We start from the raw sequence: 109381 nt of genomic DNA on the forward strand, positions 1-109381 counted from the left end.
AAACCGGGGACCGCTTCGCAGTTACGGGCGAATTCCGCCGGAAAGCTTGCGGAATTCCTGGGGCTGGCCAGCACTACCTGGGCGGAATTCCGCCGCCACAGCCGAGGAATTCCAGAACCCAACCCTCGCGCAAAGCCTTCGCCGAAGCCTTTCTCCTACCCAGACCAGAAGCACTATGACCACCACTGAATCGACACAGCCCACCATCAGCGAGCGCTTGGACAGCGCTGCGAACTGTTCCGACCTTTCGGTGCTGCCTGCCGCCGCCGCGATGTTGCTGCGCCAAGCTGCCGAGACGGTCATTGCCGCCGACCCATTGGCCCGGGTGAAGGCAATTGAACGCGCGATCGCCCGTGTGAAGCGTGAGTGGCCTGCCTATTTCCGGGAGTGAACCACATGCAAAAAACAGTCGCCGTGAACGACAAGGGCTTGCGCATCGGGGAGGACCACCCCAACGCCCGTGCCACGGATGCCGAGATCGAACTCATCCGCCAGCTGCATGACGAGGGGATGAGCTACGAAGTGCTGGCTGAGAAGTTCGAGTACAGCAAATGGGCCATCGGTCGCATCTGCCGGTTTGAGCGCCGGGGCCAGGTGCCTGCCGCGTTTGTGCGTGTGCACATCACTGAGCCTGCGTAGGGTGGAATGTGCGCATGGTCAAAAAAGCCACCGCCAGCGAAAATGAATCCAGCCAGCCGCCCGCCACGGCTGTGGACTGGGAGCGCATCGAACTCGACTACCGGTCCGCCATCAAGACTCTGCGCCAGATCGCCGACGAGCACGGCATCACCCATGGGGCGATCAACAAGCGCGCCAAGCGCGATGGGTGGACCCGGGACCTATCGGCCAAGATCCACGCCAAGGCAGAAGCGCTGGTATCCAAGGCGGCGGTATCCAGCGAGGTATCCAAGGAATCCAAAATTGCCGAGCGGCAGGTGGTGGATGCGAATGCACAGGCTGTGGCGGATATCCGTCTGGGGCATCGCCGCGACATCCGGCGTGCCAGGACGCTGACCAATGCGCTGCTGGATGAGCTTGAGAAGCAGACCGACCCGGACACGCTCGCCATGCTGTCCGAGCTGGGTGAGTTGCTGCACAACCCCGATGAAAAGACCGGGCGTGACCGCATCAATGAGCTGTACCACGCCGTCATCAGCCTGCCTGAGCGTTCCAAGACCATGAAGACGCTGGCCGAGAGCCTGCAGAAGCTGGTGGACATGGAGCGCACTGCGTTTGGCATGGATGGAAAACCGACCGCAGAGGAGGGGGCGACCAAGACGATCACCGACACGGAGCGCGCGGCCAAGGTGAGCGCCTTGCTTGCCGCTGCGCAGGCCCGCAAGAAGGCCGCCGATGGTGGAGCCGTTTGACCCCGCGCTGCTGGCCTACCTGACCCCAGCAGAGCTGGCCCAGCTAGATGACCTGATCGTCAGCGACACAACGATCTGGCGCCCATTGCCTGGGCCGCAAGCCATGGCTTACGAGTCGCTGGCCGATATCGTGGGCTACGGCGGGGCGGCAGGCGGGGGCAAGACCGATCTGGCGTGCGGCAAGGCCCTGACGCGCCACCGCAAGGCGATGATGCTGCGCCGGATTGGCACCGAGCTGACGGGCATCGTGGACCGCCTGGAGGAGCTGCTGGGCAGCCGGGATGGGTTCAACAGCAAGGACAACATCTGGCGGCTGCCCGAGTTGCATGCCGACCGCCGCGTGCAGATTGAACTGGGTGCTGTGCCCAACCTGGGAGACGAGCGCAAGTTCCAGGGCAGGCCGCACGACCTGTTGGTGTTCGATGAGGCCACCAACTTCCTGGCCCAGCAGATCCGGTTTTTGCTGGGCTGGCTGCGCACCACCACACCGGGCCAGCACTGCCAGGCATTGCTGACGTTCAACCCTCCGACGAATGCTGAGGGTCGGTGGGTGATCGAGTTCTTTGCGCCCTGGCTGGACAAGAAGCACCCCAAGCCCGCGCAGCCCGGTGAGCTGCGGTGGGCGGCCTCCATGCCAGCGGATGAGAAATACCCAAAGGGCCGCGATCTCTGGGTGGAGGATGGTCGCCCTTTCGTACTGGTGGACGGGCACCCGTGTTATGAATTTGATAGCAAAGATCACTCTCCGGATGAAGTGATTCAGCCGCTTTCGCGCACATTCATCCCATCGCGCATCACCGACAACCCTTACCTGATGGGGACTGGCTACATGGCAACCCTTCAATCCATGCCCGAGCCGCTGCGCAGCCAGATGCTCAAAGGCGATTTCAGCGCGGGCATCGAGGATGACCCGTGGCAGGTGATCCCCACCGCCTGGGTGGAGGCTGCCATGGCCAGGTGGAAGCGCCCCGACAGGCTGGAGCCCATGGACTCGCTGGGGGCGGACGTGGCGCGCGGCGGGCGCGACAGCACCGTGCTGGCCCGCCGACATGCCATGTGGTTCGATGAGGCCCTGACCTACCCCGGCAAGGCCACGCCCGACGGCCCTTCTGTGGCTGGCCTGTGCATCGCGGCCAAGCGTGATGACGCTGTGATCCACATCGATGTGATCGGCGTGGGTTCGTCGCCCTACGACTTCCTGCGCGACTCGCGCCAGCAGGTGATCGGCGTGAACGTTGCAGAGGCGGCGGTGGGCACGGACCAGTCTGGCCGCCTGCGGTTCAAGAACAGGCGCAGTGAACTGTGGTGGCGTTTTCGGGAGGCGCTAGACCCGGCAAACAACACCGGGATCACGCTGCCGCCTGACCCGCGCCTGCTGGCCGATCTGTGCGCGCCCACCTGGTCGCTTTCTGGTGCTGTGATCTACGTGGCCAGCCGCGAGGAGATCATTGCCCGGATCGGTCGCTCCCCCGACTACGGCAGCGCCTATGTGCTGGCGCTGATTGACACGCCCAAGCGCTCACTGCTGGAAGCGGCAGGGCAGCGCCAGCGCGGCGAGTACGACCCCTACGCCTGACGGGTGCACGTAGCGGGGCGGGCGGGAACCATCATCCCGCGCATGCCTCGCCTGCGTATCGTCAACCCCGCCGAGTACCTGCCACAGGTTGGGCGGCTGCTCGCGGCCAACTGGGCCGAGACGGGCTTCGACTTCGACTTTTGCCCGGATGTGGCCGCCTACCAGCGCCTGTACGACGCAGGCATGTGCTTTGCCGTCGGCGCGTTCGAGGGTGGCGATGTGGTGGGCTACTGCACCGTGACGGTCATCCCGCATCCGCACAACCCCGCCGTGGTGGTGGCCAGCAACGATGCCCTGTATGTCCGCCCGGACCACCGTCGGGGCCTGCTGGCCGGGCGCCTGATCGTCACGGCGGAGCGCGAGGCACGGGCGAGGGGTGCACATCGATTCACCTGGCACACGCGGGCGGGCACTGATCTGGCCCAGGTGATGCAACGACACGGCTACGCCCCGGTGGACGTGGTTGTCATGAAGGAGCTTTGACATGGGACTGGAAGCAATCGGCCTCGCATTGGGGGCCAGTGGCGCGAGCGCTGCAACGGTGGGGGCGATGGCTGTCGGCACGGCCGCCACCACCGGGGCGAGCCTGGTGATGGGTAGCCAGCAGAACAAGGCGCAGAAGTCCGCCAACGCACAGGCCAAGACCCAGGCAGACGCGCAGGCCAAAGCTGCTGACGAGGCGACAAACCGCGCCAACCAGCGCCGCCCCAGCACCTCGGCCGCCGTTGATGCCGCATCCCTGCTGGGCAAGGGTGGTGCCTCGGGCACCATGCTCACCGGTCCGCAGGGCGTGGACGCCAGCGCGCTCAACCTCGGCCGCAACACTCTGCTGGGCCAGTGATGCAGGGCAAGACCGAACGCCAACTCCTTGCAGCACGATGGGGGGCGCTGCGCGATGAGCGCAGCAGCTGGATGACGCACTGGCGGGAGATCAGCGATTGCCTGCTGCCTCGCTCTGGCCGCTTCTTCGTTGAGGACCGCAACAAGGGCGACAAGCGGCACAACAAGATCTACGACAACACCGGCACCCGTGCGCTGCGCGTGCTGGCGGCTGGGATGATGGCGGGCATGACCAGCCCGGCGCGGCCCTGGTTCCGGCTGACCACCTCCGATCCTGACCTGGACGAGTCCGCCGCCGTGAAATCTTGGCTGGCCGAGGTCACGCGCATCATGCAGATGGTCTTTGCGAAGTCGAACACCTACCGCGCGCTGCACTCGATGTATGAGGAACTGGGCGCCTTCGGCACGGCCAGCACCATCGTCCTGAGCAACTACGACACGGTGATCCACCACTACCCGCTCACGGCGGGCGAGTTCGCCATTGCCACGGATGCCGAGGGCAAGGTGAACACGCTGTTTCGCGAGTTCCAGATGACGGTAGCCCAGGCCGTTGGCCAGTTTGGGTATTCCAACTGCAGCGGCACGGTGCGCAACCTGTACGACATGGGGCGCCTCGACCAATGGCTGACGGTGATGCACGCCATCGAGCCGCGCACGCAGCGCGACACCACCAAGCGCGACGCGCGCAACATGCGCTGGAAGTCGGTGTATTTCGAGAAGGCAGGCAGCGAAGACCAGCTCCTGAGTGAGTCGGGCTTCCGTGACTTCACGGCGCTGTGCCCCCGGTGGGCCGCAGCCGGTGGGGATGTGTACGGCAACAGCCCAGCCATGGAGGCGCTGGGCGACATCAAGCAGCTGCAGCACCAGCAGCTGCGCAAGGCCCAGGGCATCGACTACAAGGTTCGGCCGCCGCTGCAGGCCCCGACATCGATGTCGAAGAGCCAGGTGGACACGCTTCCGGGCGGAATCTCCTACGTTGATGCTGCCACCCCGAGCGGTGGCATTCGCTCTGCGTTCGAGGCCAACATCGACCTGTCCCACCTGCTGGCCGACATCCAGGACGTTCGGGAACGGATCAAGGCCAGCTTCTATGCCGACCTGTTCCTCATGCTGGCCAACGGCACCAACCCGCAGATGACAGCGACCGAGGTGGCAGAACGCCACGAGGAAAAGCTGCTGATGCTGGGCCCGGTGCTGGAGCGCATGCACAACGAGATTCTCGACCCCAAGATTGAGATGACCTTCGCGCGCATGCTAGAGGCGGGGATCGTGCCCGAGCCGCCTGAGGAGCTGCAGGGCGCCGAACTGAACGTGGAGTTCGTCTCCATGCTGGCCCAGGCTCAGCGTGCCATCGCTACCAATTCCATTGACCGCTACGTGATGAGCCTCGGCACCATCGCTTCCATCAAGCCCGAAGTGATGGACAAGTTCGATGCGGACCGCTGGGCGGACACCTACGCCGACATGCTGGGAATCGACCCCGAGCTGATCGTGCCCAGCGACAAGGTGGCGTTGATCCGCCAGCAGCGCGCCCAGGCGGCGCAGGCCCAGCAGCAGGCCGAGATGCTCAGTCAGGGCGCCGACGCAGCCGCGAAGCTGGGGGGCGTAGATACCAGCCAGCAAAGCGCACTCACCGATGTGACACGCGCGTTCAGCGGCTACACCTGAAAAGGTGCACGTATCTCCGCCGCCCACAAACACACTGCGGGCTCATGAGTGCTTACGACCCCACCGACATCGAAGGCCAGGAGAGCGCAGCGGCTGACACCGAGCTGCGCGGCAAGCTGGCACGCGATACGGAGGAGTCTGACTTGAAGTGGCTCATGGGCAGCAAGCGGGGGCGCCGCATCGTGTGGCGTCAGCTGGATCGGGCTGGGGTGTTCCGTCTTTCGTTCAACACCAATGCCATGCAGATGGCGTTCAACGAAGGCGGGCGCAACGAAGGGTTGCGCACCCTGGCCACCATCCACGCCGTGTGCCCGGAGCTTTACACCGCCATGGCGAAGGAACAGAGCAATGCCATCACCTGAAAACCTGATGACGGACCCCGCAGCACCCAACCAGGGCGCTCCGTCGTCTTCCCCGGCCGCCAATCCACCCGCTACTGGTGCAGGTGAAGGCGGTCAACCTGAGCCGTCCGGCCAGAAGCCTGCAGCCGAAGGGCAGGGCGACCCAGCACAGAAGCCAGCCGATGGCGAAGCCGCGAAGGGTGAAAAGGACGACAAGCCGCAGGGTGCACCCGAGAGCTACGAGTTCAAGGCGCCCGAGGGTGTGACGCTCGATGACACCGTTATCGGCGCGTTCTCCGAGGTCGCCAAGACCCTGGACCTGCCGCAGGACAAAGCCCAGCAGGTGCTGGACAAGATGGCTCCGGCCATTGCCAGTCGCCAGGCTGAGCAGTTCGCAGCAGCGCGCACCGAGTGGACCAACACCTCCAAGGCCGACAAGGAATTCGGGGGCGACAAGCTCAGCGAAAACCTTGCCGTCGCCAAGAAGGCGCTTGACGCGTTTTCCACGCCCGAGCTGCGCACGCTGCTGGAGGACTCTGGGCTGGGCAATCACCCCGAGGTGATCCGCATGTTCTACCGCACCGGCAAGGCCATGAGCGAAGACCGCTTTGTGGCCGGCCAGGGCGGAAAGAGCAACCAGGCTGACCCTCGGCGCCTGTATGGCGCATCCAACATGAATCCCTGATTTTCAAAAGGAGCCACCGTGAAGCACATCCTCAAATCTCATCCCGTCCAAATGCTGCTCTTTGCAGCGGCTGCGCTGCTGTTCTTCCACACCGGCATTGCCAGCGCGCAGGATCTTGCGCTGCTGGGCTTCGCTGGCGTAACGCTCGCCAGCACCAACCCCACCCTGGCCGATGTCGCGGCCCGCATGACCGCCGACGGCAAGATCGACCCGAGCATTGTGGAAATGCTCAGCGAGACCAATGAAGTCCTCGACGACATGACCATGATCGAGGCCAACGGCTTCACCGAGCACAAGACCACGGTCCGGTCCGGCCTGCCATCTGGCACCTGGCGCAAGCTCAACTACGGTGTGCAGCCCGAGAAGTCGCGCACCGTGTCCGTGAAGGACAGCATGGGCATGCTGGAAACCTATGCCGAGGTGGACAAGGCCCTCGCCGATCTGAACGGCAACTCTGCCGCGTGGCGTCTGTCGGAAGACCGCGCATTCGTGGAAGGCATCAACCAGAACATGGCCACCACCCTGTTCTATGGAGATTCCAGCGCCGACCCCGAGAAGTACATGGGCCTGGCGCCGCGCTACAACACCCTGTCGGCCGAGAACGGCATGAACATCGTGGACGCTGGCGGCACCGGTAGCGACAACGCCTCGATCTGGCTGACGGTGTGGGGCCCCAACACTCTGCACGGCATCTACCCGAAGGGCTCTCCGGCCGGCCTGCAGTCCCGCGACCTCGGCGAACAAACCCTGTTCGACGCGGCCGGTGGCCGCTACCAGGGTTACCGCACCCACTACAAGTGGGACATCGGCCTCACGCTGCGCGACTGGCGCTATGTGGTGCGTATCGCCAACATCGATGTGTCGGACCTGACCAAGAACGCCAGCGCGGGCGCTGACCTGATCGACCTGATGACCCAGGCCGCGGAGCTGATCCCCAACGTGGGCATGGGCCGCCCGGTGTTCTATCTGCCGCGCAAGATCCGCAGCTTCCTGCGCCGCCAGATCACCAACAAGGTCGCGGCTTCGACGCTGACCATGGAGGAAATCGCTGGCAAGAAGGTGGTGGCGTTCGACGGCATCCCCTGCCGCCGTACCGATGCGCTGCTGCTCACCGAAGCCCGCGTGGTGTAACTCAGGAAAGGAAACCGCCATGATCATCGACAAACTTCTGCAGGTGTCCACCGCCCAGGTGGTCACGGCTTCGGCCGCCTCTACCGACACCATCGACTTCGGCCAGGCCAACCCCGATGTGGGTTTGGACGACCGCAGCATGATGGTCTTCACCGTGGGCGAGGCAGCCGCTGCCGCTGGCGCCGCCACGGTGACGTTCTCCATCCAGGACTCGGCCGACAACTCCACCTTTGCGGATGTGGCCGTCACCGCCGCTATCGGCAAGGCCGCGTTGGGCCTGGGCCAGCAGGTGGTGATCCCCATGCCGGTCAAGCTGCGCCGCTACTGCCGTGCGTACTACACCGTCGGCACCGGGCCCCTGACTGCTGGCAAGTTCTCGGCGCAGGTCGTGACCGGTATCCAGCAAAACACGGCAAAGCCTGACAGCCCCCGCGTCGCATAAGGAGCTGCTGCTATGAAAGTTATTGCAATCAAGCAGGGCTACTTCGGCAAGCTGCGCGCACCCGACGAGGTGTTCGACGTTCCCGAGGGTGCGAAAGCCTCCTGGTTCACGCCAGTGGACAAGAAGGGGGCAGCCGAAGGGCAGGGCGATGCCAAGCCGTCTGACGGCCTCAAGGTCGATGAGATCAAGGCAGCCCTGGTCGCCAAGGGCATTAGCGTTCCCGAGGGTGCGAAAAAGGACGAGCTGGCCGCTCTGCTGGACGCAGCTCCTCAGACCCAGCCCTGACCCTCACCGGCCGGGCATCAAGCAAACGGAGGCCCAGCGCCTCCGTTTTTCATGGGAGATCACATGGCATCCGAAGTCGATATCTGCAACCTCGCCCTGGCCCACCTTGGTGACGAGGCCACCGTGGCGAGCATTGAGCCGCCCGAGGGGTCGGCGCAGGCCGAGCATTGCGCACGGTTCTACCCCATCGCCCGGGATGCACTCCTGGAGATGCACCCCTGGAAGTTCGCCACGCGCCGCGCCATGTTGGCCCCACAGGCGACGGCCGCATGGAACTGGGCGTATGCCTACGCTGAACCTGCTGGAGCGGTGCGGCTGCTTGCCGTGCTGGCTGCAGATGCCCCGGCCCAAGCCGAAACACAGCCGTTCGAGGCCCAGGCCACCGACACGGGGGCGCCTGTCATCCTGACGAACCTGCCCAGCGCCAGCTTGCTCTACGTCTCGCGCATCACCGACACGACCAAGTTCTCACCACTGTTTGTTGATGCTCTGGGGTGGCTGCTGGCCTCGCACCTCGCCGGGCCCATCCTCAAGGGAGAGGCTGGCAGCGCCATGGCAAAAGACTGCCTGCGGCAATTCATGCTTTCGCTGTCCAACGCCAAGACCTCCAATGCGAACCAGCAGATGGTGCGCCAGGAGCACACGGCGCCCTGGATCGTCGCGAGGGGTTGAGTATGGCCAGTGCACGCCCTCTGCAGCGTTCCTTCTCCGGTGGTGAGGTGGCGCCGGAGTTGTTTGGCCGCATCGATGACGCCAAGTACCAGTCCGGCCTGGCACGGTGTCGCAACTTCATCACCAAGCCCCAGGGGCCCGCAGAAAATCGGGCGGGCTTCGCCTTCGTGCGTGCCGTCAAGGACTCCAGCAAGCGCACGCGTCTGATCCCCTTCACCTACTCAACTACCCAGACGATGGTGATTGAGCTGGGTGCTGGCTATTTCCGCTTCCACACAATGGGCGCCACGCTGCTGGATGGCGGCGTGCCCTATGAGGTGGCGAACCCCTACAGCGAAGCAGACCTGTTCGACATCCACTATGTGCAGTCGGCCGACGTTCTGACCCTGGTGCACCCTGGCTACGCCCCGCGCGAGCTGCGCCGCCTGGGGGCAGTCAACTGGTCGCTGGTAACCATCCCATTCGGTAGCCCTGTCGCCGCGCCCACCGGCCTGGTGATCACGACCGACGGTGTCACGACCCCACGGTACACCTACCGCTATGTCGTCACTGCCATCGGTGCCGACGGCGTTTCGGAGTCGCCGCCTTCCGCCTTTGGCAGCGTGAACAGCAACCTGTACGAAACCGGCTGCACCAACGGGATCGCGTGGAGCGCAGTGGCGGGGGCCACGCTTTACAACGTCTACAAGATGACGGCTGGCGTGTTCGGCTACATCGGCCAGACCGGCGCGCTGACCATGATCGATGACAACGTGGCGCCGGACCTGAGCAAGACGCCACCCGTCTATGACCCAGTGTTTCAGGCGGCGGGGGAATACCCGGGCGCGGTGTCGTACTTCGAGCAGCGGCGCTGCTTTGCGGGCACGCTGAACAAGCCGCAGGGCATCCTGATGACCAAGTCGGGCACCGAGTCGAACATGAGCTACTCACTGCCCATCCGCGACGATGACCGGATTTCTTTCCGCGTGGCAGCGCGCGAGGCGAACACCATCCGCCACATCGTGCCCCTAACCCAGCTCCTGCTCATGACCTCGTCTGCGGAGTGGCGCGTGACTTCGGTCAACAGTGACGCCATTGCGCCCAGCACCATCAGCGTGCGGCCGCAGTCCTATGTGGGCTCGTCCAATGTTCAGCCGGTGGTCATCAACAACACCCTGATCTATGGGGCTGCCCGGGGCGGTCACATCCGCGAGCTGGCCTACAACCGCCAAGCCGAGGGCTTCGTGAGCGGGGATTTGTCCCTGCGCGCGGCGCACCTCTTCGACGGCCAGGAGGTGGTCGATATGGCCTATGCCCAGGCGCCGCAGCCCATCGTCTGGTTCGTGTCCACCTCGGGCAAACTGCTGGGCCTGACCTATGTGCCAGAGCAGCAGGTGGGGGCGTGGCACCGTCACGACACTGACGGCACCTTTGAGTCTTGCGCGGTGGTGGCCGAAGGGCGAGAAGACGTGCTCTATGTCGTGGTTCGGCGAGTCATCGGGGGCGTGTCGGTACGGTACGTTGAGCGCATGGCATCCCGACAGTTTGATACCCCGAGCGATGCGTTTTTCGTTGACAGCGGCGCCACCTACTCGGGAGCGCCTGCATCCACCGTCGCAGGCCTTGGGCACCTGGAGGGTAAGACGGTCAGCATCCTGGCCGATGGTGCGGTGCATCCCTCCCGCGTGGTCAGTGGGGGGAGCGTTTCCTTGGAGGCCCCAGCCAGCGTGATCCATGTGGGCTTGCCCATCGAGGCGGATCTGGAGACGCTTCCCCTCGCGCTGCAGCTGCAGGACGGCAGCTTCGGCCAGGGGTGGATCAAGGCAATCAACAAGGTATCCCTGCGGGTGTTCCGTTCGTCCGGGATCTTCGTGGGCCCTTCCGAGGACAAGCTGACGGAGGCCAAGCAGCGCACCACTGAGGTGTTCGGTGCGCCGCCTGGGCTCAGAACGGATGTGATCGATGTCACTCTGACGCCCAGCTGGGGGCAGAGCGGGCAAGTGTTTGTCCGCCAGCCGTACCCATTGCCACTCACCGTGGTTTCGCTGGTCGCCGAGGTGGCGCTGGGCGGCTCGTAGGGGTTGCACGTAGCAGCGGGTTTGCCGCGCACCATGCCGCATCCTCCCGGAGAACAGCATGGGATTTTCCTCAAGCCAGATGGCATCCGCCGCGCTGATTGGCCAGATCGGCGGCGCAGCCATGTCCACCGTTGGCAGCTACTACGGCGCGGCGTCGCAACGAACCGCCTTGCGCGGACAGGCCGCGATTGCCGACACCAATGCCCGCATCGCCGAGCTGGGCGCCCAGTCGGCCCTGCAGCAGGGTGAGCAGCAAGTCGCATCGCTCACCCTCAAGGCCGGGCAGCTCAAGAGCGGCCAGCGCGTGGCCTTGGCTGCGAATGGCGTGGACCTGGGCGCGGGCAACGCCGCCGAGATTCAGGCCAGCACGGACATCATGAAGGAGATCGACTCCAACACCATCCAGGCCAACGCCGTACGCAGTGCCTGGGGCTACCGCACCCAGGCCGTGAACTACCAGAACGAGGCCCTTGGCAAGCGGGCCACGGCCAGCGCAATCAGCCCCCTGACCTCGGCCGCCACCTCCTTGCTGGGTAGTGCCGGGAGCGTGGCAGGTGGCTGGTACGCGCTGGGCAAGGCTGGCGCCCTCGCGCCACAGGACAACTGGGGCGACACCTACAAGTGGGGGAGGAACTGAGCATGCCCCGCGTTCCAACCTATGACAGCTTCCAGGCCGCACCATCCGCCTTGCCGCAGGCGCGCATCAGCGCCCCGGAATTGCCCGATGTCGCAGGCCAGCAGGCCCAGCAGATGGGGCGTGCCCTGGCCACTGGCGGCCAGGCGTTTGGGCAGATCGCCAACGACATGGAGCAGCAGGCCAACCAGCTGAGGGTCGATGACGCCCTGAATCGCGCAAAGGAGGCGGCGCTCCGCCTGACCTATGACAAGGATGCTGGCTTCTCCGCGCTCAAGGGTGTGAACGCCCTGCAGCGCCCTGACGGCAAGCCGCTGGCCGACGAGTACAGCGAAAACCTCAAGCGCCAGGTGGACGAGATCGCTGGCACGCTGGGCAACCCCGCGCAGCGCCAGGCCTTCGCGATGCACTCCAACGACATCCTGACCTCGTTTCGCGGCCAGGCCATCCAGCATGAGGCGCAGGAATACAAGACCTATGCGCTCTCTACCTCGGAGGGCATCCAGAGCACAGCCCTGCGCGACATCGGTCTCAACTGGCAGAACACCGACGCGGTGAACTCGGCTGTGGAGCGGATCCGCGCAGAAACCTATCGCCAGGCGCAGCTGCTGGGCAAGTCCGCCGAGTGGCAGGAATCGCAAGCCCGCAAGCTCACCAGCAACGCGCACAAGGTGGCGATGCTCACCGCGCTGGAGCAGAACTCACCGGCTTTCGCCGATGCCTATCTGAAACGGTACGCGGGTCAGATGGACGCCGACGACATCCTCACGGTGCGCGGCCACGTCACCAAGGCCATGGACGCCCAGGTCGGCGTGGCAGCGGCGGCGGATGTTGTGACCCGCATGCAGCCACGCATCCAGACCAGCGAAGCTGAGCGCGCTTTCAACGTGGCGCTGGGCACGGAGTCGAACTACCGGCAGTTTGGCGCCGACGGCAAACCACTGACCTCGCCCAAGGGGGCGGTGGGCATCGCGCAGGTGATGCCCGGCACGGGGCCGGAGGCCGCAAAACTCGCGGGGCTGGAGTGGGATGAGGCCAAGTACAAAAACGATCCGGCCTACAACAAGGCCATCGGCATGGCCTACTTCCAGAAACAGCTGCAGGACAACGGCGGCGACCTGGCCAAGGCCTACGCCGCCTACAACGCGGGCCCCGGCCGCCTGCAGGACGCCATGAAGAAGGCCGCCCAGTCCACGGACTTCGCGAAAGTGGACGGCAGCCTGAAGGCCGTGCCCTGGCTGCAGTACATGCCCAAGGAAACCCAGGCCTACGTCGAGAAGAACATGCGCGAGTTCGAGGCCGGGCAGGGCCAGGCGCAGCGCCCCACGTTTCAGGAAATTGACGACCAGTTGCGCAGCGACCCCCGCCTGGCTGGCAACCCCAATCGCTACAAGGTGGCCCGGGATGAGGCTGCGCGCCGCTTTGAGGAACAGACCAAGGCCATCAAGCAGCGGGACGAAGAGGCGGTGGCCACTGCGATGCGCGGGATCATCCAGAACGGCGGGCGCTTCACGGATCTTCCAGCGAGCGTGCGCGCGGCCGTGCCCCCGAAGGAGGTGGACAACCTGATGAGCTTTGCTCAGAAGGTATCCAAGGGCGATGACTCCACCAGCCTCTGGCTCTACAACGACCTGACCTCGCACCCGGAGAAGCTGGCCGCGCTCTCCGATGCGCAGTTTTTTGCCCTGCGCCGGGAGCTGTCCGATGCTGATTACAAGCACTTCAGCGCCGAGCGCGCCAAACGCACTGGAGCCGCCTCCGGCAGCAATGGCCCGGGCGATCTCAACAGCCAGGGCATCAAGCAGGTAATGGACGAGCGCCTGCGCGTGCTGGGCATCGACCCCACGCCCAAGGACGACGGCGGCAAGGACGCGGCGCGCATCGGCGGAATCCGCAAGTTCGTCAACGACTACTTCTTGACGGCCCAGCGCGAGGCCGGCAAGAAGTTCACCGACGCCGAGGTGGCGCAGCACGTCGATGGCCTGTTTGCCCGCAATGCCACGTTCCGAGGGTTCTTCTCCAACTCCTCGGGACCGATGCTGACGATGAAGGTCGGGGACATCCCCAGCCAGGAGCGAACCGCCATCGAGGCGGCCTACAAGCGCCAGGGGGTGGAGAAGCCCACAGACGCCCAGGTCATGGACATCTACTGGAAACGCCAGATCGCACGCAAATGAACGACTACGACGACCTCATCACCCAGTCTCTGCAGCCCGAGCCCGCCCAGGCCGCCCGCATTGGGTTTGCAGCAGCGGTTGACACCAACCCCGAGGCCTACGCCGAAGCGCGGCGCGTGGCCAAGCGCACAGGTGTCCCCGTGGATACGGCCTTCAATCTCCCCCAGGAGATGAAACGCCAGGACCGCATGGGCTCCATGGATTTCGATCGACTGGCCGCAATGTCCCCGGCCACGGCGGCCATCCTCGCCGACGTGGACCAGGCGAAGATTGCGCACGACAACGTGGACAGCTTCAGCGGGATTGAGGGCGTGCTCTCCGCTTTGGGCGGGGCTGCGAAATACGCTGTCAGCGCCCCCGGTGCAGCGCGTGGCGGGTTCGTCAGCGACGTGGGCCGCGCGGGTAGCGCTGGCCTGTCCGGGCTGCAACGCGCCAGCGCTGGGGTGGTTGGCCTGGCACAGGCACCTTTTGACATGGCCGCGCCGCTGGCCGATCCACTGGTGGGCCGCATTCTCCCGGGCAACCCGCTGCGCGCTACGGCGGAAGGGCTGGCGCGCTACCGCCAGAGCATTGAGGCCCAGGCCAAGGCGACCATGCCCCGGGCGGATGGGCTGGTGGAGTCGGGCGTTTTCTCCGGCTTCGCCTCCCTGGCCAGCAACATGGCGGCGCTGCCACTGGCCTTCCTGCCCGGCGGCCAGTCTGCTGCGATGACTGCCATGACTGCGCCCGTGGGTGGCCAGGCCTACGGCGAGGCACGCGACAAGGGGGTGGGGGTGGCGCCCGCGCTCGCGTTCGGCACCTCGCAGGCCGCCATCGAATACGCCACCGAGAAGCTGCCGGTATCGCGGCTGCTGGGCGACGTGCGTGCGGGCTCTTCCCTGCTCAAGACACTGGGCCACCAGGCCGCCCTGGAGATTCCCGGCGAGCAGATCGCCACCGTGCTGCAGGATCTGAACGAGTGGGCGGTGCTCAATCCTGAGAAGCCCTTCAGCTCCTACGTCGAGGAGCGCCCAGGTGCCGCCGTGCAAACGCTGATCGCCACCTTGGTCGGGGTCGGAGGCAACGTGGCGGTGATGCGCGGCATCGACAGCGTCATCACCGGTGACGAAGAGAAGGCCCGCCGCGCCCAGGCGGCCGAGCAGCAGAGCCAGCTGCTCCAGCAACTCAACGACCTGGCGCAGGCCGACAAGGTGCTGGCGCGCGATCCCGAGGTGTTCGAGCAATTCATTGCCAGCGCGGCTGAGGGTGGCCCCGCCACACAGGTTTTCATCGACGCTCAGACGCTCATGCAATCTGGCATGGCCGAGCAGCTTGCCCAGGTGTCGCCCGCTGTCGCCGCGCAGCTGGGCCAAGCCCTGCAAACTGGTGGGCAGATCGCCATCCCGGTGCAGGAATATGCCAGCCGCATTGCGGGCAGCGAGTACGCCCAGAGCCTGGTCGATCACATCAAGACCGATCCCGAGGGGTTCAGCCGGGCTGAGGCCCAGCACTTCATGGACACCCGGGCCGACGAATTGAAAGCCCAGGTAGAGCAGGCATTGCAGCAGCAGGAGGGCGACAGCGCTTTCAAGCAGTCAGCCGACGCCGTGCGCGCCAACGTGAAAACCCAGCTGGACACGGCGGGCCGCTTCACGCCCCAGGCGAACGACGCCTATGCGGCGATGGTGGGCAGCTTCTACGCAGTGCAGTCCGCCAAGCTGGGCATGACGCCCGAGGCGCTTTTCGAGCGCTACCCGTTGCGGGTAGTGGCTGAATCCGTGGTGGATGGTCAGCAATTTGACCAGGCTCTGGCAGCCCATCCGCCCAAGGGGTGGGCACACTCCACCACTGGGCAGGACGCGGCGAAACTGTGGGGCGCACCGAAGGGTGACACCAACGCTGTGTTCTGGACGGACCTGGGGGGCAAGCTGGCGCAGGACGCGCCGGAGCTGGCAGGGTATTCGCATTCGGTGGACCGAAGCCGGGTCGATCACATTCGCAAAAACCACGGCAACGAAGCCGCCGAAGCGTCACGCGGGCAGGTTGCCGTGACGGGCGCAGACGTGGCGCGCATCCCCGAGATCGTCACGGGCTATGACGCCATCGACGCCAACGTTTCAGTTCCGGCGGAAGTAGGGCCGGAGAAGGTGCGGGGCGTTGTGTTCGCCAAGCAGTATGAGGATGGGACGGTGGTTTACACCGGGTTGGTTTCCAGCAAGCGCCAGAATGTGCGTGGAGCCACGCTGTGGAAGTATCCCCCATCGGTTGATGCCCAGACCGCCGTGAAGCGGGCTGTCGCCAAGCTAACGTCCGAAACGTATGGGGGCATGGATGGGATTGTAGGGCCAGCGGGCGAAACGCTCAACCAGGCAGCGCGCGGCAGCTTCAACCCCGGAACCAACACCATTGCGCTGCTCAAGGCTGCGGACCTGTCCACGTTCCTGCATGAGACGGGGCACTTCTTTCTTGAGGTGCAGATGGACATGGCTTCGCGCCTGCAGCATGAGGCTGATGCCTTTGGGGACGACACCAACCAGCCCGACGAAGCCCAGATCCTTGCCGACGCACGCGCCGTTCTGGACTGGTTTGGCATCCAGAGCCTGGCCGAGTGGCACAACCTCGATTTCGAGGAGCGCCGCGCGCACCATGAAAAATTCGCACGAGGCTTCGAGGCGTACCTGTTCGAGGGGAAGGCGCCCAGCATTGAGCTGCAGGGCCTGTTCCAGCGCTTTCGCGCGTGGCTGGTGGCCGTGTACAAGAATTTCAAAGCGCTCAACGTGGAGTTGACGCCCGAGGTGCGCAGCGTGTTCGACCGCATGCTGGCCACCAGCGAAGAGATCGCGCTGGCCGAGCAGGGGCGCAGCATGATGCCGTTGTTCGCCACTCCCGATCAGGCCGGCATGACGCCCGAGGCGTTCGCTGCCTACCAGGCACTGGGGTTGGATGCCACCAACACCGCCACCGAGGAGCTGCAGGCACGCGGGCTGCGCGATATGCAGTGGCTGCACAACGCGCGGGGGCGGATGCTCAAGCGCCTGCAGCGGGAGGCCAAGGACTTGCGCGCCGAGGCGCAAATTGACGCCCGCCGCGAGGTCATGAGGCAGCCGGTGTATCAGGCGTGGCAGCTGCTGTCGGGTCGAATCTCGCGTGATGACATGCTACCCGCTGACGCTGCCCGCGCAGCCTATCGCGAGGCCCTGGCTGAATGGAATGCCCAGCGGAAGACTGCCGAAACCGACGCCATCGAGCAGGCCCAGGCCATGGTCTGGCAGCAGTCGGATGAAGGCCAGATCAAGTACCGGAAGGCGGATAGCGCCGCCAAGGCGCAGGCCAAGGTTCTCAAGCGCGAGACTGTAGCTATCGATGCGGCGACCCGTGCAGCGCTGCAAAAATGGGAGGGACAGAACCCCGCGCCACTTGACCCTGATTACCGCCCAAAGTCGGACCCCAACCGGATCGACCCCTCCATGGACTCGCTGCTGGTGGCCATTGCCAAGCTGGGTGGTTTGTCGCGAGAGTCTGCAGCCAATCACTTGGGCGTGCACCCGGATGACTTCAAGGCGCAGTCGGGCGTGTTCGGTAAGCCGGTTTTCCGCAAGACCGGCGGGATGACCGCCGACAGCATGGCCGAGGCGCTAACGGAGTATGGCTACCTGCCTCGCGACGAGCATGGAAAGCACGACCTGCACGACCTGGAAGACAAGATCGCCTCAGAGATCGGTGGTAGCCCGCAGTATTCCGCCGCCTTCGACTACAGCGCGCAGTTTGAGCCCGAGGCACCCGGCTTCGCAAACCCCGCCGCCCTATCGGCTGCGCGGCTGGACCTGGCCGCCCTGAGCGGCCTGGGTGTGCCCGCCGAGGTCGTCGCCCTGCTGAAGGAGCGAAAGATGACCGCACCGGATGGCCTGCACCCTGATGTGGCCGCCGAGCTGATCCTGACCGCTGAAGGTCAGGCTGCGTTCACCTCGGGCGATGAAATGGTGCGCGCACTGGCCGAGGCCGTCCCGCCCAGCGAAGCCATCGAGAACCTGACCGACTTGCTGATGCTGGAGCGCCACGGCGACCTTGCCACGCCCGAGGCCATCGAGCGGGCGGCCGACCAGGCCATCCACAACGACGTGCGCGCACGGTTGCTGGCGACCGAGGCGAACGCGCTGGCCAAGGCCACGGGCGAGAGCCGCGTGCTTTCGGATGCGGCCAAGACCTTCGCCGCCGACATGATCGCCCGCCTGCAAGTCCGCGCTGTGCGCACTGGGCAATACGCTGGCGCCGAGGTGCGCGCCGCCAAGGCGGCAGAGCGGGCGGCCAAGGCGGGCGACCTGGCCCAGGCGGCGGCCGAGAAACGAAACCAGCTGATCCAGCACCATGCCACGCGGGCCGCGCACAACGCGCTGGACGAGATCGACCGGGGCCTTCGCTACCTGAAGAAGTTCGACGGCGACATCAAGTCGCTCGATGCCGACTATGCCGAGCAGATCGCCAACCTGCTGGAGCGCTTCGACCTGCGCAAGGGCCAAAGCCTGAAGGCCGTGGACAAGCGCACGGCGCTGGCCCAATGGCTCGCCACCCAGCGCGAGGCTGGCCTTGAGCCAGACATTCCAGCCGACCTGGAGAACGAGGCCTACCGCACCTCCTACAAGAACCTGACGGTGGAAGAGTTCCGTGGGCTGGTGGACACCGTGCGGCAGATCGAGCACCTGGGCCGCCTCAAGAACAAACTGCTTACGGCGGCCGACCAGCGCAGCTACCAGGCGGCGCGCGACGAGATTGCGGCAGGCATTGCCGAGCATGCCCAGGGGCGGCAGGCTGACACGCGCACGCCCACCACCAACGCGGGGCGGGCGGTGCAAGGGCTCAAGCGCTTCTGGGCTGCCCACATCAAGGTGGCGACCTGGGCGCGGGTGATGGACGGGGGCAAGGACGGCGGCCCGGTATGGGAATACTTCCTGCGCAGCGCGAACGAGCGGGGCGACATGGAGACCACCATGCGTGCAGAGGCCACGGCCCGCCTGGCGGAAATCATGGCCCCGGTGTTTGCCCTAGGGAAAATGGGCGGCAAGGGGCAGTATTTCCCATCCATCCGGCGCAGCCTGAACCGCGAGTCTCGGATCGCAATCGCCCTGAACATGGGCAACGAGGGGAACATCCAGCGCCTGCTGGGGGGCGAGGGCTGGACCCGCGCGCAGATCGGCCCGGTGCTGCAGTCGCTCACGGCGCAGGAATGGCAAACCGTGCAGGCGGTCTGGGACCATTTCGAGAGCTACCGCCCGCAGATCGCCGCCAAGGAGTTGCGCGTGTATGGCAAGGAGCCCGCATGGGTGGAGCCCTCGCCGCTGGCCATCACCACGCAGGACGGGCAGACGCTGACGCTGCGCGGCGGGTACTACCCCATCAAGTACGACCCGGCCGCCAGCCAGCGCGCGGAGCAGCATGCTGATGCCGAGGGCGCCAAGCGCCAGATGCAGGGCGCCTACACCACGGCTACCACGCGGCGCAGCTTCACCAAGTCCCGGGTGGAGGAGGTGTCTGGGCGCCCACTGCTCTACACGCTGTCGGGCATGTACGGCGGGGTCAACGACGTGATCCACGATTTGGCTTGGCATGAGTGGCTGATCGATGCGAACCGGCTGCTGCGTTCAAACACCATCGACACCGTGATCCGTGAGCACTATGGCCCCGAGGTCAAGCAGCAGTTCAAGAGCTGGGTGCAGGACGTGGCCGAGGGTGAGAAGGGCAGCGACGCGGCAGCGGACCAGGCGCTGTCCCGGCTGCGCCAGGGCGTCAGCGCGGCCGGCCTGGGCTTCAACGTGGTCAGCGCGCTGATCCAGCCCCTGGGCCTGACCCAATCCATCACCCGGGTGGGCGTGGGCTGGATCGGCCGTGGCGTGGCGCGTTACATCGCCCACCCCAGGGACTTGGCGCGCGACATCAACGGGCGATCCGCCTTCATGGAGAACCGGGCCCGCACCCGCTTCCGCGAGCTGAACGAGCTGCGCAACCAAGTGCAGGACCAGAGCGCTTTCAACGAGTACGTGGGGCGCTATGCCTACTTCCTGATGATGCGCTGCCAGCAGGTGGTGGACCTGCCGACCTGGTGGGGCGCCTACGAGAAGGCCACGGCCGAGGGCAACGATGAAAACCGCGCGGTGGCGCTGGCCGATCAGGCGGTGATCGATGCCCAGGGTGGCGGGCAGACCAAGGATCTGTCGGCCATGGAGCGCGGCGGTCCCGCGCAGCGCCTGTTCACGGTGTACTACTCCTTCATGAACACGGCCCTGAACCTCGGGGTGGCGCAAACCATGACGGCCGACACCGCCGCCAAGAAGGGCAAGCTGGCGGTGGACTACGCCATGCTGTACGTGGTGCCCGCCGTGCTGGGGTACTTCCTGAAGAACGCGCTCACCCCTGGGGATTCAGGGGATGACGACTGGGAGAAGATCGCCAAAAAGCTGCTGGCCAACCAGATCGACTACCTGATGGGCCTCATGGTGGTGGTGCGCGAATTCGGCGAAGCGGCCAAGACGGTGAGCGGCGCCAACGACATGGGCCGGGACTACACCGGCCCCGCAGGTCTGCGGCTGGTTTCCGACACCGGCACGCTGGCCAAGCAGGTGCACCAGGGCGAATTCGACACCGCGTTTCGCAAGGCCGCGATCAACGTCGTGGGCGATCTCTTCGGGCTGCCCAGCGCGCAGGCCAATCGCACGATCACTGGCGTCAACGCGCTGGCGGAAGGGAAGACCGACAACCCTGCGGCTGTGGTCTTCGGGTTCCAGGAGAAGCGGTAGGCCTACTTTTCGAAGTAGTAGCCGGAGCGGCGGTAGCAAACGCCGTTTTTGGTGGGGCCGAGATTGGTGATGGACACGGATACCTGGGCGCTGCCCTCCTTGGGGTATCCGGTGGCGCATACCCCAAACTTGTAGCTCGTCTTGCTCTGGGTGTAGAAGGTCGCAATGAACAGCATGCCGTAGAAGCGATCATCTGAAGTCATCAGCGCGGCAGCGTCAGTTTCCCGGTAGGGCAGGCGCAGCTTTTCCTTGAGCAGGTCGATTTCGCTGGGGTTGATCGTGTCGCGGAAGTTGTCGAACGTGCGGCGGGGGAACAAGTTCTGGTTGTAGCTATCACCCTGGATGTTCGGGAAGCTGGACCGCTCATAGGGGTAGAAGATTTCGAGCACGGCGTCGCCCTTGTCCGACTCGGCCATGAACAACGTCGATGAGTCCAGGGACTCCTGCGAATTGATCACCGAGCAAACCGTGACCGGGTTGCCGCGCGTGGCCGTGCCCGTGGAACTGACGTTCGAAAGAATGCCCGGGCGGTTGTTCACCGGATAGCACTCGACCTGCGCAAACGCAGAACCGGCCGCTGCGGCCAGCAAGGCAACAAAAAAACGCTTCATGATTTCCCCTTTGCTTTATTAGCGGCCCTCCGCCGCATAGGTGCACGTATCGGCAGCCCCCACGAATAGCCTTGCGGCAATTTCTGGGTGCCTCCGCATGACAATTTCCTCTGAGGACCGCAAGGCTGGGCCCTATGACGGGAACGGCGTCGCGACACTCTTCCCCTTCGCGTTCAAAGTCATCTCCGCCACTTACGTGGAGGTGTACTTCACATCGCCCGAAGGAGTGGAACAAATTCTCACATTCGGGGATGACTATAGCGTCACCTTGAATCCTGACCAAGAAGTGTCTCCCGGGGGCGAGGTGCAAACCTTCGTCCCCTTGGCGCTGAATGCCAAGCTGACGATCACCAGCAATGTCCCAAACCTGCAGCCGCTGGCGCTGACCAACCAGGGCGGATTCTTCCCCGGGGTCATCAACGCTGCTTTTGACCGGGTCGTCATCCTCATCCAGCAGCTGGCCTCACGCATCGGCCGCACGCTTCGTGCACCGATCACCGATCCTGAAGGCCTGTCCATGGTGTTGCCTGGCGCTGCTGACCGCGCCAATGCCATCCTGGCCTTTGACGCCACGGGCAAGCCCGTGGCCTACCCGCTCAGCGGTGTGCCTGGCGGCGGTGGGGGTGGTGGCACAGCCACGATCATCGTGGAGCTGAAAACAGCCACTGCCGGGCAGACGGTTTTCAACCTGACCAACGCATACACCCCGGGCAACAACAGCCTGTCGGTGTTCGTGAACGGCCTGCGCGCCACCCGTGGGGTGGACTTCACGGAAACGAACGCCACGCGAGTGACGTTCCTGGAAGCCCTGGAAGCTGACGACCGGGTGACGTTCGTCATCGGCGTTGCCGCCCCGGGCGGTGGCGGATCTAGCTCCGGCGACATGCTCAAGTCGGTGTACGACACGAACAACAGCGGGGTGGTGGATGCGGCCGAGTCCGTGCCGTGGAGTGGCGTGGGGAGCAAGCCCTCCACCTTCCCGCCGTCCAGTCATAGCCACGTCATGTCCGACATCGACAGCCTGGTCGCGACGCTGGATGTGATGGTGATGGCGATCAACGGGAAGCAGGCTGTACTCGTCAGCGGCACCAACATCAAAACGATCAACGGCGCCAGCCTGCTGGGTTCGGGGAACATCTCGATTGCGGGTTCTGGTGTCACGGACCACGGTGCTTTGAGCGGCCTTGAGGACGACGACCACACCCAGTATTTCAACCAGTCGCGGGGCGATACGCGCTACTCGCAAACTGGCCACACCCACGCCATTGCGAATGTGACCGGGCTGCAGGGGGCGCTGGATGCAAAAGCGGCAAACACAACCCCCACCATCACCGGCCTGCGCGAGGTCAAAGTGGCAGTTGCTGCAGCGGCCATTGACCTAGCCACCGGCAATCTGTTCTCCAAGACGATTTCCGGCGCCATCACTTTCACCGTGAGCAATGTGCCCGCCACCGGCACGCTGGCGTCCTTCATGCTCGACCTCACGAACGGAGGCAGCGCCACGATCACTTGGTGGTCGGGCATGAAGTGGGCGGGCGGCAGTGCCCCCGCCTTGACGGCTGCGGGGCGTGACGTGCTGGGGTTCTACACCCACGATGGCGGCACGACGTGGACCGGCATGCTGCTGGCGAAGGACGTGAAGTGAGCGTGCGCGATTTGCTCATGGCAGCCGCTGGCGCCGTCGCACCCGGGGGTGCGGCCTATAGGTACTGGCGGCTCTACGTCACAGCACTGAATTCAGGCGGTACGCAGCTCTATATTTTTGAAGTGGAGCTGCGAGCATCGGCGGGCGGTTCTGACATCACCAATTACGGCACCACCCCGGTGGCAGAAAGTTCGTTCTTCGACAACGGCGAAGGCACGGTTTACCTGGGTGCATACACGATAGACAACTACCTATCCGATGGCTGGATCACCCCAGCGGGAGCAATTCCGGCGTGGGTGCGGTACGACCTTGGAACTCCAAAAAGCGTCGCGGAATTTGCAATCCTTCCTTACCCATCTTCAGGGTACTGCCCCCGCGATTTCAAGATTCAAGGCTCTGCCGACGGCTCGTCTTGGACGGATGTGAAGTCCTTCACCGCTGTCGCAGCCTGGACGGGCTGGCAAGCATTCAACCTCACCTGACAGCGCCATGCCATACCGAAACACCAAGACTGGCACCTTCGGCCACACCGTCGAAGAAGTGCGCGCCGCGAACCCCCGCACATCCGTGCCGGATGGAAAGCCCTGCGGGGACTTCGCCTGGTACGAACCCACGGATCCACCAGTAGGCCACCCGCTGCAGCAGCCCGTCGAACAGAAGCCTGTCAACGACTCGCAGCGCTGGGCCTTGTCTGAGCTGCAGCCCAGCACGCTGGCGCCCTGGCTGCGCACCCAACTGGTTTGGGAATACGAACAGCGCATGCGGGTGATCGCCTCGGGCTATCCGCCGAGCGAGCGCGAGAGCTGGCCCGTGCAGACGGCAGAGGCGCGAGCGCTGCTCGCGGACGCGAAGGCCGCAACACCTTGGATTGACGCTGCGGCAACTGCCCGCGCGCTGGACCGTGCAGAGCTTGCCGCGCGCATCGTCTCCAAGGACGCGGCCTACCGCTCCATCCATGGCGCGCTTACCGGGATTCGGCAGCGCATCGAAGACGACATTGGTGCAGCAGGCGACGACGTTGCTGCACTCCTTGCCATTGATGTGGCGAAAGGTTGGCCAGCATGAACATCGTCCAGCACCTCACAACCGCAGGCGTTCCCGCGCATCTGCACACCGAAGCCATTGCCAGCCTGGAGCTGGCCCGCGATCGCGCCAGCGGGCTGACCTGGGCCAAGTGGAAGGTGCGCCTGTTCAAGGCCGGACAGATCTCGCGACTGCTGGCCTGGGGCGATGAGCGCCTGATCGACGTGCGGCCCGACCTGGCCGACTGGGACATAGCGCCCATGGTCAACATCACCGCCCACGGCGACAACGTGCCCTGGCCCGATGGCCGCCCGTTGCCGGGCGCATGGTTGGATGACACGCGCGAGGCACGGGCCGCCAACTACTGGTGCAAGGGCGAACACCCGCGCAGCCAGAAGTCCCGCAAGGCCTGGTATCGCCGCAACGCGGGCGAGTACCTGGCATGGCGCTTGGGCGCCCCCGTGGACCCGGCCCTGCCGGTGCAGGTGTGGCGCGGCGATGGCGTGACCGTGCGGCGCCACAACGGCGCCTGGATGGTTCTGGCTGCCGACCGGTGGCTGGGCCTGGTGCCTGTGCGTGTGCGCATCGGCTACGAGATTGACAACGTGCTGCGCGATGACGGCATTCGGCTCTGGTTCCCGATCCAAGGTCACGACCTGCGCGCGCCTGTCACCTGGTCGGTGCTGCCTGGGGGGCGCGCATGAGCGACTACCAAGGTCCAGAGCGGCGCGCTCGTTCTCCCGCCGAAGTTCGCCTCACCGACGAGACCGGCGTATGGCTCGAAGAAAAGATGGCCGCCGCCGTGCGCGAGGGCATCAAGGGCGCAATGACCGAGGAGACCGCCGCAGCCTTTTGGGCCGCAGGCCTCACCGTGTTGCAGAGGCAGGCCACACAGCACGCCGGCCGCTTCGTTCTGGGCGGGCTGTGGGGGCTGCTGCGCCGCGCCAGCCTGTTCGTGACTTTGGGCGGAATCGTCTATGCCATCGGCGGCTGGGCCGCACTGGCAACCCTGTTCAAAACCCTGTTCTCTAGCGGAGGTACGCCGTGAAGACATCCCCCCAGGGCATCGCTCTGATCCGTGAATTCGAAGGCTTCCGCGCTGAGGCCTACCGCGACCCCGTGGGCATCTGGACCATCGGCTACGGTTTTACGAAAGGCGTGCGCCAGGGCGACACGATGACCCGCGAGCAGGCGGATCAGCGCTTGCGCGTCGAGTTGGCCGACTACGAGGCGGGAGTGCTGCGCGTCACGGGTGGCAATCTCACCCAGGCGCAGTTCGACGCGCTGGTTTCATTCGCGTGGAATGTGGGCGTGAAGGGCATGGCGGGATCCAGCGTCATCAAGGCCCATGTGCGCGGCGACTATCAGGCAGCGGCGCGTGCGTTCGCGCTGTGGAACAAGGCCGGTGGCAAGGTGTGGCCGGGCCTAACGCGCCGCCGCGCCGCCGAGGCTGCGCTGTACTTGCGCGAGGAAGAGGCCCCGCAGCCCATGCCCCAGGCTGTGGAACCCGAGCGCCCTATGGCCGCCAGCTCTATCAACCGCGCTGGTGTGGTGGCCGGTGGCACTGCCGCCGTTGCCACCGTAGCCGAGACCGCGCGCACCGTGGCCGACGTGAAGTACAGCGCGCAGAGCCTGGGCGACTGGCTGGTGCCCATGCTGCTGCTGGCCGTGGTGGCCCTGTGTGGCTACATCGTGTGGGAGCGCGTGAAGCAGCGCCGGGAGGGATGGTCGTGATGTTCGACAAGCTCAAGACCTACGGAGCTATCGCCGCTGCACTGGTGTTGGGCGGCCTGCTGGTTGTGCAGACCGTGCGCCTGCACACCGCCCAGCTCGATGCCGCGAACACCCGCATCAAGAACGCCCAGACACTGGCGCGCATCGCTGACCTGACAGCCAAGGCTCTGCGCGCCGTACGTGCGCAAGAAGCGCGTTGGGCCGCCGACCAAGAAAGGAATGCCCGTGAAACCGCTACAAAAATCGAAGCTGCTAACGCTGATGCTGCCAGCGCTCGCCGTGCTTCTGGCCGCCTGCAGCAACGCATCGATGCCCTTGTCGCCGCAGCCCGTCGATCAGGCGCGAATCCCGGCACTGAGCCCGCAGTCGCGTCAACCGGTGATCCCATCGGAGTGCTTGCCGACGTGCTCGGCCGCGCTGACCAAAGAGCGGGAGTCCTGGCTGAGTACGCCGACAAAGCCCGAATCGCCGGGCAGTCCTGCGAGCGCGACTACGACGCGCTGACCAAACCGCCCCGGCCCACCCCCTGAACACCGAGGAAAAAGATGGCCACCCTCCTGACATCCAAACAAGTCAGCCACAAGCCCGCAGCGGCTGGCGCAGCAGTGCGCACGCTGCGCGACAGGCTCAGTGATGTGCTGTGTGTCACTGACTTTGGCGCCAAGGGCGATGGCGTGACCAACGACTCCAGTGCCATTCAGGCTTGCATCACAGCCGCAAAGGCTGTGGGCAAGGGCGTCTACTTCCCGGACGGCGTGTACATCATTTCGTCGCTCGCCGCCCAGTCCGGCCGGGTGTTCCTCAATGGGTCGGGCGGCGCGATCTTGCGCGGCACCTTCACATACCAGGACAACTTCCCGCTGGCGGCGGACACCAGCACGCCATTGACGCCCACGGCCCCCTATTTCTCGGCGGTGGGGGTCAGCTTCCAGAGCACGTCCAGCGACTTCGGGCTCAAGCTGCTGACCGCAGAGCAGGGCGGTTTCATTAGCACGTTCTCGCTCACGCGCTGCAACTTCTACGGCAGCAAGGGCCTGCTGGCCCGGCACATGATCGGGTTCCAGATTGCCAACTGCGAGTTCAACAACGTCGTGGCGGGGGCCCGGTTCGAGAGCTGCACGAACGGGATTGTGACCAGCTGCCGCTGGCAGAACCAGGCGGAATCCGGGGTGTGGATCACGCGCGCCAGCGACCAGACGCTGCGCTGGCCGGGCGGCGAGAATATCAAGTTCATCGGCTGCGAGTTCGCCGTGTGCACCTATGGCATCGTGGCCGACCAGTGCGCCTTCTTGGTGGTGGACAGTTGCTTGCTCGACTACTGCGCCGTGCCGCTGTTCCTCAGCGGGGCCGCGTACTCGAAGACTTCCGGCACTTTCTACGGGGCGTCCAATGTGCCGGTGTCCCGGTTCAGCGCCGTGTCGGGCTACCTGGCCCCGGTCACCAGCGGTGTCGCTATCTACGGTCGGCCCGGCGGCTCGCCGCTGGGTAGCCGCACCGTTGGGCTGACCGCCCACAACTGCGAGTTCGTGAACTACGTCACCGGGTCCAGCAACCCCATCGTGGTGCTGGACGGCTACGTGAATGGCACCTACCCGATGTCGGCCGAGCGCATCGGCTTCACGGGCTGTCAAATCTTTGCCAGCGAGAATCACTCGGCGGGCACACTGCTTTACATCAAGGCAGCCGCCGTGTTGACGGTGGTGGGCAACCGCTTCCTGTCCTACAACATGAGTTCCACGCTGGTGGACGCCTGGCGCGCTGAGAGCTGCGATAGCTTCATCGGGCACTCGAACGACTTCCACCAGTGCCGCCAGTCCGGGGTTCTGGTGGGCAGCTCCTACGAGAAGCCGGTGGGCGGTGTCTACGTGCAGACGGCTGAGCCGACGGTCGGCGTCAAGCCGGGTGACATCTGGGTGCAGCCGTAATGGCAACCATGTTCGTCCGCAATGCGGCTGGCACTGGCTGGATCAACGCTGCCAGCGCCGCAGGTTTCAAAATTCGGAACGCGGCCGGCACGGGGTGGATTGATCGCACGGGCAGCCTCACCGGGGTGCTGGCTCGCAATGCGGCGGCCACCGGCTGGCTGTCCTTCGGCGGCGGCTCGCCAACCTACAGCATCTCGCCCAGCGCCGGGTCGGTGGCCGAGGGCGGGAGCGTCACCTTCACCGTGTCCGCCCCATCGATGGGGAGTGGCACGCTGTACTGGACCAATGCCGGGTCTACGGTTGGGGCGGATTTCTCCGATGGGCAGAACAGCGGCAGCGTGGCGATCTCGGGCGGTGCTGGCTCGATCTCTCGGACCCTGGTGTCCGACGGGCTGACAGAGGGGACGGAGACCATCGTCCTGCAGCTGCGCACCGGCGGCACCAGCGGGACCGTGGTGGCCACGGCCTCGGCCGTGAGCGTGACCGACACCGGCACTCCGGTGCCCACGCAGCTGAGCCTGGCCCAGAACGGCTTGGACTTCCTTTACTTGCCGACCGGCAGCAGCAGCGACCCAGCAATCTACAACGACCTGATCGCCACCGTAGACACCTCGAATTTCTACAGTTCGGTCCCCGACCCGTATGCGCACGTTGTGTTTGCTCTGGACTGCAGCGGCGGCCAGGGCTCCAACAATCCGCACTCGGCCCCCATCATTCGCAACGGCGCGAACCTCTGGGCATTGGGCCGAGGCTTCATCATCCTTGCGGACGGATCGATCAAGGCCGAGCAGTGGAATGGCACGTTCAGCCCGGCTTTCTTGGACATCACCAACACCTCTGGGACGACCTTCAACCCGGCGTCTAACCCCGTTTTCACGGTGCGCATCAAGGCGGGCTACCGGACGGGCCTGTGGGCCAATACCATGACCATCGAGGTGCGTGCGGGGGCTGGCATTTATGGGCCCTTGCTGTTCTCCGGGGTGGCGCCCGGGTGGGGCTGGGATTGGTCCGGTTCGCATAAGGTGTCCATGGCCATCATCGGCGGTTTCGTCGCGCCTACTGGACCAAGCGAAGACCTCTCTCCAAGGCCCGGCTTCAGTGCGACGCTGCCGTTTTCTGGATTGGATTTGCGGCTGTTCTGATTTGTCTGTTTTTTTGTCCAGTGGTGCAAAATCTCGGGATGCTCTTTGATCAGATCGTGCAATCCGCCCTGGCCATCCTTGGCCCCGCTGCCATCTGGCTCTCGCAGAGCCGCAGCGTGCGTTTCCAGCGCTGGGCATGCATCGTCGGCCTGGTCAGCCAGCCATTCTGGTTCTGGTCGGTTTGGAGCAGCGGCCAATGGGGCGTTGGCGTGGTAGCCGTGGTTTGTGCGCTGGCCTGGCTGAAGGGGCTGTGGGTGCACTGGCTGGCGCCGCGTCCACCGGCAGGCGTGGTCACTTTGGCGCTGCCTCCGGAAAGCCGCCTGAAATAATTGACGGCTGACATTTAAGCCTCAATTACCCCCGTTGTATTGGGTAGATTGAATGATCGCCGTTGAGAATTGACTGCGCTTACTCGTCCCACCAAGGCAAATACAGGGTCTCGGCACCCATTGATCGCATAAGCAAAAGATGGTGATCGCGAAGAGCCGTAGATACTTGCTCTCCAGTGAAAAGTGTTGTGGACCAGTGGCCGGCCCCGCGCCGTAGGTCCAACGCCTCTGGTGTGGCATCTTCGACGTGCGCGCCACCCAGCTTGTGGCACACGCACAGCATAAGCTCTCTGCGGTCCAGAATTTGGTCACCGCAATGGACCACCTCAGCGAACCATTCTTGGAGAGGGAGAATCGGGGATGTCTCATTCCACGATGGACCAGTAATTGGTCTGGGCTGCGCTTCGCCAGGAACAAACTCCATATTGAAGGAAACCGTCCATGTGCCGCTCTTCCGCAGTGCCTGCTGCTCTGCAATGGTCATCCCCAGTCCTTGAAAGGAAGGCAGAGAGATCTGATCCTTGATGCCCAGTTGTTTGCACAACGACGTTGATTTGTTGGTGTCGTAGAACAGCACGCGAAGTGCAACAGCGAGATCTAGCGACGCTTCCCGATCGCCCGCGTCGTAGCTATCGCAGGCTCTGCGAATGCGCCGAATCTGCTGGTCAAGTTGAAGGCGAAGTTCTTCATTCATACAAACGATTTTGCCTCGGTCCATCGTTCGTAGGTCGGCTGGTTGACAGGTCGCCCGTTTTGCAAGGTGGGGCATTGCACGGAGCCGAGTTTGCTGGAAGCGTCGGCTTGCGCAAAATCGCAAACTGGCGATGGATGTGATGAAAGTTTTCCCACCTAAGATGTAGATCCAGAAAATTAACATCCGCCTGTAGAGCATGCTCCTGACACTGCACATCAGCAAGATTGAACCCGGAAACTATCGCGTAGTCGTTCTCGACGGGCGGGAAGAGCTGGACCAGTGGGGCGCCCCGAACATTGGCGCGGCGATCCGGCAATGCAGCCAGGCCGAGATGCCCGACCTGTCAGGTTTCCACATCTGGTACGAGCATGTCTGCGTGGGCACCTCCACGATGAGCAATATGCGGATCGACCCCGAGGGCATCGCCCAGCGGTTGATGACGCTGCATGGTTCTGTGCGAGGATGAGTTCCCTATCTCCAGAAGGAGCGGTATGACGTTGACAGCTGAAGACGTCTTTGAAAAGGTAACGGATACCCTACCTGAATGCGAGCGAACCAAAAGTAGTGATCCTGCTTCAAATTTGTTGGAATCGCTGGGGGGCGTTTCCGTCGAGCGCAAGAGTGCGAGTTCGAGGGTGTTGGTGAATTGTGTTTTCACTGACTTTCTGGGGAACTCGGTCACTGTGAACGAAAAATGGCACGACCCGTCAGGGCCGTATCAGAACTTCCCAGATATTCACCGCGTCCGAGTCACGCTTCAGGTATTCGGGAAACCGCCTGTTGAGCGGATGGCTGAGTACGAGCCGAAACCTTTTGGTTGAACCTAAAAGCGGACCTAAACGGGCCGTTTATAGCGTGCTACAGCGTAGTCGTTCATAGTAGCGAATACGCTGTAGCACGCCAGAAATACCCCTATCGCGGGTTCGAATCCCTCCGTTTCCGCCAACCATCAGGAAAAGCTGCAAGCATGGCCTTAAAGCCATCTGCAGCTTTTTTTTCGTCTTCGCGTTCTGACTGTTCCAAGTCCTCGGCCATCGCGGCCATGAACGCATGCGCAGGGTCCTCGCCTAGGATTGCGCGCAATTTGCCCCGAACGCGCCAGTTCGCAGGCCTTTCTCCCTTCTTGATCTTCGCCAAGTTCGCTTGCTCCATGTCGAGCAAAGCGGCTAGCTTTCGCTGGCTTCCAGCTATCGAAGCCGCATCATCGATTAATTTATTCAATTCAATATCGATATACATCTGACTACACTCCGGCTCGTTGATATACAAATGACTACGATGTCATTTGGACAATTCTCACACAGGAGCCGCCGTGATCAAACTCGAAATGAGATGCCCAGGCCAGGGCATGACGTTACGCACACCCCCAGCCACCCAAGGCGCTGCACGCGCTGTGGCGGCTCCTGCAGCGCCTGCGCTGGGGGTGTGCACCCTCAAGGGCCAATCCGGCGCCGGGATGCTCAACACGTGGCACTCCATTGCCTCTCTCCTTGATGACATGCAGCAGCGCCCCGCAGCCGCGCCCAGCAAGCGCAGCGCGGGCGCGGCAGCGGAGCGCGGTGCTATCAATTTTGGGGGGTGCGTAGCACCTCAGACAGCTTCGGTCCCCGATGGTAATCACGGGGACAACTTTCCAGAGTCAGCCGCATGACCCATCCCACATCGCTCGTTCTAGAGGGCAATGAGGTCAAGCTCCGTTTGCAAGCGGAGCGCGTGCAAACCGGCTCGCCTGTGCATGTCGATTGGCTCCGCTTCACAGTCAATCTGCGGTTCGCTCCCATCCCCACGGTAGAGCATCTATTCCCGCCCGCCCAGGCATCGGAATTCGACCTCCGGTCAGAGCATCAACTGAGCGAAGACGACCGCCGTCGCGCAAAGCTCTGCCACCTCCTGCGCGACATTCCAGACCCTGACTTTGCCGCCAGCACACAAGCGCTTGAGCTGGCTAACAACGTCTGCGAAATCCTCGGCGAAGGCTTCACCGTGGACCCTGAAATGAAGAAGGGGCACGACTTCTACCGCCACCGCTGGAGCATTCTTCGCGCTGGCAATGAATGCGGCTGGGTCGGCTTCCTCGCCTCCGGCGAAAGCCCACGCCAGCGCGCCCAGTCCAAGACCATTCATTGCAACCTGTACGGCGTCGCCTGCACGTTTGCTGCCCCAGGTTGGGCACCACGCATGGCCGACTACATGGACGACCACCGCGCCCTGGTCACGCGCTGCGATCTGGCCTTGGACTTCTTCGATGGCATCAGCGGTGGCATGGACCGTGTTGCCAGTGACTACGACGCCGGAGCCATGGACCACTACGGCCACCGGCCCGAACACAACTGCGTGGGCGCATGGCGTGCTGGTGGTGTGGGTCGTTCCTTCTACTTCGGCAGCAAGGCCGCAGGCAAGCAAACCAACGTCTATGACAAGGGCGTCCAGCTCTACGGCAAACAGGACGCCACCGGCTGGCAGCGCATCGAGTTGCGCTATGGAAACCAAAAGCGCCTGCTGCCCACGGACATTCTCCGCAGGCCCGCCGACTTCTTCTCAGGTGCCAGTGATTGGCATGCCCTGATGCTCTCTGAACACGGCGCCATTGCATCGCCTGAGCCTGTCAAAACAGAGCCACGCCTTCCGCTCGAAACCCTCATGGCCGAGTGCACGCGCAACGCCCGTTGGTTCTTCTCCACCGCTGGCAAATCAGCCGCCCTCGCGTTCCTCTACATGGACCGCGAAACCCTCATGCAATTCATCGAGAACTGCGCAGAAATGCCGGGGCGCCTCGCCAAGTTCAAGCGCTCCGAAGTCGAGCGCATCTATCAGCAGATGTTCAAAAAAATCTCGGGCTCCGGTGCTGGCCACGCCGCGTTTGCCCACTAACTCAGGCCACACAAGGAACCCAAAAAATGCGTATGCAAAGCCAAGCCGTACTGCACGGTATCAAGTCCAGCAAGGGCGACTACGAGGGCCGCGCCTTCGACTCCACGACGTTTCACCTCTCGGTGGACATGGGCCAAAGCTCCAGCGGTGAAAGCATCGGCGTGGTCACTCGTCCATTCAAGTTGGGCGACTCGTCGGAGTTCCAGAAGTGGGCGCATCTCAAGAGCAAATGGCCCATCACTGGCGTCATGTGCGATTGCGAGTTTGATGTTGTCGCCGGTGCCGACAACACCACGAAATTGACGCTGCTTGCGATCAAGCCTGCAGCCACGGCCAAGGCCGCGTAAGCCCACAAGGCACCCCATGCGCAACGTGATTCAGTCCCGCACAACAGGCGCTTTCCTTGCGCCGTCTTTCGAGGACGGACAGCCGGAGTGGGTCATGTTGCTCTGCGAAGCCGCAGTGGTGGAAGACCTCGAAACCTGCGTTCAGCTGATCGAGGACCACACCGAGCCATTCCACCGACCACAGGTCATCGACCTGGACGACCTCTACAAAAAGCAGGAGCCACACCATGGAAATTGACCTCGCATTCTTCGCCCAGCGCGTGGCAATGCTCGCCCTCTTGGCGGGCTTCGTCGGCGGTCTGCTGTTCGTGCTGGTGCATGGCGCAGTAGTTGCCCTCTCTGAGCGCCTGCGCTCTCGCGCAAGCACTGTAGAGCGCATCGCCCAGGCACGCATTCGGCAGCAGTCAATCCTGCGGGCCATGCCACGTGGCTGACCCCACCGTTATCGAATGCCCCAGCACCTGCACGGTGACTGTGGTGCACGAATTAAGCCTCCCTCCGCTGCAACTGGATGCGGCGGATGGAGCATCAATCGCAAGCGCCATCCTTGCGATCTGGGCCGTGGGTTGGGGATTTCGCGTCCTGATCCGCACGCTCAGAAATACCGATGGAAACCAAACCGAAGAGGAAAACTGACATGCAAAAAACCTTCAATCGCTCCCTCGTCGCCGTTGCCGCTCTGGCCGGTGCTGCCGCTGCAAACGCTGCCGCTGTCGACGTTACCGCCGTGGTGACTGACATCGGCGCCCAAGCCGCTCCCATCGGCCTGATCGGCGCCGCTGTGCTGCTCATCTACGTGGGCGTCAAGGCCTTCCAGTGGGTGCGCAAGGCTCTCTCCTAAGCCACGCCCCAAGCGCTCCCTGACCGGCCGGCAGGGGCCTTGCAAAAGCTCACGCGGTGGGCTTCTTCAAGGTGCAAAACAAATGGGCCTCTTCACCATCATCGCCATCCTGGGGGCCGCATGGCTAATCTTTACCGCCTAGCCCTGCTGTTCATCTTCTGCTTCGGCAACGTCGCCCATGCACTGTCTCCGCAGGGCTCTTGGTACTCCAGCAATGCGCCGTATATGCCAGCCGCTAGTGCGCAGGCTTACGGGTCCAAAGACGCTCTGTGTGCAGCTATTGCCGCTGCCATGGCAGGCCCCAATCCATCGCGCACCTACACCCCACGATCCGGTGGTACCACTTGCTTGATTGACAGCTATTCAGCCACCTCGGGCGCGTATGTCACCTCAAATGAATACAACGCTACCAATCGCGGCAACTCCTGCCCCGAAGGTTCTACCGCCACTGGTGCTACCTGCACTTGTACCACTCCACTCATTGAAAAGGACGGCCAGTGCAAGCCGCCAGCTTGCCCGGAGGGCACCCACGAAGAGGGCGGTGCATGCGTTCCAAACGACTGCAAGCCCGATGAAACCCGCGTCAATGGCGTGTGCGTCAAAGACCCCCCGTGCCCTGCCGGTCAAACCCGCGTGAATGGTGTGTGCAAGCCAAATGGTTGTGAGGCTGGTAAATCAGTCGGCGAGCGCATCACCGATGGCGACAACACGACCTTTACCTGTGAGGGTGGCTGTACCGTTCGCACAAATCCATCTGTGTGCGTCAAATTCGGCGATGTGCAGGAATGCGTGGGCACGGGGCGTTTTACTGGTGCTAAGTGCACGCCCGGCGATGGTGGCGGCTCAAACCCTGGCTCTGGCGGCACAGGCGGCGGGGACAACAACGGCGGCAACAACGGTGGCACTGGCAATGGCGGTACGGGAAACGGCGGCACCGGCACGGGTGGTGGTGGAACTGGCACGGGCACAGGTGGTGGCGGCACCGGGACTGGCGGTGGTGGCACTGGCACGGGTGGTGGCGGAACAAACCCCGGCACAGGCGGCGGCGGCACGGGTACTGGTGATGGCGGCACAGGCACCGGCACAGGCGGCGGTACAGGCACGGGCAACGGTGGCTCCGGCTCCGGCACCAATGGCCCCACCTACCCACCGCCAATCGTCATCCCTCCGGCGCCCGATGGTGGATGCCCGCCCGGAACCCACAAAAGCGGGAGTTGGTGCATCAAAGACCCGGCACCGCCTGACGGTAATGGAAAGTGCCCCGATGGCTCCGTGAAGATCAATGGCAAGTGCGTGTACACGGAGCCTCCATCGGGCGGCGGTGGTGGTACTGGTGGCGGTGGCACTGGCGGCGGTGGCAGCGGTAACGGCGATGGCGAGGACGGCAGCGGCTTTGGTGGCTCCTGCATGTCTGGCTTTGCTTGTGAAGGCGATGCGATCCAGTGCGCCATAGCGAAGGAGCAGTACCGCCGCAACTGCCAGATGTTTGACGACAAGTCCCCCGAATCTGAGCTTTACGAGGCTGAGAAAAAGAAGGACCGCAACCGCGACGTCACCAAGGACTTGCCGGGTAACGAGGAGATTGATGTCTCCAGCAAGTTGAGCCGTCTGAACGTCCTCGGCGCTGCCGCCTGCATCGGTGATTTGTCCGTGACTGTGTGGCACACACAGGTGACTTTGCCCTTCTCTCGCCTGTGCGCAGCCCTTGAACAACTCGGCTGGATTCTGGTGGTCGTCTCGTCCATCGCAGCCGCCCGCATCGTCACCAAAACCTAGGAGAAAAACCCATGCCTGCATTCATCGCTGCCGCTGGCGGCATGCTGCTAAATCTGGCGGGAAGCCTTGTCTTTCAGGCGCTTCTCTCGCTCGGCATTGCCGTCATCACCTACAAGGGCGTAGACACCGCTTTTGAGGCCCTCAAGGCTCAGGCCATCCAAGCATTCAGCGGCTTGCCTGCCGATATGGTCATGCTGTTGTCGTTCATGAAGGTTGGGGAGTGCATCTCCATCATCACCAGCGCTATCGCGGTGCGCATGGGCATGCAAGCGGCCAACGGCGCCGTAAAGCGCTTCGTGAAGAAGTAGCCCATGCTCTATCTCGTCACAGGCGCCAATGGCGCGGGAAAGACCCTCAACACCTTGAAGTGGGTCCGCGAGCGATCAGTGAAAGAGGGCCGCCCGGTCTGTCATAACGGGCGCTTTGAGCCAGTCGAAGGCGGTGAGCTTTCGAGCTGGAAAAAGATTGATATGAAGAACTGGCAGGACGAGCCAGACGGAACAATCTTTCTGGTGGACGAGTGCCATAACGACTTCCCGCTGCGTCCACCCAGCGGCACGCCACCGGATTACGTGCGCATGCTGGCAGAGCATCGGCGCCGCGGCTTTGACTTCTATCTGGTCACCCAGCACCCGCAAAACATCGATGCATTCGTGCGTCGGCTGGTGGGCTCTCCCGGCTGGCACCGCCATCTAAAACGCACCTTCGGCGCTGATCTCGTCAGCGTGCTGGAGTGGCCTGCAGTGAACCCCAATTGCGAGAAAGACGGCTCAGGGAAAACGGGCTCTGTGACCATGCAAGCCTTCCCGAAAGAGGTCTATACGTGGTACCGGTCGGCCAGCCTGCACACCGGGAAAAGGCGCATCCCGAAAGCCGTCTGGATGCTTCTCGCTTGTCTCGTGCTGGTTCCTTCGTTTGGCTACTTCGCCATCACCAAGGTCTATAGCAACGTCACCAAGCAAGCAAAGCCAGGCACAACGGGTGAAGCCGTAGCGCCTGGCCAAGCCGAACCAAAACAGGCACCGCCCCCACCGCCTAATCGAAAGCTCACCGCTGACGAATACATTGCGGAACGTGTGGCCCGGCTCTCGGACTTCCCGCACACCGCCCCGGCTTACGATGAGGTGACTAAGCCCACCGAAGCGCCATACCCTGCGGCATGTGTGCACATGGGCAAGGTCTGCAAGTGCTACACCCAGCAAGCCACGCTATTGCAGGTGAGTGGCGCCGTGTGTCTCCAGATCGTGGCGCAAGGCTTCTTCATGGACTGGAAACCGGCCACCAAGGGCGACTACAGCCACCGCGACAGGGGCGACTATTGGCAGGGGCGCTCTATGCCCTTCCCGGGCCAGCCAATGGGCCAGCAAGTAGCCCAAGCGGCCCCGGTCCACTCCGCGCCTCCCCCCCTGCCTGCGGTGAAGCCAAATCAGGTGCAACCGGTGTCGCAATGGGCTCAGGGTCTTGCTGCGCGCAATGCGCAGGTGCGCTCATCTGTGACCGAGTGAATCCGCTTCTTCACTGAGAGACAACGGGGACCCGGGCCGGAGACCTTGTGTCGCAGGTTTGGGGCGGGGGTATGGGGCCGCAGGGCACCATGTAGGACCTTCGAGCATCTCGTTCCCTTCGAACAAGATCACTGCATAAAGCTCTGACACCTGACTTAAAACTTACAGATTCAAGGGGCGGCATTTCGGCCTTTTACCACTTGGTCAAACGGCCTAGATTGCCCCTTAAAAGGAGGGCAATCAATGGCATTTGTAGGTTACGCCAGAGTTTCCACACAAGACCAGGACACAGCTTTGCAGCTCGATGCGCTTGTTAAAGCGGGCTGCGAGATCATTTTTCAGGAGAAGGCTAGCGGTGCGTCGCGTCGCGGTCGTCACGAGCTGGCGAAGTGCCTTGCATCGCTGCAAAAGGGTGATGTTCTGGTTGTTTACAAGATCGACCGTATTGCAAGGAGCTTGTTTGATCTGCTCGCAATGCTTCGGCAGCTTGAAGCGGTCGGCGCGACCATCAAGAGTGTTACGGAACCTTTGGACACGACGAACAGCATGGGTGTTTTCGTTGTGCAGATTCTTGGGGCAGTTGCGCAGCTTGAGCGCTCAATGATTCGGGAAAGATCGATAGCGGGCCAGATCGCCGCTCGTGCGCGTGGGAGGTTGCCGGGGAGACTTCGCGCTTTGTCTCCTGCTGATGAAGCTGCTGTGGTTGCTGAGTATCTGGCGGGAGGAATTACGCAACGCGGCCTAGCAACCAAATACAGTGTTTCGCCATCTGTTGTCAAGCGTGCTTTGTATCGCGTCAAGGGTGCCCAATAACGCCGAAAACATCCGTTTCCGCCAAGATAAGCCCCAAGTGCTCAATGCGTTTGGGGCTTTTTCTTTGTCAACTCTTTCTATTTGAAGCGATTCTGTTGGGGGATGAACTCACGCATAGGTGATTCCCGAATACCCAACTGATCAGGTTTGGCGCCCAATGAAGTGGTCCTAAGAGCCTTGCCCGTTTTCCGGGGACATCGATCAGATTCTGCCCGCCGTTTGGATTGTGGAGGGGCTGTGTCCTGGTGAACTCTGGCAAGGTTTCAGCCCGCTTTGTGCGGGCTTTTTTTTGTATTGTGTCCTGCAAGTCGAGGGCGCTGCGCCATGATGGCGGCCCAAGGCAGACATCGAGCGCGCAAGCGTTGGCCAGTGGCCCTGTATTCTGATGCTGACGCCTCCAGGGAAGAAGGGTCCTCATGACGCACCATCGTGCCGTGCAATTCCGCGAGCTCTGCTTGGTGTTCAACGACCTGGACTTTTGCTATCTGCCTCGGGCTGAGGGCTCCGCGCCTTCGCATTGCGCCGACTTGTCATGCACCGTCGATGCTTCCAGGTTTTTTGCTAACGGTGGTCACCACATCGTTTTTGCGCTCGATTGCGAGGGCGGGCAGGGCAGCTACAACCCCCACTGCGGGCCTATCTACCGATACGGCAAGAACCTGTGGTCGGCTGCGCGTGGTTTCATCATATTTGGCGATGGTGCGGTGATGGCCGAGGGGTGGAACGGTACGGCCATGCCGGCATTGGCCGTCATTGCCAATACCTCGGGTGCGGGTTTCGATCCAGTTCAGCACCCGGTGTTTACGCTGCGTATCACTGCAGGTTATCGGCGCGGGACTTTCGCCAACAGCATGTGGATTGAGATCCGCACGGGTGGGGTAGCCAACGGTGCTTTGCTGTTTGCTGGTGGCATTGAGGGGACTGAGTGGGGGTGGAATTGGATGGGAGGCTCCAGGGCAGCAATGGGAGGCATCGCTGCTGGCTTTGTGCCTCCATCAGCCACCGGCTGCGTGGAAGAGTTGCTGCCACGCAGTGCGCCTCAGGCTGCGCTGCTGATGTCCCGTTTCAAACTCAGGATGCACCCGCCGGATGTGTCCCCTGGTCAGTGAGGCGCAGGCTTGAGGTAGCCAGCGTCGCCACGCGCAAGCGTCTAGATCGGTGTATTGGAGTGGTCGGCGATTCGTTCTTCACTCGTCGATCGACGCACTCCAGCGGCTGCCCCAATCGCTTCCTTTGTTGCTGACCTTGTCGATCTCGCGGCGGTCGCGCTTGGTGGGGCGGCCTTCCTGCAGGGTCGCTGCAGGCTCGGGGGCCAGGCGGCGCATTTCGGCCGCTTTTTCGCGTGCGGCGATGCTATCGGGGGTTTCTTCGTACAGCTGCTGAGCCACAGGTGCCGGGCCACGGGCGCCGCTCAGGCCCAGGACGCGAACTGTGCGTGCTACGGGGCCCTGGCGCAGCGCCACGGTGTCGCCGCAGCGCAGGTCGCGTGCAGGTTTGGCCAACTGGCCATTGACGGTGACCCGACCCTTGCCGATCTCTTCCGTGGCGAGGCTGCGGGTCTTGTAAAAGCGGGCGCACCAGAGCCACTTGTCCAGCCGCATCGTCTCCAAGGTATTCATGGGCGAGATTGTGCCGTCTATGCCGCCGGTGTGCCGTCAGTCAGGGGCGCCGGCAGCGGCAGGCGAACGATGGCGTCCAGCCCGGTCACCTTGTGGCCCTGCACCCGGTTGGTCAGGGCGATGCTGCCTTCCAGCGCCTGCACGATCTCGTGGCAGATGGCCAGACCCAGGCCGCTGCCGGTGCGCACGTCGCCCGCCGAGAAGGGCTGGAACAGGCGGGCCGCCAGCTCGTCATCAATGCCTGGGCCGTGGTCGCTGATCGTCAGCGCCACATGCCGTCCGTCGCTGCGCAGGTCCACAGTCAACTCGCTGCCGGGCGGCGCATGGCGCACGGCGTTGTGTAACAGGTTGCGGCTCAATTCGCGCAGCATCCATTCGTGCGATTGCACCAGCGCGGGCTCGGTGTGGATGCCAAAGTCCAGATCGCGCTGGGCAATCAGCGGTGAAATCTCCAGCGCCACTGCACGCAGGATGTCGTCAAAACGGGTGGCAGGTGGTGTGCTTTGCTGGCGTAGCTGCTCCACCTTGGCCAGGGCCAGCATCTGGTTGGCGAGTTGGGTGGCGCGGTCCACAGTGTCGCTGATTTCGTGCAGGGCTTGCTGTGGCTCCACGTCGCCGCGCAGGGCCGATTGCACCTGGGTCTTGAGCACGGCCAGCGGTGTGCGCAGCTGGTGCGATGCATCGCGCACAAAGCGCTTCTGATGCCGCAGAAGGTGTCGCAAGCGCTGCATGACCTCGTTGGTGGCGTCCACCAGTGGCTGCAGCTCGCGCGGGGCCATGGGGGCTGCGATGGGACTCAGGTCGCCTTCGCGCCGGGCCTGCAGCTGCTGGCTGAGCTGACGTACGGGCTGGGTCGCGCGTTGCACCACCAGCACCACGGTGAAGGCCACCACGGCGATCAACAGTGCCTGGCGCAAAAGGGTGTTCCACAGGATTTGCAGAGCGAGGGTTTCGCGCACCTCCAGCGTCTCGGCCACCTGGATCACGGCCATGGCTCGGCCTTGCGAACTGGCTACTGGTTGCAGCAGCACCGCAACGCGTACATCGCGATCACGAAACCGGTCATCGTAAAAGTCCACCAGTGCCGCGTAGGGTGGGCGGGCAGGGATGCTGCCGTGCCACACTGGCAGGTCTTCAAAGCCAGACACCATCTCGCCCTTCAAGGTCGATACGCGGTAGAACATCTGGCTCTGGTTGTCGGCCTCAAAGGCCTCCAGGGCCGAATAGGGAACGATTGCGCGCAGCTGTGCCGCGTCGTCAAAGCCTTTCACGTCGAGCTGTTCGCTGATGCTTTTGGCGGATGCCAGCAGGGTGCGGTCGTACGCTGTATTGAGCGACGACAGCGTCTGGCGGTACAGGCTCCAGGTATTGAAGCCGATGAACAGCGCTACGGGCAGCAAGATGCCCAGCAACAGGCGCCGCCGCAGCGAATGGTGGCGCACGCCGTCCTGGCTCATGTGTCCGCCCGCAGCAGGTAGCCCAGTCCGCGCAGCGTCATCAGGGTCAGGCCAGTGCCCGCCAGCTTTTTGCGCAGCCGGTACACCACGACCTCAATGGCTTCGTACTGCACGTCGAGTTGTCCGGGAAACACCAGCTCATACAGTCGTTCCTTGGTCACTGCGTGGCCGGGCTGCGCGAGCAGTGCATGCATCAGTGCCAGCTCGCGCGGGGTCAGCTCCATCACTTCGCCGTTCAGGTAGAGCGCGCCGCTGTCCTTGTCGTAGCGGATGGCTCCGATCTGCACGGTGCTGGGCGCCAGCGGCGCCACGGCGGGATCTGCGCTGCGGCGCACCAGTGCGCGCAGGCGTGCTTCCAGCTCGTCCAGATCAAACGGTTTGGGCAGGTAGTCGTCGGCGCCGGCGTTCAGCCCCACCACACGGTCGCCCACCGTGCCGCGTGCGGTGAGGATCAGCACAGGGGTGCGCAGCCCACGTGATCGCGCCTGCTGCAGCACCTGCAGCCCGTCCAGGCCGGGCAGGGTGAGGTCCAGGATGACCGCGTCGGGCTGCAGGGCGGTCCATTGGCTCAGCGCGGCGCGTCCGTCGCCCACAGCGGTCACCTCCATGCCACGCCGGGTCAGTGCGCGGTGCAGTGTGGCCTGCATGGTGGGGTCGTCTTCTACAAGGAGCAATTGCATGCGCGGCACCATAGCATCGTCTCATTGGGCCCGGCGCATGGGTGTTTTCCCTGAGTCTGAGGACAGCCGTTTGACAGGCAGCGCGCGCATCATCGGGCGGTTCGCAAACCTTATCAGGAGACAGACACCATGCGTCGCGATACTTTTCTGAAATCACTGGCCGCCATGGCCGCTGCGGGTGTGCTGCCCGTATCGGCCCAGACGGCAGCAGCCCTCAAGATGATGATCCCCGCCAATCCCGGGGGCGGTTGGGATTCCACCGGTCGCGCGCTGGGCAAGGCGATGCAGGATGCGGGCGCCGCATCGTCGGTTTCCTATGACAACAAGGGTGGCGCAGCCGGCGCGATTGGCCTGGCCCAGTTCGTCAACGCCAGCAAGGGCGACCCGAACGCCCTGATGGTGATGGGCGCCGTGATGTTGGGCGGCATCATCACCGGCAAGCCCCCAGTGGGTCTGGACAAGGTCACGCCTCTGGCGCGCCTGACCAGCGAATACAACGTGTTCGTGCTGCCTTCCAACTCTCCCTTCAAGACGATGAAGGACGTAGTGGACCAGCTCAAGAAGGACCCCGGCAGCGTGAAGTGGGGCGGTGGCTCGCGCGGCTCTACCGAGCACATTGCCGCCGCCATGATCGCTCGCGAAGTGGGCGTGGACCCTGCCAAGATCAACTACGTGGCGTTCCGTGGGGGCGGTGAGGCCACTGCAGCCATCCTGGGGGGCAATGTGACGGTGGGCGGCAGCGGCTACAGCGAGTTCTCCGAGTACATCTCGGCCGGCAAGATGCGCGCAGTGGGCGTGACCTCGGGCACCCGCCTCAAGGGCGTGAACGTGCCCACGCTCAAGGAGCAGGGCATCAACGTGGAAATCGGGAACTGGCGCGGCGTGTACGGCGCGCCTGGCATCACGCCCGAACAGCGCAAGGCCTTGATCGATGCGTTGGCCAAGACCTTCAAGCACAAGGCCTGGCAGGACGCGATGGAAAAGAACGGCTGGACCCCCGCATGGATGGCGGGCGACGAGTTCGCCAACTTTGTGGACGCCGAGTTCGCCAGCATGCGCGCCACGATGGCCAAGTCCGGAATGATCTGATCCCGAAGCAAGGTGCGGCAGTCGCCTTCTGCCTCCGCGTTGCGGAGGGGGGGCAGGCGTTGCCGTGCATTGGTTGGTGCGAAGGAAAAAACATGACACAACAACATTCATCGCGCTCCAAGCCCTTGCAGACCCTGATCGGGGCCGGGCTGGTGGTGCTCGCGCTGGGCCTGGCCTGGGGGGCCAGCTCGGTCAGTTCAGAGGCGGGCTACGGTGGCGTAGGCCCCAACTTCTTTCCCTGGGTGGTCAGCATTGCGATCCTGATCTGCGGCGTGCTGTGTGTGGTGCATGCGCTGAGCGGCGGGTTTCGGGAGCTGGAAGAAGGGTCCGGCGACGAGCGGGCCCACTGGAAGGGCTTCATCTGGGTGTCGGCAGGGCTGCTGCTCAATGCCCTGCTCATCACCACGCTGGGCTTCATCCTGAGCTGTGCGTTGTGCTTCGTGCTGTCGGTGCGGGGTTTCAAAAGCTCGGAAGGTGAACTCGACCTGCGCCTGCAGGCCTGGATCAAGGATTCCTTCATCGGTATCGCGGTAGCGGCCCCGGTGTACTGGATGTTTACGCAACTGCTGGCCATCAACCTGCCCGGCCTGACCAACACGGGGTGGCTGTAAAGCCTGCACGCCATGGAAACCTTAAACCTTTTGATGCAGGGCTTTGCCACCGCGGCAACACCCATCAACCTGATGTGGGCCTTTGTGGGCTGCATCATCGGCACCGCCGTGGGCGTGTTGCCGGGCATCGGCCCTGCAGTGGCGGTGGCCATGCTGCTGCCCATCACCGTCAAGGTCGAGGCCACGGCCTCGATGATCTTCTTTGCAGGCATCTACTACGGCGCCATGTATGGCGGTTCCACCACGTCCATTCTGCTCAACACCCCGGGTGAGGCTGGGTCCATGGTCACGGCCATGGAGGGCAACAAGATGGCCAAGCATGGCCGTGCCGGTGCGGCCCTGGCCACGGCCGCCATTGGGTCGTTTGTGGCGGGCACCATCGCCACCATTCTGGTGACCTTTTGCGCACCGCTGGTGGCCGAATACGCCATCCGCCTGGGCCCGCCGGAGTATTTCATGCTGATGGTGCTGGCCTTCACCACCGTGAGTGCCGTGCTGGGCAAGAGCACGCTGCGCGGCATGGTGGCACTGTTTGTCGGCCTTGCCATGGGCTTGATCGGCATCGACCAGATCACGGGCCAGGCACGCTACACCGGTGGCGTGCCTGAGCTGATGGACGGCATCGAAGTGGTGCTGATCGCCGTGGGCCTGTTTGCGGTGGGCGAAGCCTTGTACAACGTGATGTATGAAGGCAAGTCCGACGAAACCCAGAACCGCCTGACCAGCACCCACATGACCAAGGAGGAGTGGAAGCGCTCCTGGCCCGCATGGCTGCGCGCTACCGCAATCGGCTTCCCGTTTGGCACCGTGCCAGCCGGTGGCAGCGAGATTCCAACCTTTCTGAGCTATGCCGCCGAGAAGAAACTGAGCAAGCACAAGGAAGAGTTCGGCACCACCGGCGCCATCGAAGGTGTGGCTGGCCCCGAGGCTGCCAACAACGCGGCCATCACAGCCACGCTGATCCCGCTGCTGACGCTGGGCATCCCCACGTCGAACACCACGGCCATTTTGCTGGGTGCGTTCCAGAACTACGGCATCCAGCCTGGCCCGCAGCTGTTTGACACCAACGGCGCACTGGTGTGGGCGCTGATCGCGTCGATGTACATCGGCAACGTGATGCTGCTGATCCTGAACCTGCCGCTGGTGGGCCTGTGGGTGAAACTGCTGAACATCCCGAAGTCGTACCTGTACGCGGGCATTCTGGTCTTCTCCACCCTGGGTGTGTATGGCATGCGCCAGAGCGCGTTCGACCTGGTGCTGCTGTATGCGATTGGCCTGCTGGGTGTGGTGATGCGCCGCTTTGACTTCCCTGCAGCGCCGGTCGTGGTGGGCATGATCCTGGGCCCGTTGGCCGAGGCACAGATGCGCAATGCGGTGTCGATTGGCGAAGGCAAGTGGACGATTTTCCTGGAGCGCCCCGGTTCGGTGACCCTGATCGTCATCGTGCTGGCCGTGCTGATCGTGCCGCGCCTGCTGCGCCGCTGGGCTGCCCGCAAGATGGCGCTGGCAGAGGCCTGAGCGCGCGGCGAGGCCCCAGGCTCGCACCCATAAAAAAACCGCGCCATCGGGCGCGGTTTTTTTTCGTCCAGACGGCGCGGGCAGATCCGTGCCGACGATTTTCTTGGCAAGCCAGACCCCGAGGCGTTGTGCTCCCGGTGCCCTCCCCACCAGGTGGCTTGCTGTGAACTCGGGTTGGATCGTATCATAAAATGAGAATAGTTCTTATTTGCAAGGTGGTGCATGTCCTCATTTCCGCAGGAGTTTCTGGTGCTCTGTCGCCAATTGGGCGAAGCCCAGCGGCGTTGCAGCGCAGCCCTGACTGCGCAGGCCGCCGAGATCCAGGCGCTGCAGGCCGAGTTGGTACAGCTGCGTGGCGCGCTGGTGGTGCGCGATACGCGGCTGGCCATGGCGCACGATGAGCTGGCGCAAATACGAGCTGCCGTGCCGGGGCTGTCGCGCCGCCAGGCCATGGCACGCCACATTGCCGCGCTGGCCGAGCGCATGGCCGCCTTGTCGCGGGAATGCCTGCGCTGGCGACTGGCGGCACAGTCAGACACCAGGGCGGTGGGCGACACGGGGCAGGGTGGGGCAACCACCACCGCGCCCATGGATGTTCCAGCCCAACCCCGCAAGGTGCGGGTGCCGGTGGTCGTCGAGGCCCACCCAGACGTACACGCAGATGCAGCCTTTGACGCCAGTCTGGCTGCTGCGGACCTGGTGATTTGCCAGACGGGCTGCATCAGCCACGACGCCTACTGGCGGGTGCAGGACCAGTGCCGCCGCACTGGCAAGCCCTGCATCCTGGTGGATCAGCCTTTGGCAGCATGTGGTCCATCCCTGTACGCCTCTTTGGCCCCCGTTTCAGATAAAAACGGCTGATGGCGCTAGTGCTATTTGCCTGGGTAGCTATCTAATTTGTAGCGTCCTGCCTCCGCGGCGGGCGCCTTATGCTTGTTGGGGGCAGCCCCTGCGACCCGCCAGCGCGCTACCATCCGCAGATGCCCTTGCTCGCTGACGACGCCCCCGCACTGCCGCTGGATGCCCAGGGCATTCTGGAACTGGCGGCACGCTCCATGTTCCAGCTGTTCTCCAGCGTCAGCCAGGGCATGTTCCTGGTGGATCGCAGTGGGCGCATCGTGTGGGTGAACGAGGGCTACCAGCGCTTTCTGCCGGACCTGGGTTTTTCGTCGGTGGACCAGTTCGTGGGCCGCACGGTGGAAGAGGTCATCCCCAATACGCAGATGCGGCGCGTGCTCGAAACGGGCCAGCCCGTGCTGATCGACCTGCTCACCAACAAGGCGGGCACCTTTGTGGTCAGCCGCATTCCGCTGCGCGACGACGCGGACCGCGTGATCGGCGCCATTGGCATCGTGCTGTTCGACCATCCCGAAACCACGCTGCAGCCCCTCATCAGCAAGTTTGCGCTGTTGCAGCGCGACCTGGACGACGCCCGGCGCGAGCTGGCCAGCCAGCGCCGCCGCAGCCTGGCGGTGGCGGGCGACGGCGAGCGGCGGTCCAAGTACACCTTTGCCAGCTTCATCGGTTCCAGCCCCGCGGCAGCCGAGGTCAAGCGCCAGGCGCGCCGTGCAGCGCAGTCGAGCAGCCCCGTGCTGCTGCTGGGTGAGACGGGGACCGGCAAGGAGCTCCTGGCCCACGCGATCCACGCAGCGTCCAGCCGCGCCAGTGGTCCGTTCGTCAGCGTCAACATCGCCGCCGTGCCCGACACGCTGCTCGAGGCCGAGTTCTTCGGCGTGGCGCCTGGCGCCTATACCGGCGCCGACCGCAAGGGCCGCGACGGCAAGTTCAAGCTGGCCGACGGCGGCACGCTGTTCCTCGACGAAATCGGCGACATGCCCCAAAGCCTGCAGGCCAAGCTGCTGCGGGCGCTGCAAGAGGGCGAGATCGAGCCGCTGGGCAGCAACAAGCTCGTGCCTTTCAATGTGCGCATCCTGGCCGCGACGTCGCGCGATTTGGCGTCCCTGGTGCGCGAGGGCAAATTCCGCGAGGATTTGTTCTACCGCCTGCATGTGCTGCCGGTGCGTGTGCCGCCGCTGCGCGTGCGGCGCAGCGACATTCCTGCCTTGGTCGAAGCGTTGGGCGAAGACCTGGCCCTGCGCAACGGCACCGCGCCGCCCGAGTTGCTGCCCGATGCAATGGCCCTGCTGGCGGGCCAGCCCTGGCGCGGCAACATCCGCGAGCTGCGCAATGTGCTGGAGCAGGCGGTGATGCGCAGCGACTCGCAGTCCATCGACGCCGCGCAGCTCGAACGCATCCTGCGCGAAGCGGGCGTGGAGCCCGCCGCCCCCGCCCCGGTGCAGGACCCAGGCCACGGCCCCGATGCCGAGGACGAAAGCCGATACCTGCGCCCGCTGGCCGAGCAGGTGGCGGAGCTGGAACGCAAGGCGATCGCGGCTGCGCTCAAAGCCCATGGCGGCAACAAGCTGGCCACTGCTCGCCAGCTGGGCATCTCGCGCGCCACGCTCTATGGACGTCTGGAAAACCCTGAATAAAAATCAGGCAAATGTCTAAAAATTAGACATTCAATGTGTATTTAAATCAGGCAGTGTCGCCAGCGTGTCAGCAAAAGTATCTTTGAAATCAAGCACTTGGCTGCTGGCACAGACTGTGCAATAAAGAAGCATCACAACAGGAGACATCGCCATGCACCGTCGCACTCTGGTCGCCCTCGCTTCCGCAGCCGTTACCGCCGCCGCACTTTCTGCCCCCGCGTTCGCGCAGACCGGTGAAATCCGCATTGCCCACGTGTACAGCAAGACGGGTCCGCTGGAGGCCTATGGCAAGCAGACCCAGACCGGCCTGATGATGGGCCTGAACTACGCCACCGGCGGCAGCATGACCGTCAATGGCAAGAAGCTCGTCGTGATCGAGAAGGACGACCAGGGCAAGCCTGACCTGGGCAAGAGCCTGCTGGCCTCGGCCTACTCGGATGACAAGGCCGATATTGCCGTCGGCCCCACCTCCAGCGGCGTGGCCCTGGCCCTGCTGCCCGTGGCCGAGGAATACAAGAAGATCCTGCTGGTGGAGCCCGCCGTGGCCGACGCCATCACCGGCGACAAGTGGAACAAGTACATCTTTCGCACCGGCCGCAACAGCAGCCAGGACGCCATCTCCAACGCCGTGGCCATCGACAAGGCGGGCGTGACGGTGGCGACGCTGGCGCAGGACTATGCCTTCGGCCGCGATGGCGTGAAGGCCTTCAAGGACGCGCTCAAGAACGCCAAGCTGGTGCACGAGGAATACCTGCCCACCACCACCACCGACTTCACCGCCGGTGCCCAGCGCCTGATCGACAAGCTCAAGGACGTGCCGGGCCGCAAGGTCATCTTCATCATCTGGGCCGGTGCAGGCAACCCGTTCAAGATCGCTGACATGGACCTCAAGCGCTATGGCATCGAGATCGCTACCGGCGGCAATATCCTGCCCGCCATGGCGGCCTACAAGAACTTCCCTGGCATGGAAGGCGCCACGTACTACTACTTCGGCATTCCCAAGAACCCCGTGAACGAAGCCATGGTGGCCGCGCACTACAAGGAGTTCAAGACCCCGCCAGACTTCTTCACGGCCGGCGGCTTCAGCTCTGCCATGGCGCTGGTCACCGCCCTCAAGGCCACGAACGGCGACACCAACACCAACAAGCTCATCAAGACCATGGAGGGCATGAGCTTCGAGACGCCCAAGGGCAAGATGACCTTCCGCAAGGAAGACCACCAGGCCATGCAGAGCATGTACCACTTCAAGATCAAGGTGGACCCGGCCTTTGCCTGGGGCGTGCCCGAGCTGGTGCGCGAGATCAAGCCTGAAGAAATGAACGTGCCGATTCGCAACAAGCGATAAGCCGGTCTTTCGATTCGTTTAGCGAGCTAGCGAGTTAGCGAGGCCCGTAGGACAGGACCACCGTCCTGCTCCTTCGGGGTCCATCCCGCAGGGGCGGCCGCCCCTCTTTTTCCAGTGAATTGATGCATGAACTCCCGGGTTGACACGGGGGCTGGGTCGGTTTTTCTCAAAAATTATTTGGAGACAAGACAACATGGCTTTCAATTTCATCCGGGCGGCGGCAGCAGGGGCTGCGATGGCACTCTGTGGCGTGGGCAGTGTTCACGCTGCCGTCAACCTGCCAGCACTCAAGATCGACAAGACACAGACCACGGTATCGGGCCTGTCCTCGGGCGGCTTCATGGCCGTGCAGCTGCACGTGGCGTATTCGGCCACGTTTGCCAAGGGCGCGGGCGTGGTCGCGGGCGGCCCGTTCTATTGCGCCGAGGGCTCGGTCGTCAACGCCACCGGGCGCTGCATGGCCAGCCCGGCAGGCATCCCCACCAGCACGCTGGTCAGCACCACCAACACCTGGGCCAGCCAGGGCGTGATCGACCCCGTGGCCAACCTTCAGAACTCCAAGGTCTACCTGTTCTCGGGCTCGCTCGACAGTGTGGTCAAGACCGGGGTGATGGATGCGCTGCGCACCTACTACAGCAGCTTCGTGCCCGCCGCCAATGTGGTCTACAAAAAAGACATTGCAGCCGAACACGCCATGGTGACGGACGACTACGGCAACGCCTGCTCCACCAAGGGCGCGCCCTACATCAGCGACTGCAACTTCGACTTGGCTGGTGCCATGCTGCAGCACCTGTACGGCACGTTGAACGCCCGCAACAACGCCACCCTGCCCACCGGCAACTACATTGAGTTCAACCAGAGCGAATTCATCACCAACCATGGCATGGCCACCACGGGCTGGGCCTACGTCCCGCAGGCCTGCCAGGCGGGCGGCACGGCCACCTGCAAGCTGCATGTGGTGCTGCATGGCTGCAAGCAGAACATCAGCGATGTGCAGCAGCAGTACGTGCGCAACACCGGCTACAACCGCTGGGCCGACAACAACAACATCGTGATGCTGTACCCGCAGACCAGCACCGCAGCCACCAACAGCTGCTGGGACTGGTGGGGCTATGACAGCGCCAACTATTCCAAGAAGTCCGGCCCGCAAATGGCGGCCATCAAGGCCATGGTGGACCGCGTCTCCAGCGGCACGGGTGGCACCACGCCCCCCGACCCTGTGGCCCTGCCCGCCCCTACGGGCGTGAGCACGTCGGGCGCCACGGCCAGCAGCATGGCCATCGGCTGGGCCGCCGTCACGGGCGCGGCCAGCTACAACGTGTACCGCAACGCCAACAAGGTCAACGCGCTGCCTGTGACTGCCACGAGCTACACCGACACCGGCCTGGCCGCGTCCACCACCTACAGCTGGACGGTGCGCGCGGCCGATGCCAATGGGGCCGAGGGCGCCACATCGGCCGCAGCTTCGGGCACCACGCTGGCCGCATCGGGCGGCGGCACGGCCACCTGCACCACCGCCAGCAACTATGCACACACCCTGGCCGGGCGCGCGTACGCTGCCGGGGGCTACACCTATGCGCTGGGCTCCAACCAGAGCATGGGCCTGTGGAACGTGTTCGTCACCAACACCTTGAAGCAGACCAGCACCAACTACTACGTGATCGGCACCTGCCCCTAAAGTGCCGGGGCGCGCTGCCGCAGGGCAGGGCGCCCCACCCATTCCATCGATTGACTCAGACCGTGAAAGTGAACCCCCACCCATGAGCACCTTGGCCACCAAGGACTTGACCATCCGCTTCGGCGGCCACGTGGCGGTCAACGGCGTGACCTGCTCTTTCGAGCCTGGCACGCTGACCGCCATCGTGGGCCCCAATGGCGCGGGCAAGACCACCTACTTCAACCTGATCTCGGGGCAACTCAAGGCCACCAGCGGCAGCGTCACGCTGGGCGGGCAGGACCTCACGGGCCAGTCCGTCTCGGCACGCACGCACGCGGGCCTGGGCCGGGCGTTCCAGCTCACCAACCTGTTTCCCAATCTCAGTGTGCTGGAGAACGTGCGCCTTGCCGTGCAGGCCACGCAAGAGGGCAAGCACCGCCGAGGCATGAACCTGTGGAGCATCTGGAGCGACCACAACGCGCTGACCCAGCGCGCCCGCGTGATCCTGCAGGCCGTGGCCATGACCGACCGTGCCGACACCCCCGTGGCCAGCCTGCCGCACGGCGATCAGCGCAAGCTGGAAGTGGCGCTGCTCATGGCGCTGGAGCCACAGGTCTACATGTTCGACGAGCCCACGGCCGGCATGAGCCACGACGAGGCCCCCGTGATCCTGAACCTGATCCGCGAGCTGAAGAAGGACAAGACCAAGATCATCCTGCTGGTGGAGCACAAGATGGACGTGGTGCGCGAACTGGCCGACCGCATCATCGTGCTGACCAACGGCACGCTGGTGGCCGATGGCCCGCCAGCCGAGGTGATCGCATCGCCCGTGGTGCAAGAGGCTTACCTGGGCGTCTCCAAGGACGCAGAGAAGGAGGCCGCATGAGCACGACACCAACGACCAACCTGCTCGAACTCAAGGGTGTGCACACGCACATCGGGGCGTACCACATCCTGCACGGTGTGGATCTGGCCGTGCCCAAGGGGCAGCTCACCATGCTGCTGGGCCGCAACGGCGCAGGCAAGACGACCACACTGCGCACCATCATGGGCCTGTGGCATGCGTCGCAGGGCTCCATCCACTTTGGTGGCAAAGACATCACGGCGATGAATACGCCTGCCATCGCGGGCCTGAATATCGCCTATGTGCCCGAGAACATGGGCATCTTTGCCGACCTCACGGTGAAGGAAAACATGCTGCTGGCCGCGCGCAGCGCGCGCAATGCCGCGCAGATGGACGAGGCGCGGCTGCAGTGGATCTTCAAGCTCTTCCCCGCCGTGGAGAAGTTCTGGAACCACCCTGCCGGTAAGCTCAGCGGCGGCCAAAAGCAGATGGTGGCCGTGAGCCGCGCCATCGTCGAGCCGCGCGACCTGCTCATCGTCGATGAGCCCAGCAAGGGCCTGGCGCCCGCCATCATCAACAACATGATCGATGCGTTCGACCAGCTCAAGAAGAGCGGCGTGACCATCCTGCTCGTGGAGCAGAACATCAACTTTGCCAAGCGGCTGGGTGACACCGTGGCCGTGATGGACAACGGCCAGGTGGTGCATGCGGGCAGCATGGCCGCGCTGGCGCAAGACGAAGAACTGCAGCGCTCGCTGCTGGGGTTGGCGTTATGAGTCGTGTGACCAATTTCAGATGTTTTCGGGCGGTAGCGCAGGTATCTATTGCTCTGGTAGCTATCAAATGTGTAGCTAATGTGCGTGATGCGGCGACCGCCGCTGGAGGTCGGGCATGAGCGTCACCCGCGATTTCGACTGGAAGCCCCTGGCACTGGTGCCGGCGCTGGCGCTGCTGGTGCTGCCCTTCATCGGCTCGCCCAGCACCTGGCTCACGCTCACGGTGGCGGGGCTGGCCATGGGCATGATCATCTTCATCATTGCCTCGGGCCTCACGCTGGTGTTTGGCCTGATGGACGTGCTGAACTTTGGCCATGGCGTGTTCATTGCGCTGGGTGCGTTTGTGGCCACCAGCGTGCTGGGCGCCATGGGCGACTACACCCAGAGTGCCGAGCTGTGGCGCAACCTGATGGCCGTGCTCCCCGCCATGGTGGTGGCCATGGCGGTGGCGGGGGCCGTGGGCCTGGCGTTCGAGCGCTTCATCGTGCGGCCTGTGTACGGCCAGCACCTGAAGCAGATCCTCATCACCATGGGCGGCATGATCATTGGTGAAGAACTCATCAAGGTCATCTGGGGCCCCGCGCAGATCCCGCTGCCGCTGCCCGAGGGCATGCGCGGCTCGCTGCTGGTGGGCGATGCTGCGATTGAAAAGTACCGCTTGGTGGCCGTGGCCGTGGGCCTGCTGGTGTTTGGCGTGCTGGCCTGGACGCTGTCGCGCACCAAGGTCGGCCTGCTGATCCGCGCCGGCGTGCAGGACCGCGAGATGGTCGAAAGCCTGGGCTACCGCATCCGTCGCCTGTTTGTGGGCGTGTTCGTGGTGGGTTCGGCCCTGGCCGGCCTGGGCGGCGTGATGTGGGGCCTGTACCAGCAGAACGTGGTGCCCCAGATGGGCGCTCAGGTCAACGTGCTGATCTTCATCGTGATCATCATCGGCGGCCTTGGCAGCACGGGCGGCGCGCTCATCGGTGCGCTGCTGGTGGGGCTGATGGCCAACTACACCGGCTTCCTGGTGCCCAAGGTGGCGCTGTTCTCCAACATCGCGTTGATGGTGGCCATTCTCTTGTGGCGTCCGCAGGGCGTCTATCCCGTGGCCAACCGCTGATGAGGAGCCGACTGACATGCTGAACCGACTTCTCTCTGGCGACTATCCGCGCAGCAAGGTGCTGGCGGTGATTCTGGTGGCTATCTTTCTGGGTCTGGCGTTTGCGCCGTTCCTCTTTCCGGGTGTCAAGGCGCTGTCCGTGGCAGCCAAGGTGCTGATATTTGTGGTGCTGGTCGCCAGCTTTGACCTGCTGCTGGGCTACACCGGCATCGTGAGCTTTGCGCACACCATGTTCTTTGGCATTGGTGCCTACGGCATTGCCGTGGCCACCACACGCATGGGGCCCACCTGGTCTGCGCTGCTGGTGGGGCTGGGCGGGGCGCTGGTGCTGTCCCTGTTGCTGTCCCTGGCTGTGGGGCTCTTTTCGCTGCGGGTGCGTGCCATCTTCTTCGCCATGATCACGCTGGCCGTGGCGGCGGCGTTCCAGACGCTGGCCTCGCAACTGTCGGACATCACCGGCGGCGAAGACGGCCTGACCTTCAAGGTGCCCGAGTTCCTGTCGCCCAGCTTCGAGCCGTTTGACGACCCCTTCCTGGGCGTGAGCATCGACGGGCGGCTGATCTGCTACTACCTGCTGTTCGTCACGGCGGTGGCGCTGGTGCTGGCACTGCTGCGCATCGTCAACTCGCCCTTCGGCCGGGTGCTGCAGGCTATTCGCGAGAACGAGTTCCGCGCCGAGGCCATTGGCTACCGCGTGGTGGTGTACCGCACCACGTCCAGCGTGCTGTCGGCGCTGTTTGCCACCATGGCGGGCGCGATGCTGGCGCTCTGGCTGCGCTACAACGGGCCGGACACCTCGCTCAGCTTCGAAATCATGATGGACTGTCTGCTCATCGTGGTGATCGGTGGCATGGGCACGATCTACGGCTCGGCCATTGGTGCCGTGCTGTTTCTGGTGGCGCAAAGCTACCTCCAAGACCTTTTACGCCTGGGCAGTGAGGCCACGTCGGGCCTGCCCTGGCTGTCGGCCCTGCTGTCGCCCGACCGCTGGCTGTTGTGGCTGGGCGTGCTGTTCGTTCTGTCCGTTTACTACTTCCCCACCGGTGTGGTGGGGCGCCTGCGCGCGGCAGCTGCGCGCAAGGTGGGGTGAGTGGCCCGGCCGCGCCGGGTGACTGGCGTGGCCTGGGTGTGTTGGTGAGCTGTGCAACAAGACGCAAAGAAGAAACTCCAGGAGACAAGCACATGAAGATGAGCATGAAGAACCCGCGTTTTCGTCCCTTTTCTAGTCCGTTCGTTCCGGCCGTGCTGGCTGCGGCCGTGCTGGCCGCCTGCGGCGGCAGTGACGGCGACAGCACCGCACTCAACACCAAGCCCGCCTACCTGGGCGCGATCAGTGAGGCTACGTACGACGGCACCAGCAACGACCTGCTCACGGCTGGTCTGGGCGCCACAGGCCTGGCAGCCGCGGTGCCACCGGCCTATGCCGACCCGCTCAAACCCACCGCAGCCGAGCTGCGCCGCACGGCCATTCACACCAACTACCGCGCCATGCTCGACATGACGGCGGCCGGCGGCTACGGCACGCTCTACGGCCCCAATGTGGATGCGCAGGGCAAGGTCACCACCGGCGAAGGCAAGGTGGCAGGCACTGAGTACATCGCGTTTGCTGATGACGGCACAGGCCGCAAGAACGTCACCCTCATGGTGCAGGTGCCTGCCAGCTTCGACCCCAAGAAGCCTTGCATGATCACCGCCACGGCTTCGGGGTCGCGCGGTGTGTACGGCGGCATCTCCACCGGCGAGTGGGGCCTGAAGAAGGGCTGCGCCGTGGCTTACTCTGACAAGGGCACGGGCGGCGCACCGCACGATCTGCAGAACGACACCGTGCCGCTGATCGACGGCACCCGCGCCACGGCCACGGCAGCGGGCAAGGCGGCGGCCTTCAATTCAGGGCTTACCGCCACAGAGCTGGCGGACTTCAATACCGCCACACCCAACCGCTTTGCCTTCAAGCACGCGCACTCGGGCCAGAACGCCGAGAAGGACTGGGGCACCACCACCCTGCAGGCGGTGGAGTTTGGCTACTACGTGCTCAACCAGCGCTATGGCGCCACCGATGCAGCGGGCCAGCGCCTCAAGACGCTGACTCCGGCCAACACCATCGTGATTGCGTCCAGCATCTCCAACGGTGGCGGTTCCGCCATTGCTGCTGCAGAGCTGGATACGCAGGGCCTGATCAGCGGCGTGGCCGTGTCCGAGCCCGCCATCGAGATGCCCGCCAACCCAGGCGTCACGGTGCGCCGTGGCAGCGCCGATGTGGCCGTCACGGGTAAGACGCTGGTGGACTTCACGACCTACGCCAACCTGTACCAGGCCTGCGCATCGCTGGCGCCGTCGGTCAGCACCAGCCCCTATGCGGCCGCCTTTGCCGCAGGCTTTGGCAGTGCGGCCCTGCCCATTGCGCCCAATCGCTGCGCCTCGCTCAAGACGGCAGGCCTGCTCACAGCCTCCACCACGGCCACACAAGCCGAAGAGGCTCTGCAAAAGCTGCGGGCCTACGGCTGGGAGCCGGAGTCCAACGACCTGCATGCATCGCTGGCTGCCTTTGAAGTTGCTCCGGCGGTCGCCGTCACCTTCGCCAACAGCCTGTCGCGCGCCAGCGTCAAGGACCACCTGTGCGGCTTCAGCTACGCTGCTACGGCGGCTACGGGCGGGGTGACATCACTGGCACCCGCAGCGCTCGCTGGCATGTTTGCCACGGGCAACGGCGTGCCTCCATCGGGCGGCATCAATCTGGTCAACAACCTGGGCAAGCTGGGCCCGGCACGCGACTTCCTGTCGGTGTCGGACGCTGGCCTGGCCGACTGGAACTTGAGCGGTGCGCTGTGCCTGCGCAACCTCGTCACGGGCAACGACGCTGCCGCCAAGAAGCTGCAGGCCGGTGTGGACGAAACCCGCCGCAACGGCAACCTGCGCGGCAAACCCGCTGTGATCGTGCATGGCCGTGCCGATGCACTGCTGCCGGTGAGTCATACGTCGCGCCCCTACGCTGCGCTGAACAAGAAGGTCGAAGGCGCCGCCAGCAAGCTCAGCTATGTGGAAGTGGCCAACGCGCAGCACTTCGACAGCTTCATCGGCTTGCCCGCCGTGCTGCCGGGTTATGACAGCCGCTACGTACCGCTGCATGTGTACCTGAACCACGCGCTGGATGCCGTGTACGACCACCTCGCCAACGGCAAAGCGCTGCCCGCCAGCCAGGTGGTGCGCACGGTTCCACGTGGCGGCACACCGGGCAGCGCCCCGGCCATCACCGCCGCCAACGTGCCGCCGCTGGCCGCCACACCCGCTGCCGCCAACGCCATTGCCATCACGGCGGGCGCCATTTCCATCCCCGACTGACCAAGACGCCGAACGACCTACATGGAAGCCCGGAGGCCCGTGCACCGCTGGTGCCAGGCCCCCGGGCCATTCAAGGCGCAGTCATCACAAGGATGGAACCAATGAACACTGTGAAGAGTTGGGCACGCCGCGCGTCGGCCGCCCTGAGGTTGAGTGGCGCGCTGATGGTGGCACTGGCCGCAGGCGTCTCGGTGCCAGCGAGGGCTGCCGAGGTGGTGGTGGGGCAGGTGGCCCCGCTGTCTGGCGTACTCGCCAGCACCGGCGCGCAGATGGTGCTGGGCGGCAAGATTTATTTTGACTGGGTCAATGCACAGGGCGGCGTGCATGGCGCCAGCATCCGCCAGGCTGTGTCCGACGATGGCTACAAGGTGGCAGACACGGTGGCCCGCACCCGCGAGCTGCTGGCCAAGCCCGAGGTGGTGGTGCTGTATGGCTTTGCTGGCACGGCCAACATCACCCAGCTGCTGTCCGATGGTGTGCTGGAGCAGGGCGGCGCCGCGCTGGTGGCGCCTTACACCGGTGGCGAGTCGTTGCGCAGCCCGTTCAACCCCTGGATCTTTCATGTGCGTGCGGGGTATGTGGACGAAACCGAGCACATGGTGCAGCAGCTGACTACCCTGGGCATGAACCGCGTGGCCGTGATGTACCAGGACGATGGTTTTGGCAAGGCGGGCCTGGCGGGCGTTGAGGCGGCGCTTGCCAAGCGTGGCCTCAAGCTCGTGGTGTCTGCGGGCTATGAGCGCAATACCGACAAGGTCGATGAGGCCGTCAAGGCCATCAAGGCCGCCGATGTGCATGCGGTCATCATGATTGCGGTAAACAAGCCTGCGGCGGCATTCATCCAGCGCTACCGCGAGCAGGGCGGCGGCGCGCAGCTGTACAACATTTCGGTGGTGGACCCGACGGAGCTGGTCAAGCTCGCCGGCCTCAAGAACGCCCACGGCCTGGGCATCAGTCAGGTGGTGCCGTACCCCTACCGCCCGCAACTGCCCGTGGTGCGCGAGTACCAGACGTTGCTGAAAAAGTACGCACCCGACGCCGAGGTCAACTACACCAGCTTCGAGCAGTTCCTCGGCGCCAAGGTGCTTGTCGAGGCCCTGCGCCGCGCCGGGCCTGCGCCCACACGCGCCAAGGTGGTGAAGGCGCTGGAGTCATTGCAAAGCTATGACCTCGGAGGCATCACGCTGGGCTATTCGCCCACCAACCGCATCGGCTCGCGCTATGTCGAGGTTACCGTCATCGGCAGCAACGGCCGCCTCATGAAATGAGCGCGGCTCAAAAAACTCTCCTGGCGTCGTTGTTGCGTCTTGCCGTACTTTCAGTACTGTCTGCGACGCAACGCCTAGCCAGGACCGCTTCGCTGAGTTTTGTGAGCCGCTACCCGTCCTCAGGTTGTTATGTACGCAGCCTGTATTCCTCCACCGACTCACAAGGTTGTCCACCATGACTCCGTTATCGCGCTACGCCACCTGTGCTGGCTATGAAATCCACTACATGGAGTGGGGTGCGCGTGACGCGCCCGTGGTGATTGCATGGCATGGTCTTGCGCGCACCGGGCGCGACATGGACGAGCTGGCCGCGCACCTGGCACCGCGCTACCGCGTGATCTGCCCCGACACCCTGGGCCGGGGCCTGAGCCAGTGGGCGCGCGCGCCGCAGGACGAGTACCGCCTGTCGTTCTACGCGCGCATTGCGGCCAGCCTGTTTGACCAGTTGGGGATCGAGAAAGCGCACTGGGTGGGCACGTCGATGGGTGGAGCCATTGGCACGGTGTGCGCATCGGGTCTGTTCGAGCCGCAGCTCAAGGGCCGCATCACCAGCCTGCTGCTCAACGACAACGCACCGCGCTTGGCCGATGCCGCGCTGGAGCGCATCAAGGCCTACGCGGGCCACCCACCCGCGTTCGATACGGTGATGGAGCTGGAAGCGTTCTTCAGGCAGGTCTACAAGCCTTACGGCTGGCTGAGCGACGCGCAGTGGCGTCTGCTGACCGAGAGCAGCACGCGCCGCCTTGCCGACGGACGTGTGACGCCGCACTACGACCCCGCCATGGTGCAGCAGTTCACGCACCATGCCAATGACTACCTGATCTGGGACCACTACGACGCGCTCAGCATTCCGGTGCTGTGCCTGCGCGGGGCGGAGTCTGACCTGGTGCTCCCCGATGTCACCGCCGAAATGCTCACGCGCGGCCCGGGTGCCCGGGGGCTGGCCCAGGTGGTCGAGGTGCCTGGTTGCGGCCATGCGCCAGCACTGAATGTGCCCGAGCATTACGCACTGGTAGACGGGTTTTTGGCTCGGGCGGGGTGACGCGACTGGCGGTACATTGGCTCTAACTGTTGCCTACCGCCATGAAACCGTTCTTGTTGATCGCCTCGCATCTGCTCACCCTGGCCTTGGGGTTTGCCGCGGGTGTGTACTGGTTGCCTATCCTGATTGCCCCGGCATCTCCCACGCTGCAGGAGGTTCAGGCAAGCACGCCCACGGCGCAATGGAAGGCCACCTTTCGCCGCGACCTGAAGGACAGCGACGCCCTGCACTGGGGCGATGGCGAGGTCTCCATTGGCCCGCAAGCCATCAGCCTGGCGGGCAAGCTGGCACCGGGGCCAGACTACAAGCTCTATCTGTCGCCAGAGTTTGTGGAGTCCGAGGCCGACTTCAAGCGCCTCAAGCCACAAATGCTGCGCGTGGGGGATGTGAAAACGTTCAACAACTTCATCGTCCCGGTGCCGCAGGGCGTGGATCCAGCGAAATTCAACACCGTGATCGTGTGGTGTGAGACCTTCAGCGAGTTCATCACCGCCGCGAAGTACCAATAGCCAAAGCAGGTGTCACTGGCCGATTTGCGCCAGCGCCGCCTGCAGCCCGGCCAGCCCGCCCACGCGCTGGTTGTTGATGAAGATCTGCGGCATCTGTCGCACCGATGGCCCGCACTTGGCGTAAAACGCCAGGCGCTCGGCCTCGTCGTCGATCTTGATTTCCTCAAAAGGCAACGAGCGCGACTGCAGCAGCTTCTTGGCCGAGTCGCATTGAGGGCAGGCGGATTTGGAGTAAACGGTGATTTGAAAAGTCATGGGCTGAGTTTACGGGCGGGCCATGGCACCCGCGCCTGCCGGGCTTTCGCCACAACTGCGCTGGTGGTGGCAGAATACCAATTGGTTTGTTTTGTGACTAATTGGTAATTTATGCCCTTCTTTCTATCCTGCTTCCGCCGCTGCGCCTGGCTCGGGTTGGCCTTGGCGTTGCTCGCCTTGAGTGGTTGCTCGTCCACTCGCCCGCCCGAGGGCATCACCCCGGTCACCCCGTTTGACCTCGCGCGCTACGAGGGCCGCTGGTACGAGGTGGCGCGGCTCGACCATTCTTTCGAGCGCGGCATGACGGACGTGAGCGCCACCTACCAGCGCCAGGCAGATGGCAGCGTGCGTGTGCTCAATCGCGGTTTTGATACGGGCAAGAACGACTGGCGCCAGGCGGAGGGCAAGGCCCTGTTCACGGGCGATACGAACACTGCGTCACTCAAGGTGTCGTTCTTTGGCCCGTTCTATGGCGGCTACCACGTAGCAGCGCTGGATGCGGACTACCAATGGGCCCTGGTGGTGGGGCCAGACCGCAGCTACTCCTGGATCCTGTCGCGGACGAAGCAGCTGCAGCTTGCTGTGCGCGAGCAACTTTTGGCCCGCGCGCAGGCACTGGGCATCGATACCCAGGCGCTGATCTGGGTAACCCAAGAACGCACCGACCCGCAGCCATGAGCGTTTTGACGATGTCACAACCCGTCGCCGTCATCGGTGCAGGTCTGGCGGGCCTGTCGTGTGCGCAGGCGCTGCTGCAGGCGGGACATACGGTGCATGTTTTCGACAAGAGCCGGGGGCCGTCGGGCCGCATGAGCACCCGGCGCGCGGAGGACGAAAACGGAACCTGGCAGTGCGACCACGGCGCGCAGTATTTCACCGCACGTGACGCCGCTTTTCGCTCAGAAGTCGCCCGTTGGCAGCAGGCCGGTGTGGCCGCCCCATGGGGCGCACGCCTGGCGAGTTTTGACGGCACTGGCTGGACCACCCCGCATACGCCCCTTGAGCGTTTTGTGGGTACACCGCGCATGACATCGCCCGCTGCTTGGCTGGTGCAGGGCCTGGCGCAGGCCGGTGAGCGCGCCCACACCCAGTGGCAGACCACCGTGCAGCGGCTGGAGCGGCACCCCGAAGGATGGGCCATCACCTCCGCAGAGCAGGGTCTGCATGAGCAGCGCTACAGCGATGTGCTGCTGGCTGTGCCCGCGCCTCAGGTGGCGCCGCTGTTGACCCGGGTGTCCCCCGCCGGCGCTGCGGTGGCAGGCAGCGCCCGCATGCGAGGCAGCTGGGCCGTCATGTTGCGTTATGCCTCGCCTGTGGCCTTGCCGTGGGACGGCGCCTTCATCAACACTGGCCCGCTGCGCTGGGTGGCGCGCGATAGCAGCAAGCCTGGCCGTACTGGGCCAGAAACGTGGCTTCTGCACGCCAGTGCCGAGTGGAGTGAGGCGCATATCGAAGACAGTGCAGACAGCGTGACCGCTGCATTGCTCGCCGCCTTTGCGGCCCTGGGCGGCCCCATACCCCTGGCTGCCACAGCGCACCGCTGGCGCTATGCGGATACCGCACCCGCACTGACCTTGGGCTGCTGGTGGGACGCCAATACCCGCCTGGGGCTGTGTGGTGACTGGCTGAATGGCGGCAAGGTCGAGGGCGCCTGGCTCAGCGGCCTGGCACTGGCGCGGCAGGTCGCAGCCGCCTGATCTGTGCGCACTGAGTTTGTGCCATGAGCTACACCGTGGTCTGGTTCAAGCGCGACTTGCGTGTGCACGACCACGCCCCGCTGCAGCACGCCGCCGCCCAGGGCCCGGTGCTGTGTCTGTATGTCATCGAGCCCAGCCTCTGGGCGCAGCCTGATGCCGCCCTGCAGCACTACCAATTTCTGCAAGAAAGCCTGCACGATCTGGCCCAGGCCCTGCAACGGCGCGGCGCCACGCTGCAGGTGGCCGTGGGCGAGGTAGTGGATGTGCTGGCCCGCCTGCATGCACTGGCCCCGTTCCAAACCCTGGTGGCGCACGAAGAAACCGGCAACGCCCACACCTATTCCCGCGACTTGGCCGTGGGCCGGTGGTGCCGCACGCAGGGCGTGGCATGGCGCGAATGGCCGCAGCACGGCGTGGTGCGCCGCCTGCGCTCACGCGATGATTGGCAGGGACACTGGCAGGCCCATATGCACGCACCGGTGGTGCTCGCCCCCGGGCCTGATCTCTTGCAGGCCCGTACGTTGCCGTGGCCTGCACAGCCCTGGCCCAGTGGTGCTGAGCTGGGCCTGCCCGCGCACGACCCACCCCAGCGCCAGCGCGGGGGGCGCAAAGAAGGCCTGCGCGTGCTGCAAGACTTTTTGGCGGAGCGCAGCCAGGGCTACCGGGGCGGCATCTCGTCGCCGCTGACAGCGCCCAGCGCCTGCTCGCGCCTGTCGCCCTACCTGGCATTGGGTTGCCTGGGCATGCGCGAGGTGGTGCAGGCCACCCAGCGCCGCCAGCAACAACTCAAATCCAGCACCGAGCCTGGAGCCGCGTGGCAGCGCAAGGGCCTCACCGCCTTCATAAGCCGCCTGCACTGGCACTGCCATTTCATCCAAAAGCTTGAATCCGAGCCCGCGCTAGAGCACCACAACCTGCACCGGGGCTACAACGGCTTGCGCGAAGCGGAATGGAGCCCTGCCTACTTCGAGGCCCTGGTGGCCGGGCGCACCGGCTGGCCCATGGTGGATGCCTGCGTGGCGATGCTGCGCGAGACGGGATGGATCAACTTCCGCATGCGCGCCATGCTGGTGTCGGTGGCTTCGTACCCGCTGTGGCTGCACTGGCGGCCCGTGGGCGAATGGCTGGCCCGCCAGTTTCTCGATTACGAGCCCGGCATCCACTGGAGCCAGATGCAAATGCAGGCGGGCACCACCGGTATCAACACCACCCGCGTCTACAACCCCATCAAGCAGGCGCAAGACCACGACCCCCACGGCCACTTTGTGCGCCAGTGGCTGCCCGCCTTGCACCGCGTGCCCGATGCCTGGCTGCTGGAGCCCTGGCGCATGCCGCCCGATGTGCAGGCCCGCTGCGGCGTGCGCGTGGGCCACGACATTGCCGTGCCCCTGGTAGACCTGGACACCGCCACCCGCACGGCCAAGGCCCGCGTGCACGGCCTGCGCGCCCAGCCGGCCGTGCGCGCCGCCCAGGCTGCGATTGTGGAAAAGCACGGCTCCCGCCAGTTTCGCGATGGAGGCGGCCCCCAGGCGCGCGCCCGGGTCCGCGCACTCAACGCCGCCCAGCACCCCCAGCAGCAAACCCTGGACTTTTGAACCATGCGCATGCGCAAAAAAACCGACCTGCCGCAAAAGACCTGCCAACACTGCGGCCTGCCCTTCACCTGGCGCAAGAAGTGGGAGAAGGTGTGGGACGAGGTGAAGTACTGCTCCGACCGCTGCCGCAGCGAACGCAAACGCACCGACAAGGCCGCAGGGGAGGGCGTCGTATGAGCACCGTGCTGTTCTGGTTTCGTAAAGACCTGCGCCTGCACGACCAACCCGCGCTGCGTTCAGCCCTCACCGGCGGTGCCACGCACCTGCTACCCGTGGTGTGCTTGCCTGCGCCTGATGAATCCACGCCGTGCGGCTTTGCCCGCGTGGGCGCGCACCGCCGCGCCTTCACCGCCGCTGCGCTGCGCGGGCTGCATCAACAAACGAGCGCGCTGGGCAACCCACTGCTCATCTGCCAGGCCCCGCCTGCCACCGCCTTGCCCCAACTCGCCCAGGCCGTGGGTGCCACCACCGTGGTGTGCGAAGACATTGCCGCCCCCTACGAGCAGGCCGAGGTGGCCGCACTGCGCGCCGCTGGCTTGCAGGTGCGCACCGTGTGGCACAGCAGCCTGCTGCCCCCGGCGCGCATGCCGTGGCCGGTGGACCAGCTGCCCGGTGTGTTCACCAGCTTTCGGCAGAAGGTCGAGAGCGCGGGCATCACTCCCGCCGCGCCATTGCCCGCACCCACCAAACTGCCGCCGCCGCCCGATGTACCTGCCTCCGTGCTGCAGGCAGTGGGCGCAGAGCAGGCCGCCGCAGCCATCCTGCAACCCGCGCCGCCGCATGGCAGCGATGCCCGCTCGTCCTTCCCCTACGGCACGCCTGCGTGTGATGGCAGCGAGGCCGCTGCGCTGGCCCACCTGGCGCAGTACCTGGCCCGCAAGTTGCCCCACAGCTACAAGGACACGCGCAACGGGCTCACGGGGCTGGACTACTCCAGCAAGTTCTCGCCCTGGCTGGCCACGGGTGCGCTGTCTCCGCGCCAGGTCTATGCCGACTTGAAAGCCTTTGAGCGCGACCAAGGCGCGAACGATGGCAGCTATTGGCTGTGGTTTGAGTTGCTGTGGCGCGACTACTTCCGGCTGCTGCACCTGCAATACGGCGCAGCGCTGTACCGGGCGCGCGGCCTGTCAGAACTACCGCCCGCCACACACAACCCGCGCGGCTTTGAACGCTGGTGTCGGGGCGATACCGGCCAGCCGCTGGTCGATGCCGCCATGCGCGAGCTGGCCGCCACTGGTTACCTCAGCAACCGATTGCGCCAGGTGGTGGCCAGCTACTTGATCTACGACCTGCACAGCGACTGGCGCGCAGGCGCTGCATGGTTTGAATCGCAACTGGTGGACTACGACGTGTACAGCAACCAGGCCAACTGGCTCTACATTGCCGGGCGCGGCACCGACCCGCGCGGAGGCCGCCGCTTCAACCCCATCAAGCAGGCGCAAGACCACGATGCCGACGGCAGCTACCGCCGCCTATGGGGCACGGCATGACCACGCCAAAACCCCCCACCCCACAGCGCGCCCACACGCTGCGCCTGCTGCTGGGCGACCAGCTCAACCCCGAGCATTCTTGGTTTGCCAGGCCGGACGAAGGCGTGGTCTACGTGCTGATGGAAGTGCGGCAAGAGACCGACTATGTGCTGCACCACGCGCAAAAGATCCTCGCCATCTTTGCCGCCATGCGCGACCTGGCCCGCCACCTGCGCGAGGCGGGGCACCGCGTGCGCTACGTGGCGATTGACGACGCCAGCAACCGCCAGTCGATGCCCGACAACCTGGCCGCCCTCATGGCCCACTACGGAGCGCAGACGCTGCAATACCAGCACCCCGACGAATGGCGGCTGGACGAGCAACTGCGCACCTGGGGTGCCGAGCAAGCCTTTGCCGTGCAGGCCGTCAGCAGCGAACACTTCTATACCACCCGCACCGAAATGGCCGAGGTGTTCCTAGGCCGCAAGCAGTGGCTGATGGAGCATTTCTACCGCCGCATGCGCCAGCGCCACAGCGTGCTGATCGACGCAGCGGGTGAGCCCGAAGGTGGGCAGTGGAACTACGACCACGACAACCGCAAGCCCTGGCCCGGCACACCCGTGCTGCCGCCCGATGCCCGCCCCACGCACGACCACAGCGCACTGTGGGCCACCATCCAGGCCGCAGGCGTGCAAAGCTTTGGCAACCCGCAGGCACATGCATTGCGCTGGCCCCTCAACAGGGCTGAGGCACTGGCGTGGCTGGACCATTTCATCACCACCACGCTGCCCGACTTTGGCGCTTACGAAGATGCCATGAGCACCAAGAGCGCGCGGCTCTTTCACTCCCTGCTGTCTTTTGCGCTCAATACCAAAATGCTGCGCCCGCACGAGGTAGTGCAACGCGCCCAAGCCGCGTACCACGCAGGCACAGCGCCCCTGCCAGCGGTGGAGGGCTTTGTCCGCCAGATCCTTGGCTGGCGCGAATATGTGCGCGGCATCTACTGGGCCCACATGCCCGGCTACGACGAGCGCAACGCCCTGGGCCACAGCACCTCGCTGCCCGAATGGTTCTGGACGGGCAACACCCGCATGCGCTGCATGCAGCACGCAGTGGGCCAGTCGCTGGAGCATGCGTATGCCCACCACATCCAGCGCCTCATGGTCATCGGCAACTTTGCGCTGCTGGCGGGGCTCGACCCCGCTGCCGTGCATCGCTGGTACCTGGGCGTGTATATCGATGCCTTTGAATGGGTGGAAGTGCCCAACACCGTGGGCATGAGCCAGTTTGCCGACGGCGGCCTGCTCGCTACCAAACCCTATGTGAGCAGCGCTGCCTACATCGATCGCATGAGCGACTACTGCAGCGGCTGTCACTACGACAAGAAGCAAAAAGTGGGTGAGCGGGCCTGCCCGTACAACGCGCTGTACTGGGATTTTTTTGCGCGCAACGAGAGCACGCTGGGCAACAACTTTCGCCTTGGCATGGTGTTCCGCCAGTTGCAGAAGATGCAGGGCCCGCAGCTCGATGCGCTGCGCGAGCATGCGGCGAGCCTGCGCACGCGGCTGGATGCGCTGTAGCCCGCTTGCCGAACCACACCACGAGACCCTCACCGCAGGACCGCGCCATGTCTCAAGCACAACCCACCGCAACGCCGTTCACTTCTTTGCGTTCGCTGCCTGATGGCTACCGCGCCCTGGTCATCGGCTCCACCGGCGCCATCGGCAGTGCCTTCCTCGCCCACCTGCAGGCCGATCCGCGCTGCGCCTTGGCCGTGGGACTAGGCCGCCACACCCACCCGGCGGTCGATTTGGACGACGAGGCCACCATCGCCGCCGCCGCCCACCAGCTCAAGGCCCAGGGGCCGTGGCACTGCATCATCCACGCCGCTGGCATGCTGCATGGTCCCCACGGCCTGCCTGAAAAGCGCCTGGGCCAGTTGAACTACGCGCAGATGGAGGCCACCTTCCGCACCAACACCTTTGGCCCCGCGCTGGTGCTGGCCCACTTTGCACCGCTGCTGCCCAAGCAAGGGCGCGGCCTGCTGGCGGTGCTCTCGGCCAAGGTGGGCAGCATTGGCGACAACCGCCTGGGCGGCTGGTACAGCTACCGCGCCAGCAAGGCCGCGCTCAACATGCTGGTCAAAACGGCGTCCATCGAAGTAGCGCGCACCCACCCGCAGGCCGTGCTGGTGGCGCTGCACCCAGGCACCGTCAACTCGGCGTTGTCGGCCCCTTTCAATGGCGCAGAAATAGGCCGCCCGGCGGCGGATGCGGCGGGCGACATGCTGCGGGTGATGGATGCGCTCGCACCCGAGGAGACGGGCAGCTTCTACGCCTACAGTGGCGCGCCACTCCCCTGGTAAGCGTGGCGCGCGGTGCTATGGTTTTGATACTGCTTGCGTACCAGCAGTAAGCGCTGGCGGGCCATTTGCTCAAAGGCACGCCATGTGCCACTGTGCGTGCGCATCCGTCGTATGGCTTGCATGCAGAATGCCGCATGCATTCAACCCCATCGCCCGACACAACACTGGTTGCCTCCCACACCACGGCCGCAGCCGCGTCTGTGGCGCAGTGGGTAGAGCGCCACTACGGCCTGCCCGTGCAGCAGTGCTACCTGATCCGCCGCAACCTCAATGACAACTACGCTGTGCGAACAGCGGACGGCAGCCGTTACGTGGCAAGGCTCTGTGCCATCCGACCGCGCGGTCCGTTCAACGTGGATTTTGAGCTGGCATTGTTGGCACATCTGGAAGCGCAGGGCGTGGGTGTGGCCTCTCCGGTGTTGGCTGTGAACGGCACGACCAGCGTGACCCTGCCGTTCCCGGAGGGCCCTCGTGTGCTGGTCCTGTTCCGCCACTGCGAAGGCGCTGTGCCCGATACCCCCGAAGACCTGCACCTGACCGGCGCCACGCTGGCCCAGATTCACAGCGCCGCGCAAAGCTACACCGGCCCCGCAAGCCTCTACGTACTTGACGGCCACCATCTGGCGGGCCGCACGCTGGAGTACCTTGCCGCCCATCCCGAGCTGGCCCCCACCGTGCTGGATGCCTACCGCGAACTGATCCACCGCCTTCTGGGTGAGCTGGCGGATGTTGAAAGCACCTTGACCCGTGTGATGTGCCACGGCGACACCCATGGCTTCAACAACCATGTGTGCACCGATGCCGAGGGTGTGCGCCGCGCCGCCTTCTTCGACTTTGACGACGCCGGGCCGGGGTTCCTGGCTTATGACCTGTGTGTATGGCTGTGGTCGAACCTGCCGCGCAAGGCACCCATGGAGCCAGACGAAGCCTTGCTCAAGCGCTGGCAGCAGTACCTGGCTGGCTACCGCGCAGGCGGCGGCCATGTCACCGATGCTGACCTCGCCGCCCTGCCGCTCTTCGTGCAATTGCGGCACCTGTGGAACATGGGGGAGGGCGTGGCGCGCATCCACCACTGGGGCGCCAACATGATGTCTGCCGACTGGATCAAGAAGCAGCCGGATGTGATGGCCGCCTGGGCCCGCCTGGATTTGCCCGCTTGATGGGCCTGCACTGAGCCCTGATGCGTTGCGCTGGCACCCAGGCTCAGGTCATGTGGCGTGGGGCCACTGGGTGCGTCAGTTGCTGCGCATCGCTGGGGTCTTGCTCCAGGCTGTACGGGACCGAGAGAAAGGCCACGCTGAACACAAAAAACAGCGTGGCGGACACGGTCCGGGCGATGGGGAGCACAAAGTTCTTGAGGTCGGTGTTCATGGTGACTCCTGCAGCGGCTAAAGGTGGAGAAGGGGCGGGGTCAGATGCCGCCTTGACCCTTGCCGCCATGTTGCCGGTGCCAGGCTGAACCGGTGCTGAACGGGTGCTGAGCAGCGCTTGCCCACCGCCTACTTGTAGTTCTCCCGGCGCTCCCCAAACTCCCTCACCCGCTTGCGCCACGCCCTGTAGCTGCCCGGCGCCAGGTGCGTGCGCATCAGCACCTTGACTTGATCGTGGTGCAGACCATGGACGGCGCGGATCTGCGCAAAGCTCACGTGGTCGCTCAGCGCCATCTGGATGATCTCGCCCACGGTGGCGGCGTCCAGCGGCGCGCTCGGGTGGGTGCTCGGCAAGTCGGCGGCGCGCGGTGTGGTCATGGTCAGAGTGTTCAGGTGGTGGCGCGAGGTTAGTGCGCCTGCTTTCACCTTGCGCTGCGGTGGCCCTTTCACCCTTGCCACGCAAGCCCTCCCCGACCCCTTGGTGCGTGCGTTCAGCGATCTAACGCCAGCCCCTCGGCCAGCGCCTCAAACACCACCCGAATCCGCCGCGATGTGCGCAGCTCGCGGTGCGACACCAGCCAGACGGGAAAACGCACCGGCGCCACATCGTCCAGCACGCGGACGATGCCCGGCGTTTCGCGGGCGATCTCGTCCATCATGGCGCCAATGCCCATGCCCTGGCGCACCAGCGCCCAGTGGGCCGCGGTGTGGTCGGCGTAGCAGGTGAAGTTGTCTTCGCTCAGGCTCAAACCGTACTGACGCAGATACGCAAGGTACTGGCCGTTGCGGTCTGAACCCACAAACTCCGCATTCACAGCGTCCTCCGCGCTGCGGGGGTGGCCGTGGGCCTGCACCCAGCTCTCCGACGCGTAAAAGCATGCCCGGGCCTCACGCACCAGGCGGGCGATCAGCTCGGGCTGCTCGGGCTGAACGTGGCGGATGGCAATGTCGGCCTCGCGGCGCAGCAGGTCGCTCAGCGCGTTGGAGGCGATGACTTCCACGGCAATGCCTGGCTCCTGTGCCCGCAGGCGTTGCAGGATCGGGGGCAGCAAGTGCGTCGCCACTACATCGGTGGCTGACACCGACACCACGCCCCCCACCGCCTGCGACCGCCCGCTGGCGGCCAGGCCCAGGGCCTCTGCAGCAGTGCCCATGGCACGGGCGTGTTCCAGCAGGTCCAGCCCGGTGGGCGTGAGCACCATGGATTTGCCCACGCGCTCAAACAGCGTCACGCCCATCTGCTGCTCAATGGCCGCCACCTGCCGGCTCAGTGTGGGCTGGGTGAGGCCCAGCTTGCGCGCGGCGGCCGACAGCGAGCCGGTCTGCGCCGTTTGCAAAAAAGCCTTCAGTTGGTTCCAGTCGAGGTTATCCATGCGTAAACGTATATGTTCACTGCAATTTACCGCAGTTTCCTGAGCTTCAATGCATGGATAGCATCTGGGTGTTGCTCATTGGACCTACCTCCACAAACTGCCTCTGTACCTCGCTGCTTCAGCACTTCACCCGGTCTGCACACCATGTCGTCTTCTGCCATTGCTCCCGCCTCCCGCGCATTGCCCTCCGCCGCCACCCCGCCGGCTGCGTCCGCCAAAGCGCGCTTCTGGGACCGCATTGCACCCAAGTACGCCGCCGACCCCATTGCCGACCTGGCAGGGTACGAGGCCACCTTGCAGCGCGTGCAAGGCCTGCTGTCGCCCCAGCATGACGTGCTGGAGATTGGCTGCGGCACCGGCAGCACGGCGCTGCGGCTGGCGCCATTCACCCGCAGCCTGCTGGCCACCGATGTGTCGTCGCAGATGATCGCCATCGCCCACCAGCGGCTGGCCGCGCAACCGTCAGCAGCCCTACGCTTCGCCGTGGCCGACGCAGAGGCCATGGCCCCAGGGCCAGAGGTGTACGACGCGGTGCTGGCTTTCAATGTGCTGCACCTGATGAGCGATCTGGACGACGCGCTCAGGCAGCTGGTGAAGGTGCTGCGCCCGGGTGGGCTGCTGATCTCCAAGACCGCCTGCATCGCAGAGATGAACCCGCTGATCCCCTACCTGGCCGTGCCCCTGATGCGCGCCATCGGCAAGGCCCCGCCGGTGCTGTCCTTTGACGAACAGCGGCTCCGCTCGGCCATGGTGCAGCAGGGCCTGCAAATCGTATGCACCGAGCGGCACGGCACTCGCGGCAAGGACATCCGCGCCTTCATCGTGGCCCGCAAACCGGGCTGAGTTTTACCCACCCACTTCAATACAGGCTGGCGGCTTTACAAGGCCGCCGGGCGGAGCCTTGCCCACGGATGTGTTGTTGGTCCCCTGCGTTCATCCCATGCGCCGCAGAAGGGTCCCCAGATATTCGATTTGCTGCGGCCCGGCCGTCATCACCCATCTTGTTGCACACACGGTTTCGCTCGCTCACCCACCACCTCCCATCACTGCCACTCACACCATGAACCATCGCAACCACCCCCTGTCTCTCACCTCCGCCGCTGGCCTCGTCGCAGCCGTGGCATTCCTCACCGGCTGCGCGTCTACCCTCGACCAGGCGGGCCTGGAGCAGCGCACGGGGCAAGCCATTGGGCGCACGGCAGGCCAGTTCACCATCACCGACCGGCAGGAGGAAACCGGCGGCCGCATCAACTACACCGTCAACACCCGCGACGGCGCCAGCTACCGGTGCTACCTGTACGGCGCAACGGGCTTTCAGAAGGCCATGAGCTTCGGCCAGACACCCCATTCCGACGCCATCTGCACCGCCATGGTGGGCGGCGCGGGCACTGGTGGCGCCCAGGCACCGGCAGCAGCCGCTCAGCCACAGGGCCGCGCTGCGCCCAAGGAATGCAATGCACTGCTGCGCACGGCGGGCCGCTGCTAAGAGCGGCTCACAAAAATCTTCTGGCGTCGTTGCTGTGTCTTGTCGTACTGCTCGTACTGCCTGCGACACAGCGCCTGGCCAGAACCGCTTCGCTGAGCTTTGTGAGCCGCTCTCAATGGCACCGCGCAGCTTTGGCCTGCGGGCCATGAACCTGTATGCAAAGGACTTGAGACCATGAACCGATGGCACTGGGCCAGCCTGCTGCTGGCAGTCTGCTTGAGCGGTTGCGCAAGCTTGCCCGGCGCCACCACCGACACGGTGGACGGGCGCACGGTGGAGTACGTGCAGGCGGGGCAGGGCACCCCCGTGGTGGTGTTCGAGAACGGGCTGGGCGCCCGGCTGGACTGGTGGTCCAAGGTCTGGCCCGACACGGTGGCAGAAACCCGCGCGCTGGCCTACAACCGCGCGGGCTACGGCCGCAGCGATGCTTCCCCCCAGCCGCGCGATGGGGCGCAGGTGGTGCAAGAGCTGCGCGCCTTGCTCAGGGCCCGCCAGCTACCGCCCCCCTATGTGCTGGTCGGCCACTCGCTGGGAGGCCTGTATATGCAGCTGTATGCGCGCCAATACCCCGCAGAGGTGGCGGCACTGGTGCTGGTGGACTCCACACACCCCGAGCAGATGCGCGGGGCTGGCAACCCCGCCCTGTGGCCGACATGGCTGAAAGTGGCCTTCCGCCTGGGCACCTCTGATGTCGTCAAACAAGAGCTGGCAGCGCTGGATGCCACGGGGCAGCGCGTTGTCAGCCTGCCGGTGGACCCAACCCTGCCCGTGTTTGTGCTCAGCGCACTGCAAACCCCGGGGGCGTCATCTGCGCTGGCCGAAGAGGTGCGCCAAAAACGCGCCGACTTCGCCCACCTCTACCCCGGCTCCACCCAGGTGTGGGTGGACAGCGGGCACGGCATTCCGCTGGAGAAGCCCGAAGCCGTGGTCAGCGCAATTCGCGCAGCATTGCAGGCCGCCCGCGCGCCACGCTGAAAGCGGTGGCGGCCACGCCAGTGGCAATTTCATCATGGCGTGGCAACCAAACCCCGTGCCAGAATGAAACGATGAGCACCACCACCTCCTCGTTCCAATCCAACGCAGACGGCACCCAGGTCACCACCTACACCTGGGCCCAAACCCCGGGCCAACCAGTGGGCGTCGTTCAAATCTCCCACGGCTTGGCCGAGCATGGCGAGCGCTATGACCGCTTTGCGCGGGCCCTGAACGCCGCAGGCTTCATCGTCCACGCCGTGGACCATCGCGGCCACGGGCGCACGGCAGGTGGCAAGCTGGGCGACTTTGGCAGCGCTGGCTTCAGCGGCCTCATTGCCGATGTGGCCCAGTTCGGCGCACTGCTGCGTGCGCAGCACGGGCCGCAACTGCCCGTATTCCTTTTCGGCCACTCCATGGGCTCGTTCGCTGCGCAGGCAGCCATCCTGGACCATTCATCCATCTGGTCCGGCGTCATCCTGTCGGGCTCCACCGCCCTTGACCTGTTGGCCGCCGCCATGGCCAACGCCCCCGCCGATGCGCCCGCTGGGCTCGCGGCATTCAACGCAGGCTTTGAGCACCGCACCGGCTACGAATGGCTGTCGCGCGACGCTGCCGAGGTCGATGCCTATGTGGCCGACCCGTGGTGCGGCTGGGACGTGCCGCCCGACGTGATCCCCTCACTCTTCGCCCCCGCGCCCCGGCTGGCCGACCCCGCGCTGCTCGCGCGCATCCGCAGCGACTTGCCCATCCTGATCGGGTCAGGCGATGCGGACCCGCTGGCTGCGGGTGGGGTCTTGTTGGAGCAACTGGGGCAGCGGTATCGGGATGCCGGTGTGGCCGATGTGACGGTCAAGCTGTACCCGGCGGCGCGGCATGAAATCTTGAATGAGACGAATCGGGAGGAGGTGACGGGGGATGTGGTGGCGTGGCTACGGGATCGGTTGTAGAGGGCGTAGTCGAGGCTCGGCGCCGTGGTGACGATTTAACAGATGCCTGTCCCGAATATTGCAAATAGCCTGAAAACCACTATAGGGAGACTGAGTCGATGATCAATCAGATAGACATAGCCAGCTTTGGCAGCTTCCAAGGTTTGGACTGGAAAAAATCGGTCAAAGACAGTGGCAGAAATGTTCAGTACTTCAAGCGTCTCAACGTGCTGTACGGGCGTAACTATTCTGGCAAGACAACCCTTTCGCGCGTCTTTCGTTCGCTGGAGACTCGCAAACTTCCTCAGAACTATGTTGACTCGGCCTTCACCCTGACAGGTGACAAAGGTGTTGTCTCCCATACCGGCTTGCTAGCCCACAACTACGACGTGCGGGTCTACAACCGCGACTTCGTCACCGACAACCTTAGCTTTCTGGTCAATCAGGAAGCTGGTGGCGTAATCAAGACCTTTGCAATAGTCGGTGAGCAGAACAAAGAGATTGACGACGCCATCGCCGCGATTGAAGCCAAGCTTGGCAGCGTGGAAGGCAAGGCAGGGCTTCGGTTTGATCTGGAAGCCAAGAAGAAAGAGCGCGATCGCACCAAGTCTGCCCACACCAATGCGTCCAGTGACCTAGAAGAGAAACTACGCGTCCATGCCAATGAAAAGATCAAGAAGAACCGTCAGTACGGCAGTGCTGTCTACAACATTGGATCTATCAGAAGCGACATTGCATCCACCAAGAAGGCTGGCTTTGTCGCCCTTACGACTGAGCAGCAGGCCGTCAAACTGAGTCTGCTCAAGCAGGAAGCCCTGCCTGACATCACTGGCACCTTGGCTGTTACCCTCAAGCTGGAGTCCTTGTCGGCCACAGCCGAACCGTTACTGTCTAAGACGATCACGCCAACCAAGGCCATTGAGGAACTGCTCAAAGACAGCGCCTTGCAACTCTGGGTCAAGCAGGGTATGGGGCATCACCGCGAGAAGCGCGATACATGTGCCTTCTGCCGACAGGATCTGCCGCACGACATTTGGCAGGTGCTCGATGAGCATTTCAGCAAGGAGTCTGGCGATCTGGAAACAGCCTTGGATGCCTCTATCAAGTCAGTGACGACCGAAATTGGCACCGTCGCGGGACTCAACACCTTCGCCGGTGCTCAGTTCTACGCTGACGAGCGCACAGCGTTTGAAACCAGCAGCAAGGCCCTGTCTCAAGCTCTGGCCGTCTACAAGAAGGATCTGGAGGCGCTGAAGAATTCGCTTGAGACTCGGAAGAACAACTTGTTCCAGCCCACGACCCTCAAGGCTCCGTCCCATGACGCCAAGGAAATCGCAAAGCACGTTGCCGACATCAATGCGCTGATCGGCACGAGCAACGGCAAGACTGCCACGTTAGAAAAAGACAAAACCAGTGCGAGAGAGGCGCTTCGCCTGGCTGATGTCTTCGCCTTCGCTGAGGCCATAACCTATGACAAGGAGCTTGGCCGGATTGCCACCCTCAAGACCACCGCTGATACCGCAAGCACGGCATTCACCGATGCAGAAAAAGAGATTCGTGAAGCCGAGGCTGAGGTCCAGACATTGCGGGCCAAACAGAAGGACGAGCGCAAGGGGGCGGAAAGAGTCAATGCATTGCTCAACAACTTCTTCGGCCATGACGGAATCAAGTTGGAAGCGCGCGATGGTGCAGACAAAGCGACTGTCAAGTTTGAGATCACCCGCAACGGCAAGTCGGCGTACAACCTGAGCGAAGGCGAATGCAGCCTCATCGCATTCTGCTACTTCATGGCCAAACTTGAAGATCCAGAAAGCAGAGGCAGAGAATTAATAATTTATATTGATGATCCGATTTCAAGCTTGGACGGAAATCACATTTTCTTCATGTTCAGCTTGATTGAAAGCTTGATTGCCAAGTCCAACAAGAATCAAGATGGCTCAAATTCATACCGCTACAAACAACTATTTATTTCAACGCACAATCTGGATTTCTTGAAGTATCTCAAGAAGCTGTCTCAGCCGCCGGAAAAGAACCACGGAGGCAGCCAGCACTTCTTGATTGAGAGAAACGGCGGCGCCAGTGCCATCTCGCTAATGCCTTCTTATCTCAAAGAATACATCACCGAATTCAATTACCTGTTCCATCAGATCTACAAGTGTCGTGATGCAGAATATGCAAAGGTTTCGCATGAGCCTTTTTATTCATTTGGCAATAATTTGCGAAAATTTCTTGAGGCATTTCTTTTTTACAAATATCCTCACCACGAAAATCAAAACGACAGCTTTGAGCGCATGAAAAAGTTTTTTGGTGATGATGATTTAGCGGTCGCTTTAATCAATCGTCTCAACAACGAGCTCTCGCACTTAGAGTCAATTTTTGATCGAAGCATGAAGCCCGTGGAGATACCAGAGATTCCAAAATTGGCCAATTATGTTCTGGATAAGATCTATGAAAAAGATCCACACCAGTACAACTCGTTGGTAAAAAGTATTGGAGAGCCGGAGCGAGCAGGTTGAATCGACCGGTATTACCTAGATGGTTTCCGACTGCGTGCAACTCTTTGCTGCTATCACGGAATGACTTGCGCACTGCAAAGAGCCGTCATTCAAGTTGCGGAGTCGATGGGCAGCAATCGCTGCGAAGCAGTCGGAAAGCCGAGCATTCAATTTTGCAGGCCACCACCAATCTACCGCCCCCGAACCACGCGCCCCCTTCGCGCGCCCCCCGCCACCTGACAAGCCCTCCGATACGCCCGCAGCGTCACCTCCGCTCGCTGCATCACCGTGTCTTCCACCGTGGCCGCGCCTCCGGCCAACTCATCGGCCTGCGCCTGCAGCAACTCCGCCGGGCTCATTCCCGACGCCTCCCCCGTCAGCAGCGCAATCCCCTCGCTCACATGCCCCATGGTGTAGACGTGGAACAGCCCGCGCTCCACCGCGTCCAGCACGCTGCGGTCCAGCATCAGGTGGCGCTGGTTGCGGGCGGGGATCAGCACGCCGTGGGTGCCGTCCAGCCCTGCGGTTGCGCAGGCGCGGAACCAGCCTTCGATCTTTTCGTTGATGCCGCCCACGGGCAGCACCTCGCCGTGTTGGTTCAATGCGCCGGTCACGGCGATGCCCTGGCGCAGGGGCAGGCCTGACAGGCTGGACAGCAGCGCGTACAGCTCGGCGCACGAGGCCGAGTCGCCTTCCACGCCGCTGTATTCCTGCTCGAACACGATGGAAGCGTTCAGCGCCAGTGGCGCCACGTGGCTGAACAGCGCGGTGAGGTAGCTGTGCAGGATGAGCACGCCTTTGTCGTGGATGGGGCCAGACATATCGACTTCGCGCTCGATGTTGAGCAGGCCCTCTTGCCCGGCAAAGGTGCGCGCGGTGATGCGCACCGGAAAGCCAAACCGGTAGTCGCCCAGGTCAATCTGCGTCATGGCGTTGATCTGGCCGGTGATGGAGCCCTGCAGGGTGATCAGGCGCTCACCTTCGGTGATGGACTCGTGCAGTTCTTCTTCGGGCTGGTTGTGGCGCAGGGTGCGGGCGGCCAGGGCGGCTTGTACGTCGACGGCTTGCACCAGGGTGCCTGCGCGGGCCTGGCACAGGGCGGCGCTTTCGATGGCGAGTGCTTCGGTGTGGGCAAAGCGCGCGCTTTGGCGGCCTTGGTCGTCGGCCTCGCGGTGCGATTGCTCCAGCAGCAGGGCCACAGCGTCGGCGGCAAAGTGGGGCAGGCCGCGTTTTTTGCAGCAATGCGCGACCAGGATGGCAGACGACTGGTGGGTGCCGGGGGTGGCGATGAACCGGTCTGAGAAGTCCACCTTGACGCGAAAGCGGCGCGCGGCGTCGGGGTCGGCCTCTTGCAGCGCGTAGTACTCCTCCACCGACCCGATCAGCACGATCTTCACATCCACGTCCACCGGCTCGGGCTGCAGTGCCACGGCCCCGCCGGTCGCATGGGCGGGGCCGCCGCCACCGCTGCCGTCCTCGATCTGAAGGCGCCCACAGCGCAGAAAGCGGCGCAGGCGCGGCCACAGGCCTTCTTCGGCGGCCAGGTCGTGCAGATGCAGCAGGATGAAGCCGCCATGCGCCTTGAGCAGGCTGCCCGCGTGGATGCTGGCGTGGTCGGCCTGCACGGTGTCGGCGTCTGCGCCGTGTTCGATGCTGCCGAACAGGGTGCGGGCCGTGGGGTTGTCTTCCACCACCACCGGGGCGCTGGTGCGGCCGTGGTTGTCCACCACCACGTTCACCTGGCAGCGGGCCAGCAGGTCGTCCAGCGCGTCCTTGCGGTCGTCCTCGGCGTCCTGGCCTTGTTCAGCGTCACCTGGCTCGAACAGGTCGATGTGGTCCAGCACGGCGCGTTCCACCTGGTCCAGCCACTGCGTGAGCTTGACGGCGTCCTTGATCTGCTTGCGCAGGCCCTGGCGGATGCCGTGCAGCGCGTGCTCCACCAGGGGCTTGATGGTCTGGCGGCGCAGGGCGGCCAGGGCATCGTCGCGCGCGCGCTCCAGCGGGCGGGTGGCTTCGAGAAATTTGGCGATCTCTGCGCGCAGCTCCAGCTCTGCGGCGTCGATCTCGGCGCGGCGCTCGCGGGGCAGGGCGCGAGCTTCGCCTTCGGTCAGCGGCTGGCCCTTGGGGCCGGTGAGGGTGAACACCATGTGCCCGGCCTCGCGGCTCAGGCGGAACTGGCGCGCCTCGGCAAATGCGTCCAGCGCTGCAAAGGCTTCGGTCTCTTGGGCTTGCCAGGTCTTCTCGATGCGCTCGGCCTCGGCCTTGAAGTCGGGGCTGGTCAGGCGTTTGGGGATGTCGGCCTGCAGGCTGCGCGCCATGTTGGCCAGGCCCTGGCGCAGCAGGCGGCCCTCGCCTGCGGGCAGGCGCAGCGCGCGGGGGCGGTCGGGCTGGTCAAAGTGGTGCAGGTAGCACAGGTCGGGCGGCACCGCGCGTTTCGCGGCCTCGGCCTGCATGGCCTGGCGCAACAGTGACGCCCGCCCGCTGCCCACTTCGCCCAGCACAAACAGGTGGTAGTCCGGCTGCTGCATCGCCAGACCAAATTGCGCGGCGGCTTGGGCGCGCTCCTGCCCGATCCAGGGCAGGGGCAGGTCTTGCAGCTCGGCGGTGCTGGCAAAGCCCAGCGTGGCGGGGTCAATGGTCAGACGCAACTGGTGGGGGGCAAGGGCAAAAGCAGGCATTGATGTGGGTGTGGGAAGGGGCGGTGCGGAGTGTGTGGCAGGCAGCCGTGCAGCACCTGGCGACCAAAATATGAGCCAAAACGGGCAGATGCGCTAGTGCAATATGCCCTGGGTGCTATCAATAATGTAGTGAATGGCGCCGGGCGCGCAGGCCACCCGGTGCCATTCGCTTTCGCGTTCGCATGCGCAATGGCATGGGCATGCGTATCAGTGCGCCACCGGGCAAACCCCGGCAGGCGCACCACCGGCCAGCGCGTGGCTGCGCGCATCGGCCAGTGCGGCGGCGGTGGGGGCCTCGGTGGGCCAGCCCGCCAGGTGCTGCTGTGCCACGCGGCTCAGCGCGGTGATCCAGTGGTGGTTGTCGTTCAGGCAGGGGATGTAGTGAAACTCCTTGCCGCCCGCGTGCAAAAAGGCCTCGCGCACTTCCATGTTGATTTCCTCCAGCGTCTCCAGGCAGTCGCTGGTGAAGCCGGGGCACACCACGTCCACCCGCCGCGTGCCCGCCTTGCCCAGCGCCTCGATGGTGGGCTGGGTGTAGGGCTCCAGCCACTTGGCCTTGCCAAAGCGCGACTGGAAGGTGATGCGGTAGCGCTCCTCGCGCAGCCCCAGGCGCTCGGCCAGCAGGCGGCCGGTTTTGCGTGCTTCGCAGTGGTAGGGGTCGCCCAGGTGCAGGGTGCGTTCGGGCACGCCATGAAAGCTCATCACCAGCTGGTCGGGCTGGCCGTGGTGCTTCCAGTGCGTCTCGATGGTGCGGGCCAGGGCGTCGATGTAGCCGGGGGCGTCGTGGTAGTGGTTGACGAAGCGCAGCTCAGGCACGTTGCGCGTGGCGGCGGCCCAGGTGTAGACGGCGTCAAACACGCTGGCCGTGGTGGTGGCCGAATACTGCGGATACAGCGGCAGGATGAGTATGCGCGTGGCGCCCTCGGCCTTCAGCGCATCGAGCTGGCTGGCGATGGACGGGTTGCCGTAGCGCATGGCGTGGCGCACCAGCACCGCGCGGCCCGCCTCGCCCAGCCAGCCGCGCAGCAGCGTGGCTTGCTTGGCCGTCCAGTGCGCCAGGGGCGAGCCCTCGGGCGTCCAGATGCTGGCGTATTTGGCGGCCGACTTGGCCGGGCGCGTGCGCAGGATGATGCCGTGCAGGATGGGCATCCACAGCAGCCTGGGGATCTCCACCACGCGGTGGTCACCCAGGAACTGCGCCAGATAGCGGCGCACGGCCGGGGCCGTGGGTTCGTCGGGCGTGCCCAGGTTGCACAGCAGCACAGCGGTGCGGTCGGCTTGGCCGTGAGTGAAAGGGGGTTCGGGGTGGAAGGAAGGCATGCGGCATTTTCACCCACGCGCCGGGCCAGTGCGGGCTGGGAGCCTATTTGCCGCCCGGCACACCACTGCCTGCGAGATCAGCGCCGGGCATGGCGTCTTCAGGTGTTTGGAGCCCCTTTTCGAGGTGCATCGGGTATTCCCTGATGTGGTTATGAAACCGGTTTCATAAACTGGCGCCACTTTGGAATAACGACTGTCCACCGTGAATTACCAGTTCCAGTTCGATGCCGTGTTTGCCGCGTGGCCCTTGCTGCTCAAGGGCACCTGGATCACCGTGCAGCTGTCGCTCACCGCCACCTTGCTGGGGCTGGTGGTGGCCATCTTTTGCGCCTGGGGCAAGACCGGCGGGCCGGGCTGGCTGCGGTTTTTGATCAATGCGTACATCGAGGTCATCCGCAACACGCCGTTTCTGGTGCAGCTGTTTTTCTTCTTCTTTGCGCTGCCATCCATCGGCCTGCGCTGGTCGCCCTACACGGCGGCGCTGACAGCCATGGTGGTCAACCTGGGGGCCTATGCGGCAGAGATCGTGCGGGCGGGCATCGAGTCCATTCCCAAGGGGCAGATCGAGGCGGGCAAGGCGCTCAACCTCAAGCCGTGGGAGATCTTCCGGTTTGTGATCCTCAAGCCCGCGCTCAAGGCCATCTACCCGGCGCTCACCAGCCAGTTCATCTTGCTGATGCTCAGCTCGGCCGTGGTGTCGGTGATCTCGGCGGACGACCTGACCTCGGTGGCGGCCAACCTGCAGTCGCAGACCTTCCGCAGCTTTGAGATCTACATCGTGGTGACGGCCATCTACCTGGCGCTGGCGCTGAGTTTCTCGGCGCTGTTCAAGCTGATCTATCAGCGCATGCTGAATTACCCAGACCGTCGCTGAGGAATACCTGCCATGCGTACTTTCGGACTCTCCGAGTTTCTTTTCATCGTGCAGGCCGCGCAGTGGACGCTGGCGCTGTCGGCCATTGCCTTCGTCGGCGGTGCGCTGCTGGGGCTGGTGGTGGCGCTGTCGCGCACCTCAGAGAACGCTGCGGCACGCAATGCATCGCGCGTGTTCATCCAGGTGTTCCAGGGCACGCCGCTGCTGCTGCAGCTGTTCCTCATCTTCTTTGGTGCGCCCGTGCTGGGGTTTGACATCAACCCCTGGGTGGCCGCGGGCGTGGCGCTGGTGCTCAACAGCGCAGCCTTTCTGGCCGAGATCTGGCGCGGGTGTATCGAGGCCGTGCCACGCGGCCAGTGGGAGGCCGCGCAGGCGCTGAACCTCAAGTACGTGGCCCGCATGCGGTTTGTGGTGCTGCCCCAGGCTTTCAAGATTGCGCTGCCGCCAACGGTGGGCTTCGTGGTGCAGATCATCAAGGGCACATCGCTGGCCGCCATCATCGGCTTTACCGAGATCACGCGGGCGGGGCAGATCATCAACAACGCCACCTTTCAGCCGCTGCATGTGTTCACCACCGTGGCCGCGCTGTACTTCGTGATCTGCTGGCCGCTGTCGCTGCTGGCCGCACGCATGGAGCGCAAGCGCGCTCGTGCTCTGGCGCGCTAAGCCACGCGCCGCAACCTTCTTTTTTCTTTCTGTTCTCGTTCACACCAACCACCAGGAGACATGCGATGACTTTTTCTTTGCAACGCCGCACCGCCACCGCCGCTTTGGCCGCCTTGGGCCTGGGTGCCGCGCTCACGGCCTTTGCGCCGCTGGCCTCGGCCCAGTCCGTGGCGGACATCAAGAAGAAGGGTGAGATCACCATCGGCATGCTGGTGGACTTTCCGCCCTACGGCACCACCAACGCCCAAAACCAGCCCGACGGCTACGACGCCGACGTGGCCAAGCTGCTGGCCAAGGACCTGGGCGTGAAGGCCAACATCGTGCCCGTCACCGGCCCCAACCGCATCCCGTTTTTGCTGACCAACAAGGTCGACGTGCTGGTGGCCTCGCTGGCCATCACGCCCGAGCGTGCCAAGCAGGTGCAGTTCTCGCAGCCCTATGCAGCCGCGACCATCGTGCTGTACGGCAAGACGGGTGCCAACATCAAGAGCGCGGCAGACCTGAAGACCGTGCGCGTGGGCGTGGCCCGCGCCAGCACGCAGGATGTGGCCGTGACCAAGGCGGCGCCCGAGGGCACCGAAATCCGCCGCTTTGACGACGACGCGTCGGCCATGCAGGCGCTGATCTCGGGCCAGGTCGATGCCATTGGCTGCTCGGTCACGGTGGCGGCGCAGATCGCCAAGCGCGTGCCCGCCAACACCTTCGAGAACAAGTTCAACCTGCTGCAGCAGGCCATGGGCATCGCCCTGCGCCCCGGCCAGGACGAGCTGACCAAGGCCGTGAACGACTTTGTGGCACGCAACACTGCCAATGGCGAGCTGAACAAGCTGTACCAGAAGTGGCTGGGCGCTGACCTGCCCAAGCTGCAGTAAGCCTGCCTGAACGATAAGGAGCCATTGATGAGCGACGCAGTCACGACCGCCCCCGGCACACCGCCGATCATCCGCATGGAAGGGGTCAACAAGTGGTACGACAGCTTCCAGGTGCTCACCGACATCAACCTGTCGGTGCGGCCAGGGGAGCGCATCGTGATCTGCGGGCCATCGGGCTCGGGCAAGTCCACGCTGATTCGCTGCATCAACCGGCTGGAGACGGTGCAAAAGGGCCGCATCGAGGTCGATGGCATCGACCTGACCGCTGGCGGCAAGAACGTGGATGCCGTGCGCGCCGAAGTGGGCATGGTGTTTCAGCAGTTCAACCTGTTCCCGCACCTGACCATTCTGGAAAACTGCACGCTGGCTCCTATGCGTTCGCGCGGCATGAGCAAGGCACAGGCCGAAGAAGTGGCCATGAAGTACCTGACCCGCGTGCGCATCCCCGAGCAGGCGCACAAGCACCCCAGCCAGCTGTCGGGTGGGCAGCAGCAGCGCGTGGCCATTGCGCGGGCGCTGTGCATGGCGCCCAAGGTGATGCTGTTTGACGAGCCCACTTCGGCGCTCGACCCCGAGATGGTCAAGGAAGTGTTGGACACCATGATCAGCCTGGCCGAAGACGGCATGACCATGCTGTGCGTGACGCACGAGATGGGTTTTGCCCGCAGCGTGGCCGACCGGGTGATCTTCATGGCCGACGGCAAGATCCTGGAGCAGGCGCCACCGCAGCAGTTCTTCGGCCAGCCGCAGCACGACAAGACGCGGCAGTTCCTGGGCCAGATCCTGAGTTCACACCACGCACATTGAAACCCACGCACAGACCCACGCACATCGAGACCCGACAGGTCGTGCGGTTGATGGCCTTCGCCCCGTGGGGGCGCGGCCTGAAAGAAACACATGAAGGTATTGATTTCCCTGTCCTCCTTCGGCGCGGCCGAAACCGGTCGCCACGGCCAGCTGTGGTGCACCGACCTGGCCCAGCAAGCGGGCGCGGACGGCGTGGAGGTGCGTGGCGAGCTGCTGCGCGATGCGGCCACCGAGCTGCCCGCGCTGGCGGGCCGGGCGGCGGTGTACTCCAGCCCCGAAGGCCTCTGGACCGCGCAGGGCGAGCTGGATGAAGCAGCCCTTGCACGTGGCGTGCAGGCCGCCCAGGTGCTGCGTGCTCCGCGCCTGAAGATGTCGATTGGCGGCTTTGGCCCGACGCTGCCGCAATCGCATGCCTCGCTGCAACGCCTTAAAGCCCTGCTGCAGGCCGCCCCGCAGGTGGAGCTGGTGATCGAGAACGACCAGACCGCCACCGCCGGCACGCTGGCCGCCATGCAGGCTTTTTTTGCGGCCCAGGCACAGGCCGGGCTCGATTTGGGCATGACCTTTGACATGGGCAACTGGCACTGGCAGGGCGAATGCCCGCTGCAGGCCGCGCAAGCCCTGGCGCCCTATGTACGTTATGTGCACTGCAAGGGCGTGCAGCGCCTGCCCGCCAAGTGGGTGGCGGTGCCGCTGGCCGATTCGGTGGCGCCCTGGCGCGCCGTGTTGCGTGCCTTGCCTGCTGATGTGCCGCATGCCATTGAATATCCGCTGGTGGGCGGCGACCTGGTGGCTGTCACGCGCGAGCAGGTGGCCTTTATCCGCGCTGCACGGGAGGCTGCATGACCACGCCGGCCTTCGATGTTGCACTGTTTGGCGAGGCCATGCTGCTGCTGGTGGCCAACGAGCCTGGTCCGCTGGAGAACGCCACCGGCTTTCACAAGCGCACGGCCGGGGCCGAGACCAATGTGGCCATTGGCCTCGCGCGCCTGGGCCTGAAGGTGGGCTGGGCCAGCCGTCTGGGCACCGACTCCATGGGCCGCGCGCTGCTGGCCGCCATGCAGGGCGAAGGCATCGATTGCTCGCACGTGGTGTGCGATGCCACCCAGCGCACGGGCTTCCAGTTCAAAGAGCGCGTGATGGATGGCCGCGACCCGCAGGTGGAATACCACCGCAAGGGCTCTGCCGCCAGCCAGATGGGCCCCTCCGATGTGGACGAGCCCTGGCTGCAGTCCGCGCGCCACCTGCATGCCACAGGCGTGTTTGCCGCCATCTCCGACACCAGCCTGCAGGCCGCCATTCGCACGCTGGAGGTGATGCGCGCTGCGGGCCGCACCATCTCGTTCGACCCCAACCTGCGCCCCACGCTGTGGTCGTCGCCCGAGACCATGCGCCACTGGATCAACACCCTGGCCACCTATGCCGACTGGGTGCTGCCGGGCATGGAAGAGGGCGTGTTTTTGACCGGAGAAACCACCCCCGAAGGCGTGGCGCGCTTTTACCGCGAGCGAGGCGCCAAGCTGGTGGTGGTCAAGCTCGGGCCCGAGGGCGCGTACTACGACAGCGACGTGGCCGGCACCGGCCGCGTTCCCGGCGTGCCCGTGGCCCAGGTGGTGGACACCGTGGGCGCGGGCGACGGCTTTGCCGTGGGCGTGATCAGCGCGCTGCTGGAAGGCTTGACCGTGCCTGCCGCCGTGCGCCGCGGTGCCTGGATTGGTGCGCGTGCCGTGCAGGTGCTGGGCGACACCGAGGGGCTGCCCACCCGTGCCCAGCTGCAGGAGGCGGGCCTGTGAGCCTGGCGCTACCTTCAACAGACGGCAGCACAAGCCCCGCGCGCAAGCAGGTGCTGGTGTTTCGCGAGCTGCCGCCCGACCAGCTCGCGCGGTTGACAGCCGTGCACGACGTGACAGTGGCCGACCCGCGCAAGCCCGACGAGCGCGCACGGTTTGACGCGGCGCTGGCGCAGGCGCACGGGCTCATCGGCTCCAGCTTTCCCATCGATGCTGCCGTGCTGGCGCGTGCGCCCTGGCTGCAGGTGGTGTCCAGCATTTCGGTGGGCGTGGACAACTACGCGCTGGACGTGCTGCAGGCGCGCGGCATCATGCTGTGCCACACCCCCGGAGTGCTCGACGAAACGGTGGCAGACTCGGTGTTTGCCCTCCTCATGGCCACCAGCCGCAGGCTGGTGGAGCTGTCGCAGCTGGTGCGCGAGGGCCGGTGGACGAAGAATATTGGAGAAGACCTGTTTGGCAGCGATGTGCATGGCAAGACGCTGGGCCTGCTCGGATTTGGCCGCATTGGCCAGGCCGTGGCGCGCCGCGCCGCGCTGGGGTTTGGCATGCCTGTGATGTACCACGCCCGCCGCCCGGTGGACTTGGCGACCCAGGCCCCTGAGTTGCAGGGCAAGGCCATCCACACGCCGCTGCCTGCGCTGCTGGCGCAGTCGGACTTTGTGGTGGCCATGCTGCCTTTGTCGGACAGCACACGGGGCATGGTCAATGCCGAAATGTTTGCGACCATGAAGCCCGGCGCCATCTTCATCAACGGCGGCCGGGGTGCCACCGTGGTGGAGCAAGACCTGCTGCACGCGCTGGACCATGGCCCGCTGCGCGCAGCGGGGCTGGATGTGTTTGCCACCGAGCCGCTGCCGCTGGCGTCGCCCCTGCGCACCCACCCGCGCGTGACCCCGCTGCCGCACATCGGCTCGGCCACGCACGACACGCGCCATGCCATGGCCGCGTTGGCCACCACCAATCTGCTGCAGGCCCTGGCGGGCGAGCGGCCCGCCGCCGTGTACAACGCCGTACCCGCATGAGCCCGCCGACACCTGCACCCTCCGCCACGCTGCGCGCCCGCCCCACCATCGCCGATGTGGCGGCCGAGGCCGGTGTGTCCAAGGCCACGGTGTCGCGCTACTTCAACCACCGTGAACGCCTGCTCAGCCCCGACATTGCAGCGCGGGTCGAGGCGGCCATCGCCAAGCTGGCCTATGTGCCCAGCCCCATGGCCCAGGCGCTGAGCCATGGCCGCTCACGGCTCATTGGCCTGGTGGTGGCCGACATCACCAACCCCTATTCGGTGGCTGTGCTGCGCGGGGCCGAGAAAGCATGCCAGGACGCGGGCTACCTGGTCATGCTGTTCAACCTGGGCAACGACCGCGAGCGCGAACGCGCGGCCATCGACGCGCTGGCCAGCTACCAGGTGGATGGCTTCATCCTCAACACGCTGGGGCAGGGCGAGGGACAGGCGGATGTGAACACCTTGCACGGCAAGCCCGCCGTGCTGGTGGACCGGCGCCACGCCGGGCTGGCGGCAGACTTCGTCTCGCTGGACAACCAGGGCGCCATGCGCGAAGCCTGTGCCCACCTGCAGCAGCAAGGCTGGCAGCGTCTGCTCTACATCACCCAACCCTTGCTGGGCGTGAGTTCCCGCATCGAGCGCACGGAGGCCTTCCGTGCGCTGGCGTCCTTCAAACGCTCGGCAGTGCGGGGCACGGTGCTGGAGCTGGCAGCCGAGCAGGGCGACGAGGTGCTGGACCAGGCACTCACCGATCTGCTGCGGCAGGCCCGGCCCGGCGAGCGCTGCGCGGTGGTGGCGGGCAATTCGGTGGTCACGCTGCGGGTGGCTGCGGCCGTCTCGCGCATGGGGTGGACGTTTGGGCAGCAGCTGGGTTTTGTGGGCTTTGACGACCCTGAGTGGGCGTCGCTGATCCGGCCCGGCCTGAGCGCGGTGGCCCAGCCCACCGATGCCATCGGGCAACGTGCAGCGCAGTGCCTGCTGGAGCGCATCAACGGCTTGGAAGGCCCTGCACGCGAGAGCCTGCTGCCGGGCTTGCTGGTGGTGCGCGGATCTTCATTGGGGCCTGCGGGCGCGCCAGACCCGGGTTGAACGGTCTGCATTCCGCAAAGGCCTGCGGTATGCTTTGCGGCCCTCGCCCCGGTGCATCGCCGGGGCCTCTTTTTTCGCCTTCATCCTTCAGGTGCGCCCTGTGCCAAATCCCTCTCTGGACACCTCCCGCATCCGTGCGATCTCCATCGATCTGGACGACACGCTCTGGCCCATCTGGCCCACCATCACGCGGGCCGAAAGTGTGCTGCTGGACTGGCTGACCCACCACGCGCCCGCCACAGCGGCACTCTTCTCGGACACCGAGGCGCTGCGCGCGATCCGCAACCAGATGGTGACCCTGCGCCCCGACCTGAAGGGCGACCTGAGCGCGCTGCGGCGCGAGTCCATCCGGCTGGCGCTGACGCAGGCCGGTGACGAGCCCGCGCTGGCCGAACCGGCGTTTGATTTGTTCTTTGCCGAGCGGCAACGGGTGGAGCTGTTTGACGATGCGCACGACACGCTGGCTTTCTTGTCAGCGCGCTACCCGGTGGTGGCGGTGTCCAACGGCAATGCCGATATCCACCGCATTGGCATCGGCCACTACTTTCGCCACAGCATCAGCGCGTCGGACTTTGGCATCGCCAAGCCCGATGTGCGCATCTTCCATGCGGCCGCCACGGCCGTGGATGTATTGCCCCACGAGGTGCTGCACGTGGGCGACGACGCCACACTGGATGCGCAGGGCGCGCTGAATGCAGGCATGCAGGCGGTGTGGATCAACAGTGCCAACCACCCCTGGCCGCACGACGACACACCGCCCCATGCCACGGTGGACAGCCTTACCGCGCTGTGCCGGCTGTTGGCCTGACCGGTTTCGCTGGGTTCGGTTTCTTGCCTCAGGTCAAGGTTTGGGCTCGCGGCGGTTGATGCCGCTGCCCGATCAGGTCACACTCCATCGTCGCTCAGCGACCCCTCCCACCATGCCCCGTACTCCCCCCCCGTTACCCGCCATCCGCACCATCGGCATGATGCAGCCCATGACCTGGCTGGTGCTGGCCTGGCGCGACATGGCGCGGGCGGGCTGGATCAGTTTTGCGCATGGCCTGGCGCTCACACTGTTTGGAGCCGCCATCTTTGCGGTGGCGCACCACCGCTTCTGGTTGCTGGCGGGGGCTCTGTCGGGCTTTCTGGTGGTGGCGCCAGTGCTTGCCACTAGCCTGTATGCGCTGAGCCGCGCGCTAGAGCGTGGCGAAGCAGCCAACCTGGGCGTGGTGCTCAAGACCTGGCTCAACTGGCAGAACAGCCATGTGAACAAATGGGGCAGCGACTACTGGTGCATGCTGCAGTTCGGGGCCCTGCTGGCGCTGGCCGCCTCGGGCTGGGTCATGACCTCGGCGGCGCTCATCACGCTGCTGGCGCCCGTGCCTATCGAGACACCGCTCGACTTTTTGCGCCACGTGGTCATGGCGCGTGACGGCTGGTTGTTTGAAATCTGGCTGGCGCTGGGCAGCCTGATGGCCGCGCCCATTTTTGCGTCCAGCGTGGTGGCCATGCCGCTGCTGCTGGACCGCCGCGCCACGCTGCTGCAGGCGGTGCTCACCGGCTGGCAGGCGGTCATCACCAACCCGCTGCCGATGGCGTTCTGGGCAGCGATCATCCTGGGCTTTACCTTGTTGGGCCTGGGTTCCCTGCTGCTGGGCCTGATCGCTGTGATGCCCATGCTGGGCCACGCCAGTTGGCACGCATACCGCGACCTGGTGGATGCATCCAGCCTGCCCGAGCGTGACATGGTGGCCCCTGGTGTACCGGCGACCCCTGTGCGCCGGCCTGGAGGGATATCGTGATTTTTGGATTTACCGAGGCGCAGATCTCGGGCTTCTTCCTCACCTACGGGGTGGGGGCGTTCATCGCCTACATGCTGTTCATCATCGGGCAGCTGGCGTGGGAATCCAAGGCGGGGCGCTTTGGCACGTTCGTGATTTTCCTGGGCCTGGGCGTGGGGTTTCTGGGGTTCCTGGCCAAGGTGGTGATTCAGTGGTGGATGGAGCGGTAACGGTACCTAACCCGTCCCCAAAAGGCGGTAGTGCTGCTTTGGCCGTGCATTTTTGCGATACCAAAAGCTACGAAAGGCTGTTTGAGCGGAGCCGTGGCAGCTTTGCGACGGCTGCTCATGACCTATTGAAACCTGTGTAGGGCATGGTGCTTCAACGCGGCCAGGACCGCAGCCCCAGCTCCTGCGCCAGGCGGCGGTAGTCGGCCAGGCTGCGCTGCACATAGTCATCCAGCGCCGCGCCGCTCAGCGCGAAGGGGTACAGCCCATGGCGGGCGCACAGGGCCGCGTAGCCAGGCGCTGCCTGGGCTTCCTGCAGGGCGGTCGTCCAGGCGTGGGCGTCGGCATCGGGCACGCTGGCGGCCATGTAGAGGCCGCGCACGGTGGTCCACAGCAGGTCGATGCCCTGTTCGCGTGCCGTGGGCAAAGCGGCCAGTGCACCGGTCAGCCGAGCGGGGGCCAGCACCGCCAGGATGCGCAGCGGCAGACCTTCGGCAGCGGCCTTGGTGGCCTCAGCAGCGTCGCCGGTAAAGATGTCGATGTGTCTGCCACCCAGCGCCTTGAGTGCTTCGCCGCCGCCTTCGAACGACACAAAACGCATGCGCTTGTGGTCTTGCCCGGCCGCGCGGACCAGCAGGGCGGCCTTGACCCAGTCCTGGCTGCCCAGCGTGCCACCGGCGCCAAACACAACGCGGGCCGAGTCCTTTTGCAGCGCGGCCACCACGTCCTGCAAGCGCTGGTGCGGGGCGTCGCGGTGCACGGCCACCACGCCGTAGTCATTGCCCAGCGTCGCGATCCAGCGCACTGCGTCGACTGAATGCGGGCCGAAACGGCCCTGCGCCATGTTGAGCAGTGAGCCGCTGGAGAACGCCACCAGGGTGCCGGCCCCCCCCAGGCGGCCCGTGGCCACCTGATCAAACGCGACCGCACCAATGCCTCCGGGCAGGTAGCGGGTGCGCATCGGCGTGCGGCCAGGGCGTACGGCCTGCAGCGCCTGTGAGGCCAGACCACAGGTCAGGTCAAATCCGCCGCCGGGGCGTGAAGGCGCAATGCATTCTGCCGGTTCGCGGGATGCGTCGGCCGCTGCCGGGAGGGGCGCCAGGCCCGCGCCAGCGCTGGCGGCGGCCGCGAGCGTCTGCAGCAGCTGGCGGCGGCTGCAAGGCGCGGTCAGCGGGCGGTCCGTGGCGGGCAAGGGCTGCGGCATGGGGTGTCGAGCGTTCAGTGGTTCAGTGGTTGAGCGGGCTGTGTCAGGCGCGGGGCCACCAGAGTATCGCCAGAAGCCCTGGCCCTTCGGCGCGCGCCTGCAGGCGCAGGCTGCCGCGATGCCGCTCGGCAATCGACCGCGCAATCGCCAGCCCCAGGCCCGACCCGCCCGCTGTGGCCTGCGAGCCGCGCCGGTAGCGCTGGCCTAGTGCGTCGCGCTCCTCGGCGGGCAGACCGGGGCCGTTGTCCTCCACGCTGATGCTCCAGCCCAGGCCGTCACTGGCTGCCGACACAGTGACGGTGCCCTTGGCCGGGGTGTAGGCGATGGCGTTCGCCGCCAGATTGGTCAAAGCCTCGCGCAGCAGGCCGCTGTCGCCCACGGCCTCGATGCCAGCGGGGGGTGTTTGGATGCCAAAGTCGATCTGCCTGGCGCGCGCCTGGGGCAGCAGCTCCAGCGCCACCGTGCGCAGCAGCGCGGCCAGGTCGAATGGAGTCAGCTCCACCGCCGCTGTGTCGCTGCGGCCCAGTGCCAGCAGCTGCTGGGTGCTGCGCGTGGCGCGGGCGATCTCGCCTCCGATGGCTGCCAGCGTGTGCTGCACCTGCGTGGTGTCGCCCTCGCGGCGTGCGTAGTCGATCTGCATCTGCAGCGTGGTGAGGTGGGTGCGCAGCTGGTGCGAGGCATCGTCCAAAAACTGCCGTTGCTGTGCCACCAGATCTTGCGTGCGCGCCATCTGCTGGTTGACCGCGTCCACCAGCGGGCGGATGTCTGCGGGCAGGTCGTTGGATGCCAGCGGGGTCATGTCGTCGCCACTGCGGGCCTGCACCTCGCGCGCCAGCCTCGCCAGCGGGCGCAGCGCCACGGCTAGAAGCGCTGCGGTGCCAAGCACCATCAGGGCCAGCACCAGCGCATCGCGCTGCACCGCGCGGCGCACAAAGCGGTCGGTGAAGTCCTGCCGCGACCGGGTGCTTTCGGCCACCTGCACCAGCACGGTGGATGCGGGCTCTGCACGGTCCAGCGCGCGTCGGTAGGCCGCCAGCCGCACGGATTCGCCAAAGTAGGTGGCGTCATAAAAACGTGGCACGCCAGGCTCCAGCGGGCCGGCGGGCAGGGGCAGGTCGGCATTGCCCAGCTCCACCAGCCCGTCGGACGACGCCACGCGAAAGTACACGTTACCACTGGCCGTGAGTTCAAAAAATTCGAGCATGCTGTAAGGCAGCTCGGCAGACAGGCCGCCCGAGGCGGTGGAGATGTTGGCGTCGATGGACTTGAGCGCGCCGAGCAGTGAACGGTCGTAGGCCGCGTTGGCGGCCTCCAGCGCATCGTGCCGGGTCATCCACAGCTCCACGCCGGTCACCACCGTCAGCAGCGGCAGCAACAGCATGGCCAGCAGCCGCCACAGGCTGGCGCGGCGCAGGCGCTGGGTCATGCCCATGGTTCAGTCTGCTTCCAGCGCGTAGCCCAGGCCGCGCAGCGTGGTGATGCGCACACCGCTGCCATCGAGCCGCTTGCGCAGGCGGTGTACGAACACCTCCACGGCTTCAGGGTGCACGTCGTCATCTTCGGTGAACACGCGGTCCAGGATCTGCTGCTTGGAAAACGGCTCGCCACTGCGTTGCACCAGCACGCGCAGTACGGCATGTTCGCGCGGCGACAGGGCCAGGGACTCGCCCTGCAGCGTGAACTGCTTGCGGGCTTTGTCATACACCAGCGCACCACAGGCCTGGCGTGGGTGCTCGTTGCCGCGCGCGCGGCGCACCAGGGCGTGCAGCCGCGCTTCCAGTTCTGCCAGTTCGAACGGCTTGGCCAGAAAGTCGTCGGCCCCCGCGTTGAGCGAGCGCACGCGTTCGTCCAGCGAGTCGCGTGCCGTGAGGATCAGTGCGGGCAGGCGCTGGTCGCGGTCGCGCAGTCGCTGCAGCACGGCCTGGCCGTCCAGCCCTGGCAGGCCCAGGTCCAGGACCAGTGCGTCGTAGTTGTCGTGCTGCTGCAGCGCGCGGTCTGCCAGGCGCCCATCGTTCACCCATTCGACCTGGATGCCTGCATGCTCCAGCGCGCGGCTGAGCCAGGTGCCCAGGTTGTGGTCGTCTTCGGCCAGGAGGATGCGCATGGAGGGATGCTAATGCCGTTCGCTGCTATTTCTTTGCGTTCCAGGGGTTTGCAACTGGCGAGGCCCAAGCCAGAGCCACCGTGGAACTGGCTTTGCCAGGCCACCGGTGGCGTCCTCCTGGGGGGAAGACGCGAAGCGGCTCAGGGGGCTTCTTAGTCTGGCTTCACCTTCGCGCGCAGCAGCACCTTCTTCCAGCGCTCCTGTTCGGACGCGATGAACTGCGCAAACTGCGCGGGCGTTCCGCCGATGGCCTCTGCCGCGTCCGCGTTCAGGCGCTCCAACGAGCCGGGGGCCTTGACGGCCTTGGCGGTCTCGGCCGCCAGTTTTTCGAGGTTGGCCGGGGCCAGGTTGGCGGGCGCCAGCATGCCGTACCACTGCGTCATCTCAAAGCCCGGGAAGCCCTGTTCGGCCACCGTGGCCACGTCGGGCAACTGGGGCAGGCGCTTGGCAGAGCCGGTGGCGATGCAGCGCACCTTGCCGGCCTTGATGAAGGGCAGCAGGGCTGCAGCGCCCACAGCAGCGGCATCAAGACGGCCCGAGAGCAGGTCGGTCATCATGGGGCCGGTGCCGCGGTAGGGCACGTGCAGCATGAAGATCTCGGCGGTCATCTTGAGGTATTCAAACGCCAGGTGGCCTGCGCTGCCGTTGCCTGCCGAGCCATAGCTGAGCTTGGCCGGGTTCTTCTTAGCGTAGGCAATGAACTCCTTGAGGTTCTTGGCAGGCACGTCGGGGTGCACCACATACAGGCTGGGCACCTTGGCCAGCAGGCTCACGGGCTTGAAGTCCTTGTTGGCGTCGTAAGGCAGCTTGTCGAAGATGAAGGGGTTGACGGCCAGCGTGCCGATGTGGCCCAGGATCAGTGTGTGCTGGTCGTCAGAGCGGGCCACTTCACCCATGGCAATGTTGCCTGCGGCGCCGGGCTTGTTGTCCACATACACGCTCTGGCCCAGCGTCTTGCCCAGCTCGGCAGCGGTGGAGCGGGCCACGATCTCCGAGCTGCCGCCCGGTGCGAACGGCACCACAAACCGCACCGACTTGGACGGCCAGGCCGCCTGTGCCGAAGCACCGGCGGGCAGCAGGCCGCCCAGGGCCAGTGCACCACTGGCTCCCAGCAGATGGCGGCGGGTGGGGGACCAGAGGGCGGGGAGTTCGTGTGAAAGCATGGGAGTGTCTCCGTCAAAACAAAAGGCCGTAAGGCGGGCAGCGCGCATGTGGTGTGCGTGTGGCGCCATGGTGCCCGGGCCGGGCTTTCGGAATGCTGTCAGCGGGCTTGGTAGTTACCCGGGGGTGGCCTGCTGGCCCCCGGTTGCGTGGGGTCAGCCCGCTGCCGCGCAGGCGGCCACGGCGGTGCCGCTGAGCACTGCGCCTTCCAGCGTCGCCGGGTAGGGGCCCTCCACATAGTCGCCGCAGGCCGTCAGCCCCGGCAGCACTTGCATGGTGGGCCGCTGCAGGCCCGGGGTGCACGCAAACGTGGCACGCTTTTCGACCACGGTCTGCACGGGTCGCAGGCCCGGCAGGCCCAGCTGTGCGGCAGCCTGCTGCAGCACCTGCTGCTCGATGAGCGCCCGGTCGCCGTCGCTGGCGCTCACCACAAAGGCCAGCAACCCCTGCTGGCCATCGAGCTGGCCTCGGTCGAACACGAACTGCGCCGGGTGCTCTGCCGTGTTGCGCAGCGCCAGCATGGGCAGGGGCAAGCGCGCGCCGCTGGCGTGGGCGTAAACGGTGGTGATGGCCTCAAACCGCAAGCCGTTGGCGGTGGCGCCCCAGCGGGCGGCAGCGGCTAGGCCCGCCGTGCTGGCAAGACCCTCGACCAGCCGCGCGGCCTCCCACGAGGGGCAGGCCAGGGTGATGTGGTCGAAGGACTCGGTTGCTTCTGCCCCTTGCGCTGTACCGACGTTACCCACAGTCCCCACCAATTGCCAGCGCCCGCTGGCCAGGGGCACGAGCCGCTGGATGCGTTGGCCGGTGACCACCTGGCCGCCTTGCTGCGCCAGCCAGCGCACCGCAGCCTCGGGGAACAGCGCGCCCAGGTCGGTGCGTGGCAGCAGCAGGTTGGAGCCGCCGCGCCCGCTGAACAGGCTGTCCTGCAGCACCCGCAAAAACACCTGGCCGCTGGCCTCGCGTGCCGGGGTGTTCAGCGCCGACACGCACAGCGGGTCGATGAACTCGGCCATCAGCCGGGGTGTGAGCGGGGCGCACAGGTCTGCCACCGAGGTGTGGGGCGCGCAGCGAAAGCCGCGCAACTGCCAGGCGGTGGCCGTGCGCAGCAGGGCGATCTTGTCTTGCCAGCCCCAGCCTTTGGCACGCACGATGCCCAGCAGCGCATCGAACGGCGGGGGCAGGTCGGGCAGTTGCAGGCCTTGGCCATCGGGAAACTGCAGGGTCAGCGGCAGGCGCAGCAGCATGGTGTTGGGGTCCACGCCCACCAGTCGCATCAGGCGCAGGCTCTCGGTGTAGGCACCAATGAGGATGTGCTGGCCGTTGTCCAGCGTGGCCGCCGTGCCGTCGGGCCGCGTACCCGGCACGGCGCGGGCGCGGCCACCCACGGTGCGCGCGGCCTCGAACACGGTGACCTGGCGGCCCGCCTGCCGGTGGGCGATGGCCGCAGCCATGCCGGCCCAGCCAGCCCCGATGACGGCGACTTTTTGCGGTGCCACGCTGCGGCTACATCCTGCCCAGGGCCTGCATCTTCCAGGCCAGCCAGAACTTGCGCAGCGGCGTGAGGCGGATGCGCTGGTGCAGCACCTGGAAGTTTTCGTGCTCGATCTCGCGCAGCAGGGTGCGGTAGATGCTGGCCATCATCAGGCCGGGCTTTTGGGTACGGCGGTCCGCATCGGGCAACAGGGCAAAGGCCTCGTCGTACAGTTTGTGCGCGCGCTCGGCCTGAAAACGCATCAGCGCGGTAAACCGGTCGGAGTACTGGCGTTTGAGGATCTCGTGCGCCTTCACGTCGAACTGCTGCAGCTCGCTGACGGGCAGGTAGATGCGGCCCAGCATGGCGTCTTCGCCCACGTCGCGGATGATGTTGGTGAGCTGGAACGCCAGGCCCAGCCGGTGGGCGTATTCGGTGGTGCGCGGGTCGGTCTGGCCGAAGATGCGCGCGGCGACTTCGCCCACGATGCCCGCCACGAGGTGGCAGTAGCCCTTGAGGCCTGCAAAGTCCAGGTAGCGGGTCTGCTCCAGGTCCATCTGGCAGCCGTCGATCACGGCCTGCAGGTGGCGCTGTTCGATGCCGTAGTCGGCCGCCAGCGGCATCAGCGCCAGCATCACCGGGTGTGTGGGCTGGCCTGCGTACGCCTTGGTCACTTCAGCCTGCCACCAGGCCAGCTTGGTGCGGGCCACGCCGGGGTCGCTCACTTCATCGACCACATCGTCCACCTCACGGCAGAACGCATAAAACGCCGTGATGGCCGCGCGACGCGGCGCGGGCAGAAAGAGAAAGGCGTAATAGAAGCTGCTGCCCGAGGCCACGGCTTTTTGCTGTACGTACTGCTGCGGTGTCATGGGGCGAGATTGTCCCATGGCGCACCAATGCGGGCGGCGTGGCGGGGTTTGAGGCGTTTTGGCGCTGATGCGCTAGTGCAGCATGGCTTTGTTGCTATTCAATAGATAGCGATAAAGCGTTGACGCTACAAGGCGTTCAGGCGGCCAGGCTCAGCATTCGACCACATTCACCGCCAGCCCGCCGCGCGATGTTTCCTTGTACTTGACCTTCATGTCCGCGCCGGTCTGCATCATGGTCTTGATGACCTTGTCGAGCGAGACCACGTGCTGCCCGTCGCCGCGCAGCGCCATGCGGGCAGCGTTGATGGCCTTGATGGCGCCCATGGCGTTGCGTTCGATGCACGGGATCTGCACCAGCCCGCCCACGGGGTCGCAGGTCATGCCCAGGTTGTGTTCCATGCCGATCTCGGCCGCGTTCTCGACCTGCTCGGGTGTGCCGCCCATCACGGCGGCCAGTGCGCCAGCGGCCATGGAGCAGGCCACGCCCACTTCGCCCTGGCAGCCCACCTCGGCGCCGGAGAGCGATGCGTTCTCCTTGTAGATGATGCCGATGGCGCCTGCGGTGAGCAAAAAAGTGGCAATGCCGTCGTCGTTGGCCGGGATGGGGCCCTGCAGAAAGTTGACGTAGTAGTGCAGCACGGCCGGGATCACGCCTGCCGCACCGTTGGTGGGCGCCGTCACCACGCGGCCGCCAGCGGCGTTTTCTTCGTTCACGGCCATGGCGTACAGGTTCACCCAGTCCAGCATGGAGAGTGGGTCGCGCAGGGCAGCCTCGGGCGAGCGGCTGAGGTTCTTGTGCAGCTCGGCGGCGCGGCGGCGCACATGCATGGGGCCGGGCAGGGTGCCGGTGCTGGCGCAGCCGCGCTGCACGGCGCCTGCCATGGTCTGCCAGATGGCCAACAGCTGGCGCCGCACCTCGGCCGGGCTGCGCCAGTGCTGTTCGTTGGCGGCCATGAGCTGGGCCATGCTCAGGCCCGTAGTGCGGCACTGCGCCAGCAGCTCGGCCCCGGTGCGGAACGGGTGTGGCAGGCCCTTGCCATGGCCTGCGGTATCGGCGCCGGCGCTGGCGGGCGTGTTGAGCACGCGCTGGCCCGCCGCATCGACCACAAAGCCGCCGCCCACCGAGTAATAGTCGCGTTGCGCAATCGTCTGCCCCCGCGCGTCGTGCGCGTGGAACGTCATGCCGTTGGGGTGCAGCGGCAGGCTTTTGCGGCGAAACAGCAGGTGGTCTTTTTCGACAAACGGCACGGCGTGCTCGCCCAGCAATGCCAGCGTGCCGCTCTGGCGGATCTGCGCGATGGTGGGGTCGATCTGGTCGGGGTCGATATGGTCTGGCTCATGCCCGGCCAGACCCAGCAGCACGGCGCGGTCAGTGCCATGGCCCACACCGGTGGCCGAGAGGGAGCCGAACAGCTCCACCGTCACTTGGTGCACGGCGGCCAGGCCGACGGTGTCGCGCACATGGCAGGCAAACTGCCGGGCGGCAATCATGGGCCCCACGGTGTGGGAGCTGGACGGCCCGATGCCGATCTTGAAGAGGTCGAAAACGCTGACAGACATGGTGGGTAGCACCGGTTGGTTCGGGAGAGTGCCGCAGCGCTTGTGGCGCGCGGGCACGGGCCGGCATGGTGGGGTGTTGGCCGCCGCCCTGCCACGGTGGCCGCGAGGCTAACCGGGTGCGGTGGCCGGGGCATGCTCGCAATCCCTGCCCCTGCCGGGTCAAGGGCGAGAGGCATCCCAATAATTCGCTATCAATTAAGTAGCTATTAGCGCATATGAATCATGCGCTACAGGCCGATTTGGCACTGCGTGCTGCGTTGGCAGGCCATTGTGTGAGCCCGCCTTGCTGCCCATGAATCTTTCTTACATCACCAGCGCGCGGCCCAGCATCACGCACCAGTCCCACCCATGGAGCTTGGGCCGGGTGTGCAGGCTGCCTCCTTTGAGGGCCTCGACCTTGTCGAGGATGCGCAGGCCGCCTTGCACCACCAGCCGCAGTTCCCAGCCGGCGCGGCCGGGCAGGCGGTGCACCAAGGGGGCGCCGCTTTGCATGGTGGTGCGCGCCCAGTGGGCGCAGTCGGCAATCAGGCGGGCGTTTTCGCGGTTGCTTTGCAGCGCCAGCAGCTCGGACTGGCAGGCGCCATACGCTACGCAGTCGGAGCGCGGCAGATAGTGGCGGCCCCGGGGAATGTCCACGGACAGGTCCTGCCAGAAGTTGATGAGCTGCAGCGCCGTGCAGATGGCGTCGCTCTGGCGCAGCGCCTCGGCGTCGTGCACGCCATACAGGTGCAGCAGCAGCCGGCCCACGGGGTTGGCCGAGCGGCGGCAGTAGTCCAGCAGCTCGTCGCGGTCGGCGTAGCCCTCGCCGTCACGGGTTTTCTCGACGTCCTGGGCAAAGGCGCTGAGCAGGTCTTCGAGCAGCGGCACGGGCAGCTGGTGGCTGCGCAACACGCCTTGCAGCGGCAAAAACACGCTGGCCCAGCGGGGCGAGGGCGCCTGGCCCTGGGCAATCGCGCGCAGATCGGCCAGGTAGGCCGCCAGGTCTGCCAGCCGGGCGGCGGGCAGGGCATCGCCTTCGTCGGCAATGTCGTCTGCCGTGCGCGCAAAACCGTAGATGGCGGTAATCGGCTGGCGCAGGTGGGGCGGGCACAGCAGCGACGCGACGGGGAAGTTTTCGTAGTGGGTGACAGGTGGCGCCACCGCCTCAGTCGCGGTGGGCTGTGGCGTGGACGCTGCGTCGGGATGGGGGGAGGGGCTGGGACGGTCGTTCACACCCCGGATTGTCGCTTGACAATGCCAAGGGCTTCTCATAGATTACTAACCGGTCAGTCAGTAATCATAAGAGCCAATCCAATGGGGGACAAGGCGGCTGGCCCCTGGGTCCGTTCATACGCTGCCTGCGCAACTGCGGGTGGCTTGTCAGTCGGCGCCTGGTGTACCGTCGCTGCGCGGGCGTTCCGGCCTGCGTTTTGCTTGTTGATCCTTGTGGCCCCCTCTTTATTCACCGGATTTCCCATGCGCACATCCTCCGCCCTGCGGCCCTCTTCACGGCATTCCAGGTTTTTGCTGGTGCTGGCCACCGCTACCGTGCTGGCCGCCTGTTCGCGTCCCGCACCGCCCGAGGAGCCGGTGCGCTCCGTCAAGCTGCTCACGGTGGGCGTGGGTACGCTGCAGTCCAGCCTGGAGTATTCGGGCGAGGTGCGTGCGCGGGTGGAGTCGCGCCTCGGTTTTCGCGTGGCGGGCAAGATCGTGCAGCGCCAGGCTGAGCTGGGTCAGCGCGTGAAAGCAGGGCAGGTGCTGGCGCAACTGGACCCCAAGGACTACCAGCTGGCGGCTGATGCAGCGCGTGCGCAACTGGCATCGGCCACCACGCAGCGTGATCTGGCGGCGGCAGACCTCAAGCGCTACCAGGCGCTCAAGGACCAGAACTTCATCAGCGGTGCCGAGCTGGAACGCCGCGAGGCCACGCTCAAGGCGGCGCAGGCCACGCTGGACCAGGCGCGCGCGCAGCTGTCGTCGCAGGGCAACCAGGCGGCCTACACCACGCTGGTGGCCGACGTGTCGGGCGTGGTGACGGGCATCGACGCGGAGCCGGGACAGGTGGTGTCGGCCGGCGCGCCGGTGGTGCGCATTGCGCAGGATGGCCCGCGCGACGTGGTGTTTGCCGTGCCCGAGGACAAGGTGGCCCAGATCACGACGGGCTCCGAGGTGGCCGTGCGCGGCTGGTCTGGCGGAGCGACCCTGACGGGCCGCGTTCGCGAGGTGGCTGCCAGCGCCGACGCTGCCACGCGCACCTTCCAGGTCAAGGTGGCCATTGACGCTGCGGACGCCCCAGCGCTGGGCGCCACCGTGTACGCCACGCCCAAGGCACTGAGCCACGCAGGCATTGCCGCTATCAAGCTGCCCACCAGCGCCCTGCGGCAGGAGGGCCAGTCCACCGCCGTGTGGGTGTACGACCCTGCGACCAGCACCGTCAAGTCGCAGGTGGTGCAGATTGCCACGGCCGACGGCAACGACGCCGTGGTGGCTGCAGGCCTGACCCCCGGTATGCAGGTGGTGGCTACCGGCGTGCATGTGCTGTCCCCAGGCCAAAAAGTGATGGTATATCAGCCCAAAGTGGCGCAAGCGCCGGTGAATAAAGCGCAGACAGCTCCTGAAACTGTAGCGATGCCTGCGGTGCCATCAGCTTCTGTGGCTCCCGCCGCACCCGCCACCGCCACGGCGTCTGCCGCCAACTGAGGCCTGCCATGACGCAAATCCAACCCAAAGAGGGGTTCAACCTCTCCAAATGGGCGCTCGACCATCCCGCCCTCACGCGCTACCTGATGGTGGTGCTGATGCTTCTGGGCTTTGCCGCCTACTTCCAGCTGGGGCAGGACGAGGACCCGCCCTTCACCTTCCGCGCTATGGTGGTGCGCACGTATTGGCCCGGCGCCACGGCGCAGCAGGTGGCCGAGCAGGTCACCGACAAGATCGAGCGCACGCTGCAAGAGGTGCCCTATGCGGACAAGATCCGCAGTTATTCGAAGCCCGGTGAGTCGCAGATCATTTTCCAGATCAAGGACTCGTCCAAGGCGAGCGAGGTCGCCAACGTCTGGTACAGCGTGCGCAAGAAGGTGGGCGACATGCGGTACACCTTGCCGCAGGGCATCCAGGGCCCGTTCTTCAATGACGACTTTGGGGATGTGTATGGCGTGATCTATGCGCTGGAGTCCGAGGGCTTCAGCTACGCCGAGCTCAAACAATTTGCCGACGACGCTCGCCAGCAGCTGCTGCGTGTGCCCGATGTGGCCAAGGTCGAGTTGTTTGGCGTGCAGGACGAGAAGCTGTTCATCGAAATCTCGCAAAAGCGCCTGTCGCAACTGGGCCTGGACATGAACCAGGTGCTGGCCCAGCTGGGCCAGCAAAACGCCGTGGAGAGTGCTGGCGCCATCCAGACCCCGCAAGACCAGGTGCAGGTGCGCGTGCAAGGCCAGTTCAACGCCATCGAGGACCTGCGCGCGATGCCGATCCGTGGCCCGTCAGGCGCGCAGCTGCGGCTGGGCGATATCGCCGAAGTGCAGCGCGGCTATGTGGACCCACCGGGCGTGAAGGTGCGCCACCAGGGGCGCGAGGTGATTGCGCTGGGTGTCTCCATGGCCAAGGGTGGCGACATCATTGCGCTGGGCAAGGCCCTGCACACCACCACCGACCGCATCGCTGGCACGCTGCCGGCGGGGGTGAAGCTGGTCAACGTGCAAGACCAGCCCAAGGCGGTGTCCACCTCGGTGAATGAGTTCGTCAAGGTGCTGATCGAAGCCGTGGTCATCGTGCTGGCCGTGAGCTTCATCAGCCTGGGTCTGCACAAGCGTCCCGGCAACCAGCCCTTGTGGAAGCGCTGGTACATCGACCCGCGCCCGGGGCTGGTGGTGGGTATCACCATCCCGCTGGTGCTGGCGGTGACCTTTCTGGCCATGTGGTACTGGGGTATCGGCCTGCACAAGATTTCTCTGGGCTCGCTCATCATCGCGTTGGGGCTGCTGGTGGACGACGCCATCATTGCGGTGGAGATGATGGTGCTGAAGCTCGAAGAGGGCTACGACAAGGTGCGTGCCGCCACGTTTGCCTACGAGATCACGGCCATGCCGATGCTGACGGGCACGTTGATCACCGCAGCCGGCTTTCTGCCCATTGGCATCGCTAAGTCGGTGACGGGCGAATACACCTTTGCCATCTTCGCCGTGACGGTGATTGCGCTGGTACTGAGCTGGATCGTGTCGGTGTACTTTGTGCCGTACCTGGGCACGCTGCTGCTCAAGGTGCCGCCCCATGTGCTGGCCGCCCAGGCCAACAAGGGCGTCACGGACGACCCGCACGAAGTGTTCGACAGCCCGTTCTACACGGCCTTCCGCCGTCTGGTGAACTGGTGCGTGGAGCACCGCTGGATCACCATTGGCGCCACGGTGCTGACGTTTGCGCTGGGCATCGTGGGCATGGGCAAGGTGCAGCAGCAGTTCTTCCCTGATTCCAGTCGGCCCGAGATCCTTGTGGACATCTGGTTCCCCGAAGGCACATCGTTCGCAGGCAACGAGGCCGTCACCAAGCGCGTGGAGCAGCGACTGCTGTCCGAGCCAGGCGTGAACACGGTGAGCACCTGGGTGGGCTCTGGCGTGCCACGGTTCTATCTGCCGCTGGACCAGGTGTTCCCGCAGAGCAACGTATCGCAGTTCATTGTGGTGCCACAGGACCTGAAGATTCGTGAATCGCTGCGCGTGAAGTTGCCCGCGCTGCTGGCGCAGGAGTTCCCGGAAGTGCGTGGGCGCGTCAAGCTGCTGCCCAACGGCCCGCCGGTGCCGTACCCCGTGCAGTTCCGCGTGGTGGGCCCCGACCCGCTGGTGCTGCGTGAGCGTGCGGACGAGGTCAAGGCCCAGCTGCGCCAGAACCCCAACATGCGCGGCGTGAACGACAACTGGAACGAGTCCGTGAAGGTGTTGCGCCTGGAGGTGGACCAGGCCAAGGCGCGCGCCCTGGGGGTGACCAGCCAGTCCATCGCGCAGGCGTCCAAGACCATCCTGTCGGGCACGCAGGTGGGCCAGTACCGCGAGGGCGACAAACTCATCGACATCCTGCTGCGCCAGCCGCTGGATGAGCGCAACGCCATCACCGACATTGCCAATGCCTACCTGCCCACGGCCTCTGGCAAGTCGATCCCGCTCACACAGATCGCCAAGCCCGTGTTCACCTGGGAGCCGGGCGTGATGTGGCGCGAAAACCGCGACTACGCCATCACCGTGCAAGGCGATGTGACCGAGGGCCTGCAGGGCGCCACGGTGACGGCAGCGCTGCAGCCGGCACTGAAGGAGATCGAGGCCAAGTGGCGCTCGGCGGGGCAGACGGGCTACCGCATCGAAGTGGCGGGCGCTGTGGAGGAAAGCTCCAAGGGATCGGCCTCGATCGCGGCGGGCATCCCCATCATGCTGTTCATCACCTTCACCTTGCTCATGCTGCAACTTCACAGCTTCAGCCGGGCGATGCTGGTGTTCCTGACTGGGCCGCTGGGCCTGGCGGGAGTAGCGGCGGCGCTGCTGCTGCTCAACCGCCCCTTTGGCTTTGTGGCGCTGCTGGGGGTGATTGCGCTCATGGGCATGATCCAGCGCAATTCGGTGATCCTGATCGACCAGATCGAGCAGGACCGCGCCCGGGGCGTGCCCGCCTGGGATGCCATTGTGGAATCGGCCGTGCGCCGTCTGCGCCCCATCGTGCTCACCGCCGCTGCCGCCGTGCTGGCCATGATCCCGCTGTCGCGCAGCGTGTTCTGGGGCCCGATGGCCGTTGCCATCATGGGCGGGCTGGTGGTGGCCACGGTGCTGACGCTGCTGGCGCTGCCTGCAATGTATGCGGCCTGGTTCCGTGTCAAACGACCTGCGCCAGAGGTTCCTGGTGCTGCTTGACCGACAGGGCGTCCGCATCAGGTAAAATAGAAGGTTGACCGATTTCACACAGGCGGCAGCTGAGGTTGCCGCCTGTTTGTTTGTAGAACCGCGCGGGTGGCGAAATTGGTAGACGCACCAGGTTTAGGTCCTGACGCCAGCAATGGTGTGGGGGTTCGAGTCCCCCCCCGCGCACCACCCATGTGAGACTTTGCGGAACACGGCGCTGCTGCGCTGCAGCCAGCACGATCCACATTCATAAGAGGAATAGCCATGGCCGTTACTGTTGAAACCCTTGAGAAGCTCGAGCGCAAGATCACGCTGAGCGTGCCCGTCACCCTGATCCAGTCCGAAGTGGACACGCGCCTCAAGCGCCTTGCCCGCACGGTCAAGATGGACGGTTTCCGTCCCGGCAAGGTGCCCATGAACGTGGTGGCCCAGCGTTACGGCTACTCGGTGCAGTACGAAGTGCTGAACGACAAGGTGGGTGAGGCCTTTGCCGTGGCTGCCAATGAAGCCAACCTGCGTGTTGCCGGCCAGCCCCGCATCACTGAAAAAGAAGGCGCCCCTGAAGGCCAGGTGACTTTTGACGCCATCTTCGAAGTGTTCCCCGAAGTCAAGATTGCTGACCTGTCGGACGCCGAAGTCGAAAAGCTCTCGTCTGAAGTGACGGACAGCGCCATCGACAAGACCATCGACATCCTGCGCAAGCAGCGCCGCAGCTTCGCCCAGCGCGCCATTGACGCCGCTGCCCAAGACGGTGACCGCGTGACCGTGGACTTCGAAGGTAAGATCGATGGCGAACCCTTTGACGGCGGCAAGGCCGAAGACTTCCAGTTCCTGGTTGGCGAAGGCCAGATGCTCAAGGAATTTGAAGACGCGGTGCGTGGCATGAAGTCCGGCGAAAGCAAGACTTTCCCCCTGGCTTTCCCTGCCGAATACCACGGCAAGGACGTCGCTGGCAAGACCGCCGACTTCCTGGTGACCATCAAGAAGATCGAAGCGGCCCACCTGCCCGAAGTGAATGACGCTCTGGCCAAGTCGCTGGGCATTGCCGACGGTTCCGTGGATGGCCTGCGCGCCGACATCAAGAAGAACCTGGAGCGCGAAGTCAAGTTCCGCTTGCTGGCCCGCAACAAGGCTGCCGTGATGGACGCCCTGGTGTCCAAGGCCGAGTTGGACCTGCCCAATTCCAGCATCCAGGCTGAAATTGCCCGCCTGATGGAAGGTGCCCGCGCCGAACTCAAGCAACGTGGCATCAAGGACGCCGACAAGGCCGAGATCCCTGAAGACGTGTTCCGTCCCCAGGCCGAGCGCCGTGTGCGCCTGGGCCTGGTGCTGGCCGAGCTGGTGCGCGCCAATGAGCTGCAGGCCAAGCCCGAGCAGCTCAAGGCCCACATCGACGAGCTGGCCGCCAGCTACGAGAAGCCCGAAGACGTGGTGCGTTGGTACTTCGGTGACCGTCAGCGCCTGGCCGAAGTCGAAGCCGTTGTCATCGAAAACAACGTGACCGAATTCGTACTGTCCAAGGCCAAGGTGGTCGAGAAGGCTATCTCCTTCGACGACCTGATGGCGCAGCAGGGCTGATAGGCCCTCGGGTTGGGTGGTCTGCCTCGTGCAACTGCCCGGTTCTGGTTGTCAAGACACACCAGGGGCTTGTGCTTTCGTGCACAAGCCCCAATTCATTTCTGGGTACAGTACCTGCTTGACTGGAGAAATACATGAGCGCATTGGAAACACAAGGCCTGGGCATGGTCCCCATGGTCATCGAGCAGTCGGGCCGTGGCGAACGGTCCTATGACATCTACTCGCGCCTGCTCAAGGAACGCGTGATTTTTCTGGTGGGTCCGGTCAATGACCAGACTGCCAACCTCGTGGTGGCGCAGCTGCTGTTCCTGGAGAGCGAAAACCCCGATAAGGACATTTCGTTCTACATCAACTCGCCCGGCGGTTCGGTGAGCGCCGGCATGGCGATTTTTGACACTATGAACTTCATCAAGCCCGATGTCTCGACCCTGTGCACCGGCATGGCGGCCAGCATGGGTGCATTCCTGCTGGCGGCGGGCGCCAAGGGCAAGCGTTTTGCGCTGCCCAACTCCAAAGTCATGATCCATCAGCCATTGGGCGGCATGCAAGGCCAAGCCACCGAGATCGAGATTCACGCCCGCGAGATCCTCAAGACCCGCGAACAGCTTAACAAGATCCTCGCCGAGCGCACCGGACAGCCGCTGGAGAAGATCCAGCGCGACACCGAGCGTGACTATTTCCTCTCGGCCGACGAAGCCAAGGACTATGGTCTGGTCGATCAGGTGATCAGCCAACGCGCCTGATCGCCTGAGGGCGACGAAGCGGCGTTTTCCCGAGGGGAAGACGCCGTTTTTTATTTGGTTATCATCCCGACAACTTTCCGAAACAAGCAAGGCATTGCCCCCATGGCCGAGAAAAAAGGCTCTTCCAGCGAAAAAACCCTTTACTGCTCTTTTTGCGGCAAAAGCCAGCATGAAGTGAAGAAGCTGATCGCCGGTCCGTCGGTCTTTATCTGCGACGAGTGCATTGACCTGTGCAACGAGATCATCCGCGACGAACTGCCGGCCGGTGACCTGGCCCGAGAAGGCCGCAGCGACCTGCCCACGCCGGTCGAGATCAAGGCCAACCTCGACAACTACGTGATTGGCCAGGACGTGGCCAAGCGCACGTTGGCGGTGGCGGTGTACAACCACTACAAGCGCCTGCGCCACAAGGACAAGGCCCACAAGGACGACGTGGAACTGTCCAAGAGCAACATCCTGCTGATCGGTCCCACGGGTTCGGGCAAGACGCTTTTGGCCCAGACCCTGGCGCGCATGCTGGACGTGCCCTTTGTGATGGCCGATGCCACCACGCTGACCGAGGCTGGCTATGTGGGCGAGGACGTGGAAAATATCGTCCAGAAGCTGCTGCAAAGCTGCAACTACGAAGTCGAGCGTGCCCAGCGAGGCATCGTCTACATTGATGAGATCGACAAGATCTCGCGCAAGTCGGACAACCCGAGCATCACTCGCGATGTGTCTGGTGAGGGCGTGCAGCAGGCGCTGCTCAAGCTCATCGAAGGCACCATGGCCAGCGTGCCGCCACAAGGTGGTCGCAAGCATCCGAACCAGGACTTTTTGCAGATCGACACGACCAACATCCTGTTCATCTGTGGTGGTGCGTTTGCAGGGCTGGAGAAGGTCATCGAGAACCGCACCGAGGCCTCGGGCATCGGCTTTGGCGCATCGGTCAAGAGCAAGAAGCAGCGGTCGCTGACCGAGGTGTTCACCGAAATCGAACCCGAAGACCTGATCAAGTTCGGCCTGATTCCTGAACTGGTGGGCCGGATGCCCGTCGTGACGGCACTGGCTGAACTGAGTGAAGATGCGTTGGTGGAGATCCTGACTGAGCCGAAGAACGCGCTGGTCAAGCAGTACAGCAAGCTCCTGGCCATGGAAGGCGTGGACCTCGAAATCCGCCCCGCTGCCCTGAAAGCCATTGCCCGCAAGGCGCTGGCCCGCAAGACAGGCGCTCGCGGCCTGCGTTCGATCCTGGAGCAATCGCTGATCGGTACGATGTTCGACCTGCCCAATACCAGCAACGTCGAGAAGGTGGTGGTAGATGAATCCACCATCGAAGAAAACAAGCCGCCGCTGCTTGTATACCGCGAAGCGGCCAAAAAGGCCTGAGAAGACCGGAGCGGGCGCCTTGTTGTCGCCCTTTGAACCATCAACCCTTGCGCCAGTACGGCTGCGTGCAAGGGTTGAAAATCCCCACATGTGGACCCACTTCCACAGAGTACTTTGAGGATTTCCATGTCCGGACATACCCCCCTGCCAGCCACCCCTATTGATCTGCCGCTCTTGCCTTTGCGCGATGTGGTGGTATTCCCTCACATGGTGATCCCGCTTTTCGTGGGCCGCACCAAGAGCATCAAGGCCCTTGAGATGGCCATGGAGGCCGACCGCCGCATCATGCTGGTGGCCCAAAAAGCCGCTGCCAAGGATGAGCCCTCGGTGGCCGACATGTTCGATGTGGGATGTGTCTCCACCATCTTGCAGATGCTCAAGCTGCCCGACGGCACCGTGAAGGTGCTCGTGGAAGGCCAGCAGCGCGCCCTGGTAGCTTCCATTGAAGATGCGGAGACGCATTTCATGGCCACCGTGACGCCGGTGGAGGCGACCCCCGAAGCCAACAAGCCCAGCGAAATCGAGGCCCTGCGCCGCGCGGTGATGCAGCAGTTTGACCAGTACGTCAAACTCAACAAGAAGATCCCGCCGGAAATTTTGACTTCCATCTCCAGCATTGACGACCCAGGTCGTCTGGCGGACACCATCGCCGCGCACTTGCCCCTCAAGCTCGAGAACAAGCAGGTGGTGCTGGATCTTTCGGATGTGAAGGCGCGCCTCGAAAACCTGTTCGAGCAGCTTGACCGCGAGGTGGACATCCTCAACGTGGACAAGAAAATCCGTGGCCGCGTCAAGCGCCAGATGGAGAAGAACCAGCGTGACTTCTATCTGAACGAGCAAGTCAAGGCCATCCAGAAGGAATTGGGCGAGGGCGACGAAGGCGCAGACATCGAAGAGATCGAGAAAAAGATCAAGTTGGCCAAGATGCCGGCCGAGGCGCGCAAGAAGGCCGAGGCCGAACTCAAAAAGCTCAAGCTGATGTCGCCCATGTCGGCCGAAGCGACGGTGGTGCGCAACTACATTGACGTGCTGACCGCTCTGCCGTGGAGCAAGAAGACCAAGATCAAGCACGACCTGGTCAACGCCGAGGGCGTCCTCAACGAAGACCACTACGGCCTCGACAAGGTCAAGGACCGCATCCTTGAATACCTCGCGGTACAGCAGCGCGTGGACAAGGTGAAAGCGCCTATCCTGTGCCTGGTGGGCCCTCCTGGCGTGGGCAAGACCTCGCTGGGGCAATCGATCGCCAAGGCCACCGGCCGCAAGTACGTGCGCATGGCCCTGGGCGGCATGCGCGACGAGGCCGAGATCCGCGGGCATCGCCGCACCTACATCGGTGCGCTGCCGGGCAAGGTGCTGCAGAGCCTGTCCAAGGTGGGCACGCGCAATCCGCTGTTCCTGCTGGACGAGATCGACAAGCTGGGTACTGACTTCCGGGGCGATCCGTCGAGCGCTCTGTTGGAGGTGCTGGACCCCGAGCAGAACCACACCTTTGGCGACCACTACGTCGAGGTGGACTTCGACCTGAGCGATGTGATGTTCGTCGCCACATCGAATTCGATGAACATTCCGCCGGCACTGCTTGACCGCATGGAAGTGATTCGCCTGTCGGGCTACACCGAAGACGAGAAAACCAGCATCGCCATGAAGTACTTGCTGCCCAAGCAGCTCAAGAACAATGGTGTGAAGGACGAAGAACTGCTCATCACCGAGCCTGCAGTGCGCGACATGGTGCGTTACTACACCCGTGAAGCGGGTGTGCGTTCGCTCGAGCGCGAGCTGTCCAAAATTTGCCGCAAGGTGGTCAAGGGCCTGCAGCTCAAGAAACTGGAGCCGCAGGTGGTGGTCACGGCTGACAACCTGCCGGACTTTTTGGGCGTGCGCAAGTACACCTATGGCCGTGCGGAGCTGCAAAACCAGGTGGGGCAGGTAGTAGGCTTGGCCTGGACCGAGGTGGGTGGAGATCTGTTGACCATCGAGGCGGCCATCATGCCGGGCAAGGGTGTGATTACGCGCACGGGTTCGCTGGGTGATGTGATGAAGGAATCCGTGGAGGCTGCCCGTACGGTGGTACGCAGCCGAGCGCGCATGCTGGGTATCAAGGATGAAACGTTCGAAAAGCGCGACATCCACATTCACGTGCCAGACGGTGCCACCCCCAAGGACGGCCCCAGCGCGGGGGCTGCGATGACTACCGCGTTTGTTTCTGCGCTCACGGGTATCCCTGTGCGCGGCGATGTAGCCATGACAGGCGAGATCACGCTGCGTGGCGAGGTGACGGCCATTGGTGGCCTCAAGGAAAAGCTGCTGGCCGCATTGCGCGGTGGCATCAAGACCGTGCTGATCCCTGAAGAGAATGTGAAGGACCTCGCCGAGATTCCGGACAACGTGAAGAGCGGCCTGGAGATCGTGCCCGTGCGGTGGATCGACAAGGTGCTGGAAGTGGCGCTGGAGAGCAAGCCCGTGCCGCTGACGGATGAAGAGGTTGCAGTGGCTGCTGCGGTGCCTGTGTCGACGGACAAGGCAGCGGTGTCGTCCGCCACGGCCGATGGATTGAAACATTGACGCAATTTTTTTGGGAACTCCCAAAAAATGCGCTACAATTCATTCCATCGCAGCAAACGTTGTACAATGTAAGGCTTCGGTAAATGCGGGAATAGCTCAGTTGGTAGAGCGCAACCTTGCCAAGGTTGAGGTCGAGAGTTCGAGACTCTTTTCCCGCTCCAATTTCCACAAAAAGGGAAGCAGTTGCTTCCCTTTTTTGTCAGAGGAATGAGAGTTCCTGGCGCGGTAGCAAAGCGGTTATGCCCCGGATTGCAAATCCGGTTAGTCCGGTTCGACTCCGGACCGCGCCTCCAGATATGGTCTGCAGCAGTGAAGCGATCAAAGCCTCTGGGCCGAGACGTTCGCAGGGATCGTGTCGATGGATGGTGGTTGGATGGAAATTTTTTGGCTTGCAATCGAATACGGTCAAAAATAGTTATATAATTTGAGGCTTGCTGATAAGCACTAACGGAAACGTTAGAGAAATCAGAAAATGCGGGAATAGCTCAGTTGGTAGAGCGCAACCTTGCCAAGGTTGAGGTCGAGAGTTCGAGACTCTTTTCCCGCT

Annotated in this window: 105 protein-coding genes and 4 tRNA genes; 89 read left to right on the top strand and 20 right to left on the bottom strand. The window is 64.6% G+C overall.

What is annotated here, in order from left to right:
• Positions 1 to 175 precede the first annotated feature (175 nt).
• The 17 genes from AC1Q64_RS03275 to AC1Q64_RS03355 all read left to right on the top strand — a co-directional run bounded on the left by AC1Q64_RS03275 (position 176) and on the right by AC1Q64_RS03355 (position 20645).
• The gene (locus AC1Q64_RS03275) at positions 176 to 391 is read left to right on the top strand and encodes a hypothetical protein (protein WP_492250443.1); all 216 of its coding nucleotides are present in this window, start codon (positions 176 to 178) and stop codon (positions 389 to 391) included.
• A 5-nt stretch (positions 392 to 396) separates the two neighbouring features.
• Positions 397 to 639: a hypothetical protein gene (locus AC1Q64_RS03280; RefSeq protein ID WP_492250444.1), complete on the top strand. Its 243-nt coding sequence runs from the start codon at positions 397 to 399 to the stop codon at positions 637 to 639.
• Positions 640 to 653: 14 nt separating this feature from the next.
• The gene (locus AC1Q64_RS03285; RefSeq protein WP_492250445.1) at positions 654 to 1370 is read left to right on the top strand and encodes a hypothetical protein; all 717 of its coding nucleotides are present in this window, start codon (positions 654 to 656) and stop codon (positions 1368 to 1370) included.
• Entirely contained in the window at positions 1354 to 2946 is a 1593-nt protein-coding gene (locus AC1Q64_RS03290) for a terminase (RefSeq protein ID WP_492250446.1), read from the top strand. Before AC1Q64_RS03285 ends, AC1Q64_RS03290 begins: the two co-directional genes overlap by 17 nt.
• A gap of 42 nt (positions 2947 to 2988) precedes the next feature.
• On the top strand, positions 2989 to 3429 hold the full coding sequence (locus AC1Q64_RS03295) for a GNAT family N-acetyltransferase (protein ID WP_492250447.1): 441 nt from the start codon (positions 2989 to 2991) through the stop codon (positions 3427 to 3429).
• A gap of 1 nt (position 3430) precedes the next feature.
• Complete coding sequence (locus AC1Q64_RS03300) at positions 3431 to 3787, top strand: hypothetical protein (protein ID WP_492250448.1); 357 nt, start codon at positions 3431 to 3433, stop codon at positions 3785 to 3787.
• Positions 3787 to 5454, top strand: a complete 1668-nt coding sequence (locus AC1Q64_RS03305; RefSeq protein WP_492250449.1) for a portal protein — start codon at positions 3787 to 3789, stop codon at positions 5452 to 5454. Before AC1Q64_RS03300 ends, AC1Q64_RS03305 begins: the two co-directional genes overlap by 1 nt.
• A 44-nt stretch (positions 5455 to 5498) precedes the next feature.
• The gene (locus AC1Q64_RS03310; RefSeq protein WP_436139843.1) at positions 5499 to 5816 is read left to right on the top strand and encodes a Bbp19 family protein; all 318 of its coding nucleotides are present in this window, start codon (positions 5499 to 5501) and stop codon (positions 5814 to 5816) included.
• On the top strand, positions 5803 to 6480 hold the full coding sequence (locus tag AC1Q64_RS03315) for a protease (protein ID WP_492250450.1): 678 nt from the start codon (positions 5803 to 5805) through the stop codon (positions 6478 to 6480). The genes AC1Q64_RS03310 and AC1Q64_RS03315 overlap by 14 nt, the downstream gene beginning before the upstream one ends.
• A gap of 18 nt (positions 6481 to 6498) precedes the next feature.
• Positions 6499 to 7611: a major capsid protein gene (locus tag AC1Q64_RS03320; protein WP_492250451.1), complete on the top strand. Its 1113-nt coding sequence runs from the start codon at positions 6499 to 6501 to the stop codon at positions 7609 to 7611.
• A 19-nt stretch (positions 7612 to 7630) separates the two neighbouring features.
• Positions 7631 to 8053, top strand: coding sequence for a Bbp16 family capsid cement protein (locus AC1Q64_RS03325; protein ID WP_492250452.1), 423 nt, complete (start codon positions 7631 to 7633; stop codon positions 8051 to 8053).
• A 12-nt stretch (positions 8054 to 8065) separates the two neighbouring features.
• A complete protein-coding gene (locus tag AC1Q64_RS03330) occupies positions 8066 to 8338 on the top strand; it encodes a HeH/LEM domain-containing protein (protein ID WP_492250453.1) in 273 nt (90 codons plus the stop codon).
• Between the two features lie 63 nt (positions 8339 to 8401).
• The gene (locus AC1Q64_RS03335) at positions 8402 to 9010 is read left to right on the top strand and encodes a phage connector family protein (protein ID WP_492250454.1); all 609 of its coding nucleotides are present in this window, start codon (positions 8402 to 8404) and stop codon (positions 9008 to 9010) included.
• A gap of 2 nt (positions 9011 to 9012) precedes the next feature.
• On the top strand, positions 9013 to 11067 hold the full coding sequence (locus AC1Q64_RS03340) for a phage tail protein (RefSeq protein ID WP_492250455.1): 2055 nt from the start codon (positions 9013 to 9015) through the stop codon (positions 11065 to 11067).
• A gap of 58 nt (positions 11068 to 11125) precedes the next feature.
• On the top strand, positions 11126 to 11704 hold the full coding sequence (locus tag AC1Q64_RS03345) for a virion core protein, T7 gp14 family (protein WP_492250456.1): 579 nt from the start codon (positions 11126 to 11128) through the stop codon (positions 11702 to 11704).
• Between the two features lie 2 nt (positions 11705 to 11706).
• Positions 11707 to 13878 (top strand): transglycosylase SLT domain-containing protein, encoded by a 2172-nt coding sequence (locus tag AC1Q64_RS03350; protein ID WP_492250457.1) that lies wholly within the window; start codon positions 11707 to 11709, stop codon positions 13876 to 13878.
• Positions 13875 to 20645, top strand: a complete 6771-nt coding sequence (locus AC1Q64_RS03355) for a PBECR3 domain-containing polyvalent protein (protein WP_492250458.1) — start codon at positions 13875 to 13877, stop codon at positions 20643 to 20645. The genes AC1Q64_RS03350 and AC1Q64_RS03355 overlap by 4 nt, the downstream gene beginning before the upstream one ends.
• A gap of 2 nt (positions 20646 to 20647) precedes the next feature.
• Here AC1Q64_RS03355 and AC1Q64_RS03360 read toward each other — a convergent pair whose 3' ends face one another.
• Positions 20648 to 21256, bottom strand: coding sequence for a hypothetical protein (locus tag AC1Q64_RS03360; protein ID WP_492250459.1), 609 nt, complete (start codon positions 21254 to 21256; stop codon positions 20648 to 20650).
• Between the two features lie 268 nt (positions 21257 to 21524).
• Between AC1Q64_RS03360 and AC1Q64_RS03365 the strand changes: the two genes are divergently transcribed.
• The 10 genes from AC1Q64_RS03365 to AC1Q64_RS03410 are packed head-to-tail and all read left to right on the top strand — an operon-like array spanning position 21525 to position 29054.
• On the top strand, positions 21525 to 22901 hold the full coding sequence (locus AC1Q64_RS03365; RefSeq protein WP_492250460.1) for a phage tail fiber repeat family protein: 1377 nt from the start codon (positions 21525 to 21527) through the stop codon (positions 22899 to 22901).
• A 2-nt stretch (positions 22902 to 22903) separates the two neighbouring features.
• Positions 22904 to 23383, top strand: coding sequence for a discoidin domain-containing protein (locus AC1Q64_RS03370; protein WP_492250461.1), 480 nt, complete (start codon positions 22904 to 22906; stop codon positions 23381 to 23383).
• 7 nt (positions 23384 to 23390) lie between these two features.
• Positions 23391 to 23966 carry an HI_1402-related protein gene (locus tag AC1Q64_RS03375; protein WP_492250462.1) on the top strand — a complete coding sequence of 192 codons (576 nt, stop codon included), beginning with the start codon at positions 23391 to 23393 and terminating at the stop codon, positions 23964 to 23966.
• Positions 23963 to 24628 (top strand): hypothetical protein, encoded by a 666-nt coding sequence (locus AC1Q64_RS03380; RefSeq protein WP_492250463.1) that lies wholly within the window; start codon positions 23963 to 23965, stop codon positions 24626 to 24628. Before AC1Q64_RS03375 ends, AC1Q64_RS03380 begins: the two co-directional genes overlap by 4 nt.
• Complete coding sequence (locus tag AC1Q64_RS03385; protein WP_492250464.1) at positions 24625 to 24972, top strand: hypothetical protein; 348 nt, start codon at positions 24625 to 24627, stop codon at positions 24970 to 24972. Before AC1Q64_RS03380 ends, AC1Q64_RS03385 begins: the two co-directional genes overlap by 4 nt.
• Entirely contained in the window at positions 24969 to 25658 is a 690-nt protein-coding gene (locus tag AC1Q64_RS03390) for a lysozyme (protein ID WP_492250465.1), read from the top strand. Before AC1Q64_RS03385 ends, AC1Q64_RS03390 begins: the two co-directional genes overlap by 4 nt.
• Positions 25658 to 26188 carry a DUF2514 family protein gene (locus AC1Q64_RS03395; RefSeq protein WP_492250466.1) on the top strand — a complete coding sequence of 177 codons (531 nt, stop codon included), beginning with the start codon at positions 25658 to 25660 and terminating at the stop codon, positions 26186 to 26188. Before AC1Q64_RS03390 ends, AC1Q64_RS03395 begins: the two co-directional genes overlap by 1 nt.
• Before the next feature lie 15 nt (positions 26189 to 26203).
• Positions 26204 to 27583: a glycosyl hydrolase family 28-related protein gene (locus AC1Q64_RS03400; protein ID WP_492250467.1), complete on the top strand. Its 1380-nt coding sequence runs from the start codon at positions 26204 to 26206 to the stop codon at positions 27581 to 27583.
• Positions 27583 to 28725 carry a hypothetical protein gene (locus AC1Q64_RS03405; RefSeq protein WP_492250468.1) on the top strand — a complete coding sequence of 381 codons (1143 nt, stop codon included), beginning with the start codon at positions 27583 to 27585 and terminating at the stop codon, positions 28723 to 28725. The genes AC1Q64_RS03400 and AC1Q64_RS03405 overlap by 1 nt, the downstream gene beginning before the upstream one ends.
• Before the next feature lie 38 nt (positions 28726 to 28763).
• Positions 28764 to 29054: a hypothetical protein gene (locus AC1Q64_RS03410; RefSeq protein WP_492250469.1), complete on the top strand. Its 291-nt coding sequence runs from the start codon at positions 28764 to 28766 to the stop codon at positions 29052 to 29054.
• A gap of 79 nt (positions 29055 to 29133) precedes the next feature.
• On the opposite strand, the gene AC1Q64_RS03415 is transcribed toward AC1Q64_RS03410, so the two are convergent.
• A complete protein-coding gene (locus AC1Q64_RS03415) occupies positions 29134 to 29748 on the bottom strand; it encodes a hypothetical protein (RefSeq protein WP_492250470.1) in 615 nt (204 codons plus the stop codon).
• A 196-nt stretch (positions 29749 to 29944) separates the two neighbouring features.
• Here AC1Q64_RS03415 and AC1Q64_RS03420 point away from each other — a divergent pair, with 196 nt between their 5' ends.
• Positions 29945 to 30214 carry a hypothetical protein gene (locus tag AC1Q64_RS03420; protein WP_492250471.1) on the top strand — a complete coding sequence of 90 codons (270 nt, stop codon included), beginning with the start codon at positions 29945 to 29947 and terminating at the stop codon, positions 30212 to 30214.
• Positions 30215 to 30239: 25 nt separating this feature from the next.
• Positions 30240 to 30569 (top strand): hypothetical protein, encoded by a 330-nt coding sequence (locus AC1Q64_RS03425; RefSeq protein WP_492250472.1) that lies wholly within the window; start codon positions 30240 to 30242, stop codon positions 30567 to 30569.
• Between the two features lie 91 nt (positions 30570 to 30660).
• On the opposite strand, the gene AC1Q64_RS03430 is transcribed toward AC1Q64_RS03425, so the two are convergent.
• Entirely contained in the window at positions 30661 to 30987 is a 327-nt protein-coding gene (locus tag AC1Q64_RS03430; RefSeq protein WP_492250473.1) for a hypothetical protein, read from the bottom strand.
• A 408-nt stretch (positions 30988 to 31395) separates the two neighbouring features.
• Here AC1Q64_RS03430 and AC1Q64_RS03435 point away from each other — a divergent pair, with 408 nt between their 5' ends.
• The 11 genes from AC1Q64_RS03435 (at position 31396) to AC1Q64_RS03485 (ending at position 39010) form a co-directional block, all read left to right on the top strand.
• A complete protein-coding gene (locus tag AC1Q64_RS03435; protein ID WP_492250474.1) occupies positions 31396 to 32619 on the top strand; it encodes a replication initiation factor domain-containing protein in 1224 nt (407 codons plus the stop codon).
• A gap of 26 nt (positions 32620 to 32645) precedes the next feature.
• Positions 32646 to 32966 (top strand): hypothetical protein, encoded by a 321-nt coding sequence (locus AC1Q64_RS03440; RefSeq protein ID WP_492250475.1) that lies wholly within the window; start codon positions 32646 to 32648, stop codon positions 32964 to 32966.
• Positions 32967 to 32982: 16 nt separating this feature from the next.
• A complete protein-coding gene (locus tag AC1Q64_RS03445) occupies positions 32983 to 33204 on the top strand; it encodes a hypothetical protein (protein WP_343736073.1) in 222 nt (73 codons plus the stop codon).
• The gene (locus AC1Q64_RS03450) at positions 33194 to 33400 is read left to right on the top strand and encodes a hypothetical protein (RefSeq protein ID WP_492250476.1); all 207 of its coding nucleotides are present in this window, start codon (positions 33194 to 33196) and stop codon (positions 33398 to 33400) included. Before AC1Q64_RS03445 ends, AC1Q64_RS03450 begins: the two co-directional genes overlap by 11 nt.
• Positions 33393 to 33602 carry a hypothetical protein gene (locus AC1Q64_RS03455; RefSeq protein ID WP_492250477.1) on the top strand — a complete coding sequence of 70 codons (210 nt, stop codon included), beginning with the start codon at positions 33393 to 33395 and terminating at the stop codon, positions 33600 to 33602. The genes AC1Q64_RS03450 and AC1Q64_RS03455 overlap by 8 nt, the downstream gene beginning before the upstream one ends.
• A gap of 1 nt (position 33603) precedes the next feature.
• Positions 33604 to 33807: a major capsid protein gene (locus AC1Q64_RS03460; RefSeq protein ID WP_492250478.1), complete on the top strand. Its 204-nt coding sequence runs from the start codon at positions 33604 to 33606 to the stop codon at positions 33805 to 33807.
• A 756-nt stretch (positions 33808 to 34563) separates the two neighbouring features.
• Entirely contained in the window at positions 34564 to 35583 is a 1020-nt protein-coding gene (locus AC1Q64_RS03465; protein WP_492250479.1) for a hypothetical protein, read from the top strand.
• Positions 35584 to 35594: 11 nt separating this feature from the next.
• Entirely contained in the window at positions 35595 to 35891 is a 297-nt protein-coding gene (locus AC1Q64_RS03470) for a DUF2523 domain-containing protein (RefSeq protein WP_492250480.1), read from the top strand.
• 3 nt (positions 35892 to 35894) lie between these two features.
• Positions 35895 to 37088, top strand: coding sequence for a zonular occludens toxin domain-containing protein (locus AC1Q64_RS03475; protein WP_492250481.1), 1194 nt, complete (start codon positions 35895 to 35897; stop codon positions 37086 to 37088).
• A 243-nt stretch (positions 37089 to 37331) separates the two neighbouring features.
• The gene (locus tag AC1Q64_RS03480; RefSeq protein WP_492250482.1) at positions 37332 to 37901 is read left to right on the top strand and encodes a recombinase family protein; all 570 of its coding nucleotides are present in this window, start codon (positions 37332 to 37334) and stop codon (positions 37899 to 37901) included.
• A 416-nt stretch (positions 37902 to 38317) separates the two neighbouring features.
• Entirely contained in the window at positions 38318 to 39010 is a 693-nt protein-coding gene (locus AC1Q64_RS03485; protein ID WP_492250483.1) for a hypothetical protein, read from the top strand.
• Between the two features lie 78 nt (positions 39011 to 39088).
• Here AC1Q64_RS03485 and AC1Q64_RS03490 read toward each other — a convergent pair whose 3' ends face one another.
• Genes AC1Q64_RS03490 through AC1Q64_RS03500 form a run of 3 tightly spaced genes read right to left on the bottom strand, consistent with a single transcriptional unit; the run spans position 39089 to position 41657 of the window.
• Entirely contained in the window at positions 39089 to 39520 is a 432-nt protein-coding gene (locus AC1Q64_RS03490; protein WP_291438343.1) for an RNA-binding S4 domain-containing protein, read from the bottom strand.
• 17 nt (positions 39521 to 39537) lie between these two features.
• Positions 39538 to 40977 carry a sensor histidine kinase gene (locus AC1Q64_RS03495; RefSeq protein ID WP_492250484.1) on the bottom strand — a complete coding sequence of 480 codons (1440 nt, stop codon included), beginning with the start codon at positions 40975 to 40977 and terminating at the stop codon, positions 39538 to 39540.
• A complete protein-coding gene (locus tag AC1Q64_RS03500) occupies positions 40974 to 41657 on the bottom strand; it encodes a response regulator (RefSeq protein ID WP_492250485.1) in 684 nt (227 codons plus the stop codon). The genes AC1Q64_RS03495 and AC1Q64_RS03500 overlap by 4 nt, the downstream gene beginning before the upstream one ends.
• A 129-nt stretch (positions 41658 to 41786) precedes the next feature.
• Here AC1Q64_RS03500 and AC1Q64_RS03505 point away from each other — a divergent pair, with 129 nt between their 5' ends.
• From AC1Q64_RS03505 to AC1Q64_RS03575, 15 genes are all read left to right on the top strand, one after another.
• On the top strand, positions 41787 to 42746 hold the full coding sequence (locus tag AC1Q64_RS03505) for a Bug family tripartite tricarboxylate transporter substrate binding protein (RefSeq protein WP_492250486.1): 960 nt from the start codon (positions 41787 to 41789) through the stop codon (positions 42744 to 42746).
• Positions 42747 to 42838: 92 nt separating this feature from the next.
• Positions 42839 to 43357 carry a tripartite tricarboxylate transporter TctB family protein gene (locus AC1Q64_RS03510; protein WP_492250487.1) on the top strand — a complete coding sequence of 173 codons (519 nt, stop codon included), beginning with the start codon at positions 42839 to 42841 and terminating at the stop codon, positions 43355 to 43357.
• Positions 43358 to 43369: 12 nt separating this feature from the next.
• On the top strand, positions 43370 to 44875 hold the full coding sequence (locus AC1Q64_RS03515) for a tripartite tricarboxylate transporter permease (protein WP_492250488.1): 1506 nt from the start codon (positions 43370 to 43372) through the stop codon (positions 44873 to 44875).
• A gap of 222 nt (positions 44876 to 45097) precedes the next feature.
• Complete coding sequence (locus AC1Q64_RS03520) at positions 45098 to 45736, top strand: DUF2325 domain-containing protein (protein ID WP_492250489.1); 639 nt, start codon at positions 45098 to 45100, stop codon at positions 45734 to 45736.
• A 119-nt stretch (positions 45737 to 45855) separates the two neighbouring features.
• Positions 45856 to 47367 (top strand): sigma-54 interaction domain-containing protein, encoded by a 1512-nt coding sequence (locus tag AC1Q64_RS03525; protein ID WP_099730714.1) that lies wholly within the window; start codon positions 45856 to 45858, stop codon positions 47365 to 47367.
• 151 nt (positions 47368 to 47518) lie between these two features.
• Positions 47519 to 48712 carry a substrate-binding domain-containing protein gene (locus AC1Q64_RS03530; RefSeq protein ID WP_056064604.1) on the top strand — a complete coding sequence of 398 codons (1194 nt, stop codon included), beginning with the start codon at positions 47519 to 47521 and terminating at the stop codon, positions 48710 to 48712.
• A gap of 193 nt (positions 48713 to 48905) precedes the next feature.
• Entirely contained in the window at positions 48906 to 50390 is a 1485-nt protein-coding gene (locus AC1Q64_RS03535) for an extracellular catalytic domain type 2 short-chain-length polyhydroxyalkanoate depolymerase (protein WP_492250490.1), read from the top strand.
• Positions 50391 to 50472: 82 nt separating this feature from the next.
• Positions 50473 to 51255: an ABC transporter ATP-binding protein gene (locus AC1Q64_RS03540; RefSeq protein WP_492250491.1), complete on the top strand. Its 783-nt coding sequence runs from the start codon at positions 50473 to 50475 to the stop codon at positions 51253 to 51255.
• Complete coding sequence (locus AC1Q64_RS03545) at positions 51252 to 51989, top strand: ABC transporter ATP-binding protein (RefSeq protein WP_099730711.1); 738 nt, start codon at positions 51252 to 51254, stop codon at positions 51987 to 51989. The genes AC1Q64_RS03540 and AC1Q64_RS03545 overlap by 4 nt, the downstream gene beginning before the upstream one ends.
• A gap of 115 nt (positions 51990 to 52104) precedes the next feature.
• Complete coding sequence (locus AC1Q64_RS03550; protein WP_056064590.1) at positions 52105 to 53091, top strand: branched-chain amino acid ABC transporter permease; 987 nt, start codon at positions 52105 to 52107, stop codon at positions 53089 to 53091.
• A gap of 16 nt (positions 53092 to 53107) precedes the next feature.
• Positions 53108 to 54181 (top strand): branched-chain amino acid ABC transporter permease, encoded by a 1074-nt coding sequence (locus tag AC1Q64_RS03555; protein ID WP_291439071.1) that lies wholly within the window; start codon positions 53108 to 53110, stop codon positions 54179 to 54181.
• A 92-nt stretch (positions 54182 to 54273) separates the two neighbouring features.
• A complete protein-coding gene (locus AC1Q64_RS03560) occupies positions 54274 to 56430 on the top strand; it encodes a D-(-)-3-hydroxybutyrate oligomer hydrolase (protein ID WP_492250492.1) in 2157 nt (718 codons plus the stop codon).
• Between the two features lie 101 nt (positions 56431 to 56531).
• Positions 56532 to 57698 carry an ABC transporter substrate-binding protein gene (locus AC1Q64_RS03565; protein ID WP_492250493.1) on the top strand — a complete coding sequence of 389 codons (1167 nt, stop codon included), beginning with the start codon at positions 56532 to 56534 and terminating at the stop codon, positions 57696 to 57698.
• A 175-nt stretch (positions 57699 to 57873) separates the two neighbouring features.
• Positions 57874 to 58740 (top strand): alpha/beta fold hydrolase, encoded by an 867-nt coding sequence (locus AC1Q64_RS03570; protein ID WP_492250494.1) that lies wholly within the window; start codon positions 57874 to 57876, stop codon positions 58738 to 58740.
• Positions 58741 to 58781: 41 nt separating this feature from the next.
• The gene (locus AC1Q64_RS03575; protein ID WP_492250495.1) at positions 58782 to 59249 is read left to right on the top strand and encodes a DM13 domain-containing protein; all 468 of its coding nucleotides are present in this window, start codon (positions 58782 to 58784) and stop codon (positions 59247 to 59249) included.
• A 12-nt stretch (positions 59250 to 59261) separates the two neighbouring features.
• On the opposite strand, the gene AC1Q64_RS03580 is transcribed toward AC1Q64_RS03575, so the two are convergent.
• Entirely contained in the window at positions 59262 to 59504 is a 243-nt protein-coding gene (locus tag AC1Q64_RS03580) for a glutaredoxin domain-containing protein (protein WP_055400446.1), read from the bottom strand.
• 111 nt (positions 59505 to 59615) lie between these two features.
• Between AC1Q64_RS03580 and AC1Q64_RS03585 the strand changes: the two genes are divergently transcribed.
• From AC1Q64_RS03585 to AC1Q64_RS03620, 8 genes are all read left to right on the top strand, one after another.
• Positions 59616 to 60182, top strand: a complete 567-nt coding sequence (locus tag AC1Q64_RS03585; protein WP_291439060.1) for a lipocalin family protein — start codon at positions 59616 to 59618, stop codon at positions 60180 to 60182.
• 11 nt (positions 60183 to 60193) lie between these two features.
• Positions 60194 to 61201: an NAD(P)/FAD-dependent oxidoreductase gene (locus AC1Q64_RS03590; RefSeq protein ID WP_492250496.1), complete on the top strand. Its 1008-nt coding sequence runs from the start codon at positions 60194 to 60196 to the stop codon at positions 61199 to 61201.
• Between the two features lie 23 nt (positions 61202 to 61224).
• Complete coding sequence (locus AC1Q64_RS03595; protein WP_492250497.1) at positions 61225 to 62796, top strand: FAD-binding domain-containing protein; 1572 nt, start codon at positions 61225 to 61227, stop codon at positions 62794 to 62796.
• A gap of 3 nt (positions 62797 to 62799) precedes the next feature.
• Positions 62800 to 62973, top strand: a complete 174-nt coding sequence (locus AC1Q64_RS03600; protein WP_492250498.1) for a DUF2256 domain-containing protein — start codon at positions 62800 to 62802, stop codon at positions 62971 to 62973.
• The gene (locus AC1Q64_RS03605; protein WP_492250499.1) at positions 62970 to 64286 is read left to right on the top strand and encodes a DASH family cryptochrome; all 1317 of its coding nucleotides are present in this window, start codon (positions 62970 to 62972) and stop codon (positions 64284 to 64286) included. Before AC1Q64_RS03600 ends, AC1Q64_RS03605 begins: the two co-directional genes overlap by 4 nt.
• Positions 64283 to 65845, top strand: a complete 1563-nt coding sequence (locus AC1Q64_RS03610) for a cryptochrome/photolyase family protein (protein ID WP_492250500.1) — start codon at positions 64283 to 64285, stop codon at positions 65843 to 65845. Before AC1Q64_RS03605 ends, AC1Q64_RS03610 begins: the two co-directional genes overlap by 4 nt.
• 47 nt (positions 65846 to 65892) lie before the next feature.
• On the top strand, positions 65893 to 66630 hold the full coding sequence (locus tag AC1Q64_RS03615) for an SDR family NAD(P)-dependent oxidoreductase (protein ID WP_492250501.1): 738 nt from the start codon (positions 65893 to 65895) through the stop codon (positions 66628 to 66630).
• Positions 66631 to 66764: 134 nt separating this feature from the next.
• Positions 66765 to 67790, top strand: coding sequence for a phosphotransferase enzyme family protein (locus AC1Q64_RS03620; protein ID WP_492250502.1), 1026 nt, complete (start codon positions 66765 to 66767; stop codon positions 67788 to 67790).
• Positions 67791 to 67833: 43 nt separating this feature from the next.
• Here AC1Q64_RS03620 and AC1Q64_RS03625 read toward each other — a convergent pair whose 3' ends face one another.
• The 3 genes from AC1Q64_RS03625 to AC1Q64_RS03635 all read right to left on the bottom strand — a co-directional run bounded on the left by AC1Q64_RS03625 (position 67834) and on the right by AC1Q64_RS03635 (position 69373).
• Positions 67834 to 68001, bottom strand: coding sequence for a hypothetical protein (locus tag AC1Q64_RS03625; protein ID WP_156401044.1), 168 nt, complete (start codon positions 67999 to 68001; stop codon positions 67834 to 67836).
• Positions 68002 to 68129: 128 nt separating this feature from the next.
• The gene (locus AC1Q64_RS03630; protein WP_056747101.1) at positions 68130 to 68378 is read right to left on the bottom strand and encodes a DUF2805 domain-containing protein; all 249 of its coding nucleotides are present in this window, start codon (positions 68376 to 68378) and stop codon (positions 68130 to 68132) included.
• A gap of 113 nt (positions 68379 to 68491) precedes the next feature.
• Positions 68492 to 69373 carry a LysR family transcriptional regulator gene (locus AC1Q64_RS03635; protein WP_121942515.1) on the bottom strand — a complete coding sequence of 294 codons (882 nt, stop codon included), beginning with the start codon at positions 69371 to 69373 and terminating at the stop codon, positions 68492 to 68494.
• Between the two features lie 144 nt (positions 69374 to 69517).
• On the opposite strand from AC1Q64_RS03635, the gene AC1Q64_RS03640 reads away from it, so the two are divergent.
• The 5 genes from AC1Q64_RS03640 (at position 69518) to AC1Q64_RS03660 (ending at position 75276) form a co-directional block, all read left to right on the top strand.
• On the top strand, positions 69518 to 70216 hold the full coding sequence (locus tag AC1Q64_RS03640) for a class I SAM-dependent methyltransferase (protein ID WP_492250503.1): 699 nt from the start codon (positions 69518 to 69520) through the stop codon (positions 70214 to 70216).
• Between the two features lie 217 nt (positions 70217 to 70433).
• On the top strand, positions 70434 to 70859 hold the full coding sequence (locus AC1Q64_RS03645) for a hypothetical protein (protein WP_492250504.1): 426 nt from the start codon (positions 70434 to 70436) through the stop codon (positions 70857 to 70859).
• 174 nt (positions 70860 to 71033) lie between these two features.
• Positions 71034 to 71834 (top strand): alpha/beta fold hydrolase, encoded by an 801-nt coding sequence (locus AC1Q64_RS03650; protein WP_492250505.1) that lies wholly within the window; start codon positions 71034 to 71036, stop codon positions 71832 to 71834.
• A 71-nt stretch (positions 71835 to 71905) separates the two neighbouring features.
• Positions 71906 to 72781: an alpha/beta hydrolase gene (locus tag AC1Q64_RS03655; RefSeq protein WP_492250506.1), complete on the top strand. Its 876-nt coding sequence runs from the start codon at positions 71906 to 71908 to the stop codon at positions 72779 to 72781.
• A 98-nt stretch (positions 72782 to 72879) separates the two neighbouring features.
• Positions 72880 to 75276, top strand: coding sequence for an AAA family ATPase (locus AC1Q64_RS03660; protein ID WP_492250507.1), 2397 nt, complete (start codon positions 72880 to 72882; stop codon positions 75274 to 75276).
• A gap of 170 nt (positions 75277 to 75446) precedes the next feature.
• Here AC1Q64_RS03660 and AC1Q64_RS03665 read toward each other — a convergent pair whose 3' ends face one another.
• Positions 75447 to 77933 carry a Lon protease family protein gene (locus tag AC1Q64_RS03665; RefSeq protein WP_492250508.1) on the bottom strand — a complete coding sequence of 829 codons (2487 nt, stop codon included), beginning with the start codon at positions 77931 to 77933 and terminating at the stop codon, positions 75447 to 75449.
• Between the two features lie 207 nt (positions 77934 to 78140).
• Positions 78141 to 79253: a ferrochelatase gene (hemH, locus tag AC1Q64_RS03670; protein ID WP_492250509.1), complete on the bottom strand. Its 1113-nt coding sequence runs from the start codon at positions 79251 to 79253 to the stop codon at positions 78141 to 78143.
• Between the two features lie 202 nt (positions 79254 to 79455).
• Between hemH and AC1Q64_RS03675 the strand changes: the two genes are divergently transcribed.
• The 11 genes from AC1Q64_RS03675 (at position 79456) to AC1Q64_RS03725 (ending at position 88353) form a co-directional block, all read left to right on the top strand.
• A complete protein-coding gene (locus AC1Q64_RS03675; RefSeq protein WP_056064535.1) occupies positions 79456 to 80127 on the top strand; it encodes an amino acid ABC transporter permease in 672 nt (223 codons plus the stop codon).
• 12 nt (positions 80128 to 80139) lie between these two features.
• A complete protein-coding gene (locus AC1Q64_RS03680) occupies positions 80140 to 80793 on the top strand; it encodes an amino acid ABC transporter permease (protein ID WP_492250510.1) in 654 nt (217 codons plus the stop codon).
• 65 nt (positions 80794 to 80858) lie between these two features.
• Positions 80859 to 81665 (top strand): transporter substrate-binding domain-containing protein, encoded by an 807-nt coding sequence (locus tag AC1Q64_RS03685; RefSeq protein WP_015014908.1) that lies wholly within the window; start codon positions 80859 to 80861, stop codon positions 81663 to 81665.
• 27 nt (positions 81666 to 81692) lie between these two features.
• Positions 81693 to 82472 carry an amino acid ABC transporter ATP-binding protein gene (locus tag AC1Q64_RS03690; protein WP_056638118.1) on the top strand — a complete coding sequence of 260 codons (780 nt, stop codon included), beginning with the start codon at positions 81693 to 81695 and terminating at the stop codon, positions 82470 to 82472.
• Between the two features lie 90 nt (positions 82473 to 82562).
• Positions 82563 to 83318, top strand: coding sequence for a sugar phosphate isomerase/epimerase family protein (locus AC1Q64_RS03695; protein ID WP_492250511.1), 756 nt, complete (start codon positions 82563 to 82565; stop codon positions 83316 to 83318).
• Positions 83315 to 84265, top strand: a complete 951-nt coding sequence (locus tag AC1Q64_RS03700; RefSeq protein WP_492250512.1) for a sugar kinase — start codon at positions 83315 to 83317, stop codon at positions 84263 to 84265. The genes AC1Q64_RS03695 and AC1Q64_RS03700 overlap by 4 nt, the downstream gene beginning before the upstream one ends.
• On the top strand, positions 84262 to 85287 hold the full coding sequence (locus AC1Q64_RS03705; RefSeq protein ID WP_492250513.1) for a 2-hydroxyacid dehydrogenase: 1026 nt from the start codon (positions 84262 to 84264) through the stop codon (positions 85285 to 85287). The genes AC1Q64_RS03700 and AC1Q64_RS03705 overlap by 4 nt, the downstream gene beginning before the upstream one ends.
• Positions 85284 to 86360, top strand: a complete 1077-nt coding sequence (locus tag AC1Q64_RS03710) for a LacI family DNA-binding transcriptional regulator (RefSeq protein WP_492250514.1) — start codon at positions 85284 to 85286, stop codon at positions 86358 to 86360. Before AC1Q64_RS03705 ends, AC1Q64_RS03710 begins: the two co-directional genes overlap by 4 nt.
• Positions 86361 to 86460: 100 nt before the next feature.
• The gene (locus AC1Q64_RS03715; RefSeq protein ID WP_015014902.1) at positions 86461 to 87168 is read left to right on the top strand and encodes an HAD-IA family hydrolase; all 708 of its coding nucleotides are present in this window, start codon (positions 86461 to 86463) and stop codon (positions 87166 to 87168) included.
• A gap of 112 nt (positions 87169 to 87280) precedes the next feature.
• On the top strand, positions 87281 to 88144 hold the full coding sequence (locus AC1Q64_RS03720) for a DUF2189 domain-containing protein (RefSeq protein ID WP_492250515.1): 864 nt from the start codon (positions 87281 to 87283) through the stop codon (positions 88142 to 88144).
• Entirely contained in the window at positions 88141 to 88353 is a 213-nt protein-coding gene (locus AC1Q64_RS03725) for a DUF2788 domain-containing protein (protein ID WP_291439220.1), read from the top strand. Before AC1Q64_RS03720 ends, AC1Q64_RS03725 begins: the two co-directional genes overlap by 4 nt.
• A gap of 151 nt (positions 88354 to 88504) precedes the next feature.
• Here the strand turns inward: AC1Q64_RS03725 and AC1Q64_RS03730 are convergent, their stop codons facing one another.
• The 8 genes from AC1Q64_RS03730 to hpnC all read right to left on the bottom strand — a co-directional run bounded on the left by AC1Q64_RS03730 (position 88505) and on the right by hpnC (position 97934).
• Positions 88505 to 89554 (bottom strand): tripartite tricarboxylate transporter substrate-binding protein, encoded by a 1050-nt coding sequence (locus tag AC1Q64_RS03730; protein WP_492250516.1) that lies wholly within the window; start codon positions 89552 to 89554, stop codon positions 88505 to 88507.
• Positions 89555 to 89597: 43 nt separating this feature from the next.
• Entirely contained in the window at positions 89598 to 90986 is a 1389-nt protein-coding gene (locus tag AC1Q64_RS03735; protein ID WP_492250517.1) for a sensor histidine kinase, read from the bottom strand.
• Positions 90987 to 90989: 3 nt separating this feature from the next.
• Complete coding sequence (locus AC1Q64_RS03740; protein ID WP_492250518.1) at positions 90990 to 91658, bottom strand: response regulator; 669 nt, start codon at positions 91656 to 91658, stop codon at positions 90990 to 90992.
• A 152-nt stretch (positions 91659 to 91810) separates the two neighbouring features.
• On the bottom strand, positions 91811 to 92821 hold the full coding sequence (locus AC1Q64_RS03745; protein WP_291439212.1) for a Bug family tripartite tricarboxylate transporter substrate binding protein: 1011 nt from the start codon (positions 92819 to 92821) through the stop codon (positions 91811 to 91813).
• Between the two features lie 153 nt (positions 92822 to 92974).
• A complete protein-coding gene (gene hpnE, locus AC1Q64_RS03750; protein WP_492250519.1) occupies positions 92975 to 94315 on the bottom strand; it encodes a hydroxysqualene dehydroxylase HpnE in 1341 nt (446 codons plus the stop codon).
• 7 nt (positions 94316 to 94322) lie between these two features.
• Positions 94323 to 95162, bottom strand: a complete 840-nt coding sequence (gene hpnD / locus AC1Q64_RS03755; RefSeq protein ID WP_492250520.1) for a presqualene diphosphate synthase HpnD — start codon at positions 95160 to 95162, stop codon at positions 94323 to 94325.
• A gap of 150 nt (positions 95163 to 95312) precedes the next feature.
• Positions 95313 to 96722: an L-serine ammonia-lyase gene (locus AC1Q64_RS03760; RefSeq protein WP_492250521.1), complete on the bottom strand. Its 1410-nt coding sequence runs from the start codon at positions 96720 to 96722 to the stop codon at positions 95313 to 95315.
• Between the two features lie 303 nt (positions 96723 to 97025).
• On the bottom strand, positions 97026 to 97934 hold the full coding sequence (gene hpnC, locus AC1Q64_RS03765) for a squalene synthase HpnC (protein WP_492250522.1): 909 nt from the start codon (positions 97932 to 97934) through the stop codon (positions 97026 to 97028).
• A gap of 243 nt (positions 97935 to 98177) precedes the next feature.
• On the opposite strand from hpnC, the gene AC1Q64_RS03770 reads away from it, so the two are divergent.
• The 10 genes from AC1Q64_RS03770 to AC1Q64_RS03815 all read left to right on the top strand — a co-directional run bounded on the left by AC1Q64_RS03770 (position 98178) and on the right by AC1Q64_RS03815 (position 109381).
• Positions 98178 to 99401 carry an efflux RND transporter periplasmic adaptor subunit gene (locus tag AC1Q64_RS03770; RefSeq protein ID WP_492250523.1) on the top strand — a complete coding sequence of 408 codons (1224 nt, stop codon included), beginning with the start codon at positions 98178 to 98180 and terminating at the stop codon, positions 99399 to 99401.
• 8 nt (positions 99402 to 99409) lie between these two features.
• On the top strand, positions 99410 to 102592 hold the full coding sequence (locus AC1Q64_RS03775) for an efflux RND transporter permease subunit (RefSeq protein ID WP_492250524.1): 3183 nt from the start codon (positions 99410 to 99412) through the stop codon (positions 102590 to 102592).
• Between the two features lie 90 nt (positions 102593 to 102682).
• Positions 102683 to 102769, top strand: a tRNA-Leu gene (locus AC1Q64_RS03780).
• Positions 102770 to 102844: 75 nt separating this feature from the next.
• Positions 102845 to 104158 carry a trigger factor gene (tig, locus tag AC1Q64_RS03785; RefSeq protein ID WP_056064489.1) on the top strand — a complete coding sequence of 438 codons (1314 nt, stop codon included), beginning with the start codon at positions 102845 to 102847 and terminating at the stop codon, positions 104156 to 104158.
• Between the two features lie 134 nt (positions 104159 to 104292).
• Entirely contained in the window at positions 104293 to 104901 is a 609-nt protein-coding gene (gene clpP, locus AC1Q64_RS03790; protein ID WP_015014885.1) for an ATP-dependent Clp endopeptidase proteolytic subunit ClpP, read from the top strand.
• Between the two features lie 102 nt (positions 104902 to 105003).
• Positions 105004 to 106269 (top strand): ATP-dependent Clp protease ATP-binding subunit ClpX, encoded by a 1266-nt coding sequence (clpX, locus tag AC1Q64_RS03795; protein ID WP_291438280.1) that lies wholly within the window; start codon positions 105004 to 105006, stop codon positions 106267 to 106269.
• 126 nt (positions 106270 to 106395) lie between these two features.
• Positions 106396 to 108834: an endopeptidase La gene (lon, locus tag AC1Q64_RS03800; RefSeq protein WP_492250525.1), complete on the top strand. Its 2439-nt coding sequence runs from the start codon at positions 106396 to 106398 to the stop codon at positions 108832 to 108834.
• Positions 108835 to 108919: 85 nt separating this feature from the next.
• Positions 108920 to 108995 (top strand) — tRNA-Gly (locus AC1Q64_RS03805).
• 58 nt (positions 108996 to 109053) lie between these two features.
• Positions 109054 to 109127: transfer RNA gene (locus AC1Q64_RS03810), tRNA-Cys, on the top strand.
• A gap of 181 nt (positions 109128 to 109308) precedes the next feature.
• Positions 109309 to 109381 (top strand) — tRNA-Gly (locus AC1Q64_RS03815).

The organism is Acidovorax sp. GW835-FHT14G06 (genome assembly GCF_058793595.1).

Coding starts and splice junctions, on each gene's coding strand:
- AC1Q64_RS03550 (WP_056064590.1), top strand. CDS start 52,105: ATGAGCGTCACCCGCGATTTCGACTGGAAGCCCCTGGCACTGGTGCCG.
- AC1Q64_RS03630 (WP_056747101.1), bottom strand. CDS start 68,378: ATGACCACACCGCGCGCCGCCGACTTGCCGAGCACCCACCCGAGCGCG.
- AC1Q64_RS03350 (WP_492250457.1), top strand. CDS start 11,707: ATGCCCCGCGTTCCAACCTATGACAGCTTCCAGGCCGCACCATCCGCC.
- AC1Q64_RS03330 (WP_492250453.1), top strand. CDS start 8,066: ATGAAAGTTATTGCAATCAAGCAGGGCTACTTCGGCAAGCTGCGCGCA.
- AC1Q64_RS03290 (WP_492250446.1), top strand. CDS start 1,354: ATGGTGGAGCCGTTTGACCCCGCGCTGCTGGCCTACCTGACCCCAGCA.
- AC1Q64_RS03430 (WP_492250473.1), bottom strand. CDS start 30,987: ATGTATATCGATATTGAATTGAATAAATTAATCGATGATGCGGCTTCG.
- AC1Q64_RS03540 (WP_492250491.1), top strand. CDS start 50,473: ATGAGCACCTTGGCCACCAAGGACTTGACCATCCGCTTCGGCGGCCAC.
- AC1Q64_RS03285 (WP_492250445.1), top strand. CDS start 654: ATGGTCAAAAAAGCCACCGCCAGCGAAAATGAATCCAGCCAGCCGCCC.
- AC1Q64_RS03470 (WP_492250480.1), top strand. CDS start 35,595: ATGCCTGCATTCATCGCTGCCGCTGGCGGCATGCTGCTAAATCTGGCG.
- AC1Q64_RS03650 (WP_492250505.1), top strand. CDS start 71,034: ATGAACCGATGGCACTGGGCCAGCCTGCTGCTGGCAGTCTGCTTGAGC.
- hemH (WP_492250509.1), bottom strand. CDS start 79,253: ATGCCTTCCTTCCACCCCGAACCCCCTTTCACTCACGGCCAAGCCGAC.
- AC1Q64_RS03440 (WP_492250475.1), top strand. CDS start 32,646: ATGCGTATGCAAAGCCAAGCCGTACTGCACGGTATCAAGTCCAGCAAG.
- AC1Q64_RS03525 (WP_099730714.1), top strand. CDS start 45,856: ATGCCCTTGCTCGCTGACGACGCCCCCGCACTGCCGCTGGATGCCCAG.
- AC1Q64_RS03590 (WP_492250496.1), top strand. CDS start 60,194: ATGTCACAACCCGTCGCCGTCATCGGTGCAGGTCTGGCGGGCCTGTCG.
- AC1Q64_RS03600 (WP_492250498.1), top strand. CDS start 62,800: ATGCGCATGCGCAAAAAAACCGACCTGCCGCAAAAGACCTGCCAACAC.
- AC1Q64_RS03405 (WP_492250468.1), top strand. CDS start 27,583: ATGGCAACCATGTTCGTCCGCAATGCGGCTGGCACTGGCTGGATCAAC.
- lon (WP_492250525.1), top strand. CDS start 106,396: ATGTCCGGACATACCCCCCTGCCAGCCACCCCTATTGATCTGCCGCTC.
- AC1Q64_RS03435 (WP_492250474.1), top strand. CDS start 31,396: ATGACCCATCCCACATCGCTCGTTCTAGAGGGCAATGAGGTCAAGCTC.
- AC1Q64_RS03655 (WP_492250506.1), top strand. CDS start 71,906: ATGAGCACCACCACCTCCTCGTTCCAATCCAACGCAGACGGCACCCAG.
- AC1Q64_RS03680 (WP_492250510.1), top strand. CDS start 80,140: ATGCGTACTTTCGGACTCTCCGAGTTTCTTTTCATCGTGCAGGCCGCG.
- AC1Q64_RS03625 (WP_156401044.1), bottom strand. CDS start 68,001: ATGAACACCGACCTCAAGAACTTTGTGCTCCCCATCGCCCGGACCGTG.
- AC1Q64_RS03515 (WP_492250488.1), top strand. CDS start 43,370: ATGGAAACCTTAAACCTTTTGATGCAGGGCTTTGCCACCGCGGCAACA.
- AC1Q64_RS03300 (WP_492250448.1), top strand. CDS start 3,431: ATGGGACTGGAAGCAATCGGCCTCGCATTGGGGGCCAGTGGCGCGAGC.
- AC1Q64_RS03545 (WP_099730711.1), top strand. CDS start 51,252: ATGAGCACGACACCAACGACCAACCTGCTCGAACTCAAGGGTGTGCAC.
- AC1Q64_RS03690 (WP_056638118.1), top strand. CDS start 81,693: ATGAGCGACGCAGTCACGACCGCCCCCGGCACACCGCCGATCATCCGC.
- AC1Q64_RS03480 (WP_492250482.1), top strand. CDS start 37,332: ATGGCATTTGTAGGTTACGCCAGAGTTTCCACACAAGACCAGGACACA.
- AC1Q64_RS03580 (WP_055400446.1), bottom strand. CDS start 59,504: ATGACTTTTCAAATCACCGTTTACTCCAAATCCGCCTGCCCTCAATGC.
- AC1Q64_RS03340 (WP_492250455.1), top strand. CDS start 9,013: ATGGCCAGTGCACGCCCTCTGCAGCGTTCCTTCTCCGGTGGTGAGGTG.
- AC1Q64_RS03745 (WP_291439212.1), bottom strand. CDS start 92,821: ATGCTTTCACACGAACTCCCCGCCCTCTGGTCCCCCACCCGCCGCCAT.
- AC1Q64_RS03685 (WP_015014908.1), top strand. CDS start 80,859: ATGACTTTTTCTTTGCAACGCCGCACCGCCACCGCCGCTTTGGCCGCC.
- AC1Q64_RS03325 (WP_492250452.1), top strand. CDS start 7,631: ATGATCATCGACAAACTTCTGCAGGTGTCCACCGCCCAGGTGGTCACG.
- AC1Q64_RS03530 (WP_056064604.1), top strand. CDS start 47,519: ATGCACCGTCGCACTCTGGTCGCCCTCGCTTCCGCAGCCGTTACCGCC.
- AC1Q64_RS03570 (WP_492250494.1), top strand. CDS start 57,874: ATGACTCCGTTATCGCGCTACGCCACCTGTGCTGGCTATGAAATCCAC.
- AC1Q64_RS03775 (WP_492250524.1), top strand. CDS start 99,410: ATGACGCAAATCCAACCCAAAGAGGGGTTCAACCTCTCCAAATGGGCG.
- AC1Q64_RS03395 (WP_492250466.1), top strand. CDS start 25,658: ATGTTCGACAAGCTCAAGACCTACGGAGCTATCGCCGCTGCACTGGTG.
- AC1Q64_RS03730 (WP_492250516.1), bottom strand. CDS start 89,554: ATGCCGCAGCCCTTGCCCGCCACGGACCGCCCGCTGACCGCGCCTTGC.
- AC1Q64_RS03535 (WP_492250490.1), top strand. CDS start 48,906: ATGGCTTTCAATTTCATCCGGGCGGCGGCAGCAGGGGCTGCGATGGCA.
- AC1Q64_RS03460 (WP_492250478.1), top strand. CDS start 33,604: ATGCAAAAAACCTTCAATCGCTCCCTCGTCGCCGTTGCCGCTCTGGCC.
- AC1Q64_RS03620 (WP_492250502.1), top strand. CDS start 66,765: ATGCATTCAACCCCATCGCCCGACACAACACTGGTTGCCTCCCACACC.
- AC1Q64_RS03360 (WP_492250459.1), bottom strand. CDS start 21,256: ATGAAGCGTTTTTTTGTTGCCTTGCTGGCCGCAGCGGCCGGTTCTGCG.
- AC1Q64_RS03295 (WP_492250447.1), top strand. CDS start 2,989: ATGCCTCGCCTGCGTATCGTCAACCCCGCCGAGTACCTGCCACAGGTT.
- AC1Q64_RS03645 (WP_492250504.1), top strand. CDS start 70,434: ATGAACCATCGCAACCACCCCCTGTCTCTCACCTCCGCCGCTGGCCTC.
- AC1Q64_RS03310 (WP_436139843.1), top strand. CDS start 5,499: ATGAGTGCTTACGACCCCACCGACATCGAAGGCCAGGAGAGCGCAGCG.
- AC1Q64_RS03475 (WP_492250481.1), top strand. CDS start 35,895: ATGCTCTATCTCGTCACAGGCGCCAATGGCGCGGGAAAGACCCTCAAC.
- AC1Q64_RS03520 (WP_492250489.1), top strand. CDS start 45,098: ATGTCCTCATTTCCGCAGGAGTTTCTGGTGCTCTGTCGCCAATTGGGC.
- AC1Q64_RS03345 (WP_492250456.1), top strand. CDS start 11,126: ATGGGATTTTCCTCAAGCCAGATGGCATCCGCCGCGCTGATTGGCCAG.
- AC1Q64_RS03700 (WP_492250512.1), top strand. CDS start 83,315: ATGACCACGCCGGCCTTCGATGTTGCACTGTTTGGCGAGGCCATGCTG.
- tig (WP_056064489.1), top strand. CDS start 102,845: ATGGCCGTTACTGTTGAAACCCTTGAGAAGCTCGAGCGCAAGATCACG.
- AC1Q64_RS03385 (WP_492250464.1), top strand. CDS start 24,625: ATGAGCGACTACCAAGGTCCAGAGCGGCGCGCTCGTTCTCCCGCCGAA.
- AC1Q64_RS03605 (WP_492250499.1), top strand. CDS start 62,970: ATGAGCACCGTGCTGTTCTGGTTTCGTAAAGACCTGCGCCTGCACGAC.
- AC1Q64_RS03615 (WP_492250501.1), top strand. CDS start 65,893: ATGTCTCAAGCACAACCCACCGCAACGCCGTTCACTTCTTTGCGTTCG.
- AC1Q64_RS03500 (WP_492250485.1), bottom strand. CDS start 41,657: ATGCAATTGCTCCTTGTAGAAGACGACCCCACCATGCAGGCCACACTG.
- AC1Q64_RS03565 (WP_492250493.1), top strand. CDS start 56,532: ATGAACACTGTGAAGAGTTGGGCACGCCGCGCGTCGGCCGCCCTGAGG.
- AC1Q64_RS03560 (WP_492250492.1), top strand. CDS start 54,274: ATGAAGATGAGCATGAAGAACCCGCGTTTTCGTCCCTTTTCTAGTCCG.
- AC1Q64_RS03640 (WP_492250503.1), top strand. CDS start 69,518: ATGTCGTCTTCTGCCATTGCTCCCGCCTCCCGCGCATTGCCCTCCGCC.
- AC1Q64_RS03575 (WP_492250495.1), top strand. CDS start 58,782: ATGAAACCGTTCTTGTTGATCGCCTCGCATCTGCTCACCCTGGCCTTG.
- AC1Q64_RS03355 (WP_492250458.1), top strand. CDS start 13,875: ATGAACGACTACGACGACCTCATCACCCAGTCTCTGCAGCCCGAGCCC.
- AC1Q64_RS03445 (WP_343736073.1), top strand. CDS start 32,983: ATGCGCAACGTGATTCAGTCCCGCACAACAGGCGCTTTCCTTGCGCCG.
- AC1Q64_RS03735 (WP_492250517.1), bottom strand. CDS start 90,986: ATGGGCATGACCCAGCGCCTGCGCCGCGCCAGCCTGTGGCGGCTGCTG.
- AC1Q64_RS03420 (WP_492250471.1), top strand. CDS start 29,945: ATGCTCCTGACACTGCACATCAGCAAGATTGAACCCGGAAACTATCGC.
- AC1Q64_RS03375 (WP_492250462.1), top strand. CDS start 23,391: ATGCCATACCGAAACACCAAGACTGGCACCTTCGGCCACACCGTCGAA.
- clpP (WP_015014885.1), top strand. CDS start 104,293: ATGAGCGCATTGGAAACACAAGGCCTGGGCATGGTCCCCATGGTCATC.
- AC1Q64_RS03610 (WP_492250500.1), top strand. CDS start 64,283: ATGACCACGCCAAAACCCCCCACCCCACAGCGCGCCCACACGCTGCGC.
- AC1Q64_RS03770 (WP_492250523.1), top strand. CDS start 98,178: ATGCGCACATCCTCCGCCCTGCGGCCCTCTTCACGGCATTCCAGGTTT.
- AC1Q64_RS03450 (WP_492250476.1), top strand. CDS start 33,194: ATGGAAATTGACCTCGCATTCTTCGCCCAGCGCGTGGCAATGCTCGCC.
- AC1Q64_RS03275 (WP_492250443.1), top strand. CDS start 176: ATGACCACCACTGAATCGACACAGCCCACCATCAGCGAGCGCTTGGAC.
- AC1Q64_RS03415 (WP_492250470.1), bottom strand. CDS start 29,748: ATGAATGAAGAACTTCGCCTTCAACTTGACCAGCAGATTCGGCGCATT.
- AC1Q64_RS03760 (WP_492250521.1), bottom strand. CDS start 96,722: ATGTCTGTCAGCGTTTTCGACCTCTTCAAGATCGGCATCGGGCCGTCC.
- AC1Q64_RS03490 (WP_291438343.1), bottom strand. CDS start 39,520: ATGAATACCTTGGAGACGATGCGGCTGGACAAGTGGCTCTGGTGCGCC.
- AC1Q64_RS03410 (WP_492250469.1), top strand. CDS start 28,764: ATGCTCTTTGATCAGATCGTGCAATCCGCCCTGGCCATCCTTGGCCCC.
- AC1Q64_RS03555 (WP_291439071.1), top strand. CDS start 53,108: ATGCTGAACCGACTTCTCTCTGGCGACTATCCGCGCAGCAAGGTGCTG.
- AC1Q64_RS03695 (WP_492250511.1), top strand. CDS start 82,563: ATGAAGGTATTGATTTCCCTGTCCTCCTTCGGCGCGGCCGAAACCGGT.
- AC1Q64_RS03400 (WP_492250467.1), top strand. CDS start 26,204: ATGGCCACCCTCCTGACATCCAAACAAGTCAGCCACAAGCCCGCAGCG.
- AC1Q64_RS03510 (WP_492250487.1), top strand. CDS start 42,839: ATGACACAACAACATTCATCGCGCTCCAAGCCCTTGCAGACCCTGATC.
- AC1Q64_RS03335 (WP_492250454.1), top strand. CDS start 8,402: ATGGCATCCGAAGTCGATATCTGCAACCTCGCCCTGGCCCACCTTGGT.
- clpX (WP_291438280.1), top strand. CDS start 105,004: ATGGCCGAGAAAAAAGGCTCTTCCAGCGAAAAAACCCTTTACTGCTCT.
- AC1Q64_RS03425 (WP_492250472.1), top strand. CDS start 30,240: ATGACGTTGACAGCTGAAGACGTCTTTGAAAAGGTAACGGATACCCTA.
- AC1Q64_RS03740 (WP_492250518.1), bottom strand. CDS start 91,658: ATGCGCATCCTCCTGGCCGAAGACGACCACAACCTGGGCACCTGGCTC.
- AC1Q64_RS03495 (WP_492250484.1), bottom strand. CDS start 40,977: ATGAGCCAGGACGGCGTGCGCCACCATTCGCTGCGGCGGCGCCTGTTG.
- AC1Q64_RS03635 (WP_121942515.1), bottom strand. CDS start 69,373: ATGGATAACCTCGACTGGAACCAACTGAAGGCTTTTTTGCAAACGGCG.
- AC1Q64_RS03585 (WP_291439060.1), top strand. CDS start 59,616: ATGCCCTTCTTTCTATCCTGCTTCCGCCGCTGCGCCTGGCTCGGGTTG.
- AC1Q64_RS03315 (WP_492250450.1), top strand. CDS start 5,803: ATGCCATCACCTGAAAACCTGATGACGGACCCCGCAGCACCCAACCAG.
- AC1Q64_RS03280 (WP_492250444.1), top strand. CDS start 397: ATGCAAAAAACAGTCGCCGTGAACGACAAGGGCTTGCGCATCGGGGAG.
- AC1Q64_RS03485 (WP_492250483.1), top strand. CDS start 38,318: ATGACGCACCATCGTGCCGTGCAATTCCGCGAGCTCTGCTTGGTGTTC.
- AC1Q64_RS03720 (WP_492250515.1), top strand. CDS start 87,281: ATGCCCCGTACTCCCCCCCCGTTACCCGCCATCCGCACCATCGGCATG.
- AC1Q64_RS03305 (WP_492250449.1), top strand. CDS start 3,787: ATGCAGGGCAAGACCGAACGCCAACTCCTTGCAGCACGATGGGGGGCG.
- AC1Q64_RS03505 (WP_492250486.1), top strand. CDS start 41,787: ATGCGTCGCGATACTTTTCTGAAATCACTGGCCGCCATGGCCGCTGCG.
- AC1Q64_RS03665 (WP_492250508.1), bottom strand. CDS start 77,933: ATGCCTGCTTTTGCCCTTGCCCCCCACCAGTTGCGTCTGACCATTGAC.
- hpnD (WP_492250520.1), bottom strand. CDS start 95,162: ATGACACCGCAGCAGTACGTACAGCAAAAAGCCGTGGCCTCGGGCAGC.
- AC1Q64_RS03595 (WP_492250497.1), top strand. CDS start 61,225: ATGAGCTACACCGTGGTCTGGTTCAAGCGCGACTTGCGTGTGCACGAC.
- AC1Q64_RS03660 (WP_492250507.1), top strand. CDS start 72,880: ATGATCAATCAGATAGACATAGCCAGCTTTGGCAGCTTCCAAGGTTTG.
- AC1Q64_RS03380 (WP_492250463.1), top strand. CDS start 23,963: ATGAACATCGTCCAGCACCTCACAACCGCAGGCGTTCCCGCGCATCTG.
- AC1Q64_RS03710 (WP_492250514.1), top strand. CDS start 85,284: ATGAGCCCGCCGACACCTGCACCCTCCGCCACGCTGCGCGCCCGCCCC.